This window comes from Pseudomonas sp. JBR1 (genome assembly GCF_028198185.1).
Classification (GTDB): Bacteria; Pseudomonadota; Gammaproteobacteria; order Pseudomonadales; family Pseudomonadaceae; genus Chryseomonas; species Chryseomonas oryzihabitans_E.
The window spans coordinates 2,148,841-2,262,909 of sequence record NZ_CP116340.1; the positions used below are offsets into that span (position 1 = coordinate 2,148,841).

The 114,069-nt window shown below is 64.8% G+C and carries 103 protein-coding genes and 1 pseudogene (1 of these 104 only partly in view); 41 read left to right on the plus strand and 63 right to left on the minus strand.

Annotated elements, in window-relative coordinates; genetic code table 11:
• Positions 1-280: 280 nt before the first annotated feature.
• The gene (locus PJ259_RS09990) at positions 281-1,750 is read left to right on the plus strand and encodes a 5'-methylthioadenosine/S-adenosylhomocysteine nucleosidase family protein (RefSeq protein WP_271655642.1); all 1,470 of its coding nucleotides are present in this window, start codon (positions 281-283) and stop codon (positions 1,748-1,750) included.
• Between the two features lie 288 nt (positions 1,751-2,038).
• Here PJ259_RS09990 and PJ259_RS09995 read toward each other — a convergent pair whose 3' ends face one another.
• The 7 genes and pseudogenes from PJ259_RS09995 to guaB all read right to left on the minus strand — a co-directional run bounded on the left by PJ259_RS09995 (position 2,039) and on the right by guaB (position 15,713).
• Positions 2,039-3,484, minus strand: a complete 1,446-nt coding sequence (locus PJ259_RS09995) for an HNH endonuclease (RefSeq protein ID WP_271655643.1) — start codon at positions 3,482-3,484, stop codon at positions 2,039-2,041.
• 292 nt (positions 3,485-3,776) lie between these two features.
• A complete protein-coding gene (locus PJ259_RS10000) occupies positions 3,777-4,397 on the minus strand; it encodes a tyrosine-type recombinase/integrase (RefSeq protein ID WP_271655644.1) in 621 nt (206 codons plus the stop codon).
• 579 nt (positions 4,398-4,976) lie between these two features.
• Complete coding sequence (gene avs3b, locus PJ259_RS10005) at positions 4,977-5,657, minus strand: AVAST type 3 anti-phage proein Avs3b (RefSeq protein ID WP_271655645.1); 681 nt, start codon at positions 5,655-5,657, stop codon at positions 4,977-4,979.
• Positions 5,635-11,892: an AVAST type 3 anti-phage nuclease/ATPase Avs3a gene (avs3a, locus tag PJ259_RS10010; protein WP_271655646.1), complete on the minus strand. Its 6,258-nt coding sequence runs from the start codon at positions 11,890-11,892 to the stop codon at positions 5,635-5,637. The genes avs3b and avs3a overlap by 23 nt, the downstream gene beginning before the upstream one ends.
• Before the next feature lie 429 nt (positions 11,893-12,321).
• Positions 12,322-12,478, minus strand: a pseudogene (locus PJ259_RS22895) (tyrosine-type recombinase/integrase); the annotation flags it as partial.
• Between the two features lie 100 nt (positions 12,479-12,578).
• Positions 12,579-14,156: a glutamine-hydrolyzing GMP synthase gene (guaA, locus tag PJ259_RS10015; protein WP_271655647.1), complete on the minus strand. Its 1,578-nt coding sequence runs from the start codon at positions 14,154-14,156 to the stop codon at positions 12,579-12,581.
• An 87-nt stretch (positions 14,157-14,243) separates the two neighbouring features.
• On the minus strand, positions 14,244-15,713 hold the full coding sequence (guaB, locus tag PJ259_RS10020; protein WP_059315777.1) for an IMP dehydrogenase: 1,470 nt from the start codon (positions 15,711-15,713) through the stop codon (positions 14,244-14,246).
• A 164-nt stretch (positions 15,714-15,877) separates the two neighbouring features.
• Between guaB and PJ259_RS10025 the strand changes: the two genes are divergently transcribed.
• The 6 genes from PJ259_RS10025 (at position 15,878) to PJ259_RS10050 (ending at position 23,283) form a co-directional block, all read left to right on the plus strand.
• On the plus strand, positions 15,878-18,004 hold the full coding sequence (locus PJ259_RS10025) for a TonB-dependent siderophore receptor (RefSeq protein ID WP_271655648.1): 2,127 nt from the start codon (positions 15,878-15,880) through the stop codon (positions 18,002-18,004).
• A 382-nt stretch (positions 18,005-18,386) separates the two neighbouring features.
• Positions 18,387-19,331, plus strand: coding sequence for an ABC transporter substrate-binding protein (locus tag PJ259_RS10030; RefSeq protein ID WP_271655649.1), 945 nt, complete (start codon positions 18,387-18,389; stop codon positions 19,329-19,331).
• A gap of 59 nt (positions 19,332-19,390) precedes the next feature.
• Positions 19,391-20,368 carry a FecCD family ABC transporter permease gene (locus PJ259_RS10035; protein WP_271655862.1) on the plus strand — a complete coding sequence of 326 codons (978 nt, stop codon included), beginning with the start codon at positions 19,391-19,393 and terminating at the stop codon, positions 20,366-20,368.
• On the plus strand, positions 20,365-21,378 hold the full coding sequence (locus PJ259_RS10040) for a FecCD family ABC transporter permease (protein WP_271655650.1): 1,014 nt from the start codon (positions 20,365-20,367) through the stop codon (positions 21,376-21,378). Before PJ259_RS10035 ends, PJ259_RS10040 begins: the two co-directional genes overlap by 4 nt.
• Positions 21,360-22,166: an ABC transporter ATP-binding protein gene (locus tag PJ259_RS10045; protein ID WP_271655651.1), complete on the plus strand. Its 807-nt coding sequence runs from the start codon at positions 21,360-21,362 to the stop codon at positions 22,164-22,166. Before PJ259_RS10040 ends, PJ259_RS10045 begins: the two co-directional genes overlap by 19 nt.
• A 145-nt stretch (positions 22,167-22,311) precedes the next feature.
• A complete protein-coding gene (locus tag PJ259_RS10050) occupies positions 22,312-23,283 on the plus strand; it encodes a D-2-hydroxyacid dehydrogenase family protein (protein WP_271655652.1) in 972 nt (323 codons plus the stop codon).
• Between the two features lie 252 nt (positions 23,284-23,535).
• Here PJ259_RS10050 and PJ259_RS10055 read toward each other — a convergent pair whose 3' ends face one another.
• The 3 genes from PJ259_RS10055 to PJ259_RS10065 all read right to left on the minus strand — a co-directional run bounded on the left by PJ259_RS10055 (position 23,536) and on the right by PJ259_RS10065 (position 26,831).
• On the minus strand, positions 23,536-24,423 hold the full coding sequence (locus PJ259_RS10055) for an alpha/beta fold hydrolase (protein WP_271655653.1): 888 nt from the start codon (positions 24,421-24,423) through the stop codon (positions 23,536-23,538).
• A gap of 470 nt (positions 24,424-24,893) precedes the next feature.
• Positions 24,894-25,664 (minus strand): sulfite exporter TauE/SafE family protein, encoded by a 771-nt coding sequence (locus PJ259_RS10060; RefSeq protein ID WP_271655654.1) that lies wholly within the window; start codon positions 25,662-25,664, stop codon positions 24,894-24,896.
• Between the two features lie 102 nt (positions 25,665-25,766).
• Positions 25,767-26,831 (minus strand): SDR family oxidoreductase, encoded by a 1,065-nt coding sequence (locus tag PJ259_RS10065; protein WP_271655655.1) that lies wholly within the window; start codon positions 26,829-26,831, stop codon positions 25,767-25,769.
• A gap of 165 nt (positions 26,832-26,996) precedes the next feature.
• Between PJ259_RS10065 and PJ259_RS10070 the strand changes: the two genes are divergently transcribed.
• The 4 genes from PJ259_RS10070 (at position 26,997) to PJ259_RS10085 (ending at position 31,232) form a co-directional block, all read left to right on the plus strand.
• Positions 26,997-27,929: a LysR family transcriptional regulator gene (locus PJ259_RS10070; protein ID WP_271655656.1), complete on the plus strand. Its 933-nt coding sequence runs from the start codon at positions 26,997-26,999 to the stop codon at positions 27,927-27,929.
• A gap of 236 nt (positions 27,930-28,165) precedes the next feature.
• Positions 28,166-29,233, plus strand: coding sequence for an NAD(P)-dependent alcohol dehydrogenase (locus PJ259_RS10075; RefSeq protein ID WP_271655657.1), 1,068 nt, complete (start codon positions 28,166-28,168; stop codon positions 29,231-29,233).
• 118 nt (positions 29,234-29,351) lie between these two features.
• Positions 29,352-30,212: a KPN_02809 family neutral zinc metallopeptidase gene (ypfJ, locus tag PJ259_RS10080; protein ID WP_059315788.1), complete on the plus strand. Its 861-nt coding sequence runs from the start codon at positions 29,352-29,354 to the stop codon at positions 30,210-30,212.
• Between the two features lie 18 nt (positions 30,213-30,230).
• Complete coding sequence (locus PJ259_RS10085; protein ID WP_271655658.1) at positions 30,231-31,232, plus strand: alpha/beta hydrolase; 1,002 nt, start codon at positions 30,231-30,233, stop codon at positions 31,230-31,232.
• On the opposite strand, the gene PJ259_RS10090 is transcribed toward PJ259_RS10085, so the two are convergent.
• Together PJ259_RS10090 and PJ259_RS10095 are read right to left on the minus strand one after the other, a co-directional pair.
• Positions 31,229-33,424, minus strand: coding sequence for a hybrid sensor histidine kinase/response regulator (locus PJ259_RS10090; protein ID WP_271655659.1), 2,196 nt, complete (start codon positions 33,422-33,424; stop codon positions 31,229-31,231). The two genes, PJ259_RS10085 and PJ259_RS10090, sit on opposite strands and share 4 nt — an antisense overlap.
• A gap of 92 nt (positions 33,425-33,516) precedes the next feature.
• Positions 33,517-34,104 (minus strand): HAD family hydrolase, encoded by a 588-nt coding sequence (locus PJ259_RS10095; protein WP_271655660.1) that lies wholly within the window; start codon positions 34,102-34,104, stop codon positions 33,517-33,519.
• Between the two features lie 99 nt (positions 34,105-34,203).
• Here PJ259_RS10095 and PJ259_RS10100 point away from each other — a divergent pair, with 99 nt between their 5' ends.
• The 6 genes from PJ259_RS10100 to PJ259_RS10125 all read left to right on the plus strand — a co-directional run bounded on the left by PJ259_RS10100 (position 34,204) and on the right by PJ259_RS10125 (position 40,283).
• Positions 34,204-34,953, plus strand: coding sequence for a haloacid dehalogenase type II (locus PJ259_RS10100; RefSeq protein ID WP_271655661.1), 750 nt, complete (start codon positions 34,204-34,206; stop codon positions 34,951-34,953).
• 74 nt (positions 34,954-35,027) lie between these two features.
• Entirely contained in the window at positions 35,028-35,150 is a 123-nt protein-coding gene (locus tag PJ259_RS10105; protein ID WP_271655662.1) for a hypothetical protein, read from the plus strand.
• 69 nt (positions 35,151-35,219) lie between these two features.
• A complete protein-coding gene (locus tag PJ259_RS10110; RefSeq protein WP_271655663.1) occupies positions 35,220-35,492 on the plus strand; it encodes a hypothetical protein in 273 nt (90 codons plus the stop codon).
• A gap of 31 nt (positions 35,493-35,523) precedes the next feature.
• Positions 35,524-36,219: a tRNA (N6-threonylcarbamoyladenosine(37)-N6)-methyltransferase TrmO gene (tsaA, locus tag PJ259_RS10115; RefSeq protein ID WP_271655664.1), complete on the plus strand. Its 696-nt coding sequence runs from the start codon at positions 35,524-35,526 to the stop codon at positions 36,217-36,219.
• A 119-nt stretch (positions 36,220-36,338) separates the two neighbouring features.
• Entirely contained in the window at positions 36,339-37,715 is a 1,377-nt protein-coding gene (gene ppnN, locus PJ259_RS10120) for a nucleotide 5'-monophosphate nucleosidase PpnN (RefSeq protein WP_271655665.1), read from the plus strand.
• Between the two features lie 354 nt (positions 37,716-38,069).
• The gene (locus tag PJ259_RS10125) at positions 38,070-40,283 is read left to right on the plus strand and encodes a putative bifunctional diguanylate cyclase/phosphodiesterase (RefSeq protein WP_271655666.1); all 2,214 of its coding nucleotides are present in this window, start codon (positions 38,070-38,072) and stop codon (positions 40,281-40,283) included.
• Here PJ259_RS10125 and PJ259_RS10130 read toward each other — a convergent pair.
• Complete coding sequence (locus PJ259_RS10130; RefSeq protein WP_271655667.1) at positions 40,280-40,966, minus strand: dihydrofolate reductase family protein; 687 nt, start codon at positions 40,964-40,966, stop codon at positions 40,280-40,282. The genes PJ259_RS10125 and PJ259_RS10130 overlap by 4 nt on opposite strands.
• Before the next feature lie 136 nt (positions 40,967-41,102).
• On the minus strand, positions 41,103-41,882 hold the full coding sequence (fpr, locus tag PJ259_RS10135) for a ferredoxin-NADP reductase (protein ID WP_007160677.1): 780 nt from the start codon (positions 41,880-41,882) through the stop codon (positions 41,103-41,105).
• Positions 41,883-42,002: 120 nt separating this feature from the next.
• Here fpr and PJ259_RS10140 point away from each other — a divergent pair, with 120 nt between their 5' ends.
• Entirely contained in the window at positions 42,003-42,935 is a 933-nt protein-coding gene (locus PJ259_RS10140; protein WP_059315799.1) for a LysR family transcriptional regulator, read from the plus strand.
• On the opposite strand, the gene PJ259_RS10145 is transcribed toward PJ259_RS10140, so the two are convergent.
• On the minus strand, positions 42,936-43,373 hold the full coding sequence (locus tag PJ259_RS10145) for a DUF4345 family protein (RefSeq protein ID WP_059315800.1): 438 nt from the start codon (positions 43,371-43,373) through the stop codon (positions 42,936-42,938).
• Positions 43,374-43,747: 374 nt separating this feature from the next.
• Here PJ259_RS10145 and pdxY point away from each other — a divergent pair, with 374 nt between their 5' ends.
• Complete coding sequence (gene pdxY, locus PJ259_RS10150) at positions 43,748-44,641, plus strand: pyridoxal kinase PdxY (protein WP_271655668.1); 894 nt, start codon at positions 43,748-43,750, stop codon at positions 44,639-44,641.
• A 457-nt stretch (positions 44,642-45,098) separates the two neighbouring features.
• On the opposite strand, the gene dksA is transcribed toward pdxY, so the two are convergent.
• Positions 45,099-45,503, minus strand: coding sequence for an RNA polymerase-binding protein DksA (gene dksA / locus PJ259_RS10155; protein WP_173149520.1), 405 nt, complete (start codon positions 45,501-45,503; stop codon positions 45,099-45,101).
• A 193-nt stretch (positions 45,504-45,696) separates the two neighbouring features.
• Here dksA and PJ259_RS10160 point away from each other — a divergent pair, with 193 nt between their 5' ends.
• The 6 genes from PJ259_RS10160 to otnI all read left to right on the plus strand — a co-directional run bounded on the left by PJ259_RS10160 (position 45,697) and on the right by otnI (position 51,645).
• The gene (locus PJ259_RS10160) at positions 45,697-46,401 is read left to right on the plus strand and encodes a FadR/GntR family transcriptional regulator (protein WP_271655669.1); all 705 of its coding nucleotides are present in this window, start codon (positions 45,697-45,699) and stop codon (positions 46,399-46,401) included.
• 23 nt (positions 46,402-46,424) lie between these two features.
• Positions 46,425-47,318 carry an L-threonate dehydrogenase gene (gene ltnD, locus PJ259_RS10165; RefSeq protein WP_271655670.1) on the plus strand — a complete coding sequence of 298 codons (894 nt, stop codon included), beginning with the start codon at positions 46,425-46,427 and terminating at the stop codon, positions 47,316-47,318.
• 5 nt (positions 47,319-47,323) lie between these two features.
• On the plus strand, positions 47,324-48,616 hold the full coding sequence (gene otnK, locus PJ259_RS10170) for a 3-oxo-tetronate kinase (RefSeq protein WP_271655671.1): 1,293 nt from the start codon (positions 47,324-47,326) through the stop codon (positions 48,614-48,616).
• Entirely contained in the window at positions 48,613-49,251 is a 639-nt protein-coding gene (gene otnC, locus PJ259_RS10175; protein WP_042138545.1) for a 3-oxo-tetronate 4-phosphate decarboxylase, read from the plus strand. Before otnK ends, otnC begins: the two co-directional genes overlap by 4 nt.
• Positions 49,252-49,390: 139 nt before the next feature.
• Complete coding sequence (locus PJ259_RS10180) at positions 49,391-50,851, plus strand: GntT/GntP/DsdX family permease (RefSeq protein WP_173149526.1); 1,461 nt, start codon at positions 49,391-49,393, stop codon at positions 50,849-50,851.
• A 14-nt stretch (positions 50,852-50,865) separates the two neighbouring features.
• Positions 50,866-51,645, plus strand: a complete 780-nt coding sequence (gene otnI / locus PJ259_RS10185) for a 2-oxo-tetronate isomerase (RefSeq protein WP_271655672.1) — start codon at positions 50,866-50,868, stop codon at positions 51,643-51,645.
• Positions 51,646-51,990: 345 nt separating this feature from the next.
• On the opposite strand, the gene PJ259_RS10190 is transcribed toward otnI, so the two are convergent.
• Entirely contained in the window at positions 51,991-52,542 is a 552-nt protein-coding gene (locus PJ259_RS10190; RefSeq protein WP_017640643.1) for a hypothetical protein, read from the minus strand.
• Positions 52,543-52,644: 102 nt separating this feature from the next.
• Here PJ259_RS10190 and xseA point away from each other — a divergent pair, with 102 nt between their 5' ends.
• The gene (gene xseA, locus PJ259_RS10195; protein ID WP_064309393.1) at positions 52,645-54,024 is read left to right on the plus strand and encodes an exodeoxyribonuclease VII large subunit; all 1,380 of its coding nucleotides are present in this window, start codon (positions 52,645-52,647) and stop codon (positions 54,022-54,024) included.
• A 10-nt stretch (positions 54,025-54,034) separates the two neighbouring features.
• Here xseA and PJ259_RS10200 read toward each other — a convergent pair whose 3' ends face one another.
• Positions 54,035-54,229 carry a hypothetical protein gene (locus tag PJ259_RS10200; protein ID WP_271655673.1) on the minus strand — a complete coding sequence of 65 codons (195 nt, stop codon included), beginning with the start codon at positions 54,227-54,229 and terminating at the stop codon, positions 54,035-54,037.
• Between the two features lie 160 nt (positions 54,230-54,389).
• Between PJ259_RS10200 and PJ259_RS10205 the strand changes: the two genes are divergently transcribed.
• The 3 genes from PJ259_RS10205 to PJ259_RS10215 all read left to right on the plus strand — a co-directional run bounded on the left by PJ259_RS10205 (position 54,390) and on the right by PJ259_RS10215 (position 56,698).
• On the plus strand, positions 54,390-55,496 hold the full coding sequence (locus PJ259_RS10205) for an L-dopachrome tautomerase-related protein (RefSeq protein ID WP_271655674.1): 1,107 nt from the start codon (positions 54,390-54,392) through the stop codon (positions 55,494-55,496).
• Positions 55,497-55,571: 75 nt separating this feature from the next.
• A complete protein-coding gene (locus PJ259_RS10210) occupies positions 55,572-56,393 on the plus strand; it encodes a peptidoglycan DD-metalloendopeptidase family protein (protein WP_059315811.1) in 822 nt (273 codons plus the stop codon).
• Between the two features lie 98 nt (positions 56,394-56,491).
• Positions 56,492-56,698, plus strand: coding sequence for a hypothetical protein (locus PJ259_RS10215; RefSeq protein WP_160923296.1), 207 nt, complete (start codon positions 56,492-56,494; stop codon positions 56,696-56,698).
• 4 nt (positions 56,699-56,702) lie between these two features.
• Here the strand turns inward: PJ259_RS10215 and PJ259_RS10220 are convergent, their stop codons facing one another.
• Positions 56,703-57,257, minus strand: a complete 555-nt coding sequence (locus PJ259_RS10220) for a DUF488 domain-containing protein (protein WP_271655675.1) — start codon at positions 57,255-57,257, stop codon at positions 56,703-56,705.
• A 6-nt stretch (positions 57,258-57,263) separates the two neighbouring features.
• The gene (locus tag PJ259_RS10225; protein WP_059315814.1) at positions 57,264-57,653 is read right to left on the minus strand and encodes a DUF6491 family protein; all 390 of its coding nucleotides are present in this window, start codon (positions 57,651-57,653) and stop codon (positions 57,264-57,266) included.
• 112 nt (positions 57,654-57,765) lie between these two features.
• On the opposite strand from PJ259_RS10225, the gene PJ259_RS10230 reads away from it, so the two are divergent.
• Both PJ259_RS10230 and PJ259_RS10235 read left to right on the plus strand, forming a co-directional pair.
• A complete protein-coding gene (locus tag PJ259_RS10230; protein ID WP_271655676.1) occupies positions 57,766-59,046 on the plus strand; it encodes a mechanosensitive ion channel family protein in 1,281 nt (426 codons plus the stop codon).
• 28 nt (positions 59,047-59,074) lie between these two features.
• Positions 59,075-59,743 (plus strand): glutathione S-transferase family protein, encoded by a 669-nt coding sequence (locus tag PJ259_RS10235; protein ID WP_271655677.1) that lies wholly within the window; start codon positions 59,075-59,077, stop codon positions 59,741-59,743.
• A 253-nt stretch (positions 59,744-59,996) separates the two neighbouring features.
• Here the strand turns inward: PJ259_RS10235 and PJ259_RS10240 are convergent, their stop codons facing one another.
• Positions 59,997-60,425, minus strand: coding sequence for a DUF4174 domain-containing protein (locus PJ259_RS10240; protein WP_271655678.1), 429 nt, complete (start codon positions 60,423-60,425; stop codon positions 59,997-59,999).
• 361 nt (positions 60,426-60,786) lie between these two features.
• Between PJ259_RS10240 and leuA the strand changes: the two genes are divergently transcribed.
• The 3 genes from leuA to PJ259_RS10255 all read left to right on the plus strand — a co-directional run bounded on the left by leuA (position 60,787) and on the right by PJ259_RS10255 (position 66,912).
• Positions 60,787-62,457 carry a 2-isopropylmalate synthase gene (gene leuA, locus PJ259_RS10245; RefSeq protein ID WP_271655679.1) on the plus strand — a complete coding sequence of 557 codons (1,671 nt, stop codon included), beginning with the start codon at positions 60,787-60,789 and terminating at the stop codon, positions 62,455-62,457.
• 142 nt (positions 62,458-62,599) lie between these two features.
• The gene (locus PJ259_RS10250; protein ID WP_271655680.1) at positions 62,600-65,905 is read left to right on the plus strand and encodes an EAL domain-containing protein; all 3,306 of its coding nucleotides are present in this window, start codon (positions 62,600-62,602) and stop codon (positions 65,903-65,905) included.
• A gap of 53 nt (positions 65,906-65,958) precedes the next feature.
• Positions 65,959-66,912, plus strand: a complete 954-nt coding sequence (locus tag PJ259_RS10255; RefSeq protein ID WP_271655681.1) for an aldo/keto reductase — start codon at positions 65,959-65,961, stop codon at positions 66,910-66,912.
• A gap of 624 nt (positions 66,913-67,536) precedes the next feature.
• Here PJ259_RS10255 and PJ259_RS10260 read toward each other — a convergent pair.
• Positions 67,537-67,998 carry an Lrp/AsnC family transcriptional regulator gene (locus tag PJ259_RS10260; RefSeq protein ID WP_271655682.1) on the minus strand — a complete coding sequence of 154 codons (462 nt, stop codon included), beginning with the start codon at positions 67,996-67,998 and terminating at the stop codon, positions 67,537-67,539.
• A gap of 131 nt (positions 67,999-68,129) precedes the next feature.
• On the opposite strand from PJ259_RS10260, the gene PJ259_RS10265 reads away from it, so the two are divergent.
• Complete coding sequence (locus PJ259_RS10265; RefSeq protein WP_271655683.1) at positions 68,130-69,278, plus strand: aminotransferase class V-fold PLP-dependent enzyme; 1,149 nt, start codon at positions 68,130-68,132, stop codon at positions 69,276-69,278.
• On the opposite strand, the gene PJ259_RS10270 is transcribed toward PJ259_RS10265, so the two are convergent.
• The 20 genes from PJ259_RS10270 to trmJ all read right to left on the minus strand — a co-directional run bounded on the left by PJ259_RS10270 (position 69,279) and on the right by trmJ (position 87,474).
• Positions 69,279-70,070 (minus strand): amidohydrolase, encoded by a 792-nt coding sequence (locus tag PJ259_RS10270; RefSeq protein WP_271655684.1) that lies wholly within the window; start codon positions 70,068-70,070, stop codon positions 69,279-69,281.
• Positions 70,058-71,206, minus strand: coding sequence for a pyridoxal phosphate-dependent aminotransferase (locus PJ259_RS10275; RefSeq protein WP_271655685.1), 1,149 nt, complete (start codon positions 71,204-71,206; stop codon positions 70,058-70,060). The genes PJ259_RS10270 and PJ259_RS10275 overlap by 13 nt, the downstream gene beginning before the upstream one ends.
• Positions 71,207-71,773: 567 nt before the next feature.
• A complete protein-coding gene (gene der, locus PJ259_RS10280; protein ID WP_271655686.1) occupies positions 71,774-73,261 on the minus strand; it encodes a ribosome biogenesis GTPase Der in 1,488 nt (495 codons plus the stop codon).
• A 78-nt stretch (positions 73,262-73,339) separates the two neighbouring features.
• Positions 73,340-74,482, minus strand: coding sequence for an outer membrane protein assembly factor BamB (gene bamB, locus PJ259_RS10285; RefSeq protein WP_059315826.1), 1,143 nt, complete (start codon positions 74,480-74,482; stop codon positions 73,340-73,342).
• Positions 74,482-75,123, minus strand: a complete 642-nt coding sequence (locus PJ259_RS10290; protein WP_271655687.1) for a tetratricopeptide repeat protein — start codon at positions 75,121-75,123, stop codon at positions 74,482-74,484. The genes bamB and PJ259_RS10290 overlap by 1 nt, the downstream gene beginning before the upstream one ends.
• A gap of 11 nt (positions 75,124-75,134) precedes the next feature.
• The gene (gene hisS, locus PJ259_RS10295) at positions 75,135-76,442 is read right to left on the minus strand and encodes a histidine--tRNA ligase (protein ID WP_017639745.1); all 1,308 of its coding nucleotides are present in this window, start codon (positions 76,440-76,442) and stop codon (positions 75,135-75,137) included.
• Between the two features lie 24 nt (positions 76,443-76,466).
• A complete protein-coding gene (gene ispG, locus PJ259_RS10300) occupies positions 76,467-77,579 on the minus strand; it encodes a flavodoxin-dependent (E)-4-hydroxy-3-methylbut-2-enyl-diphosphate synthase (protein WP_058759998.1) in 1,113 nt (370 codons plus the stop codon).
• A gap of 27 nt (positions 77,580-77,606) precedes the next feature.
• Positions 77,607-78,584 carry a RodZ domain-containing protein gene (locus PJ259_RS10305; protein ID WP_271655688.1) on the minus strand — a complete coding sequence of 326 codons (978 nt, stop codon included), beginning with the start codon at positions 78,582-78,584 and terminating at the stop codon, positions 77,607-77,609.
• Positions 78,581-79,351, minus strand: a complete 771-nt coding sequence (gene pilW, locus PJ259_RS10310) for a type IV pilus biogenesis/stability protein PilW (RefSeq protein WP_059315829.1) — start codon at positions 79,349-79,351, stop codon at positions 78,581-78,583. The genes PJ259_RS10305 and pilW overlap by 4 nt, the downstream gene beginning before the upstream one ends.
• Before the next feature lie 10 nt (positions 79,352-79,361).
• A complete protein-coding gene (rlmN, locus tag PJ259_RS10315; protein WP_059315830.1) occupies positions 79,362-80,501 on the minus strand; it encodes a 23S rRNA (adenine(2503)-C(2))-methyltransferase RlmN in 1,140 nt (379 codons plus the stop codon).
• Positions 80,502-80,594: 93 nt separating this feature from the next.
• A complete protein-coding gene (gene ndk, locus PJ259_RS10320; RefSeq protein ID WP_007162425.1) occupies positions 80,595-81,026 on the minus strand; it encodes a nucleoside-diphosphate kinase in 432 nt (143 codons plus the stop codon).
• 91 nt (positions 81,027-81,117) lie between these two features.
• Positions 81,118-81,318, minus strand: a complete 201-nt coding sequence (gene iscX, locus PJ259_RS10325) for a Fe-S cluster assembly protein IscX (RefSeq protein WP_017639750.1) — start codon at positions 81,316-81,318, stop codon at positions 81,118-81,120.
• A gap of 11 nt (positions 81,319-81,329) precedes the next feature.
• A complete protein-coding gene (fdx, locus tag PJ259_RS10330) occupies positions 81,330-81,668 on the minus strand; it encodes an ISC system 2Fe-2S type ferredoxin (RefSeq protein WP_017639751.1) in 339 nt (112 codons plus the stop codon).
• Positions 81,669-81,675: 7 nt separating this feature from the next.
• A complete protein-coding gene (gene hscA / locus PJ259_RS10335; protein WP_059315831.1) occupies positions 81,676-83,535 on the minus strand; it encodes a Fe-S protein assembly chaperone HscA in 1,860 nt (619 codons plus the stop codon).
• A gap of 45 nt (positions 83,536-83,580) precedes the next feature.
• Positions 83,581-84,102: a co-chaperone HscB gene (gene hscB, locus PJ259_RS10340; RefSeq protein ID WP_059315832.1), complete on the minus strand. Its 522-nt coding sequence runs from the start codon at positions 84,100-84,102 to the stop codon at positions 83,581-83,583.
• 8 nt (positions 84,103-84,110) lie between these two features.
• Positions 84,111-84,434: an iron-sulfur cluster assembly protein IscA gene (iscA, locus tag PJ259_RS10345; protein ID WP_007162420.1), complete on the minus strand. Its 324-nt coding sequence runs from the start codon at positions 84,432-84,434 to the stop codon at positions 84,111-84,113.
• A 9-nt stretch (positions 84,435-84,443) separates the two neighbouring features.
• Positions 84,444-84,830 carry a Fe-S cluster assembly scaffold IscU gene (gene iscU, locus PJ259_RS10350; RefSeq protein WP_007162419.1) on the minus strand — a complete coding sequence of 129 codons (387 nt, stop codon included), beginning with the start codon at positions 84,828-84,830 and terminating at the stop codon, positions 84,444-84,446.
• A 27-nt stretch (positions 84,831-84,857) separates the two neighbouring features.
• A complete protein-coding gene (locus PJ259_RS10355; protein WP_059315833.1) occupies positions 84,858-86,072 on the minus strand; it encodes an IscS subfamily cysteine desulfurase in 1,215 nt (404 codons plus the stop codon).
• 31 nt (positions 86,073-86,103) lie between these two features.
• Complete coding sequence (gene iscR / locus PJ259_RS10360; RefSeq protein WP_059315834.1) at positions 86,104-86,601, minus strand: Fe-S cluster assembly transcriptional regulator IscR; 498 nt, start codon at positions 86,599-86,601, stop codon at positions 86,104-86,106.
• An 84-nt stretch (positions 86,602-86,685) separates the two neighbouring features.
• Positions 86,686-87,474 carry a tRNA (cytosine(32)/uridine(32)-2'-O)-methyltransferase TrmJ gene (trmJ, locus tag PJ259_RS10365; protein ID WP_059315835.1) on the minus strand — a complete coding sequence of 263 codons (789 nt, stop codon included), beginning with the start codon at positions 87,472-87,474 and terminating at the stop codon, positions 86,686-86,688.
• A gap of 140 nt (positions 87,475-87,614) precedes the next feature.
• Here trmJ and suhB point away from each other — a divergent pair, with 140 nt between their 5' ends.
• Positions 87,615-88,430: a type III secretion system regulator SuhB gene (gene suhB, locus PJ259_RS10370; RefSeq protein WP_059315836.1), complete on the plus strand. Its 816-nt coding sequence runs from the start codon at positions 87,615-87,617 to the stop codon at positions 88,428-88,430.
• A gap of 94 nt (positions 88,431-88,524) precedes the next feature.
• Here the strand turns inward: suhB and PJ259_RS10375 are convergent, their stop codons facing one another.
• The 16 genes from PJ259_RS10375 to PJ259_RS10450 all read right to left on the minus strand — a co-directional run bounded on the left by PJ259_RS10375 (position 88,525) and on the right by PJ259_RS10450 (position 102,173).
• Positions 88,525-88,929 (minus strand): ClpXP protease specificity-enhancing factor, encoded by a 405-nt coding sequence (locus PJ259_RS10375; RefSeq protein WP_271655689.1) that lies wholly within the window; start codon positions 88,927-88,929, stop codon positions 88,525-88,527.
• 11 nt (positions 88,930-88,940) lie between these two features.
• The gene (locus tag PJ259_RS10380) at positions 88,941-89,555 is read right to left on the minus strand and encodes a glutathione S-transferase N-terminal domain-containing protein (protein WP_059315838.1); all 615 of its coding nucleotides are present in this window, start codon (positions 89,553-89,555) and stop codon (positions 88,941-88,943) included.
• Positions 89,556-89,628: 73 nt separating this feature from the next.
• On the minus strand, positions 89,629-90,294 hold the full coding sequence (locus PJ259_RS10385; RefSeq protein ID WP_271655690.1) for a cytochrome c1: 666 nt from the start codon (positions 90,292-90,294) through the stop codon (positions 89,629-89,631).
• Positions 90,291-91,484, minus strand: a complete 1,194-nt coding sequence (locus PJ259_RS10390) for a cytochrome b (protein WP_271655691.1) — start codon at positions 91,482-91,484, stop codon at positions 90,291-90,293. The genes PJ259_RS10385 and PJ259_RS10390 overlap by 4 nt, the downstream gene beginning before the upstream one ends.
• On the minus strand, positions 91,481-92,059 hold the full coding sequence (gene petA, locus PJ259_RS10395; protein ID WP_271655692.1) for a ubiquinol-cytochrome c reductase iron-sulfur subunit: 579 nt from the start codon (positions 92,057-92,059) through the stop codon (positions 91,481-91,483). Before petA ends, PJ259_RS10390 begins: the two co-directional genes overlap by 4 nt.
• Positions 92,056-93,078 (minus strand): UDP-N-acetylmuramate dehydrogenase, encoded by a 1,023-nt coding sequence (gene murB / locus PJ259_RS10400; protein ID WP_271655693.1) that lies wholly within the window; start codon positions 93,076-93,078, stop codon positions 92,056-92,058. Before murB ends, petA begins: the two co-directional genes overlap by 4 nt.
• Entirely contained in the window at positions 93,068-93,535 is a 468-nt protein-coding gene (locus PJ259_RS10405) for a low molecular weight protein-tyrosine-phosphatase (RefSeq protein ID WP_271655863.1), read from the minus strand. The genes murB and PJ259_RS10405 overlap by 11 nt, the downstream gene beginning before the upstream one ends.
• Positions 93,536-93,541: 6 nt before the next feature.
• Positions 93,542-94,306: a 3-deoxy-manno-octulosonate cytidylyltransferase gene (gene kdsB, locus PJ259_RS10410; RefSeq protein WP_271655694.1), complete on the minus strand. Its 765-nt coding sequence runs from the start codon at positions 94,304-94,306 to the stop codon at positions 93,542-93,544.
• Entirely contained in the window at positions 94,303-94,488 is a 186-nt protein-coding gene (locus PJ259_RS10415; protein WP_059232294.1) for a Trm112 family protein, read from the minus strand. The genes kdsB and PJ259_RS10415 overlap by 4 nt, the downstream gene beginning before the upstream one ends.
• 14 nt (positions 94,489-94,502) lie before the next feature.
• Positions 94,503-95,510 (minus strand): tetraacyldisaccharide 4'-kinase, encoded by a 1,008-nt coding sequence (lpxK, locus tag PJ259_RS10420; RefSeq protein ID WP_271655695.1) that lies wholly within the window; start codon positions 95,508-95,510, stop codon positions 94,503-94,505.
• Positions 95,507-95,947 (minus strand): ExbD/TolR family protein, encoded by a 441-nt coding sequence (locus tag PJ259_RS10425; RefSeq protein ID WP_271655696.1) that lies wholly within the window; start codon positions 95,945-95,947, stop codon positions 95,507-95,509. The genes lpxK and PJ259_RS10425 overlap by 4 nt, the downstream gene beginning before the upstream one ends.
• Complete coding sequence (locus PJ259_RS10430) at positions 95,944-96,579, minus strand: MotA/TolQ/ExbB proton channel family protein (protein WP_059315847.1); 636 nt, start codon at positions 96,577-96,579, stop codon at positions 95,944-95,946. Before PJ259_RS10430 ends, PJ259_RS10425 begins: the two co-directional genes overlap by 4 nt.
• A 48-nt stretch (positions 96,580-96,627) precedes the next feature.
• Positions 96,628-98,868 (minus strand): DNA internalization-related competence protein ComEC/Rec2, encoded by a 2,241-nt coding sequence (locus PJ259_RS10435; RefSeq protein WP_271655697.1) that lies wholly within the window; start codon positions 98,866-98,868, stop codon positions 96,628-96,630.
• Positions 98,869-98,979: 111 nt separating this feature from the next.
• A complete protein-coding gene (locus tag PJ259_RS10440; RefSeq protein WP_059315849.1) occupies positions 98,980-100,221 on the minus strand; it encodes a lipoprotein-releasing ABC transporter permease subunit in 1,242 nt (413 codons plus the stop codon).
• Positions 100,222-100,228: 7 nt separating this feature from the next.
• The gene (gene lolD, locus PJ259_RS10445) at positions 100,229-100,930 is read right to left on the minus strand and encodes a lipoprotein-releasing ABC transporter ATP-binding protein LolD (protein ID WP_026083696.1); all 702 of its coding nucleotides are present in this window, start codon (positions 100,928-100,930) and stop codon (positions 100,229-100,231) included.
• Entirely contained in the window at positions 100,923-102,173 is a 1,251-nt protein-coding gene (locus tag PJ259_RS10450) for a lipoprotein-releasing ABC transporter permease subunit (RefSeq protein WP_271655698.1), read from the minus strand. The genes lolD and PJ259_RS10450 overlap by 8 nt, the downstream gene beginning before the upstream one ends.
• 107 nt (positions 102,174-102,280) lie before the next feature.
• Between PJ259_RS10450 and PJ259_RS10455 the strand changes: the two genes are divergently transcribed.
• Genes PJ259_RS10455 through PJ259_RS10465 form a run of 3 tightly spaced genes read left to right on the plus strand, consistent with a single transcriptional unit; the run spans position 102,281 to position 103,851 of the window.
• The gene (locus tag PJ259_RS10455; protein WP_059315851.1) at positions 102,281-102,832 is read left to right on the plus strand and encodes a PilZ domain-containing protein; all 552 of its coding nucleotides are present in this window, start codon (positions 102,281-102,283) and stop codon (positions 102,830-102,832) included.
• Positions 102,829-103,119, plus strand: a complete 291-nt coding sequence (locus PJ259_RS10460; RefSeq protein ID WP_059315852.1) for a hypothetical protein — start codon at positions 102,829-102,831, stop codon at positions 103,117-103,119. The genes PJ259_RS10455 and PJ259_RS10460 overlap by 4 nt, the downstream gene beginning before the upstream one ends.
• A 15-nt stretch (positions 103,120-103,134) precedes the next feature.
• Positions 103,135-103,851, plus strand: a complete 717-nt coding sequence (locus tag PJ259_RS10465) for a glycerophosphodiester phosphodiesterase (protein ID WP_059315853.1) — start codon at positions 103,135-103,137, stop codon at positions 103,849-103,851.
• Positions 103,852-104,199: 348 nt separating this feature from the next.
• On the opposite strand, the gene sthA is transcribed toward PJ259_RS10465, so the two are convergent.
• Both sthA and PJ259_RS10475 read right to left on the minus strand, forming a co-directional pair.
• A complete protein-coding gene (sthA, locus tag PJ259_RS10470) occupies positions 104,200-105,594 on the minus strand; it encodes a Si-specific NAD(P)(+) transhydrogenase (RefSeq protein ID WP_059315854.1) in 1,395 nt (464 codons plus the stop codon).
• Positions 105,595-105,803: 209 nt separating this feature from the next.
• On the minus strand, positions 105,804-107,246 hold the full coding sequence (locus PJ259_RS10475) for a glyceraldehyde-3-phosphate dehydrogenase (protein ID WP_017639775.1): 1,443 nt from the start codon (positions 107,244-107,246) through the stop codon (positions 105,804-105,806).
• 154 nt (positions 107,247-107,400) lie between these two features.
• Between PJ259_RS10475 and mfd the strand changes: the two genes are divergently transcribed.
• Positions 107,401-110,850 carry a transcription-repair coupling factor gene (gene mfd, locus PJ259_RS10480; protein ID WP_271655699.1) on the plus strand — a complete coding sequence of 1,150 codons (3,450 nt, stop codon included), beginning with the start codon at positions 107,401-107,403 and terminating at the stop codon, positions 110,848-110,850.
• A gap of 44 nt (positions 110,851-110,894) precedes the next feature.
• Here mfd and PJ259_RS10485 read toward each other — a convergent pair whose 3' ends face one another.
• The 3 genes from PJ259_RS10485 to PJ259_RS10495 all read right to left on the minus strand — a co-directional run bounded on the left by PJ259_RS10485 (position 110,895) and on the right by PJ259_RS10495 (position 113,430).
• Entirely contained in the window at positions 110,895-111,635 is a 741-nt protein-coding gene (locus tag PJ259_RS10485; protein WP_271655700.1) for an S-methyl-5'-thioinosine phosphorylase, read from the minus strand.
• Positions 111,636-111,646: 11 nt separating this feature from the next.
• On the minus strand, positions 111,647-112,639 hold the full coding sequence (nagZ, locus tag PJ259_RS10490) for a beta-N-acetylhexosaminidase (RefSeq protein WP_271655701.1): 993 nt from the start codon (positions 112,637-112,639) through the stop codon (positions 111,647-111,649).
• A gap of 80 nt (positions 112,640-112,719) precedes the next feature.
• On the minus strand, positions 112,720-113,430 hold the full coding sequence (locus PJ259_RS10495) for a TetR/AcrR family transcriptional regulator (protein WP_271655702.1): 711 nt from the start codon (positions 113,428-113,430) through the stop codon (positions 112,720-112,722).
• 236 nt (positions 113,431-113,666) lie between these two features.
• On the opposite strand from PJ259_RS10495, the gene lexA reads away from it, so the two are divergent.
• A protein-coding gene (gene lexA / locus PJ259_RS10500) for a transcriptional repressor LexA (protein ID WP_059315859.1) crosses the window boundary here: on the plus strand, positions 113,667-114,069 show its 5' portion. The gene runs 209 nt beyond the window's last position; the window shows 403 of its 612 coding nt (coding positions 1-403); it begins with the start codon at positions 113,667-113,669; the stop codon falls past the right edge of the window.

Sequence of the window (114,069 nt, forward strand, 5' to 3'; positions counted from 1 at the left end):
AGAGTGAGGCTCGTGATTGTCTAGGAACCTGGGGCATATTCACGCAAGCGGTACGAGTGATCGATATCGGCCACACGATTCGGCGGAACTCCTTCGGTCGTGAGCAAATTGACTGTGCGTAATGCATATTAGAAATATTATCGAAAGTCGCCGAATAGCGGTAATGCATGAGAAATAGTTAATGAAGCGGGTTCACTATTTTCAAATAACCGCGAACCTGCGCAGAAACAGCACGAACACCGTACGGGCATTTTTCTTAAATTATAACGGTGGCAGAGCAATGAAGAGCATCGACATTCATTACCACGAGCACGCCCTCGAAAAAAATTACATCCTGATACTCACATCCAACGACAAAGAAAAGGATGCGCTCAACAGCATTCTAAAGCACAAGGCAGAGCTGAGGCTTCAGATGCCCAACAGAGGCTGCACCATCGGTACCTTGGATAAAAGGCTAATTGTGCATTTGAGCGGCGCGAGTGGCGCATCGAAAGAGGGTTCTATCGCCAACGCGGCAGTCCGATTTATCGAAGCTTACTCGACGCCGCGCCTAATAATTTTGGCCGGCATCTGCTGGGGTGATCCCAATTTTACGTTCATTGGTCAGACATTGGTATGCACCCATATCTTGTCACTGAATGATATGGAAGTCACGCCTACTGGCACTCGTTACAGAAAGAGATCCTTCAAGAGCAATACGGTGTTGGACGAAGACCAACTCGCCAGCGTGCCTTGTACCACCGCGACTATGGCGAGCCTGGAAACTCTATATAAAAGCGATGCGGCCCGCGACGACTTGCTGGCACAGTACCCGGAGGTGAAAGCAGGAGAAATGGAAGCCTTCGGTTTTGTGCAAAGCGTCGGCCAGGTGCCGTGGGTCGTTGTCAAGACTGTGTCGGATTACGGTGGCGATAGCTTCTCGGATATCGCGCAGAAAGAAATTGCTGCTACGACAGCCCAGCGTCTACCTATCATTATCGACTCGTTGTGCCAGTCGAATGGCTACAGCTTTGAAACTGTGTCTTCCGCTTACCTTCATCTGTTCGACGCGATGATTGGCGACACCATTTCTTTACACGAACGAGATGTGAAAAAAATAGGGCTAAATGACATACTCAATAACGAGTATGGCCCTCTACTGCTACGTAAGTTGCGTAACTACTGTTCTGAAACCGAATATGACGCTGAATTCCCTTTTCTGATATGTGACGTTCTTCTCGAACTTTCCCAAAATGCCTTCAAACACAACGGCTCTAAGACGTTAAGCATCTGCCTGAATGCCACATCGATTACGGTGATGACCGACAACGACGTGTTCGATATGAACCAGCTAACTACAGGACGCGGGGGGGCAGAGGCTTGGAAGGATTTTTCGGAACGCTACATGGACAATGGAAATATCTCTTATCGGGCCAAGAAAAATCACCACAGATTCTCGCTCCACCGAGTTAATAAGAACCTTCGAAGAGCTAAGGAAAACTGCGCTGCCACCATCAGACCCGACACGATTGGCAGCGGATTCAGCGCACCCAATGGCATTCTGGTGTTTGAAACCACCTGCTCATCCGTCTTCATCAGTACCGACGGTATCTTAATGCGATCACGTGCATTGTCGATCATCGAAGACATCAAAAGACGCCTTTCACAAGGTCTGGTTATCTACCTGTGCTGCCGTAATTCGGATGAAGCCCAGCGCTACAAGAGCGCAATAGGAGATGACACGGAAAAACTAAGAGTATTTACCGTCTAGATGATGGCAGTGGCTATTTCTCCAAACACGGGCTGCACGACCATGTCGTGGTAGCTAAGAGTCCGCTTTCGGCCAATTGCAGCAGGTGGCAATGGGCCGCGATTTGCTACAAACGGCTTATGTCGTGCATCTACTCTCCACCTAAAGCTGATCGTGAGCAAAGACAGAAGCCAGACAGCACCATCATCCAGTGGTATGTATGAGGCCAACACTTATCAATGGCAGCTTACAAACCCCTTGTCAGTCAAGCTCGCGAGACAAGTGATGACCATCCTAATTAAATGGCTATCATTTATTTACATAATTATCTACGTTGGTATGTGGCTCATAGATAGCGATCTCTTGCTCTTTTGCAACGCTGCAAAGACTTTCATAAAGCTTAAACCTGGAATATTGATCCAAGATCTCTGGTGCAATTTTCCGTGCTAAGGTTGGACAGCAATCTTTATTCGACTTTACCCTGAAATGCAAGTAGCTCTTTCGAATCATTTTCAAAGCATCTATGGGGTTGTCTTTCAGCTTTCTCAGTATCGAGAGACCGAAGGTTTGGTCTGCATTCACGCTCTTTTCAAGCAATTCGTCTACAGTAGGAGTTCCCTTGATGTTCGCAATCGTGTAATGGATGAGCGCTTGCATGATATGCTTTACTTTATTTATTTGGATTTCAGGATCTAAGGTATAGGATCTAATGCGAGCTTGATGAATGACATCCTTCTCGATGTCTTCTAATCTCCGGCCGCGGTACTGAATACCGAATTGCCCCGCAAATATATGAAGATCTTTAGGGCCGCCACTCCAGTCGCTCGGATTGAAGTTCCAGCTTCTCACTCGCTGCGTAAAGCGAGTGAGGATTTTCTTCCCGCCATACTTGCTTGAGAGGTGAACGTATTTTTGAATAGATCCAAAAAGCTCGACATAACAGTAAAGCTCACTCCTATCTGAAAACAATGTAATCTGATGGTTTGGATGCCAGTCTTCGTGCTCATATTTTTTGACCTCATATATTTTTTCCTCGTCTGTTGTCGGATAGTATTGTATGACTAAATTTTGGTTTCCTTCAGAATTAGATGCGTCTAACAAGTGAGCAATGAAATCCTCAAGAAAACGACTTTCAATACCAGAGTAAATAGCAAACTCCAGGGCTATTTTTGATATGCCACGAATAATAGCTATCGAGTTTGGGTTAAAATTGTATATGCATTTTTCTGCATAGATCCCCACGTCATCTTCTTTCTGTATCTTATATCCGTCACCGGCCAGCCTCTGTATTGGCTTACTCTTAGAAAAATCTGTAGCTTGCTTGGTGGTAGATGCAATAATCGTAATGGTTTTTTCTGTTTCGTTACGGAAAAATATTGGGCGATTTGGCAGAACCCGATAATCTTCACATAGCCGGTAACTTGTAGATCCTGAGAGAGATTCAGGCTTAACCTTAGTCAGCACATCGATTTTTACGCCGTTTGTTCTGGAGTCTCTATCTCGGCTAGTGCCATGCAAAATATTGAACAGCGCCAACTCATCGGAAAATGGTGTATCAATAAGGTCTGCAAGCCTCCCCCCGCAGTCTTCACACAAAATACGGTCAGAAGTTAATTTTCCACCAATTGCGTTTTGAATTATGTGTTCTTCGTGCCTCCGAGTCGCAATTTCGTCATAAAATTTACGACATACGTAGCACCTGTCATTTGAAGTGGAATAACAGTCGATGGCTGGGAATTCTAGCCCTATATTCATGAGATTTAAATTTCCTAAATTTACGACTGGTTAATGATGTTCTTTAATTTATTAATTTGCTGTATTTTTCTAGCCGTTGTGTCTGGCGGGAGCTTGATAATTATTAACCCACCAACAGCAAACATCAATTGCGGCGAGTGGTTGCGCACAGAATTCGCTTTTGGGCAGCAACCAAATACAGAGGTAGAGTGCAGAGTCCTCTGTAATGGTTTTCCACAGCTTTTTTAGATTCGTAATCCAACTGCTTTGGGTGGGATAGCAACAGCCCCGCAGCCGTCGCCAAGTCAGGCGGCTAAACCTCTATCTGCTCGGCCATCTCCAGAGCATCGTCTACCTCGATCCCAAGGTACCTGACAGTGCTTTCCAGCTTCGTATGGCCTAGTAAGAGCTGTACGGCCCTGAGGTTCTCTGTCCTGTGGTAGATCAGCGACGCCTTTGTTCGCCGCAGGGTATGGGTTCCGTACAAGGCTAGATCCAAACCAATCGCTGTCACCCAGGCTTTTACGATCCGTGCGTACTGGTGGGTGGAAATATGCTCGGACTGGGCAAGCCTACTTGGGAACAGGAAGTTTTCGCTTCGAAGCTCGGCATGGCGTATCCAAGCCTCTACAGCTGAGCGTGTCTGCTCTGTGATCTCAAACTGCACCGGACGATGAGTTTTTAGCTGCATCACGATAGCTCTCGGTGAGACGTGCTCCCCGTGGGCTATGTCCCGCACGCGCAGCCTGGTGAGGTCACAGGCGCGCAGCTTGCTATCGATTGCCAGGTCAAAGAGAGCCAAGTCCCTGGTTTTCTGCGCAAGCTGGAGTCTGACGCGAATAGCCCAGATATCCCTAATCCGTAGCGGGGCTTTCTGACCAACGAGCTTTCCCTTGTTCCAAGGCTCGTGGCTGAAGACTGATATCGCTTTCATGGCTTGTTCTCCTCAGTGAGGGGAGTACAAGCATGGGCCCCACCATGGGACGGAGCTATCCGACCCATCAGCCGGTCGCCGAGGCGGAAACGGCCAGAAGCGGACGTCAATAAGCGACCGCTACCGACCCAAAGCGGACGGTCTCGGTAGGCTGTTTACGGCCAGGAGCGGCCGGCCGCAACGCTGGGTCAGGCTGACAGCAGCCGTTCACCCGAGACTGCTCTGTAAGTCCGAAGTCGGATAAGTCAGGCTGGAAGATAGCGACGCCTATCCCAGCCCGGAAAAGATTGGCTGCATCAAGTTGGCAAAGGGTGCCATAGATGGTTCAGCCTCAGCGCCAAGCACTTGTGTGCGTACAACAATCAGCCTTGAGGAAAAGTCGTACAAATTTCAGGATGTACGTGACCATCAAGGTATCCACCCGGTCAGCTCGCCATCCTCGAACTTAATTAGTCCACCAGCCCCTAAGTGACCAACAAGACAATCAATATTCTGTTTTTCGCCATCCTGATCTAACTTTCTCAGGAGCTCTAGGTGCGGCGACGTTGACCGTTTCGCTGGATCGCCGAACCTTTCTTCTTAGTCCCCCGACTCCTCTGTATCTTGCGGAAGCATCTCCCTCATCCCGCAAGATAGAGATAAAGCTACTTTCGCAAAACTCTCTAGCCGATCAGCTCGATCGAGCATGGCCTGTCTATTTTCCTCTTTTTGACTCTCTAGCAGGCCTTCTGTGACAAATCTTGAGACCCGCAATTCTACGGTTGCCTCCAAGCTACCCTTTACGACCTCCTCTAGCCATGGTTTGACCACGTTGACTGATCGTTCGGCGGCAACGCTGAGTGCGTAACGGATCAGCTCCCTGGCTGCCTGATCAATACCGATCGCAAACTCGAAGAGCTTCTTCTCGTCCTCTGTGGCGCCTTCAAGCTCTTCGGCGCTAGGCGGGCGCGCGAAAAACCTGAATTCATCTGCCTCATTCACACCTAAGGAATTAAGCGTGCACAGCAGCGGGTCTAGCTCCCTCAAAGGTCGCATGTACGGAGGCAATGTGTACCGGTGTCCCCAAAGTTTCAGGATGACATCCATGCACTCTGCCAGCGCTGAATCTCGCAGAGTTTCCGACGCATTCTCAGCAGCGGAGATTTTCTCGGCTACTAGGTGTGCCATCCATTGAGCAGTGACATCGTCGCCAAGCATCAAGCCAGCAACGATCCGCTTGCCGAGCTCGATGACAGCCTTAGAGCGATCTAGTGATTCCATCGTGTCCGATCATGTAGTAGCAATTGTAGGGATAGTTGTAGGAGGAGTAGTCATCGCTGGCTGTCTCGTCTCTCGGTGGCTTGCGGCGGACCTTGACGCAGATGATCAGAGATGTGTTTGGATGCCCATCCAACAGTGTACGAATGAACTTGTCGTCGGCGCTGAGCCGAGTGCCGGTCAGCACATCGCGCTTCTCACCGTAGCCCGTGCTGCGCGACCACGATTCGCTTCTAGCCCTGCCACCGTCTGGTAGCGTCCACGTTCGCGCGTCTGGATCTGTCATCGGATTCAGGGCATTGAGGATTTCTTGACAAGGCTGCAGGCCCGGGTTGGCCACCTTGCCAGCCCATGGGTCATATTCATCAAGGCTCAACGAGTCGCTTCCCGACTTGACCCAGCCGAACAGCCTCAGCTCTGGATCATCAACCTGCTCTCGATGGTCGATGTGATCCGCGTCTGGAAGATAAATGTCTCCTGGGCAAGGGCTCGTCTGCATGGCGGTTAGAAGAGCAGCCGCATGGCACGAAGGAACGAGTACAGACCTGACCGACACCGTTTCACCATTGACCGCATCGGTGGTCGTCCAATGCCCCCAGAGGACCGTCATGCCGTCGTCTGTTCTCAGTTGGTCATCCAAGTACTGTCTATCGACTTGCCAGCACCATGAGGTATCAGATCGATCGCTACCCGACGATGCGACCTTCAGTATCTCGGGATCGCGCCGGTCTGCAAGCCACCGGTCATCACTGCGAGTGAGCAACTGTCCTCTCAACCAATCGTCGAACGGATCTTCTTCCTCATCAGCGCGACGGCGTACCGGCTTTGTCTCCAAAAGCTGGCCAGCGACGAACATCATGGCGTGATAGGACTGATAGACGACGCAATCTTCCACTCTGGGCATACTTCCATGCGAGTGGCTTGTCTCTCTATCACGGAAGAGCCCACGCTCATAACGTTGATCATCGACGCGACGGCGAGGCCCTGGCGACATGCGACCACGCAAGACTGCCCGTGCTTGTTGCTCGATCGATTGCTGATTCAAACCGAAGACGCGGCCCAACGGAGCCAACCAATAGGGGCCGATGTCGATGCCGAAAAAGTACCTCTCGTCGCCCACGGCTTCGTCATCCGAGGCATTGTCATCAACGATCACGTACTCGCGATGGTCGTAAACGTCCCTGGGCAGCGCAGTACGGTTTGCGCCGTTCGCAATGGCGAGCAAATCCGACGACAACGTATGGACTTCATGCAGGCGTTTCAACGCATCCGAGGCGAAGTGCCGGATAACGACGTGCGGCTCCCTTGCGCAAGAGTCTAAGAACGCGAGAAAAGGAGCAACGGAGCGAGGTACGTCCATGGCGCCCCGTGCAAGGGCAATACAGAGCCATTGGCGTGCATGCCACTCATAAAAAACCAGGCCGCGGTCGGCAAATGGCTGCGGGTCAGCTCCTAATGCGCGAGTGGCCAGCGCGGACAACAAGGATTGCCAGTCGAGCTCAAGACAGTTGCGGACGCAGTGGGCATGTTCCCAGCGTTCCGCAGTGGAGGGACGCGCTAAACCCGCCCATAAGTAGCCAGCCAAGGCTTCCACGCAAGAGGATGACGGTGCGAGAGAGTCGTTCCACGGGCCATCACCATCTTCACTTTCGAGAATCTCTTCGAGCAAGTCAAAGCCGAAGTTCAACACTTCATCGGCCTCGTCGCTGGTCAAATGCCGTGCGAGCGGCTCCACCAGATGGAACATGTCGTTCGCATCAAGTGTGTCTAGCTGCGACAGGTATCCCTTGATCCGAGCTGACGCTACATCCTTCTCTGCGATGGCGCCCTCTGCATAGAGCCCATCAAATGGGCCCTCATAACCCCAACCGCGGCGCCCCACTCGGTTGGGTTCGCTTGTAGCCAGCAAAAGGGCTGCCTTTTTTAGTTCGTTGCGGACGGACAGGGGCCTCTTGCTCGCCTCGGGGAGCTGCCTGATGACTTCCATGAAGCTGAACACACTGAACTCGTCATCCGACTGGAGCGCACGAAGGTATCCGTCGAGCTCCGACAGTTTCGCGCGCCTACAGCCTTGCTCATAGAACTCACTAGCGTATGAACGACCATCAACCTTCTTGAGCGATCGCCGTGCCGCGACAACCGCAGCTGAGTCGCAGAGATCAACGCCGTTGAAGATGGCATCCCAGTCGGGCTTCTGCACCTCTCTACGAGGATCCGACCGGGACGTGCGAGCAGCAGTCACCGACTCACCGTCTCCTTTGGCCACAGATGCCTGAAGCAGCCTCTCCAAATCTGGAAGCGGCATCGCCACGTAGTCGGCCAGAACCTTGAGTTCGCGCCAAGTGGGCGTTTCGTGGGTCTGGATGCGGAGGAATCGGTAGGCGATCTGCAGGATTGACCTTTTCCGATCGCTGTCTGATTCCGCCTCCATGGCCGCTTTGATGTCGCTGACGCGATTCCATCCCGCCTCGGTGCCACTCAGCGCCACCGCTGCCTTTTTTGGGAAGAGCCCTTGGTTGATCAGGCTGTAGATTGCAACGGGAAAAAGCTCGCCAGCAGAGCCGAACTCTCGGTCTCGCCAGCGACTCAGAATTGCCAGGCTGGATGAAGGGCAAAGACCGACCAAGCCCTCGACCAAGCGATCCCAGTCCATGTATTTGTCTCGGGCCATATGGTCGTAGCTGAGCTCGGCAATCCTTGCTAAACGATAGGCGGTCCGAGATCTTGTCCTACCCGAGCAATGTGCAGCATCCGCCAATTCTAGGAACGTTGTCCATCGAGAGAGGTGTTCTTCTCCGATCTTGCTGGCGATGTCGATCGCCTTGTCGAAATAAGCAGCCGCTTCCGACTTGCTCACGCAAAAGATCGCGCGCGCTAGCTCCTGAAGATCCTCAACCTGTGCCTCCGCATCGCTGCGCGACGCGGTGATCTGATCGAACGCCTTAGAGCTGAGTCGCAGTGAGAAATCGCCCATCCCCGCTGTTCGCGCAGCGATGTGGCACATCCTCGTGAGAGTGCTCGAGTAGACGCGGTCGCTATTGTCGCCCCACTTAAATAGCGCGTCGATCTGAGCGGGCTTAATGGAGCCCGCATCGCGAAGGATCCGTACCCACTCGATGGCAACAGCTTTCTCCCAATTGAAGCTCCGCTGATAGTCACGTGATGACGCAGACTTCGTATGTTTCAGCGCAAGCTCAACTTCGTGATCAAGGTTGGGAGACTGGCGGCCACAGGCGATCTCAGCGGCCAAGACGAACCAAGGTATAAGGCCCCCTGTCACTTGCTGCAACTGGGACGCTTGTTGGCTCTTAACGGGAGATTCCTTCGTCTCTAATTCAAGACGGATATCCTTGGGCGCCAGATCAATCAACTCAATGCGTTTTCCGCGTAGCGCGGCTTCCAGAGCATAGGCCCGAAGGAGGTCTGCTCGCTCGTCATCGAAGTCATAGCGTTGGTGAGGCGGATCTTCTGGCAAATACCGGCGCAACATTTCGGCCCAAGTCGCATCGTCGCGCGGGAGACATCGGAGCGCCAGCGTGATTGCAGACCGGACTCCTTCCAGTACGCTGCTCCCAGACCTCCATGAGAGATGTTCCTCGGGTAACTTGACCTTAGGATCTACCAAGATGCCCATCAGGTGCCGCAGCGGCTCCACCGGCAACAGATGGGCGACCCGGGCTGCTTCGGTAGCCAGGCCCAGCATCATCCAGGCATCCCCGTCGGCGTGCTCGGCGAGTTCATCGATTCGCTTGAAGTCGCCGGCGTCCGCAAGTCGGGCGGTAACGAGCTTCGTGGTTCTCAGTACGGTGGATCTAGGACTCCATCCTTTCAAGAAGCGCGCGGCCTCGGCAGGGCCTCGCAATCTCAGCAAACCGATAGCAATCTCAGCGACATCGGCGTCGTCGATCTTGTCCTCCTTGCGGCGCTTGGGTGGCAGCTTGCTCCAAGCGATCAATGACTCCCAGGCCATGCGCAACCTGCTTCTCGCCTCAGGGATGAGGTCATCGTTTCCGGCAAGCAGAACCGCCTCGTACGCGTGATACGAGCCAAGGAATCCGCCGCCGAACGTGCGCCTGGAGACCATTTCTTCGATGCGATCTGGCGCAAGCAGAACGCTGGCAATGTCAGTGTTCTGCTGGATGAGCATGTTCTGTCGAGCCTCGCCAGCTACCTCGCCACCGACCTTCAGCGCGAGCTTAGCGGCGGCAACATGCCGCCCCTGCTGCAAGCACGCTCTTAGCGCGAACATCAGCCGTTGCAGCTCGACGTCTCGTCGCTCTAGAGGGTTGAGCTCTGGCAAGCTCTCATTCGAAAGCGCCAGCGCAATCAGCTCGTCCATCCGGCCGGCAGACAGTAGCAATTGCGGCAGCGCCGCCGCCACATATGAACTGGTCGACGCAAGCGGCTTCAGTTTTGCAAGAAACGCATCAAGCGAAGCCGCATCGGGCTTGAATGTCTCGTTGAACCAGGTCTCTGCCGGTTCGTCCATGAAGTGCAGACCTGAGTCCTTGACGAACAGCGGTCGCCCAAACTCAGTAGCAAACGTACGGACGGCGCTCTCGGGAACGCCGGCGATCTGCGCCAAAATGGAAATGGGTACCAAGGGCCGGAGCACCGCGAGGCCTTTGCAGATGAGGTCTATCTGCTTCGCTTCTGTCGGGCCCCATTCGGCTTTCAGCCTATCGATAGCTTTGGTCAGAAGGCCTCCGATCGCGAGTTGAACCGTCGTCGGCGTTGGCCCCAGAGCCCTCAGCATGTTGCCGATGGAAGGGGTTCCCTCCATCGCCAGCGCTTGAACGCGCGGGTTATCGCTACTTAGAAAAGCGAATTCCGCAGCCTCCGCGTCCGTTGCCTCAGGATAGTTCAGCCGTAGGTGCGTGGCAGTCTCAGTTTTGGAGAATGGCTCTAGCTTGATCACTATGGCGTCCAGCGGAGCTCCCAGGTGGCCCCGTCGGTGTGATCGGCATGTGAATGCCAACCGCACCCCGTCGGGCATGTCCGTGTTGATAAAGTCATGGACAAAGGCACGCTCATTGATCTCATGTGCCGCCATATACGCGTTGTCGGCCGCGTCGACGATGACGCAAAGGCTCGCCTGAGGCGTGCGGGCTCTAAGAAGATCAATGGCCTGCTTGAGACGAGATACAAAGGCTCGCATGAACTGCTTGGAGTCAGTGCCGCTGGACGGAATCAACGGCAGGCAAAGCTGCTGTCCTGAGAGCTCGTTCGCGATCTGAACGAGGGCATCGCGGTACCGATGGCGATACTTCAACGCTTGGCGATAGGTCCCATCACCGAAGCAGTCGTACAGAACCGCCACCGATCCAGCCGGCATGGCACGGGCCAGGTGAGCAGAAAGAGTCGACTTGCCTACCCCACCGTCGGCATGGATGACCACCGGGCGTTGGGCGGTGAGCAGCGTCGTCAGGATGCCTACCTGCTGCTCCCGTGGAAGCGCCTGCTTCGGTTCTGAGATCAAAGAGGGCGCCGGCAGCAGGTCGATTTCGGTCACCCGCAGTGCGCGGAGTACGTCGTAGAGGCGGATGGAGCGGTCCTTCGCTCCCTCATCGGTTGCCCGGCGGGTGACCAGTTCCTTCAGTTGGAGTGCAGCCTCGGTGTCCGGTTCGGACAAGTATGCGCTTAGGTCCTTACTCAGGAGGTTGCGCTGTTCCCATAGATCCGGCTCACCAGCTTCAACCGAGAAGGCGGCGAAGAAGCTCTGTACGTTGCTGCTAGCTGACGCCGCATAGCGTTTCAGCAACTCGTCAATTTCGCGATGCCGCGGCGCTGTCGCCCCCGCAGCGAGATCAGTCAACGCTTCAAGAACAGCTCCATCCATAGGCCTGTTCGTCAGAAAGACAAACCGAACTTTATTAGCTAGGACGTCCAGACCAAGCGACGCCTCTAGCCAACTGAAACGCCCAGCGAAGCCTTCGATGGTTCCTTTGAGGCCACTTGCCGTCCAGGGGATGTGCGCTCGCGTAGACGAGTGTTTTAGCTGCACATAGCGGATGGACGTTGCCGCTGTAACTTCCTCACTCCCGTAATACAGGCCGACGTCAATGACCTCGTCGCCGACGCTCGTAGATGCATCCCCCTCGTCCAGTGACGCTCCTTCGATCGCCACCGCCACCAGGCCATTTTCTCCGGTAAGGAGCCCGAGGCACTGCCGGGCAGCCCATTGATAGTGGAACTGATCGCCGCTTCTGGAAGGACCTACAGAACCTTGCTTCGCCATATCTTCTGCACTCCTTGCGTCCGTCATTAACGGAGTTTACAGGCACGATATATCCTCTGAGGACCTGTCTATAGCTTCGACTGTTGTAGAGCCATTTTCAGGTGTTGAGTTTGGCAGAATGAAAGGAAGCACCCGCCACATAGCAAGCGGTTACCACGCGGGCTTGAACCACTGAAATTGCTGATTTCTGCCGGTGGCGAACGGCAGCTATGGGTCGACTCCTGCCGGTCAAGACCTACCCGAGCGCTGGTTACATCCAATGCGAATGGCTGGTCACGTCAGATGCAAACGGCTAGTCAGCATCCATACAAATTGTTCCGGTAGAGGGCAATTTCCCATCAAGCGACCAGTTGTAATGAACGGCAACCACGCAACCTACCCAATAGTTCTCCCAGGTTCCCTGAGCGTCCATTCATCAATCACATCAGCCTAGTCCTGCCCCAGCGCACGACGCTGATCCCGCCACGACCCTGTTGTAAACGGCGCCCACACCTCTCCCTCTGCTGGTGCACTGGGCACTTCTCGATCCAGTCGGAGTTGTAACCCACCGCGTGCAAAAGCTGCTGACCGTGCGGCGCAAGTCGTGGAGACTGCCAGGATTCACCGTCATCAAAAAACCAAAAGCCCGCAATTACGCGGGCTTTGGCTTTTCCTGCTAGACGTACCGGTCTATGCCGGACGCGGGATCACTCCCACTCAATCGTCGCCGGCGGCTTGCTCGAGACGTCGTAGGTGACGCGGGAGATGCCGTCGATTTCGTTGATGATGCGGTTGGAGACCTTTTCCAGCAGCTCGTAGGGCAGATGGGCCCAGCGGGCGGTCATGAAGTCGATGGTTTCCACCGCGCGCAGGGCGACGACCCAGGCGTAGCGGCGGCCGTCGCCGACCACACCGACGGATTTCACCGGCTGGAAGACGACGAAGGCCTGGCTGACCTTGTGGTACCAGTCGGCCTTGCGCAGCTCGGCGATGAAGATGTCGTCGGCGCGACGCAGCAGGTCGGCGTATTCCTTCTTCACTTCGCCGAGGATGCGCACGCCCAGGCCCGGGCCCGGGAAGGGGTGGCGGTAGACCATGTCGTAGGGCAGGCCCAGTTCCAGGCCGATCTTGCGCACCTCGTCCTTGAACAGTTCGCGCAGCGGCTCGACCAGCTTGAGGTTCATCTCCTCGGGCAGACCGCCGACGTTGTGGTGGGACTTGATGACGTGGGCCTTGCCGGTCTTGGCGCCGGCCGACTCGATGACGTCGGGGTAGATGGTGCCCTGGGCCAGGAACTTGATGTTGTCGAGCTTGCTGGCTTCGGCGTCGAAGACGTCGATGAAGGTGCGGCCGATGATCTTGCGCTTCTTCTCCGGGTCGGCTTCGCCTTCCAGGTTGGTCAGGAAGCGCTGCTCGGAGTTGGAGCGGATCACCTTGACGCCCATGTTCTCAGCGAACATGGCCATCACCTGGTCACCCTCGTGCAGGCGCAAGAGGCCGTTGTCGACGAAGACGCAGGTCAGCTGTTCGCCAATGGCCTTGTGCAGCAGGGCCGCGACCACCGAGGAGTCGACGCCGCCGGAGAGGCCCAGCAGCACGTTGGCGCTGCCGACCTGGGCGCGCACCTGGGCGATGGCGTCCTCGACGATGTTGGCCGGGGTCCAGAGGGCTTCGCAGCCGCAGATGTCCTTCAGGAAGCGCGAGAGGATGCGACCGCCCTGCTTGGTGTGGGTCACCTCGGGGTGGAACTGCACGCCGTACCAGCCGCGCTCGTCGTCACCCATGGCGGCGATGGCGCAGCTGGGGGTGCTGGCGACGACGTGGAAGCCTTCCGGCAGCTTGCCGACCTTGTCGCCATGGCTCATCCAGACGTCCAGGCCGAGCACGCCGTCGTCGTCGAGGTGGTCCTGGATGCCTTCGAGCAGGCGGCTCTTGCCGACCACGTCGACCTTGGCATAGCCGAATTCACGGATGTTGGAGCCTTCGACCTTGCCGCCGAGCTGCTCGGCCATGGTCTGCATGCCGTAGCAGATGCCGAACAGGGGTACGCCCAGGTCGAACACCGCCTTGGGCGCGCGCGGGCTGCCGGCCTCATGGACCGACTCGGGACCACCGGCCAGGATGATGCCGCGCGGAGCGAAGGCACGGATGTCGGCGTCGTCCATGTCGAAGGGGTGCAGCTCGCAATAGACGCCCAGTTCGCGCACGCGGCGGGCGATGAGCTGGGTGTACTGGGAGCCGAAGTCGAGGATGAGGATGCGGTGGGCGTGGATGTCTTGGGACATGGCCAGGTCTCGATAGCACTAGGTTCAGACGATTCGGGGCTGTCTAGACAGCCCCGAATCGCAACGATAAGAACAACAGATTAGGAATCAGCTAACGCGGTAGTTAGGCGCTTCCTTGGTGATCTGCACGTCGTGGACGTGGGATTCGGCCATGCCGGCGCCGGTGATGCGCACGAACTGCGGCTTGGTACGCATCTGCTCGACGGTGGCGCAACCGGTGTAGCCCATGGAGGCACGCAGGCCGCCCATCAGCTGGTGGATGATCGCCGCCAGCGGGCCCTTGTAGGGAACGCGGCCTTCGATGCCCTCGGGTACCAGCTTCTCCGCACCGGAGGCGGAATCCTGGAAGTAGCGGTCGCTGGAGCCCTGGGTCTGGGACATGGCGCCCAGGGAGCCCATGCCGCGGTAGGACTTGTAGGAGCGGCCCTGGAACAGCTCGACCTCGCCCGGGGCCTCTTCGGTACCGGCGAACATGGAGCCCATCATCACGCAGTAGCCACCGGCGACGATGGCCTTGGACAGGTCGCCGGAGAAGCGGATGCCGCCGTCGGCGATCAGCGGGACGCCAGTGCCTTCGAGGGCAGCGGCGACGTTGGCGATGGCGGAGATCTGCGGCACGCCGACACCGGCGACGATGCGGGTGGTGCAGATGGAGCCCGGGCCGATGCCGACCTTGACCGCGTCGGCGCCGGCATCAGCCAGGGCCTTGGCGGCTTCGGCGGTGGCGATGTTGCCGCCGATCACTTGCACTTGCGGGTAGGTTTCCTTGACCCAGCGCACGCGCTCGATCACGCCCTTGGAGTGACCGTGGGCGGTGTCGACCACGATGACGTCGACGCCGGCGGCGACCAGCGCGGCCACGCGCTCGGGGGTCTCGGAGCCGGTACCGACGGCGGCACCGACGCGCAAGCTACCGGCGTCGTCCTTGCTGGCGTTGGGGTAGGCCTTGGCCTTCTCGATGTCCTTGACGGTCATCATGCCCTTGAGGGCGAAGGCTTCGTCGACGATCAGCACCTTCTCGATGCGGTGCTTGTGCAGCAGCTCGCGGACTTCCTGCTTGTCGGCGCCTTCGCGCACGGTGACCAGGCGATCCTTGGGGGTCATGACTTCGCGCACCGGTACGTCGAGACGGGTCTCGAAGCGCACGTCGCGGGAGGTGACGATACCCACCAGGTCACGGCCGGAGATCACCGGGACGCCGGAGATGTTGTGCAGGCGGGTCAGGTCGAACAGATCGCGCACGCTGGCGTCGGCGTCGATGGTGATGGGGTCCTTCACCACGCCAGCCTCGAAGCGCTTGACCTTGCGGACTTCCGCGGCCTGCTGCTCGACGGTCATGTTCTTGTGGATGATGCCGATGCCGCCTTCCTGGGCCATGGCGATGGCCAGACGGGACTCGGTCACGGTGTCCATGGCGGCGGACACCAGGGGAATGTTCAGCTCGATGCCACGGGTCAGGCGGGTCTTGAGACTGACGTCTTTCGGCAGGACATCCGAATAGCCGGGGATGAGGAGAACATCGTCGAACGTCAGGGCTTCTTGGCTGATGCGCAGCATGGCGGGCGCTCCCGGGCGGGAAAATTTAGGAGCGCGACATTATACCTGCGCTTGGGGATGGGCAGCAACGCGCCTGACACCAACGGTCGGAGGATTCGATTTACTTGAGAATGACTATCACTTTAGAATCGCCGCCACCTTTCCCGCCCGCCCCGAGAACGCCCTTGAACACGCCGCCCAGAGCCCTTCGCCGTTTCGCTCCCTTCGCTTTCAGTACCCTGGCCCTGGCGACCAGTTCGGATCTGCTGGCGGCGGCTGACACCGCCCTCGCCCCCATGGACATCTCCGCCACGGCCAGCGAGGCCGACCAGGGCTATCGTGCGACCCGCGCCTCGACCGCGAGCAAGAGCGACGTGCCGATCAAGGAAGAGGCGCAGTCGGTGCAGACCGTGACCCCGCAACTGATCCAGGACTACGAGGTGCGGACCCTGGGCGATGCCTCCAAATTCGTCAGCGGCGTGACCCAGAGCAATACCCTGGCCGGGACCAAGGATGCCTTCGTCAAACGCGGCTTCGGTACCAACGCCGATGGCTCCATCCTGAGAGACGGGGTACGTTCCAGCCTGTCGCACAACTTCGACGCCACCGCCGAGCGCGTGGAGGTCCTGAAAGGCCCCGCCTCTCTTCTCTATGGTGCCCTCGAACCCGGTGGCCTGATCAATGTGGTCAGCAAGCAGCCGCAGTACCAGCCGCTTACCACCCTGAGCGGCTCGGCCTACAGCGAGGGTGGCGGCAACCTGGGCCTGGATACCACCGGACCGATTGGCGACACCGGCCTGGCCTATCGCCTGATCGCCGAACGCCAGAGCGAGGACTATTGGCGCAACTATGGTGTCAGCCAGCACAGCCTGGTGGCGCCGTCGCTGTCCTGGACCGGCGAGCGTGCCAGCCTGACCCTGGCCTATTCCTACAATGACTACTCCGGCCCGGTGGATCGCGGCACGGTATTCGTCAACGGGCATCCGGCCAACGTCGACTACAACAAGCGGCTGGACGAGAAATGGGCCAAGGGCGATGGCATCACCGAGACCGCCAGTGCTCGCTTCGAGTACCAGCTCAGCGAAGACTGGAAGACCCGGCTGATCTACGCCTGGAACAATGACAGGTACAGCCTGAACTTCGCCCAGCCCATTTCCCTGGCCGCCAATGGCAACCTGCTGCGCGCCGGCAACGGCGCCGACTACGACTACGAGACCCAGTACACCAGTTGGGACTTCATCGGCAGCCAGGAGCTGTTCGGCCAGCGCCACGAGCTGCTGGTCGGCATCGATCACGAAGAAAGCAGCCAGTACCGCGGCAAGACCTATCGCAACAACACGGCGTCCCGCCGCAACATCAATATCTTCGCGCCGGTGTACGGCAACCTGGCGGCGCCCAGCCTGCTCAGCGCCGCCCAGAGCGATCAGGACAGCGACCTGGACTCGACTTCCCTGTACTTCAAGGACAACTGGCACCTGAACGACCGCTGGATCCTGGTGCTGGGTGGGCGCTATCAGCAATTCGACCAGTATGCCGCCCAGGGCCTGGGTAGCACCCATGTGGTCAACCTGGACAAGCGCGATCATGCCCTCGTGCCGCTGGCCGGCCTGGTGTTCAAGGCGACCGATGAACTGTCGCTGTATGGCAATTACAGCCGCTCCTTCGTCCCCAACACCACGGTCGACGACCGCGGCACCACCTTCGAGCCCGAAGAGGGCCGCAGCGTGGAGGTGGGCGCCAAGTACGACCTGACGCCGGGTCTGAACCTCAATGTCGCGCTCTATGACATCGAGAAAAAGAATGTGGTGACCACCCGCACCGTGGGAGGCCTGAGTATCAGCGAAGCCGCCGGCAAAGTGGGTTCGCGTGGGGTGGAAGTGGATCTCACCGGTCGCCTGGCCGAGCGCTGGGACATGATCGCCACCTATGCCTACGATCACACCGAGGTGCTCGACGATCCCAGCAACGAGGGCAATCGCCTGCCCCAGGCGCCCAAGCACAGCGGCAGCCTCTACCTGACCCACCACCTGCAGGTGCCGTCCAACCTCGGTGGCTGGCACCTCGGCGGTGGGGCGCGCTACGTTGGCGAACGGGCCGGCGATGCGGCCAATAGCTTCTACCTGAGCAGCTACACCGTGGCCGACGCTTTCCTGCGCTGGGACTTGCCGGTAACCGGCTACCAGGCGCGGCTGCAGCTGAACGTCGACAACCTGTTCGACAAAGAGTACTACCCGTCGAGCGCCAACAGCCCGCTGCAGGTGGCGGTGGGTGAGCCGCGAACAGCGCGGTTGAGTGCCACGGTGAGTTTCTGATCGGGGCGTTCCCTCACCCCAGCCCTCTCCCAGGGGGAGAGGGGGCGACAAGGCGTAGAGTAGGAGCACTGCCCCTAGGGTGGCTGCCGGCGCAGCCCCGGCCACTGATCGCCACGTGCAATCCCGTGGAAAACGCTTCGCGGTTTTCCACGCTACGAACAAGGATGCATCGCCTGTAGGAGCGGCCCATGGCCGCGATCCGCTAGAAGCCTACCGTCACCCCAACCCTCTTCCATGTAGAGAGGGGCGGAGGGTGGCCGGTTGAAGCGGCCTGGCTTCCGTAGCGAGTGCCAGCCCCGAGGTGATGCTCTATCCTAGCCGCCCCGTCACGGGGCCTCGGCCCGCCTGGCGGGCCTCTTTCGGTCTTCAGCCAGTCCCCGTCATGCTCGATCGTCGCGCCTTTCTCCAGCTCGCCACCGGTACCGCCTTGCTCGCCGGCCTGCCCGGTCGGGTGTTCGCGCGTGCGGCGGTCGCCGATGGCGAGTTTCCACGACAGGTAGAGCATGTGGTGGGCAGCACCACCCTCCTCCGCGCGCCCCAGCGGGTAGCGGTGATTTCCACCGGCCAGCTGGACGCCGCCCTGAGCCTGGGCGTGATCCCGGCCGGCACCACCCGGGTGGACAATCGCGACCTGGCGCCGGGCTATCTGCGCACCGCCTTTGCCAGCCGCGCCAACGAGCTGGAGGCCATGGTCGATCTGGGCAGTCGCCAGGCGCCGGACCTGGAGGCCCTGGCACGACTGGCGCCGGATCTGATCGTGCTCAATCGCAGCGTGCTCGCGGCCGGCGGCCTGGAGCTGTTCTCGCGGATCGCCCCCACAGTGGTGGCGCGCGGCACCGGTGGCAACTGGCGGCCGGACTTCCTTTTGCTGGCCGATGCCTTGGGGCGGCGGCAACAAGCGGAGCGCCTATTGGCGGACCTGGACCGGGATCTCGCCGGCATGACGCAGCGCCTGGGAACGCAGCCGCCCTCCGCCTCCCTGCTGTTTTCCAGTGGCGCCCGGCTGCGCCTGATGGGGGCGGACTCCTTCGCCGGTGGGCTGCTGCAGGCCATGGGCGTGACGCGCCCGGCGGCCCAGCGCTTCAAGGGTACCTCGCGGGATGTCAGCACCGAGTTGCTGGATCTCGCCGACGCCGACTGGCTGTTCTATGCCGAACAGGGCACCGCCCTGGCCAGCCTGGCGCGGCAGCCGCTGTGGCCCCGGCTGGAAGCGGTGCGCGAGGCCAGGGCCATTCGCGTGGATACCGACGCCTTCTACCTCAATGCCGGCCCCCTGGCCGCGCGCCAGGTGGTAACGACGGTCGCTACCGCTCTGGGGGTGGCATGACCCAGCCGGCCCGAGTCACGCGCGCTACCCAGGGTGCCTCCTCTGCCCGAGGCGCCCTGGTGCTGCTCCTGCTGCTGATCGTCCTGGCGCTGGCGGTGGTGGCGAGCCTGGGCATAGGCGCTCGGCCGCTGTCGGCGGCGCACCTCCTGCACCTGCTCTTCGCGCCCGATGGTTCCACCGATGCCGTGGTGCTCTGGGAACTGCGGCTGCCGCGCACCCTGCTCGGGCTGTTGGTGGGCGCCGCCCTGGGCCTGGCCGGTGCCCTGATGCAGGCGCTAACGCGCAATCCCCTGGCCGATCCCGGGCTGTTGGGCATCAACGCCGGGGCGGCCTTCGCGGTGGTGGCCGGGCTGTCGCTGGTGGGGCTGGACGATGCCCCGACGCGCCTGGCCTGTGCCCTGCTGGGGGCGGCCCTGGCTGCTGGCCTGGTCTATCTGCTCGGCGGCAGCGCGCCGGCTCGCGGCCAGCCGCTGCGGCTGATCCTCGCCGGCATCGCCCTGAGCGCCAGCCTCAACGCCTGCACCGGCATCATCACCCTGTTCGACAGCGCGGTGTTCGACAGCTATCGCTTCTGGGCGGTAGGCGCCCTGAGCGGCCAGACACCGGGCGGCGCCCTCACTATCCTGCCCTTGCTGCTGATTGGCCTGCTGCTGAGCCTCCCCCTGGGCGGCCGCCTCAATGCCCTGGCCCTGGGCGATGACCTGGGTCGCGCCCTCGGCGCCCGGCCGGGGCAGCTACGCCTGCTGGCCTTCGTCGCCATCGTGCTGCTGTGCGGTGCCGCCACCGCGGTGGCCGGCCCCATCGGCTTCCTGGGGCTGGTGGTGCCCCACGCCCTGCGCCTGCTGGTGGGCGCCGACTGGCGCTGGATCCTGGCGCTGGCGCCCCTGGCCGGTGCCAATCTGCTGTTGCTGGCCGATACCCTGGGCCGCCGCGTGGCCCTGCCGGGCGAACTGGAGGCCGGAATCGTCTGTGCCCTGCTCGGCACCCCAGTGTTGCTCGCCTTGATCATCCGCTCCGCCCGCCGGGTGCGCCCTTGAGTCGCCATCGTTTCGCGCCACGGCGCTCGGCACGCTTCAAGGCCTGCCTGTTGCTGCTCATGCTGGCAGCCATTGGCATCTGCACCCTGACCCTCAGCGGCGGCGCCTTCGCGCCGACGCCGCACCGGGTGGTCGCCACCCTCATGGGCCAGGGTGATGCCCTGGCCCGCCTGATCCTGCTGGACCTGCGCCTGCCACGGCTGCTGGCGGCCTTTGGCGTCGGTGCGGCCCTCGGCGCGAGTGGCGCCATCTTCCAGCGGCTGGCGCGCAATCCGCTGGCTAGTCCGGACCTGGTGGGCTTTACCGTCGGCTCGGCCAGCGGCGCCCTCATCACCCTGCTCTGGCTGCAACTGGGCGGCGCGGCACTGATGCTGGGCGCCCTCACCGGCGGTCTGCTGGCGGCGGTGCTGGTGGCCGGGCTCGCCGGTCTGGCCGGCATCCGTGGCGAGCGGATGATCCTGCTCGGTATCGCCGTCAGCGCCCTGCTCGCCTCGCTCAACGAATACCTGCTGACCCGCGCCGAGCTGGACGAAGCCCAGGAAGCCCGGCTCTGGCTGTTCGGCAGCCTGGACATGATGACCTGGAGCCGCACCCTGACCCTGCTCGCCGGCTGCCTGTTGCTGCTGCCGCTGGCCGCCTGGCTGGCGCGCCGGCTGCGCCTGCTGGAGCTGGGCGACGACCTGGCCCGAGCCCTGGGCCTGGCCGTACTGCCCAGCCAGAATCTGCTGCTGGCCGTCGCGGTGGCCCTGGCCGCCCTGGCCATCGCCACCGCCGGCCCCATCGGCTTCGTCGCCCTGGCAGCGCCCCAGCTGGCCCGGCGCCTGACCCGCAGCGCCGATCTGGGCATCCTCGCCCCCGCCCTGCTCGGCGCCTGCCTCACGGCGCTCGCCGATCTGCTGGCCCAGCGGCTGCTGGCACCCTTCCAGATTCCGGTCGGGCTGCTCACCGGCGCCCTGGGCGGCCTCTATCTGATCTTTCTGCTGAGCCGCGAATGGCGGCGGACCTCATGAGCCAAGACGCTTCCCCCAGCCGCCTCGCCGCCCACCGTCTGACCGTGGGCTATGGCGGCCAGCCGATCTGCGCCGATCTCGACGTGCGGCTGCCCGATGGCCGTTTCACCGTCATCATCGGCCCCAACGGCTGCGGCAAGTCGACCCTGCTGCGCAGCCTGGCGCGACTGATCCGCCCCAGCGCCGGCGAGGTGCGCCTGGACGGCCGGCTGATTCAGGACCTGCCCACCCGCGAGGTGGCGCGGCGCATCGGCCTGCTGCCGCAGAGCGCCGTGGCCCCGGACGACATCCTGGTCAGCGACCTGGTCGCCCGCGGGCGCCATCCCCATCGGCAGGCCTTCGCCGGCTGGACGGATGCCGACGAGGCGGCGGTGCAGCACGCCCTGGAAGCCACCAATACCCTGGAACTGGCCGAGCGCGCGGTGGACAGCCTTTCCGGCGGCCAGCGCCAACGGGTATGGATCGCCCTGGCCTTGGCCCAGGAGACGCCGCTGCTGCTGCTCGACGAGCCCACGACCTTCCTGGACATCGCCCACCAGGTGGAGCTGATGGAGTTGCTCTGCCGCCTCAATCGCGCGGGTGGCCGCACCCTGGTGGCGGTGCTGCACGACCTCAACCAGGCCTGTCGCTACGCCGACCACATCATCGCCCTGCGCGCCGGGCGCATCCTCGCCGAGGGGCCGCCGGCGCAGATCGTCACCCCCGAGCTGATCGAGGCGCTGTACGGCCTCAAATGCGCGGTGATCGAAAATCCCCTGGCGGGTACGCCGCTGGTGATTCCCTATTAAAAGCAGGTCCCGGAAAACGCTGCGCGGTTTCCAGGCTACCGGTAGGGTGGACAACGGCGCAGCCTTGTCCACCGTCGCGCTACCATCTTGTCGGACGACCTTGCAGGTGCTCCACTGGCGGTCCAGAACAACAACGGAGCCCGCCATGCATATCGTCATCCCGGACGACTACCAGCACGTCGTCGAAACCCTGGATTGCTACCCCCTGCTCCAGCGCGCCGGGCATCAGGTGACGCTCTATCACGACGCCGAGCGTGATCCCAAGGTGCTGGTGGAGCGCTTCCGCGATGCCGATGCCCTGGTGCTGACCCGTGAGCGCACCCGCGTCGACGCCGAGCTGCTGGCGCACCTGCCCCGGCTCAAGCTGATCAGCCAGACCGGCAAGGCCACCGCCCACCTCGACGTGGCCGCCTGCACTCGCCAGGGCGTGGCGGTGTGCGAAGGCAGCGGCTCGCCGGTCTCCACCGCCGAGCTGACCTGGACCCTGATCCTCATGGCCCGCCGCAAGCTCAAGCCGGCCATCGACGCTCTCTATGCCGGGCGTTGGCAGGTCAACCTGGGCGAGCGGCTGGATGGGCAGATCCTTGGCATCTGGGGCTACGGCAGGATCGGCCAGCGCCTGGCGCGCTACGGCCAGGCCTTCGGCATGCCGGTGCTGGTCTGGGGCAGCGAGGCCTCGCGTGCCCGCGCCGAAGCCGACGGCCATCGCGCAGCGACCAGCCAGGAGTCTTTCTTCGCCGAGGCCGATGTCATCAGCCTGCACCTGCGATATAGCGAGCGCAGCCGCGGCTGCGTGCGCGCCGAGGACCTGGCACGGATGAAGAAGACTGCCCTGCTGGTCAACACCGCCCGCGCCGGCCTGGTCGAACCAGGTGCCCTGCTCACCGCACTGGAGCTGGGGCATCCCGGCCAGGCGGCGCTGGATGTGTTCGAGCAGGAACCCGTGGCGCCGGACGATCCCCTGCTCGCCCATCCCCAGGTGCTCTGCACGCCGCACCTGGGCTATGTGGAAAAGCACAGCTACGAACTCTATTTCGGCGAAGCCTTCGCCAATCTGGTGGGCTTCTTCGCCGGCGAACCGACCGGCCTGGCGAATCCGGAGGTGTTGGGACGGTAGGGCCGGGTGCGAGTGGATAAGGCTGCGCCGTTGTCCACCCTACGCTCGAATCTCCGTAGGGTGGAAAACCGCGCGGCGTTTTCCACGGCTCTGGCTTTACCGCACCTGTTGGGCTTCGACGATGGAGCCTTCTTAGCCCAACCTACGAATTGGGTGCCTTTCAGCGTAGGTTGGCGTTGGGCGCAGCGAAGCCCAACAGTCCACGGCGCGGTCTGGCGTTGGGCTTCGACGATGGAGCCGTCTCAGCCCAACCTACGGCCGCCGCTCCCTTACCGCGGCGGCGAAGGCAGCGGGCGCTTCCTGGGGAATGTTGTGGCCGCACCCGGGCACCACCTCGTAGCGGAAAGGCCCACGGAAATGCCGGGCTACAACGGTTTCGCCTTGTACCTTCGTCACGCCGTCGTCGGCGCCGGCCAATACCGTGGTGGGCACGCTGATGGGCGGCTGCGTGGCGAGCCGGCGCTCGGTCTCGGCATAGGCCGGATCATCCGGCGCGAGGCCATAGCGGTGGCGATAGGAGTGGATCACGGTGTCGACGAAATCGGGATTGTCGAAGGCTGCGGCGGTAAGCGCATAGGTGGTGTCGCTGAAGTGCCAGCTGGGCGACCACAGTGACCAGAGCAGTCGACAGAAGTCGCGGCGATGGGCCGCCAGGCCTGCACGGCCCCGCTCACCGTGGAAGTAGTACTGGTACCAATAGCGCAATTCCGCCTCCGGGGCGCCAGGCTGGGTAGCGGCAGTGGCGATGTCCTGGATCGGATAGCCGTCGCCCAGCACCAGCCCCGCGACCCGTTCCGGCCAGAGCGCGGCCACGATACCGGCGGCGCGACCGCCCCAGTCATAGCCGGCCAGGGTCGCCCGCTCAAGCCCCAGGGCATCGAGCAGCGAAAGGACGTCGTGGGCCAGGGCGGCCTGCTGGCCGGAGCGTGGGGTGTCGGCGCTCAGATAGCGCGTCGCGCCATAGCCACGCAGGTAGGGCACATAGACCCGGCAGTCCTCGGCGGCCAGTTCGTCGGCCACCTCATCGTAGGCGTGGATGTCGTAGGGAAAGCCGTGCAGCAGCAGGACCAGCGGGCCATTTTCCGGTCCTTGGACCTGATAGGTCACGTCCAATACGCCTGCCTGGATGGAGGTGAGCATGGGAGTTCTCCGCAAAGGGGCTCTAGAGCGGAGACTCAGGTGGGCTTGGGAGTTCCCGACGTCGAGGCGTCGTGGAAAACGCCAGGCGGTTTTCCATCCTATGGCGATCCAAGAGCATCGCGGCCATGGGCCGCTCCTACAGGAGTATCCGTTTCCCGTAGGAGCGGTCGCTACGGCGTACCGGCATGGCCGCGATCAGCGACGTAGCTTGGGTTGAGCGCAGCGAAGCCCAACGCGGGGATCCGGCCTCGTTGGGCTTCGACGATGAAGCCGTCTCGACCCAACCTACGGGTCCCCTGCCCAGGATGACCTGACTACCCCGCCCGATACCGTCCGATCAGGGTCGCCAGCGACGTAGGTTGGCGCTGAGCGCAGCGAAGCCCAACATTCCACTGTGCGGCCTGGCGCTGGGCTTCGACGATGGAGCGGTCTCAACCCAACCTACGGGTCCTCCACCCAGGATGACCTGGCTACCCCGCCAGATACCGTCCGATCAGGGTCACGCCCGAGACCAGCACCAGCCAGGTCACCAGCCGGGTGAAGCGCTCGCGGGACAGGCGCCGTTGCAGGTGGCGACCGATCCAGCCGCCGAGCAACATGGCCGGCAGCAGGCAGACGGCGAGCAGCAGCAGGCTGCCGTCGCTGTAGGCGCCGGCGATCAGCAGCAGGACGATGCGAATGGAGGCGCTGCAGCCGATGAGAAAGCTCTGGGTGCCGCGGATGGCGTTCTTGTCTTCCAGGCGGCCGTTGAGATAGAGCGCATAGAGAAAGCCGCCGCTGCCGAACAGGGCGCCGCACAGGCCTCCGACGCCACCTGCTGGGATCGACCAGGCCGGCGCCAGCTGGCGAAAACCCTTGGGCGTGAGCAGGCTGTAGGTGGAATAGGCGACCACGAAGAGGCCCAGCCAGAGCATCAGCAGCCGGGCATCGGTGCGCATCAGCAGGTAGGTGCCCAGGGCGGCGCCGAGCAGCAGCATGGGCAGCAATCGCCTGAGTTCGCGCCCGGCAATGGCGCGGCGATCCGGCAGCCAGTTATGAAAGGAGGCGAGGAAATCCAGCATCACTAGCAGCGGCACGATGCGCGACAGCGGCATCCAGCTGGTGAGCAAGGGACCTGCGACCAGGGCGCTGCCGAAACCGGCCACGCCGAAGATCAGGTAGGCCAGGACCACGATGGCTTCGATGAACAGCCAGTCGAGCGGGCTAAAGGCGGGAACGAGGGCAGCGAGGGTTTCGAGCATGGGAGCGCATCCTGCGACAGGAAATCGCATTCTGCGCCCCCGGAACGGCTCGTGAAAACCGCCGGCTGCCCGCGTTCACGGGAACCGGCGATCCAGAGCGGCTCAGGGAATCAGGCGCTGGGCTCTGAGGCGGGTGAAGAGGTCGAGAAAGCTCGCCCGGGTGTCGCGATAGCCGAAGAAGCCCAGGTCACGACTCTTGGTCATGTCGTTGAGGCATTCGAGCTCGCGACCCAGGTCGGCGTCGCTGTGCCACCAGGAAGCGAGCTTGTCGACATCGGCTTCCACCAGGTCGTGCTCCTCGGCCAGCTTGCGCCACTGCGCCGGGGCCGTGTCCTTCATCCGCGCTTCCAGCGGCATGGGCTGCTCGGGATAGGGTGCCGGCTCCAGGTCGAAGAAGGCGGCGATTTCGCTCCACAGCCAGCGCCAGCGGAAGACATCGCCATTGACGGTGTTGAACGCCTGGTTGCGCGCCGCCGGTGCCAGGGCCGCCCACTCCAGCTGCTCGGCCAACAGGCCGGCATCGGTGACGTCGGTCAGGCTGTCCCACTGGGTACGGGAGCCGGGAAAGACGAAGGGCTGGCCGGTGGCCTTGCACAGGGAGGCGTAGACCGCCAGGGTCAGGCCCATGTTCATGGCGTTGGTGCCCTTGGCCTGGCCGATCATGCTGTGGGAGCGGTGCACGCTCCAGCCGAAGCCATGCTGCTCGGCGGCGGCGAAGAGAATGTCTTCCAGGGTGTAGTAGAAGTTGGCGCCGGGCTGGCGCGGTTCGCTTTCGCGGAAGGGCGTCTCGGCCTTGCCGCTGCCGTATTCCTCGAAGGAACCCAGGTAGTGCTTGGTGCCGGTGACCAGCGCCAGGTGCTGCAGCGGCGCGCCGGCCAGGGCCTGGCAGAGGTTGTTCATCATGGCGCCATTGGCCTCGACGTTTTCCTTCTCGGTGTCACGGCGGGTCCAGGTGCAGAAGAACACGTGGCTGATCGGCAGGCCGGCCAGGGCCTGGCGGGTGGACTCGGCATCCAGCAGGTCGGCGGCGACCGGGATGACGCCTTCCTGGGCCACGGGTTTACGGGCCAGGCCATAGACCGTCCAGCCCGACGCCACCAGGGTGTGGGCCAGGTTGTAGCCGGAAATGCCGGTAACGCCAACGATAAGAGCAGTGCCCTTGCGCATGAAACCTCCAATAGGGTTGAGAGAGAGCCTGCGGCAGTCGCAGGCGCTGTAGATAAGGGAGTGCCTTGTCTCAGGGTTGATTCCAGCCTATTGGAGAATTAACGGCGTATCCTGGGTATAAATTCCTCTTTCAACGGAATCAGATTCCGCAATAAGGAACCTGCCTTGTATTCTTCCGAACGCCTCAAGGGGCTCGACGTCTTTGTCACCGTGGCCGATCTCGGCAGCTTCACCGCCGCCGGCGAGCGGCTCAATCTGACCGGTTCGGCCGTCGGCAAGAGCGTGGCGCGATTGGAAAGCCGGCTGGGCGTGCGGCTGTTCCAGCGCACCACCCGCCGCCTGAGCCTGACCGAGGCCGGCGCCAGTTTCTATCGCACCTGCACCGGGGTGCTGGCCGAGCTGGAACAGGCCGAGCTAGGGCTGACCGCTCAGGACGGCGAGCCCCATGGCCGGGTGCGCATCGACCTGCCCGCTTCCTATGGCCGCCTGCACGTACTGCCGCTGATCCTGGAGCTGCTGCACCGCTATCCCCTGCTGCAACCGGATCTGTCGTTCGCCGATCGCTTCGTCGATCCGGTGCACGAGGGCATCGACATCCTGGTGCGCATCGGCGGCTCCGATGCCTGGCCGGCCAGCCTGGGGCATCGTTTCCTCGGTACCCAGCGCCAGGTCTTCTGCGCCGCTCCGGCCTATCTTGCCCAGCATGGCCGCCCCCAGACCCCGACCGACCTGGTCGATCATCAGTGCATCGGCTTTCGCCAGGCCGACGGCCTGGTCAGCCCCTGGCAGCTGCGCGGCGAGCAGCCGGGCGATAGCGAACGCTGGGTGTTCCAGCCGCGGCTGGTAGTGGGCGATGGCGAAGGCGAGGTGCTGGCGGCGCTGGCTGGCCATGGCATCGCCCAGCTGCCGACCTGGCTGATCGCCGAGCACCTGGCCACTGGCGCCCTGGTCGATGTGCTGCCCGAGCATGCCGTCGACGGCTCGCCGATCAACCTGGTATGGCCGCGCAGTCGCGAGACCCTGCCCCGGGTCCGGCTGCTGCTCGACCACCTGGCCACGCGCCTGTTGCCTACCGTGGCGCCGCGGATGTCCCGCTAGGCACGACCGGTCGACGGCTGCGTCGTACCAGGCCGTGCGCCACGGGAACATCGTCCCAGACACCCCGGTCGTAAAACGTCGTACCCCTGCCTGACCCGAGTTCCATCGATGGGCGGCATGACGATTATCGAGACGATCGATTGGCGCCGCCGTGCCTGGCTGCGCAGGATCGATGGTTTGCTAGCTGGCCAGGCCCGCCTGGCCGCCCCTGTTCCACCATCTAGATGAGGTATCTCATGAGCCAAGCCCAAGGCTACGCTGCCCAGTCCGCCGACCAGCCCCTGGCGCCCTTCTCCTTCGAGCGCCGCGAGCCGGGCGCCCACGACGTGCAGATCGACATCCTCTTCTGCGGCGTCTGCCATTCCGACCTGCACACCGCACGCAACGAGTGGAACAACACCCTCTTCCCGTCCGTGCCCGGCCACGAGATCGTTGGCACCGTTACCGCGGTCGGTGCCCACGTGAAGAACTTCAAGGTCGGCGACAGCGTCGGCGTCGGCTGCATGGTCGACAGCTGCCAGCACTGCGCGCCCTGTGATGCCGGCGAAGAGTCCTATTGCGAGAACGGCTTCACCGGCACCTACAACGGCAACCTCTACGGTGGCAGCGAAAACACCCAGGGCGGCTACTCCGACCACATCGTGGTGAACGAGAAGTTCGTGCTCAAGGTGAGTCACACCGAGAACCTGGCCGCCGTGGCACCGCTGCTGTGCGCCGGCATCACCACCTACTCGCCGCTGGCCCACTGGAAGGTCGGTCCGGGCAAGAAGGTCGGCATTGTCGGTCTGGGTGGCCTGGGCCACATGGGCGTGAAGATCGCCCACGCCATGGGTGCCCATGTGGTGCTCTTCACCACCAGCGCCAACAAGAAGGACGACGCCCTGCGTCTGGGCGCCGACGAAGTGGTGGTCTCGAAGAACGAAGACGAGATGGCCGCGCACGCCAACAGCTTCGACTTCATCCTCAACACCGTGGCCGCGCCGCATAACCTGGACGCCTTCCTCACCCTGCTCAAGTGGGACGGCACCATGACCCTGGTCGGCGTACCCGCCGAGCCGCACCCGGCGCCCAGCGTGTTCAACCTGGTGATGAAGCGCCGCCAGCTGGCCGGTTCGCTCATCGGTGGTATCCGCGAGACCCAGGAGATGCTGGATTTCTGCGCCAAGCACGGCATCGTCTCGGACATCGAGCAGATCGCCATCCAGGACATCAACGAAGCCTATGAGCGCATGCTCAAGAGCGATGTGAAGTATCGCTTCGTGATCGACATGCAAAGCCTCAAGCAGGGCCAGACCGCGGCCTGATCCCGCGCTCCGTTCCGCCGACAACGCCCGCGCCCGTCGCGGGCGTTGTCATTTCCGGTAACGCATTTTTGGCGCGCCCTGCGGTCCTAGCGATGACGACAATAACGAGGCGGCCGCCATGCAGTGGGACAAGGGACAACGTAGCGACAATGTAGAACAGGCCAGCGGTGGACGCGGCATGAAAATCGGCGGCGGCCTGGGCCTGGGCGGCGTGGCCCTGGTGGTGGTGTTCGGCCTGCTCAGCGGCCAGAGCCCGACGCAGATCCTGGGCAACCTGATCAGCCTCAGCGGCCAGAGCGCGCCGAGCCAGCAGCAGACCACCGCCCCGGCGGACAATCGCCAGGTGGATTTCGTCCGCGTGGTGCTGGGCGAGACCGAAAATACCTGGACGCGCATCTTCCAGGCCCATGGCGAGCAGTATCAGCCGCCCAAGCTGGTGCTGTTCAACGGCCAGGTGCAATCCGGTTGCGGTGGCGCCACGGCGGCCAGTGGCCCCTTCTATTGCCCGGCGGACAGCAAGGTCTACCTGGACCTCACCTTCTTCCAGGAACTGCAGCAGCGCTTCGGCGCCGATGGCGACTTCGCCCGTGCCTATGTCATCGCCCACGAGGTCGGGCACCATGTGCAGAACCTCACCGGCACCACCAGCAAGATGGAAGCGGCCCGTCGCCGTGGCATCCCCACCGAAGGTGCCACCGGGTTGTCGGTGCGGCTGGAACTGCAGGCCGACTGCTATGCCGGGGTCTGGGCCAACGACGCCCAGAAACGCTTGAACTGGCTGGAGCCGGGCGACCTGGAAAAAGCCCTGAACGCCGCCAACGCCATTGGCGACGACCGCCTGCAACGCCAGTCCCAGGGTCGCGTGGTGCCGGACTCCTTTACCCATGGCAGCTCGGCGCAACGGGTCAAGTGGTTCCGCGCGGGCTTCGACAGTGGCAAGGTGGAGAGCTGCGACACCTTCGCCGCCAAGGCGCTCTGATCCCCCGGGAGATCCTCGATGCATCGGCTGCTCGCGCTGTGCCTGGCGCTGGCCTGGGGCTCCGTCCTGGCGGCGCCTCACGAAGGCGTTGCCCGTATCGTCGACGACCGCTTGCCGATCGGTCAGGCGCAGGCCGCATTGCAGCTGTCCACCGACTGGAATCAGCCGCACCCGGAAATTCGCCGCGCCCTGGTGATCGTCCATGGCCGCCTGCGCAATGCCGCGACCTATTTCCGCTCCGGCGAGACAACCACGGCGGCGGCGGGAGCAGGCGCGGATACCCTGGTGATCGCCCCGCAGTTTCTCAACGAAACGGATATCCAGCGTCATCGATTGCCTGACGACCTGCTGCGCTGGCAAGGGAACGCCTGGATGGGCGGCGAGCCCGCCCTGGGCCCGCGACCCTTGAGCAGTTTCGCGGTGTTCGACGCCCTCCTCGCTCGCCTGGCGGACCGCCAGCACCTGCCCAATCTGCAGGAGGTGGTGATCGCCGGCCATTCCGGCGGTGGCCAGGTGGTGCAGCGCTACGCCGTCCTGGGCCAGGGTGAGCGCCAACTGGCCAGCAGCGGCATCCGCCTGAGATTCGTGGTGGCCAACCCGTCGTCCTATGCCTATTTCGATGGCCAGCGACCCGATGCCCAGGGCCGGCTTGTGCCCTTCGCCAGCGCGGCCGCCTGCGCGGATTTCGACACCTGGAAATATGGGATGCAGGGCTTGCCGACCTATGCCGAAGGGCGCTCTGCGGCGAGTCTGGAGCAGCACTATGTGGGCCTGGACATCACCTACCTGCTTGGCGCCCGTGATACCAATCCGCAGCATCCGGCGTTGGACAAGAGCTGCGCCGCCGAAGCCCAGGGCCCCTATCGTCTGGCACGCGGGCTGAATTACTACCGTTACCTGCAAGACCGTCATCCTGGGCTGCGCCAGCAACTGGTGGAGGTGCCCGGCGTCGGTCACAACGGCGATGCCATCTTCACCTCCGCTGCAGGCCGCCGGGCGCTGTTCGGCGTTGGCGGCTAGCCCTCGAAACCCAGTCGTTCAGTGGTACTGAGGATGTCCTGCACTCTGGCGACGAAGGCATCCAGGGTGAAGGGCTTGGCCAATACGACCATCCGCTCACCGATCAGGGGCACGGGCGGCTCGCTGCCCGCCGCATACCCCGTGATGAAGAGGACCGGCAGGTGCGGGCGCAGGGTACGGGCCGCGTTGGCCAGCAGCCGGCCGTTCAGCCCCGGCAACCCGACGTCGGTGATCAGCAGGTCGAAGCCCTCGCCTTCGCGCAGCGCCTCCAGCGCCGCGTCGGCATCGACCGCATCGCGATAACGCCAGCCCTGGTCGACGAACAGCTGCACCAGCAACTCGCGAATGACTGCATCGTCCTCCACCAGCAGCACCCGGACGCTAGGCAGCGCGCGGGCCACCTTAGCGCTGGAGGCGGCCAGGGGCACGCGGATCGGCGGGGTCGGATGACGCGGCAGGAGCAGGCTCACCCGACAGCCCTGCCCCGGCGTACTGGTCACGTTCACCTGGCCACGGGACTGCCGCACGAAACCATAGATCATGGACAGTCCCAGCCCGGACCCCTGGCCCACGGGCTTGGTGGTAAAGAAGGGTTCGAACACCCGCTCCAGCACCTCCGGAGACATGCCCACGCCGTCGTCAGCGACCTCGATCAGCAGGTAATCACCCGCTGGCAACGCCGGGTCGGCATCATGCTGTACCCAGTTGCGCGCGCTGATGGTCAGGGTACCGCCCGCGGGCATGGCATCGCGGCTGTTGATGGCCAGGTTGAGCAGGGCATTTTCCAGCTGGTGGGGATCGGCCTCGACCGGCCAGAGCCTGGCATCCAGATCGAGTTGGCAGCGAATCTGCGGCCCCAGGCTGTGCAGCAGCAACTCCTGGAAGTCGCCGATCAGTCGGGCCACGTCGACCGCCTGGGGATTGAGCGTCTGCCGGCGGGAAAAGGCCAGCAGGCGATGGGTGAGACTGGCGCCTCGCCCCACCGATTGGGTCGCGGTATCGAGCAGCCCACCGACGCCAGCCAGGGCCTCCGCCGGCAACCGGCGGCGCAACAGATCCAGGCTGGCCTGGATGCCGGCCAGGAGATTGTTGAAATCATGGGCGATGCCGCCAGTGAGCTGGCCCACAGCCTCCATCTTCTGCGCCTGGCGCAGCAGCTCCTCGGCCTGGGCGCGACTGTGCATCTCCTCGTGCAGCTGGCGGTTGCGCTCCTCCAGCTCGGCGGTACGCGCCTGCACCTGGACCTCCAGAGTGGCGCGCTCGCGGCGCAATGCTTCCTCGGCCTCGCGACGGTCGTCGATGTCCTCGCTGGTACCATACCAGCGGATCACCCGCCCGGCCTCGTCGCGGCGCGGATAGGCGCGGGTGCGCATCCAGCAATGGCTGCCATCCGCCAGCCGCACCCGATGCTCCTGATCGTAGGCATGGCCGGCGCGGCACGCCGCGTCCCAGGCTCGCCGGGTCACCAGGCGGTCATCCGGATGCAGCAGCGTCCAGAAGTCCTCGGCCTGCAAGTCACTCTGGCCGGTCAGCAGCTGCCAGCGTGGCGAGAAGACCATGAGGCGGCCGCTGGGGTCACAGGTCCAGGTGTATTGCGGATTGAGCTCCACCAGGTGCCGATAGTGGTCTTCGCTCTCGCGCAGCTGCAGATCCGCCTGATGACGCTCGATGGCCAAGGCCGCGGTCTCGGTAACCAGGCGAAAGGCGTCGCGCTCGGCGGCCAGAGGGCGCCGCGGCTCCAGGAAATAGTTGGCGAAGGTGCCCAGCAGCCGGCCATCCAGGGCCAGCAGCGGCATCGACCAACAGGCGCGCAGGCCGTAACGTAGTGCCAGGTCCCGAGCGCCGGCCCACAGCGGATCGCGGGCAATGTCCTCGACATAGACGGCTTCGCGCCGGTAGGCGGCGGTGCCGCAGGAACCCGCCTGCGGACCTATTTCCAGCCGACCGAGATCGCGGCTGTAGGCGTCCGGCAGGCTCGGCGCGATCCCGTCCTGCAAGAAACGACCGTCATCGCTGAGCAGCAGGATGCAGGCATGCAGGCGCACCTGCGCCAGATGCTCCACCCGTTGCATCAAGGCATGCAGCACGTTGGCCAACGGCAACCCGGTGGCAAGGCTTTCCAGCGTCTGGCGCTCGTACTGGCGCAGGTCACCGGCAGGCTGCTGATCGCTGGAAGATCGCTGAAGGCTCATACGACTGGCCTGGCATGAATCCAAAGTCAGCATCTTAGCCATCCCCCAGGCAACCGACAGACTATTTGCGCCTAGTGGACGTTTTAACAGCGTCAAAGCGCCGCCAGGATTTCCGTGCAGTCCTCGAAACGCTGGTCGCGCGATGCCGGCCAGGGATCGCCAGGCTGGTTGACCTGCAGCGTACGGCAGCCCGCCGCTCGCCCACATTCCAGGTCATAGCGGTGATCGCCGATCATCACCAGGCTGGCGGGCGCCACCTGCCAGCGCTCGGCGAGATGCAGCAGGCCACCCGGATGGGGCTTGGGCGGGGCCTCGTCGCGGCCGAGCACGGCGGCAGGCTCGAAGCAGTCTTCCAAGCCGATGGCCGCCAGGGTCAGCAACGCCAGGTCGCGCGCGTTGCGGGTCAGGATGCCCAGGTGGCAGCCGCGTTCATGCAGCGCGCGCACCAGGTCCACGGCGCCCGGCGCCGGGCGGGCGGCGACGGCCAGTTCCCGCTCGTGCTCGAACAGCCAGGCGTGCTTGGCCTCGCGCTCGGTGGCCGGCAGGTCGGCCAGGTGATGCAGGATGTCGGCCTGCTCGGGAATACCCAGGTGGCGGCGAATGGCGGCGAAGTCGTGTACCGCCAGGGTGAGGGTGCCGTCCAGGTCGAACACCCAGTGGCTGAGGTGACGCAGCGTCATGCGGAGATCCTTTGGCAGGGGTGACCTTCGGGCACTCGGGGGGAACCCTGGTCACGGGTGTTCCGTCTGGTGGAGACAACCTTCTGCAGGAGTCTACCCATGACGACGACCGTTCGGGCGCTACTTTTCGATGTCTTCGGCACCGTGGTGGACTGGCGCGGCAGCCTGGTCAACGGCCTGCAGGGGCTGTCCGCCAAGCATGGCGTCCAGGGCGACTGGGAGCGGCTGGCCGATGCCTGGCGCGCCGAAGCCTACGAGGCCATCCTGCCGCAGATCGAGGCACGCAGCCTGCCCTGGCTGCCCCTCGACGACGTTCATCGCCTGGCACTGGACGAACTGCTGCCACGCCACGGCCTGGTCGGCCTGACCGATGCCGAGGTGGCCTGGGTCAATCGCCTCTGGCATCGCCTCGATCCCTGGCCCGATGCCGTGCCGGGCCTGCAGCGGCTGCGCCAGGGCTACCCCGTCTGCGCCCTGTCCAATGGCAACGTCAGCCTCCTGCTGGACATGGCGCGCCATGCCGGACTGCCCTGGGACATGCTGTTCGGCGCCGATCTGTTCCGGCACTACAAGCCGGCCGCGGAGGTGTACCTGGGCGCCTGCGCCCTGCTCGATCTGCAACCCGGGCAGGTGATGCTCTGCGCCGCCCACAACGGCGACCTGCAGGCAGCCAAGGAGCTGGGCCTGGCCACCGCCTTCATCCAGCGCCCGCGTGAAAAGGGCTCTGCCGGCGGCGAGATCTCGGCCGGCGGCTGGGATATCGACGCGAGCGATCTGCAGGACCTGGCCGACCAGCTGGGATTGCCAGCGACCGGCATGGTCCCCGACCAGGACAGCAGTCAGCGCTGAACCCAGCGATTGAGCGACGCCTGAATTCTCCCTAGGGCCTTTGGCAGGCTAGACGAGCAAGGTATCTTCAGGCCTTGCTCGACATCGCCTGGTGGGACTGGCCGGAGGCGGACATCCTCGCCGCTGGCGAACGGCTGTGCAGCCCGGACATCGAGGGTTTCATCGCCTACGCCCAGGCGCGCCATCCGGCGCCCTGATCCCCCTGCCCGGAACTCGGGACGGCTCCAGAGGCTCACCTTCATTAGTCACTCTTTTGAAGGTCATCCATGGAAATGCTCGATCTGCTGCAATGGCCGGCCATGGCCATCACCCTGCTCGCCGCCTGGCTGGTGGCCTCCCAGCGCCAGGGCCGGCGCAACCTGGGCTTCTGGGTGTTTCTCCTGAGCAACGGCCTGTGGATCGCCTGGGGCCTGCAGGCCGAAGCCTATGCGCTGATCATGCTCCAGCTGGGCCTGGCGGCGATGAACCTGCGCGGCGTGCGGCGCAACGCGCACGATGCCCAGGCCGCCACGCTACCGGAGGGCTCGAGCAGGGCATAATGGTCGACCCCGCATCAGACGGCCCAGTCCCATGCAGCACAGCGTCACCCCCATCGGCCACGTCCGTTCCTGCTTCAAGGAGAAGTTCGCCATTCCCCGGCAGCCGGCCCTGGCGCCAGCCGCCCGCGGCGTGTTGGAACTGCTGCCGCCTTTCGACCGTCCCGAGGCGGTGGAGGGCCTGGAAGGCGTCAGCCACGTCTGGCTGCTGTTCCTCTTCCATCAGGCCCTAGAAAGCCAGCCGCGCCTGCGGGTGCGACCGCCGCGCCTGGGGGGCAATCGCTACCTGGGCGTCTTCGCTACCCGCGCCACCCACAGACCCAACGGCATCGGCCAGTCGGTAGTTCGCCTCGACGGCCTCGAACCAGGACGGCTGCTGCTCTCGGGCCTCGATCTGCTCGATGGCACCCCGGTGCTCGACATCAAGCCCTATGTGCCCTATGCCGACAGCCCTCCGGGCGCCCACAACGCCATCGCCGAGGCGCCACCGCCCGCACTGGCGGTCAGTTGGGCGGCGGCCGCGCGCGCCCAGGCCGAGGCCCATGGCCAGCGCCTGGGCGAACCCCTCGCCGAGCTGATCGAGCAGTGCCTGGCCCAGGATCCGCGACCGGCCTACCAGACGCCGACGCCCGAGCGGCGCTACGGAGTGCGGCTGTGGGATGTGGAGGTGCACTGGCACTATCCAACCGCGGCCTCCATCCAGGTGCTGGACGTGACCGCCGCGGTCTGACACGGCCCCGTTTGCATTCCGGCGCCCGCGCCCCCAACAATGACAGTGCCGGATCGCATGAAGCGGTCCGCATCCGGCTACGGTCGCCGTTCGGCCGTATCACCGATAGGGAAGCATCTATGGCTCCAAGCAGACAGGTCATCAACGCTCAGGTCAGCCCCAAGGGCAGTCTGGAGACCCTTTCCCAGCGCGAGGTCCAGCAGCTCAGCGCCGCCGGCTCGGGCACGCTTTACCAGCTCTTTCGCCAGTGCGCCCTGGCCATCCTCAACACCGGCGCCCACAGCGACAACGCCAAGACCATCCTCGAGGCCTACCAGGATTTCGAGATCCGTATCCACCAGCAGGACCGCGGCGTCCGCCTGGAACTGGTCAACGCTCCGGCCGATGCCTTCGTCGACGGCGAGATGATCGCCAGCACCCGCGAGATGCTGTTCAGCGCCCTGCGTGACATCGTCTACACCGAGAGCGAGCAGAGCAGTCTGCGCATCGACCTGGAGAGCTCCGAGGGCATCACCGACTACGTCTTCCACCTGCTGCGCAACGCCCGCACCCTGCGTGCAGGGGTCGAACCCAAGATGGTGGTCTGCTGGGGTGGTCACTCCATCAGCACCGAGGAATACAAGTACACCAAGAAGGTCGGTCACGAACTCGGCCTGCGCAGCCTGGACATCTGCACCGGCTGCGGCCCGGGCGTGATGAAGGGGCCGATGAAGGGCGCCACCATCGCCCACGCCAAGCAGCGCATCCAAGGTGGTCGCTACCTGGGCCTTACCGAGCCAGGCATCATCGCCGCCGAGGCGCCCAACCCCATCGTCAACGAACTGGTGATCCTGCCGGACATCGAGAAACGCCTGGAGGCCTTCGTCCGCGCGGGCCACGGCATCATCATCTTTCCCGGCGGCGCCGGCACGGCGGAGGAGTTCCTCTACCTGCTGGGCATCCTCATGCACCCGGACAACAGAGACATCCCCTTCCCCGTTGTACTCACCGGTCCGCAGAGCGCCGCGCCCTATCTGGAGCAACTGCACGCCTTCATCGGCGCCACCCTGGGCGAAGCCGCCCAGCGCCACTACCAGATCGTGGTCAATGATCCGGTCGAGGTGGCGCGGCAGATGGCCCAGGGCCTCAAGGCGGTCAAGCAGTTCCGCCGCGAGCGTCACGATGCCTTCCACTTCAACTGGTTGCTGCGCATCGAGGAAGGCTTCCAGCGTCCTTTCGATCCCACTCACGAGAACATGGCGGCTCTGCAGCTGACCCATGCCGTGCCGCCCCACGAACTGGCGGCCAACCTGCGGCGCGCCTTTTCCGGCATCGTTGCGGGCAACGTCAAGGCCAAGGGCATCCAGCTGATCGAGGAACGCGGGCCTTACGAGATCCATGGCGATCCCGACATCATGCGCCCGCTGGACCGGCTGCTGCAGGCCTTCGTCGAGCAGCACCGCATGAAGCTACCGGGCGGCGCGGCCTACGAGCCCTGCTACCGCGTGGTCAGCTGAATCCTTTCACGCCGGTCTTTTCGGCCGGTTTTTCCCGCACTCGACCGTTCGTCATCACCCCGCTCGACGAACGGTCGATTTGCCGGCCAAGTGCCATCAAAAAGTCGCTAGCTAGCTATCTAGAGCGCTCCGCCTTGCTCGACCGGCGCGTTTCCAACGCCCTCTGCCTGCTTGGAAAAAAACCTCGCGCGCTAACTGCCTGGGTGTGCGTTAAAGCCCCTCTTCACCGCGCCGATAGGGCAAGGCAAGCTAAACCCAAAGCGGCGACTGCCGTGGTGAAGACTGCCCGGATCGACGAGCTCCGATCGGGCAGCCTTCGTTCAGTCGCGCTGGATTTCCTGCCGAGGCAACGGAATGAACAACTGGTTGGGACTCGACTTTCTGGTCGCCCCTCTCACCCAAGACCAGGTGCACCTGCACGGCCAGCATGATGCCTGGTTGGTGGCGCTCGCCTACCTGGTCGCGGTCAGCGCCTGCTATGTCACCCTGGTGTTCGCCGAGCGCATCGGCCAGACCCGTACCATGGCCCGGCGACGTGCCTGGAGCCTGATGGGCGCCCTGAGTTTCGGCTTCGGCGTCTGGGGCATGCACTTCATCGCCATGCTGGCCTTCACCGTGCCTACCCGGGTGCATTACGACCTCTTCGTCACCCTGGCCTCGCTGCTGATCGTGGTGCTGGCCGGCCTCATGGCCATGCCCGCCCTCAGCCAGCCCGACCTTACCCTTGGCCAGCGGCTCAAGGCCGGTCTGGTGCTGAGCGTGGGCATCGTGTTCATGCACTACACCGGCATGGCCGCCGCCCATACCGAAGCGGTGGTGCTCTATCGTCCGGCGCCCTTCCTGCTGTCGATCGCCATCGCCGTGGGCGCCAGCTTCGCCGCTCTGCAACTGATCCAGATCTTTCGTCGCCACTACACCGGCATCTATCGCTGGCTGCGCATGGCCACCGCCCTGGTGATGGGCCTGGCCATCGCCGCCATGCACTTCACCGGCATGTGGTCCATGGTGCTGATCGCGCCCGCCCAGGCCGAGGGGCCGCTACAAGGGGCCAGCAATTCCTGGCAGCTCGGCGTGGGCATCGCCATCATCGCCCTGCTGCTGGTGATAGGTGGCCTGGGCGCAGCCTGGGCGGATCGCCAGCTACAGCGCAAGGAAAACGACCTGGAGCGGGTCAACTCCCTGGTCGGCCAGCTCGACGAAGCCCGGGCCTCACTGCAGCAGGCCGCGCACTACGACCCTCTCACCGACCTGCACAATCGGCGCTCCTTCAACCAGGCCTTCGCCGAGATTCTCGACCGCCATGCCCAGCAGAATCGCAGCCTGGCGGTGATGTTTCTCGACATCGATCACTTCAAGCGCATCAATGACAGCCTCGGTCACGACGCTGGCGACCAGTTGCTGGTGGCCATGGCCAAGATCATCCGCGACGCGGTCCGCGACGGTGATCTGGTAGCCCGCTTCGGTGGTGACGAATTCTGCATCCTGGCCAGCCTCGCCGGGCCGGACGAGGCACGCCATCTCGCCCAGCGCATCCTGGAGCGACTGCGCAATCCGATCACCATCGGTAGCCGCCCGCTGGTGATGACCACCAGCATCGGCATCAGCCTCTATCCCCGCGATGGTGGCTGTTGCGAAGAGCTGCTCAAGAGCGCGGACCTGGCGCTCTATCTGTCCAAGGGTAACGGGCGCAACACCTACAGCTTCTTTGACGAGACCCTGCGCGAGAAGATCTCGCTGCAACTGGAGCTGGAGGCCGAACTGCGTGAGGCACTGGTCGAGGAGCGCGGTCTGCAGCTCTACTACCAGCCGATCCTCGACGTCGCCAGCGGCCACCTGGACAAGGCCGAAGCCCTGATTCGCTGGGATCATCCCCGCCTTGGCCTACTGGCGCCCAACTTCTTTCTTGGCGTCGCCGAGGCCAATGGCTTCATCGAGGAGCTGGATGCCTGGGTACTCAAGCGTGCCTGCCGGGACCTTGCCGACCTGACCGCCGCGGGTCTCACCGACCTGCGCATCGCGGTCAACTGCTCGGCCCTGAGCCTGAGCAACGACGCCCTGCCCGGCCAGATCGCCTGGCGCCTGGACGATCACCGGTTGTCACCACGGCGACTGGAGCTGGAGGTGACCGAGAACGCCCTGGTGAAGAATGTCCAGCCCACCGCCGAGTTGCTGCAACGCATCCGCGACCTGGGCGTGACGGTATCCATCGACGATTTCGGCACCGGTTATTCGTCGTTGGCCTATCTCAAGCGCCTGCCCATCGACACCGTGAAGATCGACCGTTCCTTCATCACCGGGCTGGTCGAGGGCAATGCCGACCACCAGATCGTCCAGGCCATCATCGGCATGGCTCGGCCACTCAAGCTCAAGGTCACCGCCGAGGGTGTCGAACACCTGGAGCAACTGCGCCTGCTGTGCGCCCTGGGCTGCGATTTCATCCAGGGCTATCACATCAGCCGGCCGGTACCCTTGGCCCAGGTACCCGAGGTGATCGCGCGCTATGCCAGCGGGATCTGTCCGCTAGAGGCCGGGGCGGACGCCCTGGCCCTGGCAAAGGCGCTCGGCTAGGCGCGACGATAACGCAGCCAGACGCTGCCATCGTCCTGGGCCTCGGCGGAATCCAGACTTAGGTACAGCGGCTGCTGCCAGACCTGCTCGGCGATTTCAAAGGACGCCGGGTGCGCGCCGCGACCATCCACCAGTGGGATGATCAGCACGCTGATCTCGTCCACCAGGCCGGCGGCGACAAAGGAGCCGCTGACGTGGGGACCGCCCTCCACCACCAGCCGCTCGATGCCCAGCTCGGTGTTGAGCAGTTCCAGCACCGCAGCCAGGTCCAGCTCCTGCTTGCCGCCGAAGACATAGGAGGCACCGATGCTCTGCAGATGCGCCAGGTAATCGTCGCTCACCGCTTCGGAGAGCACCGCCACCACGTGGGAATCCAGCGCCTCGTTCTTTTTCCAGGCCACCTTGCCCTGGGGATCGATGGCGATGGCGTACTTGCTGGCATCGCGCTTGGCAAAGTGGTGGGTGCGCGGGATGGGCGCCTGGGCGACGCCCGTGGGATAACCCTCGCCGTGGGCGATCTCTTCCATGGTCACCCGGCCGCAGGCCCAGGCATCGAAGTCGAAGCGCTCGGCCAGGCGCTCGTAGGTCGTATCGGCCTGTTTCTTGAGGGTACGGTCCCAGCCGTCGGTGAGGGCGTGACCGTCGACCGACGACATCATATGGCAGATCACATAGGGCTTCATGGGGGCTCCCAGCAGTGGCGTGTCGCCATGACACGCCCTGCAGAAACCGACCGGCCCGACGCCGGGGGAGTTCAGCCCAACTGGCTGCGCACATGAAAAACCCGCCGGAGGGCGGGTTTTCGTGGAGCTTGTGGCGTTACTTCTCGACGAAGGCGCGTTCGATCAGGTAGTCGCCCGGATCGCCCATGCGCGGCGAGATGGTCAGGCCGAATTCGTTCAGCACGGCGCTGGTCTCGTCCAGCATGCTCGGGCTGCCGCAGATCATGGCGCGGTCGTCCTGCGGATTGATCGGCGGCAGGCCGATGTCCGCGAACAGCTTGCCGCTGCGCATCAGGTCGGTCTGACGACCCTGGTTGCGGAATTCCTCACGGGTGACCAGAGGGTAGTAGATCAGCTTCTCGCGGACCAGGTCGCCGATGAATTCGTGCTCCGGCAGGGTCTTGGTGATGAAGTCGGCATAGGCCAGCTCGTTCACGTAGCGCACGCCGTGGACCAGGATCACCTTTTCGAAGCGCTCGTAGGTTTCCGGATCCTGGATGGTGCTCAGGAAGGGCGCCATGCCGGTGCCGGTGCTCAGCAGATAGAGGTGCTTGGCGGGCTTGAGGTCACTGAGGATCAGGGTGCCGGTGGGCTTGCGGCTGACCATCAGGTTGTCGCCTTCCTTGAGGTGCTGCAGGCGCGAGGTCAGGGGGCCGTCCGGCACCTTGATGCTGAAGAACTCCAGGTGCTCTTCGTAGTTGGGGCTGGCGATGCTGTAGGCACGCATCAGCGGACGACCACCTTCGGTCTCCAGGCCGATCATCACGAACTGACCGTTCTCGAAACGCAGGCCCGCATTGCGGGTGGTCTTGAAGCTGAACAGGGTGTCGTTCCAGTGATGAACGCTCAGGACGCGCTCGGTGTACAGGTTGCTCATCGATGACTCCAGGAAAAATCGGTACAGCCCGGGGCTGGATAGAAATTGCGCGACAGTTTATAGAGGGGGAAAATATCCGTGAAATGAATAATTCGAATATAGGTTATCCAAAAGGCAGATATGAGATTCACGTTGCGTCAACTCGAGGTCTTCGTCGCCGTGGCCCGCCAGGAAAGCGTTTCCCGCGCGGCCGAGGCGCTCAGTTTGTCGCAGTCGGCTACCAGTACCGCCCTGGGCGAACTGGAACGGCAATTCGACTGCCGGGTGTTCGACCGCGCCGGCAAGCGTTTGACACTCAACGCCCTGGGTCGTCAGCTGCTACCCAAGGCGGTGGCCCTGCTGGACCGCAGCGCCGAGGTGGAGAATCTGCTGCGCGGCAAGACCGGCTTCGGCTCCCTGGAGGTCGGCGCCACCCTCACCATCGGCAACTACCTGGCCACCCTGCTGTTGGGTGACTTCATGCAGCGGCATCCCGATTGCCGGGTCCGCCTGCATGTGCACAACACCGCCAGCGTGGTGCAGCGGATCGCCAACCATGACATCGACCTCGGCCTGATCGAGGGCGATTGCCAGCACCCGGACCTGGAGGTGCAGCCCTGGATCGAGGATGAACTGGTGGTGTTCTGCGCGCCCGGACACACCCTGGCGGGTACCCAGGCCGCGCAGGCCGAGTTGGAAGCCCAGGCCTGGATCCTGCGCGAACAGGGCTCCGGTACCCGGCTGACCTTCGACCAGGCCATGCGCCATCATGCCCAGCCGCTGGACGTACGCCTGGAGCTGGAGCACACCGAGGCCATCTTGCGGGCGGTGGAATCGGGGCTGGGTATCGGTTGCCTGTCACGGCTGGCGCTGCGCGACGCCTTCGCCCGCGGCACCCTGGTACCCATCGAGACCCCGACGCTGGATCTGCGCCGGCAATTCTGTTTCATCTGGCACAAGCAGAAGTACCAGACCGGGGCCATGGTCGAATTCCTCGACCTCTGCCGGCAGCTGACCCTGGGCCTGAGCCGCAGCGATCAGATCGACACCGCGCGGCCCCGGCCAGGGCGCTAGTTACTGGCCCTGGTAGATCCGGCGATTCTCCAGCTCCCGCTGCTCGTGGCGGCGGTGGGCGCGCAGCGCCAGCAGGGCGAGGATGCCGATGACCAGGCGATAGCCCTGGGAATAGAGATCCAGCTCGGCGGTGGCCGACTCGCCCAGCACGCCGCTGATCAGGCGTACCACGAACAGCGTCAGCTGCACGAAGGCCACCAGCAACAGCCCGGCCGACAGCCACTCCGCCCGGCGAAAGGCCAGCACGGCGAACAGCGCCAGGGCGAACTGCATGCCGCCATACCAGACCCGCGCCTCGGCCACCGACGCCGAATCCATCAGCACCATGCCGCGGGCATTGGCCATCTCGTAGGGATAGAACCAGTGCGCCAGGGCGAGTCCAAACCAGACCAGGGCCTGCAGACCCAACACCAGACGTGCGAAGCTAAGCTCGGACATTCCCCGTTTCTCCTTGGGGCCAGAGGTGGATGACAGTCGCTCCAGTGTAGCCAGTGTGGTGTTCCAGAGGTTAACTGCACACTTTTGGCGGCGCCTTTTCGGCCGCAGCGGCGGACCGTCCTGGCGGCGTTGCCACTCCTCGCCATAGCCCTGCCATGACTCGTCGGGGCGCCTCGCCAATGCAAAATCACTCGCCAATTCTTGCGCGAACCTCTGAAACACCACACTAGCCAAGGCGCCCCGCGCAGGGAGCGATCCGCACTGCCGATGCAGACCGCCACATCCGGGTTAGGGTTCGCTCGAAGGGCTGGGGTAAGCTGCAGAGACTCTTCGTTTTCGGCTCGGATCGCGAGCCCGCTGCCCAGGTGACCGCCATGCCCGCCGCCTTGCCCGCCCAGCCGCCGCTGGTGCTGTCCATCCAGTCCCATGTCGCCTATGGCCACGTCGGCAACGCCGCCGCCACCCTGCCGCTGCAATTGCTCGGCCTGCAGCCGGTGGTGGTCAACACGGTGCAGTTCTCCAATCACACCGGCTACGGCGAATTCAAGGGTCAGGTCTTTCCGCCCGAACATATCCACGACGTACTCGACGGCCTGCGCGCCCGTGGCGTCCTGGAGCGCTGCGTGGCGGTGCTCTCCGGCTACCTGGGCGACGCCGCCATCGGCGAGGTGATCCTCGGGGTGGTCCAGGAAATCCGCCGCCAGCGCAGCGACCTGCACTATCTCTGCGATCCGGTGATGGGCGACGTCGGCCGTGGCATCTTCGTCCGCCCCGGCATCCCTGACTTCCTGCGCCGTCGCGCCATCGAACAGGCCAGCCTGATCACCCCCAACCACTACGAATTCGAGCTGCTGCATGGCCAGCCGCTGGCGGATACCGCCGACGCCGTGGGCGCCGCCCGCCTGCTGCTGGGGCGCCCGGGCCAACCGGGTCCGGCGACCATCGTCATCACCAGCCTGCGCACCCCGGACCTGCCCGCCGACGTCCTCAGTACCCTGGTGGTGGAGAGCCAGGATGCCTGGCTGGTGCAGACGCCCTACCTGGACCTGCAGCCGCTGCCCAACGGCATGGGTGACGTCTTCTCGGCGGTGCTGCTCGGCCAGTTGCTGAACGGCCAATCGACGCCCGTGGCAGCCTCCCACGCGGTCAGCGCCCTCTACGCCCTGGTCGCCCGCACCGCTCCCGGCAGCCGCGACCTGCCCCTGATCGCCGCCCGCGACCAGATCGTGCGTCCAAGCGAGCTGTTCGAGGCGCAACGGCTTTCGTAGGTTGGGTTGAGCGTTAGCGAAGCCCAACGGTGCCACGTTCGAGCCTGCCTGTCGGGCTTCGACGACGGAACCGTCTCAACCCAACCTACGGCCAGTGGTTCGAGGCGCAATGTCGTGCGTAGGTTGGGCTGAGCGTCAGCGAAGCCCAACGGTGCCAGGCTCGACCTTGCTCTGTTGGGCTTCGACGATGGAGCCGTCTCAGCCCAACCTACGGGCGACCCTTCCTGCGCCATACCGCCCCCTCTCCCCTCGGGAGAGGGCTGGAGTGAGGGAAAGCCCAGTGCGTAGGTTGGGGTGAGCGTTAGCGAAGCCCAAAGGCATCACGTTCGAGCCTGCCTGTTGGGCTTCGACGATGGAGTCGTCTCAGCCCAACCTACGGGCGACCCTTCCTGCGCCATACCGCCCCCTCTCTCCTCGGGAGAGGGCTGGGGTGAGGGAAAGCCCAGTCACCGCACCCTCACGACGACTGCATATGCCGCTCGCGCTGCTCCTGGCGTTCCTTGGCTTCGACGCCAAGGGTGGCGGTGGGTCTCAGCAGCAGCCGTGCGAGGCCAATGGGTTCGCCGGTCTCCTCGCACCACCCATACTCATCACGGGCCAGGCGCTCCAGCGCCTCGTCGATCTTGTCCAGCAGCTTCTTCTCCCGCTCCAGCTGGCGCAGTTGCCATTGCCGCTGCTGCTCGGCGTTACCGACATCGGCCGGATCGCCGTGGGCGTCCATGCCACGCAGGTCTTCCACCTGCTCGTCGATCAGCCGCTGCAGATCGCCACGCTGATCGAGCAGCAGCCGGCGAAAGAAATCACGCTGGGCCTCGTTCATGTAGGCCGACTCGGGTTGGGCCAAGAGTTCTTCAGGGGTCATACGGCAGCGCTCCTCGATACAAATGTTATATTATAACACTTCACGAGAGCTCTAGCCTGGGCCTCGTACCTCACGACGCCATCACAAAAATTCCGTAGTGCCTCAGCCAAAACCACTACACAAAGCCAAAAGGCTATGAGAAAGTAGCTTCACAACCTGTATGACAACCTTACAACCACAACAGCAGGTCTCCATGTTCGCCAAGGTCCCCGCCAATGTGCTGAGCGATAACGTCGCTCAACAGCTGCTGGACAAGATCGAAGCCGGTGTCTTCGCCCCCGGTAGCAAGATCCCCAGCGAAGCCCTGCTCTCCGAAGCCTTCGGCGTCAGCCGTACCGTGGTGCGCGAAGCCATCTCGCGGCTGAAGAACGAAGGCGTGCTGCAGCCCCAGCAGGGGCGCGGCATCTTCGTCACCACCCACGCCAGCATCCGCCCGCTGCGTATCGACGCCGAAGAAGCCAGCCTGCCCGGTAGCGTCTTCCACCTGCTGGCCCTGCGCCGCGCCGTCGAGGCAGAGATCGCCTCCGAGGCCGCCATCAACCGCAGCGAAGCCGACCTGGTGGCCATCGACGAGGCCCTGGCCGCCATCGACGAAGACGTCGCCGACGGCCACGACGGGGTACGCGCCGATGTGGCCTTCCACCGCACCATCGCCCAGGCCGCCGGCAACCCCTACTTCATCAAGACCCTGGAATTCGTCAGCCAGTACCTGGAGACGGCCACGCGCATCACCCGTACCAACGAGGCGCGGCGCGAGGACTTTTCCCGCCAGGTGCACGAAGAACACCAGGCCATCGTTGCCGCCATCCGCCTCGGTGACCCCCTGGCCGCCGCCAACGCCGCCCGCCAGCACATCTACAACGCCGCCCGCCGCCTGCGGCAGGCCGGCTTCGCCTGACCACCTTTCTGGAGAACAACAAGATGCAAGACAACGTCGGTGTCATCGGCCTTGGGGCCATGGGTCTGGGCGTCGCCCGTTCGCTGCTGCGCGCGGGTTTTGCCGTGCACGCCTGCGATGTGCGTGCCAGCGTGCTGGAAAGCTTCGCCAGTGAAGGTGGTGTCGCCTGCACCTCGCCTGCCGCCTTGGCCGACAGCTGCGACATCCTGATCACCGTGGTGGTCAACGCCGAGCAGACCGAAGCCGTGCTGTTCGGTGAAGGCGGCGCGGTGGCGGCCCTGCGGCCGGGCAGCCTGGTGATCGCCTGCGCTACCGTGGCCCCGGCCTACGCCGTGGAGTTGGGCGAGCGCCTGGCAGAGCGGGGCATCCTGCTCTTGGACGCCCCGCTCTCCGGCGGCGCCGCCAAGGCCGCCAGTGGCGAGATGACCATGATGACCTCCGGCACCGCCGAGGCCTACGCCAAGGGCGAGGCGGTCCTGGCTGCCATGGCCGGCAAGGTCTATCGCCTGGGCGATGCGCCCGGCCAGGGTTCCAAGGTCAAGATCATCAACCAGCTCCTGGCCGGGGTGCACATCGCCGCCTCCGCCGAGGCCATGGCCCTGGGCCTGCGCGAAGGAGTGGACCCGGAAGCCCTCTACGAGGTCATCACACACAGCGCCGGCAACTCCTGGATGTTCGAGAATCGCGTGCCGCACATCCTCAAGGCCGACTACACCCCGCTGTCCGCCGTGGACATCTTCGTCAAGGACCTGGGCCTGGTGCTGGATACCGCGCGCACCTCGAAATTCCCGCTGCCGCTGTCGGCCACCGCCCACCAGATGTTCATGCAGGCGTCCACCGCCGGCCATGGTCGTGAAGACGACTCGGCGGTGATCAAGATCTTCCCGGGCATCGAGCTGCCCAAGGCCGCGGAGTGAAACCCATGAGCCAGACCGAGACCCGCCCGCTGCTGGGCTGCATCGCCGACGACTTCACCGGCGCCACCGATCTCGCCAACATGCTGGTGCGTGGCGGCATGCGCACCGTGCAGGTGATCGGCGTGCCCGCGGCCGACGCCGAACTCGAAGCGGCCGATGCCGTGGTGGTGGCGTTGAAATCCCGCACCACGCCGACCGCCGAGGCGGTGAGCGAATCCCTGGCCGCCCTCGCCTGGCTGCGCCAGCGCGGCTGCCGGCAGTTCTTCTTCAAGTACTGCTCGACCTTCGATTCCACCGCCGAAGGCAACATCGGCCCGGTGGCCGAGGCGCTGCAGGAGGCGCTGGACTGCGACTTTACCCTGGCCTGCCCGGCCTTCCCGGAAACCGGGCGCACCCTGTTCCGCGGCCATCTGTTCGTGCAGGACCAGCTGCTCAGCGAATCCGGCATGCAGCATCACCCGCTGACGCCCATGGGCGACGCCAACCTGGTGCGGGTGCTGCAGGCGCAGAGCCGTGGCACCGTCGGGCTGCTGCGCTATGACCAGGTCGCCAAAGGCCCGGAGGCCGTGCGCGCAGCTATCGACGAGTTGCGTCGCTCGGGTCATCGCCTGGCCATCGCCGATGCCCTGTCCGACGCCGACCTGCATACCCTGGGCGCGGCCTGTGCCGAGCTGCCCCTGGTCACCGGCGGCTCGGGCATCGCCCAGGGCCTGCCGGAGAATTTCCGCCGCGCCGGCCTGCTCCAGGCCCATGATGCCGCCGCCCTCGACCTGCCCGCCGGTGGCGACGCGGTACTGGCCGGCAGCGCCTCCCAGGCCACCAATGGCCAGGTCGCCGCCTGGCTGGAAGCCGGTCGTCCCGCGCTACGCCTGGACCCGCTGGCCCTGGCCCGGGGTGACGACTCCATCGACGCCGCCCTCGCCTGGGCGCGCGAGCAGGGCCAGGCCGTGCTCATCTATGCCACCAGTCCCGCCGACGAGGTCAAGGCCATCCAGCGCGAGCTGGGCGTGGCGCGCGCCGGTGAACTGGTGGAACGTGCCCTCGGCCTGATCGCCCGCGGCCTGTTCGATCAGGGCGTGCGCCGCCTGGTGGTGGCTGGCGGCGAAACCTCCGGCGCCGTGGTCCAGGCCCTGGGCGTGCAAAGCCTGCGCATCGGTGCCCAGATCGATCCGGGCGTGCCGGCCACCCTCGGCCAGGTCGCGGGCGAACCCCTGGCCCTGGCGCTCAAGTCCGGCAATTTCGGCAGCCGCGACTTCTTCGCCAAGGCGCTGCGTCAGCTGGCAGGAGAGCAGTCATGAGCGTCGAAGCCCGTCTACGCGAAGAGATCTGCACGGTCGGCGCCAGCCTCTATGCCCGCGGCTACACCGTGGGCAGCGCCGGCAACATCAGCGCCCGCCTGGAAGACGGCTGGCTGATCACCCCCACCGACGCCTGCCTGGGTCGCCTGGATCCGGCCGCCATCGCCAAGGTCGGCCTGAATGGCGACTGGGTCTCCGGCGACAAGCCGTCCAAGACCCTGGCCCTGCATCGTCAGGTCTATGACCGCAACCCAGGCGTGGGCGGCGTGGTGCACACCCACTCCACCCACCTGGTGGCCCTGACCCTGGCCGGCGTCTGGCGCCCCGACGACATCCTACCGCCGATCACCCCCTACCAGGTGATGAAGGTCGGCCATATCCCGCTGATCCCCTATGCCCGTCCCGGCGCCGCCAGCGTCGCCGAGCAGGTGGCGCAACTGGCCAACCGGGTAAGGGGCGTGATGCTCGAACGCCTCGGCCCGGTGGTCTGGGAGAGCAGCGTGAGCAAGGCCAGCTTCGCCCTGGAGGAGCTGGAAGAAACCGCGCGGCTGTGGCTGCTGACCGAGCCGCGACCGGCGCCGCTCGATGCTGCCGCCCTGGCCGAACTGGCGGAGACCTTCGGCGCCGTCTGGTGACCTGAAGCCCGCGCTACCGCAATACCCCCACGATGGCCCTTGCCGGCCGTCGCGGGATCGGCTTGCCCTGGAAAAACAACAATAGCGAGGAAAGTGCCATGTCTTACGTCGTCAGCCCTACCCGCCTGGAGTCCCGTTCATGAGTCCGTTGCTCCTGGTCCTCATCGCCGCGGCGGGCATCGCCCTGCTGCTGTTCCTGGTCCTCAAGTACAAGTTCCAGCCCTTCGTGGCGCTGATGCTGGTGAGCATCCTGGTGGCCCTGGCCGCTGGCGTGGAACCGTCCAAGCTGGTGGCCACCATCGAAGGCGGCATGGGCAAGATCCTTGGCCACATCGCCATCATCATCGCCCTGGGCGCCATGATCGGCCGCATCATCGAACTCTCCGGCGGCGCCGAGGCCCTGGCCAAGACGCTGATCGAGCGCTTCGGCAACCGGCGCACGCCACTGGCCCTGACCCTGGCCGGCTTCCTGGTCGGCATCCCGGTGTTCTTCGAGGTCGGGGTGATCGTGCTGATGCCGCTGGCCTATGGCATCGCCCGCACCGCGCGCAAACCGCTGATCGTCTTTGCCCTGCCAATGTGCGCCACCATGCTCACCGTGCACGCCATGCTGCCGCCCCATCCGGGCGCCGTGGCCGCCGCCGGCCAGTTGGGCGCCGACCTGGGTCGGGTGCTGCTGTTCGGCCTGCCGATCACCGCCGTGCTGGCCCTGATCGGCTGGTGGGTGGCCGGGCGCATGACCCGTCGTCACTACCCCATGACCGACGACATCCGCAGCGACGTCTATGGTCCGCAGATCACCGACACCCATCTGCAGCAGTGGGGCCGCGGCCAGGACATGGCCCCCGGCCTGCCCAGCCTCGGCGCCGCCGCGGTCAAGGTCGACGAGACCCCGGCCGGCCTCGCCGCCGGCCTGCCGCCCGCCCCGGCCCCCGGCTTCGGCCTGGTGGTGACCCTGATCCTGCTGCCCATCGTGCTGATCCTGCTGGGCACCCTGGCCACCAGCTGGCTACCGGCCGGCAACCTGCTGCGCGACATCTTCACCGTGATTGGCGCGCCCCTGGTGGCGCTGCTGATCGACACCCTGCTGTGCGCCTATGTGCTGGGTTTCCGCCGCGGCTGGTCGCGCGAGCAGGTCTCGGACGTCATCGGCTCGGCGCTGCCCGGCGTGGCCATGGTCATCCTCATCGCCGGTGCCGGCGGCGTCTTCGGCAAGGTCTTGGTGGACACCGGTATCGGCGCGGTGGTCTCGGAGCTGCTGCGCGCCACCGGCCTGCCGGTGCTGGCGCTGGGCTTCGTGCTGACCCTGCTGCTGCGCGCGGTGCAGGGTTCCACCACCGTGGCCCTGGTCACCACCGCCGGCATCCTCGGCCCGCTGATCGCCACCCTGGATCTCTCGGCCAACCACATGGCCCTGCTCTGCCTGGCCATGGGCGCCGGTGGTCTGGCCGTGTCGCACATCAACGACGCCGGCTACTGGATCTTCACCAAGCTGGTCGGCCTGAGCGTCGCCGACGGCTTGCGTACCTGGACCGTCCTGACCACCCTGCTGGGGTGCCTGGGCTTCACCATCACCCTGCTGCTCTGGCCCTTCGTCTGACCTGGGAGACCCTCATGCCTCGTTTTGCCGCCAACCTCAGCATGCTCTACCCCGAGCATGCCTTTCTCGACCGCTTCGCCGCCGCCGCCGCGGACGGCTTCGAGGCCGTGGAATACCTCTTCCCCTACGACCACAGCGCCGCCGAGATCAAGACGCGTCTGGACGCCGCCGGCCTGACCCAGGTGCTGTTCAACGCCCCGCCCGGTGACTGGGCGGCCGGCGAACGCGGCCTGGCTGCCCTGCCCGGTCGCGAAGCCGAATGCCGCGTCGGCATCGACCGCGCCCTGGAATACGCCGCCGTGCTGGGCAATCGCCTGGTACACGTGATGGCCGGGCTGCTGCCCGCCGAGGTCGACCGGGCCCGCGCCCGCGACACCTACCTGGGCAACCTGACCTATGCCGCCGAACAGGCGGCCAAGGCTGGAGTGACGATCCTCATCGAGCCCATCAACGGGCGCGACATGCCCGGCTACTTCCTCAATCGCCAGGATGACGCCCAGGCCATCCGCCAGGCCATAGGCGCCAGCAATCTCAAGGTGCAGTTCGACTGCTACCACTGCCAGATCGTCGAGGGCGACGTCAGCAAGACCTTCGAACGCGACTTCGCCGGCATCGGCCATGTGCAGATCGCCGGCGTGCCCGATCGCCACGAACCGGACCTGGGCGAGTTGCACTATCCCTACCTGTTCGAGCGCTTCGACGCCCTCGGCTACGACGGCTGGATCGGCTGCGAGTATCGCCCCCGCGGCGACACCTCGGCCGGGCTGGAGTGGTTGCGTAAGCTCAAAGCTTGAGAGACGTAGGTTGGGCTGAGCACAGCGAAGCCCAACACCCCGGCTGCCCTATGTGCGCCCCTGTTGGGCTTCGACGAAAGAGCCGTCTCAACCCAACCTACAATCTCCCGTAGGTTGGGTTGGGCAACACGAAGCCCAACACCGCGCCCTTCCAGCTTGTAGCGTGGACAACGGCGCAGCCTTGTCCACCGTCAGGCACCTAGGCCCAGTGGAAAACGCTGGGCGGTTTTCCACGCTACGGATCTATGGCTCCATCGCGGCCATGCCAGTGCGCCGTAGCGACCGCTCCTACAGAACTGATGTTCCTGTAGGAGCGGCCCATGGCCGCGATAGACCCACCCGCCCTTACACCTCCACCACCGCCAACGGCTGTCCTAGCCGCCTCCGGAATTCCTCCAGGAAGGCCGGGGCGAAGGCCCGGGCCGGCCAGTGGTTGAAGATGAAGCCCAGGTCGGAAAAGGCGCACGGCTGGGGGAAGTCGAAGCCGTTGATGTCGTCTTCGTGGTCGCATTCCGGGCAGGCGAAGTTATCGCTTTCCGCCGGCATCCAGACTTCCAGGTGTTCGAACAGCGCCTCGCCGATCTCGCGGCGGCAGGCGGGGCAGCGCGCCCGACCTTCGAAGCCGTCCAGCGGAGTGAAGATGCAGCGTTCGGTGACGATTTCCAGGCCGCCGTCGGCGAAGTCGCGCGGATCGTCCATGCCTGGCGTCAGGCGCAGCACCTCGGTCAGTCGCGGACCCGGCGCATGGCCACGCCGGCCGCGACTGGGCAGACAGGGCGAGGCCTCGGCCCTGACCACACCGCTGGCGGCGAGCCAGCCAAGGATCTCCACGGCGGTACGCTCCACCCGCGGATGGCTGGAAATGCGGGGAGCGAGGATGGTCTGGCGCAGGGTCATGGAACGCGGGTCTCGAAGGAAGGGGCGCGCAGCTTAATGGGCTGCTCGCCCCGCGCCCAGAGCTGCTAAGGTGAGGCCGACGAAAGCCACAGATAGCGCCCCATGTTCAAGGATCCCTTCGCCCGCCTCGGTCTCGACCGCGAGGTGCTCAGCGTCAGCCAGCTCAACAGCCGCGCCCGGGTGCTGCTGGAAGATGTCTTCGCCCAGGTCTGGGTCGAAGGCGAGATCTCCAACCTGGCCAAGCCGGCCTCGGGCCACCTGTATTTCACGTTGAAGGATGGCCAGGCACAGGTACGCTGCGCGCTGTTCCGCCAGCACGCCGGCCGGGTACGGCAAGCCCTGCGCGACGGCCTGGCGGTCAAGGTACGCGGCAAGGTCTCGCTGTTCGAAGGCCGCGGCGACTACCAGCTGATCCTCGACAGCGTCGAGCCGGCCGGCGACGGCGCCCTGCGCCTGGCCTTCGAGGCCCTCAAGGAGCGCCTGGCCGCCGAAGGCCTATTCGCCGCCGAACGCAAGCGCCCGCTGCCCGCCCATCCCCAGCGCATCGGCATCGTTTCCTCGCCTACTGGCGCGGTAATCCGCGACATCGTCAGCGTCTTCAAACGGCGCGCGCCCCAGGTCGAGCTGACGCTGATTCCTACCGCGGTGCAGGGCCGCGAGGCCACTGCCCAGATCGTCCGCGCCTTGCAACTGGCCGACCGCCAGGGCTTCGACGCCCTGATCCTGGCCCGCGGCGGCGGTTCGCTGGAAGACCTCTGGTGCTTCAACGAAGAACCCGTGGCCCGCGCTCTGGCGGCCTGCCAGACCCCGGTGGTGAGCGCCGTGGGCCACGAGACCGATGTCTCCATCGCCGACTTCGTCGCCGATGTCCGCGCACCCACCCCTTCGGCCGCGGCGGAATTGCTCGCCCCCCATAGCGCCGACCTGCGCCAGCGCCTGGACGGTCTGCACCGCCAGTTGCTCCTGCGCATGCGCGAGCGCCTGGCCCGCGAGCGACTGCGCCTGGACGCCTGCAGCCGGCGCCTGCGTCATCCTGGCGAGCGCCTGCGTCAGCAGGCCCAACGCCTGGATGATCTGGATCTGCGTCTGCGGCGCGCCTATGTCATCGCCCAGAATCGTCGACGCGATCGCCTGGCCCACCTGGATACCCGCCTGGCCGGCCAGCATCCCGGGCGCCAACTGGCCTTGCTGCGCCAGCGCCTGGAGCAGCTCGCCGAACAACTACCCCGGGTCATGCAACGACAGCTGAAGGAACGTCAGCAACGCCTGGCTGGCGTGGTCCAGACCCTACAGATCGTCAGCCCGCTGGCCACCCTGGGCCGCGGCTACAGCATCCTCCTCGACGAACGCGGCCAGGCCGTGCGTGCGGCCGGCCAGGTACAGCCCGGTCAGAGGCTCCATGCCCGCCTGGCCGAAGGCGAACTGGAGGTACGGGTGCTGGACAATCACCAGGCACCGGTCACCCTGTCGTTGCTGGACTGACGCTGGCGCCTCAGGGCGCCTTGGTCCCCGGATTGCCATGCTCCACGGTGCGCTCGGGCGACTGAGTGGCCGGATCGCTGCCGGGCGCGCTTTTCTGTACCACTTCGCTGCGCTGGGGCGGCGGGGTCTCCGGTGATTTGTCGCAACCGGCGAGTACCGCACTCAGGGTAAGCAGGGCCAGGCTGCTGGCGATGGGACGGAACATGGTCTTCTCCTCTGGGGTTTCAGGGAGGACCCCGGGATTTCCACGGACGTTCCCGCGCGGGCCAACGGCCAGCCGGCTGTCGGCCCTGGCGATCTTCCAGGCGGGCGGCGCAGTCGTACCTGCAGGACCGGTCCCTCCGGTCGCCCACCAGGATCCCACCATGTCCAGACCCACCCTCAGCCGCCTCGCCTTGGCCACGCTATTGACCGCCCTGCCCCTGGCACCTGCCGCCTTTGCCGCCGAGTCCAGCGCCAAGCTGGAAAAGGTCGCCAGCTTCGACCATCAGGTCACTGGCGTTACCGTCAGCGAGAACGGTCGGATCTTCGTCAACTTCCCGCGCTGGACCGAGGACAGCGAAGTCTCGGTAGCTGAACTCAAACCCGACGGTAGTTTGGTGCCCTATCCGGATCCGGCCTGGAACGGCTGGCGCAATGCCAAGCGCGATGATCTGACCCCAGGCAATCACTGGGTGTGCGTGCAATCCGTGGTGGCCGACGGCCGTGGCAATCTCTGGGTCATCGACCCGGGCGCCCCAGCCCAGGCTCTGGTGGTGCCAGGGGCACCCAAGCTGGTGAAGATCGACTTGGCCAGCAACCAGGTGAGCAAGGTCTACGCGCTGGACGAGAGCGTGGCGCCCCAGGGCAGCTACCTCAACGACGTCCGTCTCAGCCCGGATGGCCGCCATGCCTACATCACCGATTCCGGCGCACGCGGGGCCCTGGTGGTGCTGGACCTGGACAGCGGCAAGGCGCGCCGCGCCCTGGATGGCGATCCCAGCACCCAGGCCGAGAAGGGCGTCAAGGTCAAGGCCGACGGCAAGCCGCTGGTGCGTCCGGATGGCCGTGGCGTGGAATTCTCCGCCGATGGCATCGCCCTCTCCCCGGCCGGTGACTATCTCTACTGGCAGGCAGTCAAGGGCAACACCCTCTATCGCATCGCCACCGCCAGCCTGCAGGGCGATGAGCTCGCCAGCCTGCCAGCCAAGGTGGAAAAGGTCGGCGAGAACGGCCCGGCCGATGGCCTGCTGATGGATCCGCAAGGGCGTCTCTATGTCAGCGCGGTGGAAGAGCATGCGGTGAAGGTCCGCGAGAACGGTCAGCTCACTACCCTGGTACAGGACAAGCAGCTGATCTGGCCGGACACCTTTGGCCGCGGCCCGGATGGCACCGTCTATGTCACGGATTCGCGCATCCCCGAGATGAATTTCTTCGATCCAAAACAGAAGCCGGCGCTGGAAACCGTGCTCTACAAGATCGTCCCCAACTGATGAAGAATGCCGCGGGCGCCTTGCCCGCGGCCCTTGCCTGCCCCAGCATGGGTGTTTTCGTCGCTGGAAATTCCCATGTCCCGCCTGCTGCCGCTGCTCTGCTGCCTGTTCCTCGCCCTGCCCGCCCATGCCGGTACCTACCTGCAACGCCTGCTGGACAAACCCGTGCCGGGCGGCGTCGCCGTGGTCCCTATCCCGGGTGACGCCGCGCCGCGGGTGCGCTACCAGGGCAAGCCGGTGCTGGTGGTCAAGGACGGCAACGGCTGGGTAGCCATCGTCGGTATCCCCCTGGGCACCGCAGCAGGCCGCCAGCCATTGGAAGTCATCGGCGCCACGCCCCTGGCGTTCACGGTCGGTAGCCGGCACTACGCCGAGCAGCGCATCACCCTGAAGAACCAGCGCCAAGTCACGCCCAATCCCGAAGACCTGAAGCGTTTCGAGCGCGAACTGGCCGAACAGCAGGCCGCCTACCGATTGTTCTCGTCCAACCAGCCCAGCAACCTGCTGCTGGACAAGCCCGTGGACGGTCCGCTCTCCAGTCCCTTCGGCCTGCGCCGCTTCTTCAACGGCCAGGAGCGTAACCCGCACTCGGGCCTGGACTTCGCCGTGCCTGCCGGCACCCCGGTCAAGGCCCCGGCCGCCGGCAAGGTGGTACTGGTGGGTGACTACTTCTTCAACGGCAAGACGGTGTTCGTCGATCACGGGCAGGGCCTGATCAGCATGTTCTGCCACCTCTCGCGCATCGATGTGCAGGTCGGCCAGGAGGTCCCGCGTGGCGGCGTGGTCGGTCGCGTCGGCAGCACCGGCCGCGCCACGGGTCCGCACCTGCACTGGAACGTCAGTCTCAATGACGTGCGGGTCGACCCGAGCATCTTCATTGGCGCCTTCAAGCCCTGACCGGCAGCAAACAATTGGTTGCAGTCGGAGGCATTGCCAGGCGTCCGGCGCTGGCTTAAAAGGGACGCCCTTTTCCGCCTCGACCTGGAACCGCCGCCATGACCCCAAGACCTCGCTTCGGCAGCGCCCTCGGCAGCATCCTGCTGGTCACCGCGGCCTGCTACCTGCTCGTGGGCTTCTCCCAGGGCTTCGTGCTGTCGGCCTGGTCCTGGCGCACCTGGCTGGTCTTCGCCGTCATGGTGACGATCTATCCGGTCGGCCTCTTCGCCGGCTGGTGGAAAAAGCGCGAGCCAGTGGAGCCTTAGGTTCCTAGCCCCAGCCGTGGCGGGCATAGGCCCGCTGGAGCCGTTCCTCTCGCGAACTGAACAGATCACCGTCCGCCAGGCCGCTCGTGGCCAATAGCCGGTCCTCCAGCTCGGCCTGGCTTTCCAGCCGACCGTCCGGATGGATATGAGTGACAGCCAGGCCCCGCTGCATCAGACAGGGCGCTACCAGCAATCCACGGTGACAGGTCAGGGGATCGCGCTCCGCGCACAGCAGGGCGATCCGCCAGCGCGCCTGGCCTTGCTCCAGGCGCAGCAGTCCCCGCTGAAACAGCGCACTGGCGGCCAGGCGGTCATAGCGCACCTGCCCATCCTCGTAGTGCGCCGGATCCGGGCTGCGTGCGCCCAGCTCCTGGCCCAGGAACACATAGGCGATCCCGGCGGCCGCCAGCCCTTCGCGCAAGGCCTCTCGGCGATACTGGGGCACGTGTCGGCTATAGGGCTGCGAGCGCACATCGGCCACGGCCGTCGCCTCCTGCGCCTGCAGCAGTTCGATATAGCGCGCCAGTGGGTGATTGGAATGCCCGAGGGTCAGGATCATCGCGTTTCAGCGTAAGGGATCGAGGCGATACAGGCCGCCGATGGGGCACTCCATCCGACTGCCCCGGGCATCGGTGGACACCAGGAAGTCGCCCGGACGCAGGCCAGCGGCCCGCGAGCGATAGCCCAGCCGATTGCCGGCGGCCAGGTTGCGGCAGGGTACGGCAAAGTCCACCAGATAAGCACGGCCAAGCCCGGTCCCCAGCGCCAGATGCCCGGCATCCAGGTAATGCCAGCCGGAGAGATCGAACCCCAGGATGGTGTCCAGGGCAGCGCCCTGCCGATAGCCCAGGTCGGCCAGGCGATCATCCAGAGTCGGCGGACCGAAGGGACGCCCGGCGCAACCGGCGAGCAGCAGTGTCGCGGCGACGGTAAGAACAGCAGCTAAGGGACGCATGGATATCTTCCTGAAAGGGCTGAACCTATGACCGACCGCAGATGACGAATACGGCAAGCAGGGCCCAGCTTTGCTAACGTGGCGTCCGTAGTATCCCGTCAAGAGACCCCCTATGCCCACGGCCCTGACCCGACTGATCGACGACCTCGAAAAACACCCCCAACTACTTACCCTGGTAGCCTGCCTCGGCCTCCTGCTGGCCGCCTGGGTCCTCAACTGGATCGTCAAGCGCATCCTGGTGCGCGGCTTCTATCGCCTGCTGCGCAGCACCTCCTTCGGCCAGGATCACGAACTCAATCACCACAGGGTCATCGGCCGGCTGGCCAACATCGTCCCGGCCCTGGTGCTCTCGATCGGCGTCGAGCTGGTGCCGGGTCGCCCCGACGCTCTGGTCACCGTGGTGCAGAACGTCTGCAGCGCCTTCATCGTGCTGACCATCGCCCTGGCCCTGGGCAGCGCCCTGAACATGGTCAACGTGCTCTATTCGCGGCGCCCTTCGGCGCGGCTCAAGCCGATCAAGGGCTACGTCCAGGTCAGCAAGATCGTCATCTACGCCATCGCGGTCATCCTGATGATCGCCACCCTGATCGACCGCTCGCCGCTGATCCTGCTCTCCGGCCTTGGTGCCATGGCAGCGGTGCTGCTGTTGATCTTCCAGGACACCCTGCTCTCCCTGGTGGCCAGCGTGCAGATCTCCAGCAACGACATCATCCGCGTCGGCGACTGGATCGAAATGCCCCAGCTCAACGCCGATGGCGACGTCATCGACATCGCCCTGCACACGGTCAAGGTGCAGAACTTCGACAAGACCATCACCACCATCCCCACCAAGAGATTCATCACCGACTCCTTCCGCAACTACCGCGGCATGCAGGAGGCCGGTGGCCGGCGCATCAAGCGGGCGCTCAACATCGACCAGAACAGCGTGCACTTCCTTAGCGATGCCGAGCGCGAGCACCTGCACCGCTTCAACCTGCTGGATGACTACCTCACCGCCAAGGAAGAGGAACTGGCGGAGTGGAACCGCAAGCTGGAAAAACGCGGCCAGGAACCGGTCAACACCCGCCGGGTGACCAACCTGGGTACCTTTCGCGCCTATGTGGAGCGCTACCTGCGTGCCCATCCCGGGGTCCACCAGGGTATGACCCTGCTGGTACGCCAGATGCCGCTCTCCGGCGAGGGTCTGCCGGTGGAGATCTACTGCTTCACCAACACCACGGTGTGGGCGCAATATGAGGGCATCCAGGGGGACATCTTCGATCACCTGCTCTCCATCCTCCCGGAATTCGGCCTGCATGTGTTCCAGCACCCGAGCGGACGCGACTTCCGCGGGCGCCTGGTACCGCGCGAGGCCATGACCTCCCTTGGCGAACCGGGTACTCCGGCGCCCTGATCGTCCGTCCCCGGCCTAAGGAAAGACCATGATCATCGTCCACCACCTGAACAACTCCCGCTCCCAGCGGGTGCTCTGGCTGCTCGAAGAGATTGGCATCGATTATCAGGTACAGCGCTACGAACGCGCCGCCGGCGGGCTGTTCGCGCCGCCGGAATTGCGCAAGGTGCATCCCCTGGGCAAGTCGCCGATAATCGTCGACGGCGACCTGACCCTGGCCGAATCCGGCGCCATCGTCGACTACCTGGCACGGCGCTACGGGCCGCAACTGCTGCCGGCCCAGGACAGTCCCGAGTTCGTGCGCTACACCTACTGGCTGCACTACGCCGAGGGCTCGGCCATGACACCGCTGCTGCTCAAGCTGGTGTTCGACCGTATCGCCACCTCGCCCATGCCCTTCTTCGCCAGGCCCATCGCCAAGGGCATCGCTGCCAAGGCCACCGCGAGTTTCATCCAGCCCCAGCTGGACCTGCACCTGGACTACCTGGAAAGCCAACTGGGCGCCAGCGGCTGGTTCGTCGGCGACAGCTTCACCGCGGCCGACATCCAGCTCAGCTTCCCCCTGGAAGCCGCCGCCAGCCGCGCCGGCCTGGACAACGGCAAGCGCCCCAAACTGGTGGACTTTCTCAAGCGCATCCACGCCCGCCCGGCCTATCAGCGCGCGCTGGAGCAGGGTGGGCCCTACGTCTACGCCTGAGGCTGGGCTTGTTGGGCTTCGCTAAACGCTCAACCCAACCTACGGTCCTGCGCTTCCTCTCCCTCGGGGAAAGGCTGGGGTAAGGGTAAACTCCAGCCCCGTAGCGTGGAAAACCGCGCCAGCGTTTTCCACTGAGGGCCCGGTACCTTAGCCGCGTGGACAAGGCTGCGCCGTTGTCCACCCTACACTGCGTCCGGCTGGTCTCGGAGTACCCCCTCTCCCCCTGGGAGAGGGCCGGGGTGAGGGCCACGCCCTACCGCCGCATCGGCATCCGGTCGACCGTGCCGAACAATGCCTTGAGCGACCACCCCTGCTCTTCGCGCACCTTGATCCCACCGTCCTTGCCTACCAGATAAAGCGTCGCCGGTTGCCCCACGCGGGCATCCAGCGCCTTGAGCAGCGCCCGGGTCTGCTCCGGACGCAATGGCTGTTCATTGCGACTGCCCGCCTCGCCCACCACCGTGTAGAGCACCATCTCCCGCTCAGCGAAGGCTTCGCGATTGGCCGGTTGCGCCAGCTCCTCGCGTAGCTTCACGACCTGGGGATCGTTCGCCGTCGGCGCGACCAGGATCAGCGGACGCGTCTTCCAGCGTTCCGCCTCCAGAGGATTGTCCGCAGCCTGAGCTGCCGCCAAGCCAGAGATCAGGGTGGTCACCAGCCCTGCCAGCGCGAGAGTCTTCATGGACGCCCTCCTTCCGTTCGTTGCCAAGAGTCGTCCAGCATTGACCACGGACCGGCGCCAGGAATCGCCTCTGCGATTCCGGGTTACACAAAATCGCTACGAGCATTATTCAGAAACCACCAATATCAGCGTCTTTCCAGCAATAAATCTTCAATAGAAATAACCAAGCAAACATTCCTGCCAATTTTAAAAAGAACATTGCGAGCACTACCCCGAGCGGACTAACGTTAGCCCCATGCACAACGCCCATACCCTCATCCTCCTCCGGCAGCACCGCTGCCTGCGACTGGTCAGTCCACGACTGCGAAGCTCGACCGCGCTCGCTTCGTAAGTCCCGACCACGCCCAAGGAAAGAATCGCCATGACCATGCTCCAAGATCCCTCGCAGAAGTACCGTCCCTTCACGCCCATCGCCCTGCCCGACCGTACCTGGCCGGACAAGGTCATCGACAAGGCGCCGATCTGGCTGTCCACCGACCTGCGCGACGGCAACCAGTCGCTGATCGAGCCGATGGACGCCGAGAAGAAGATGGCCTTCTTCAAGTGCCTGATCGCCGTGGGCCTGAAGGAGATCGAGGTGGGTTTCCCCTCCGCCTCCCAGACCGACTTCGATTTCGTCCGCGAGCTGATCGAGGGTGGCCACATCCCTGACGACGTCACCATCCAGGTGCTGACCCAGGCCCGTGACGACCTCATCGAGCGCACCTTCGAGTCGCTCAAGGGGGCCAAGCGCGCCATCGTCCACTACTACAACGCCTGTGCACCGAGCTTCCGCCGCATCGTCTTCAACCAGGACCAGGCGGGCGTCAAGGCCATCGCCGTGGCCGCTGGCCAGACCATCGTGCGCCTGGCCGCCGAGCGTCCGGAAACCCAGTGGGGCTTCGAGTATTCCCCCGAGGTGTTCAGCTCCACCGAGACCGACTTCGCCGTCGAGGTGTGCAACGCGGTGATCGCGGTGTTCGCACCGACCCCGGCCAACAAGCTGATTCTCAACCTGCCGGCCACCATCGAGTGCGCCACGCCCAACAACTACGCCGACCAGATCGAGTGGTTCGGCCGCCACATCGACCGCCGCGACAGCGTGTTGATCAGCGTCCACACCCACAACGACCGTGGCACCGGTGTCGCCGCCTCGGAACTGGCGGTGATGGCCGGTGCCGATCGCGTCGAAGGCTGCCTGTTCGGCAACGGCGAACGCACCGGCAACGTCTGCCTGGTGACCCTTGCGCTCAACCTCTACACCCAGGGCGTCAACCCCGAGCTGGACTTCTCCGACATCGACGCCGTGCGCAAGACCGTCGAGGAGTGCAACCAGCTGCCGGTGCACCCGCGCCATCCCTATGTCGGCGATCTGGTCCACACCGCCTTCTCCGGCTCCCACCAGGACGCCATCCGCAAGGGCTTCGCCCAGCAGAAGCCGGATGCGCTCTGGGAGGTGCCCTACCTGCCCATCGACCCGGCCGACATCGGTCGCGACTACGAGGCGGTCATCCGCGTCAACAGCCAGTCGGGCAAGGGCGGCATCGCCTTCCTGCTGGAACAGGAATACGGCATCAGCCTGCCGCGCCGCATGCAGATCGAATTCAGCCAGGTGGTGCAGCGCGAGACTGATCGCCTGGGCCTTGAGATGACCGCGGCCCAGATCCATGGCCTGCTCGAACAGGAATACCTGCAGGCCAAGAGCCCCTATGCGCTGGTCAGCCACAAGCTGCGCGAGGAAGACGGCACCTCCACCGTCGACATCAAGGTCGCCGTCGACGGTCGTACCGAACACTGGCACGGCACCGCCAAGGGCCCGCTGGAAGCCCTGGTCGCCAGCCTGCCCCAGGCAGTGGAGATCATGGACTACCACGAGCACTCCATTGGCGCCGGCGCCAACGCCAAGGCCGCCTCCTACATCGAGGTCCGCCTGGAAGGCCAGCGTCCCCTGCATGGCATCGGTATCGACGAGAACATCACCACGGCCAGCTTCCGTGCCCTGCTCAGCGCCCTGAATCGCGCGGTTACCCAGGCGCAGGCCAAGGCGGCCTAATACTGACATTCGTCAAACTTAAGGGAATGCCCGTCGGCGTTCCCTTTTTTTATGGCGCCTCTGCATCGATACTGGCCGCTTCGAGGAATTTCCGCTCCCGCCGTGCAGCGCCACGCCGAAAGCGGTCCGTTACGGACGGTCGATGAACGTATCTTCGCTTCGGGTTCACCCCGCCCTGGGTAGCGCCTTGGCACTCTGCGGCGTGTTCCTGATCGCTTCTCTGCTGTGCATAACGCTTGCCCGTCAAGATGCCAGTTTGGTGCCCACCCTGTGGTTACCCAACGGTCTGGCCCTGGCATGGCTGCTGCGCCGTCAGCCGCGAGAGTGGCCGCTACTGTCCATTGCGGTGGTAGCCGCCGCCGTACTGGCGGATCTGCTGAGTGGTGGAACGACACTGCATGGCCTGGGGTACGGCCTGAGCAGCCTGGCCGAGATCCTGCTGGGCGCCATGCTGTTACAGCGGCAACGTCTGGCGTTCGATCGCAACATCGCCGCCATGGGCCGCCTGCTTATCCATGGCGTTCTCCTGCCGCCCCTCCTGGGCGCGGCCCTGGGCACCCTGGTCATGCATCTGACAGGGGAGAACGAGTGGCTGACCGTGGCCGTCCACTGGTACATCGGTGACGCGCTGGGCCTGCTAGTAGTACTACCACTGGCCTTTCTACAGTGGCCGCTGACCTTGACGGTCTTCACCCGGCACGGCCTCGGGGAGTTTGTCGCGCTCCTCGTGCTGAGTCCGTTGCTGGCCATCTGTATCCTGAGTTACCTGCCCTATCCCTTCGTCTATCTGGCAATGCTGCTGTTGATGCTGACCATGCGCCTCACGGTAGAGGGTACGGCGCTCATCGGTGGGCTCAACATCTTCCTGCTGGGCAATCTCATTGCCTACGACCATGTCATCGATCTGACGGGCGCATCCCTGGTTACCCAGGCGCTCACCTATATCCCGGTGGCGCTGATGCAGATCCCCCCGCTGCTGCTGGCGTCCGCGGTGCAACAGAGTCGCCATCAGCATCAACGACTGCTGCGCAATCAGGCACGCTATCGGCACGCCATGCAGACGGCGCCCTATGGGATGGCGCTGGTGTCCACCCAGGGCCTGTTATCGGACGTCAATCCGGCTCTGGAAAGCATGCTGGGTTACTCACGCCATGCCCTCGAAGGCCAGCCACTGGGCGACCTGCTGGCCGAGCCCCATGCCGAACCCGACCTTGGCGAGCACGAGCAGACGTTGCAACTCCGCCACCATGACGGCCACGCCCTATGGGTGATGATGGCCTGTTCGCCCGACCACGACGACCAGGATCTGCTGACGGGTTATCTGCTGCAGGTTCGTGATATCGATGCCGAGCGGCGCGCCGATGAGATCAATGCGCACCTGCGCGAACGCTTGCAACTGGCGATTCGCGCCAGCAACGTCGGCATCTGGGAGTGGGACAGCCGCAGTCGTCAGTTCATCGCCGACACCAAGGTCCATCAGCTCTACGGATTGCCGCTGATCGATGGCTATCACGAACTGACGACCTGGATCGGGGCCTTGCATCCTGAGGATCGCGAGGCCTCCATGACCCTCTTCCGCGAGTCGATCCGTAACCTTTCCTCCTACGAACACGAATTCCGCATCGTCCGTCCGGACGGTGTCGAGCGCCGGATCCTCTCCGAAGTGATCGCCATCGAAAGCAGCGAGGGCCACTGCCGCATGGTCGGCAGCAACCGCGACGTCACCGAGCACCACCGGTTGACCACGGCGCTCTACGAAGAAAAGGAACGACTGCAGGTCACCCTCGCCTCCATCGCCGACGCCGTCCTGACCACCGACGTGGACGGTCGCGTCCTCTTTCTCAATCCGGTCGCCGAGCAGCTGACCGGCTGGTCGCTGGCGGACGCCCAGGGGCGGCCCCACGAGGAGGTGTTTCTCATCCACGACAGCCAGAGCGATGCGATCCTGCCCAGCCCGGTGGCCCGCTGCCTGCGCGACCAGACCATCACCTCGCTGGACGAAGGCGCCGTGCTGCTCAGCCGGCACGGTGAGCGACACGAGGTACAGGATTCCGCAGCGCCGGTGCGCACGGTGGATGGCCGCATCATTGGCGCGGTGCTGGTATTCCAGAACGTCACCCATGCGCGCAACCTGCAGCGCGAACTGAGCTACAACGCCTCCCACGACACCCTCACCGGCCTCTTCAACCGCCTGAAGTTCGAGCAGGAACTGGACGCCGCCTGGCAACAGGCCCAGGCCGGCACCACCCAGCACGCGCTGTGCTTCATCGACCTGGATCGCTTCAAGGTGGTCAACGACTCCGCTGGCCATGCCGCCGGTGACCTGCTGCTGCGCGAGCTGGGCACCCTGCTGCGCGACTCCCTGCGCGGCTCCGATGCCGTGGCGCGCATCGGCGGCGACGAATTCGCCCTCTTGCTGCGTGACTGCGATCTGGTGCAGGCCGAGGCCGTTGCTGAAAAGCTCATCGCCAGCATCGGCGCCGTGCGCTTCAACTGGCAGAACCGGGTCTACGACGTCGGCGCCAGCGCCGGCATCGTCGCCATCACCGCCGAGACCCGCAGCCCCGCCGAGCTGATGAGTCAGGCCGATGTGGCCTGCTACACCGCCAAGCACGCCGGGCGCAATCGCGCCGCGCTCTATCGGGCCGGCAGCGAAGATGTGGAACGCCAGCACCGCGAGATCCTCATGGCCAGCGGTCTGCGCGAGGCCCTGGAACAGCATCGCTTCGAACTGCACGCGCAGCCTATCGTCGCCACGCGCGACAGTGGCCGCAACGAGCAGCATGTCGAACTGCTGCTGCGCCTACGCGACGTCCAGGGCCAGCTGATTTCCCCGGCCACCTTCATCCCGGCCGCCGAACGCTTCGGCCTGATGAGCAACATCGACCGCTGGGTGGTGCGCCAGGTATTGATCGAACTGGTGCCCTGGCTGCAGGCGCGTCCCCAGCTGCACGTGGGCATCAATCTCTCGGGCAACAGCCTGAGCGACCCGGGCTTCCTGCCCGAACTGCTGGAGCTGATCGCCGCCTCGCCGCTGGATCCACAGCGCCTGCTGTTCGAGCTGACCGAGACAGCGGTCATCAACAAGCTGTCGGTGGCCTCCGCACTCATCAGCCAGGTGCGCGAACGCGGCTGCCGCATCGCCCTGGACGACTTTGGCGCCGGGCTCAGCTCCTTCACCTACCTGAAGCACTTCCGCGTCGACTACGTGAAGATCGACGGCAGCTTCATCCGCAATCTCGATCAGGATCCCCTGGATCGCGCCATCGTCGAGTCCATCAATCAGGTCGCCCATCACCTGGGGGCCGAGACCATCGCCGAGTTCGTCGAATCCCGGGCCACCTTCGAGCTGCTGGGTACCATCGGCGTCGACTACGCCCAGGGCTATGCGCTCGGCAAACCCATCCCCCTGCTGGAGTGGTCAGGGCCGCCGCGTCTCGAACCTTGAGCCGCGGCCATCGGTCGTAACCTGCATGTCTTCCCTATCCAGATGAGGATCCCATGCAAAAACGTACCCTCGGCCACTCCGACCTGCAGGTCCCGCCCCTCTGCTTCGGTGGCAACGTCTTTGGCTGGACGCTGGACGAAGCCCAGTCCTTTCGTATGCTGGACGCGCTGCTCGACGCCGGCCTGGATTTCATCGACACCGCCGACGTCTATTCGCGCTGGGCGCCAGGCAACCGTGGCGGCGAGTCCGAGACCCTGCTCGGCAAGTGGTTCGCCCGGAGCGGCAAGCGCGATCAGGTGATCCTGGCCACCAAGCTGGGCATGGACATGGGCGAGGGTCGCAAGGGCCTTGGCGCCAACTATGTACAGCAGGCGGTGGAGGCCTCGCTCAAGCGCCTGCAGACCGATCGCATCGACCTCTACCAGGCGCATTGCGATGATCAGGACACCCCTCTGGAAGAGACCTTGGGGGCCTTCGCCCGCCTGGTGGAACAGGGCAAGGTGCGGGTGATCGGCGCCTCCAACCATGGTGGCCAGCGCCTGCGCGAAGCGGCCCAGGTCGCCGAGCGCCTGGGCGTGCCGGCCTACCAGAGCCTGCAGCCGCACTACAATCTGCACGCGCGCAAGGACTACGAGACCGATCTGGAACCGGTAGTCCAGGAGCTCGGCCTGGGCGTGATCAGCTACTTCTCCCTGGCCAGTGGCTTTCTTACCGGCAAGTACCGCACCAAGGATGATCTCCAGGGCGCGCGGGCAGAGATGGTCAAAGGCTATCTGGACGAACGCGGCATGGCCATTCTCGCCGGTCTCGACGAGATCGCCGAAAAGCACGACGCCACCCCGGCCCAGGTCGCACTGGCCTGGCTGATCGCCCGTCCCAGCATCACCGCCCCCATCGCCAGCGCCACCTCCCAGGCCCAGCTCGACGACCTGATCGCCGCCACTCGGCTGCAGCTGCCCGCCGATGACATCACCCTGCTGGATCAGGTCAGCGCCTATCGCGAATGACGCGCCCAGGCCCCGCTGCAGACTCCTATCGCGGCCATGCCGGTGCACCATGACGGCCACTCCTACCATTCAAGTTCCATGTAGGAGCGGCCCATGGCCGCGATGACTGCAGCCGGAGATATGAAGTCAAGACGTCAGTCTTGACCTTGCGAGCTCACGGATAGGAGCACCTGCGCGGATAACCCCCTCTCCCTGCGGGAGAGGGCTGGGGTGAGGGCAACATCTCTCACCCAGCACCAGTGGAAAAGGCTACGCCGTTTTCCACGCTACGTATCAGCTGGAGGCTGCCGAAGCCAAACGCCTGCTCGGATAACCCCTCTTCCTCCGGGAGAAGGCTGGGGTGAGCGCAACATCTCTCAGCCAGCGCCAGTGGAAAAGACTGCGCCGTTTTCCACGCTACGTATCAGCTGGAGGCTGCCGAAGCCAAACGCTAGCTTGGATAACCCCCTCTCCCTCCGGGAGAGGGTTGGGGTGAGGGCAACATCTCTCAGCCAGCGCCAGTGTAAAACGCTACGCCGTTTTCCACGCTACGTATCAGCTAGAAGCTGCCGAAGCCAAACGCCTGCTCGGATAACACCCCCCTCTCCCTCCGGGAGAGGGCTGGGGTGAGGGCATCGCGATCCGCTACCGCACATAATCCAACGGCAACGCCGTGCTGTACTTGATCTGCTCCATGGCGAAGCTGGAGCTGACGTCCAGCAGGCCGGGTACCTGAATCAGGCGCTTGTAGACACCGTCGTAGGCGGCGATGTCCGGCACCACGATGCGCATCAGGTAGTCGGTATCGCCGGCCATGCGATAGAGCTCCACCACCTCCGGAATGGCCGCCACCGCCGCATGGAAGCGCTGCAGCCAGTCCATGGCGTGCTGGTTGGTGCGCACCGAGACGAATACGGTCACACCCACGTTGAGCTGCCGTGGATCGAGCAGCGCCACCCGGGCACGAATGACGCCCTGCTCCTCCAGCCTCTGGATACGCCGCCAGCAGGCGGTGGTACCCAGGCCGATACGCTCGGCGATATCGGCCACTGGCCGGGTGCTGTCCTGCTGTAACACCTCAAGAATGGCGCGATCGAAGCGATCCATGGAATAGTTTTCTCTAAAGCGGCCTTATCCTGGAATTATATTCTCACCCGACAACCAACGAGCAGCCAGAAAGCAAATTTCTTCGAGACCCGTGGCGTTAGCCTAGACGCATTCAAACGCCCGAGGCCGCCATGGACGCTTACCCCCTGTATTTCGATTACGCCGCCACCACCCCGGTCGACGAGACCGTCATCGAAGCCATGCTCGGCTGCATGGGTCGCCAAGGCATCTTCGGCAACCCTGCCTCGCGTGGTCACGCCTTCGGTAGCGACGCCCAGCGCGCCGTGGACAATGCCCGCCAGCAGGTAGCCGAACTGGTCGGCGCCCGGCCCGAGCAGCTGATCTGGACCTCCGGCGCCACCGAATCCAACAATCTCGCTCTGCTTGGCGTGGCCCGTCGCCGTGGCCATGGCCATCTCATCACCAGTTGCCTGGAACACCGGGCGGTCCTGGACACCGCAGCTCAACTGGAAGCCGAGGGGTTCGCCGTTACCTACCTGACCCCGGACGCAGCAGGTCTCATCACCCCCGACGCCGTCGCACAGGCTTGGAGGGAGGACACCTGCCTGGTTTCGCTGATGTTGGTGAACAACGAGCTCGGCACCCTGACCGACATCAACCATATCGGCCAGCAGGTCCGTGCCCGGGGTGCCCTCTTCCACGTGGACGCCGCCCAGGCCACCGGCAAGGTCGCCATCGATCTGGCCAGCCTGGCGGTCGATCTGATGTCCTTTTCCGCACACAAGACCTATGGTCCCAAGGGCATCGGCGCCCTCTACGTCGGCCCGCGGGCGGAGGGTGCCCTGCAGGCGCAGATCCACGGCGGCGGCCATGAGCGCGGGCTGCGCTCGGGGACCCTGGCCACTCACCAGATCGTGGGCATGGGGACCGCCTTCGCCCTCGCCGGCCAGGCCATGGCGCGGGAGAACGAGCGTCTCGGCCAGTTGCGCGCGCGGTTCCTGGCCGGCGTCCAGACCTTGCCCGGCATGCAGCTGAACGGCTGCGCCCGGCAGCGCATCCCCCATACCCTCAATCTGACCTTCGCTACGCCGCTCGACACCGCGGCGCTGCAGCGTCAGCTAGCCTTTTCCACTACGTCGGCCTGTAGTTCGGCCAAGGCGGCGCCCTCCCATGTGCTGCTGGGTCTGGGCCTGAGCGCCGAGCAGGCCGCGCGCAGCTACAGATTCAGCCTGGGCCGCTACACCAGCGAGGCGGACGTGGACCGGGCCGTCGCCCTGATCCACCAGCACGCCGCCCAGCCAGCGCCCTTCTGGGCCTGATCAGCCCAGGCGGAAGGCATCAGCGTCGCGCTGCGCCGGAAAGCGCTCGCGATAGCCGGCCAGGGCCGCGGCTGACAGGGTCGTATGGAAGATGCCGGCGGCTGCGCCGGCCTCGACTAGGGGTTCACCCTGGAAGTCCAGCACCTGGCTGTCACCGGCATAGGGATGGCCATTGCCGTCACTGCCGATGCGGTTCACCGCCGCGACATAGCAGAGATTCTCGATGGCCCGCGCCGGCAGCAGCTGATTCCAATGCCCACGCCGAGGCGCTGGCCAGTTGGCCACGTAGAGCAGCAGGTCGGTATCGTCCTGAGCGCGACTCCAGACCGGGAATCTCAGGTCGTAGCAGATCAGCGGCCGGATCCGCCACCCCTTGAGGGTCAGCACCAGGCGCTGCTCGCCAGGCGCGTAATGCTCGTGCTCACCGGCCATGCGAAAGAGATGACGCTTGTCGTAGTGCAGCAACTCGCCTTCGGGCGTCGCCCACAGCAGCCGGTTGCGATGCCGTCCATCTTCGTCCTGCACGATCAGGCTGCCCGTCACCACGGCGCCGATCCGCCGGGCCTGTTCGCGCAGCCAGACGGCGGTCGGCCCATCGGCGGGTTCGGCGAGGGCCGCCGACTCCATGGAAAAGCCGGTGGTAAACATCTCCGGCAGGATGACCAGGTCGGTCTCTCCTACCCGTGCCAGCAGTTGCTCGAAGTGGGCACGGTTGGCGGCCGGATCGTGCCAGACCAGTTCAGTCTGCAGCAGCGCCAGGCGCAGGTCCTGGCCGGGGGTCAGATCGCGCATAGCCGCTCCGCTGCCTGCCGCAGGGTGTCTTCGCGCTTGGCGAAGCAGAAGCGCACCAGGCGCAGGTCCGTGGGCGGCGCCTGGTAGAACACCGACAGCGGAATGGCGGCGACGCCGTGCTCGCGGGTCAGCCATTCGGCCATGGCCACATCGTCCAGATCCGGGCGAATGGCGGAATAGTCGACCACCTGAAAATAGGTGCCGGCGGCGCGCTGGAAGCTGAAGCGCGAATGACCCAGCAGATCGCAGAAGAGATCCCGCTTGGCCTGGTAGAAGCCCGGAAGTTCGCTCAGGTGCTCGGGATGAGCAGCCATGAAGTCGGCCAGGGCACCCTGGATCGGCGTAACCCCACAGAAGCTCACGTACTGGTGGACCTTGCGCAACTCGGCCGACAGCGCTGGCGGCGCCACCACATAGCCGGTCTTCCAGCCGGTGACGTGATAGGTCTTGCCAAAGGAACTCACCACGAAGGCGCGGGCATAGAGCTCGTCATGGGCGATGACGCTGGCATGGCGCTCGCCGTCATAGACCAGATGCTCGTAGACCTCGTCGCTGACCAGATAGAGATCACGACCGCGAATCAGGTCGGCCAGGCGGTCCAGTTCCGCCGCGCTGACCAGGGCCCCGCTGGGATTGTGCGGGGTATTGAGCACGATGGCGCGGGTGCGGGGGCTCAGGGCCGCCTCCAGCGCCGCCCAATCGATGCCGAAGCCCGGCAGCGCCAGGGGCACGTGCACACAGCGCCCACCCGCCAGCTGCACCGAAGGCTCGTAGCTGTCATAGCAGGGATCGAAGACGATGACCTCGTCACCTGGCCGCACCAGCGTCTGCAAGGCGCAGAACAGCCCCTGGGTGGCCCCCGGCACGATGGTGACCTCGGCGTCGGCATCCACCTCACGGCCATAGAAGTGGGCGACCTTGGCGGCCACCTGCTGGCGTAGCGCCGGCAACCCGGTCATGGGTGCGTACTGGTTGTGCCCGGCCGCCACATGGCGACCGACCGCGGCCAGCAGTTCGGCGGGTCCGTCGAAGTCGGGAAAGCCCTGGGACAGATTCAGCGCACCGGTCTGGGCGGCGAGCTGGGACATGCGGGTAAAGATGGTGACGGCGAGGTCGGGAAGCTTGCTCTGGATCATCGCGCGGGCACGGGTCTGGTTGAAAAGACCAGCAGCCTGCGATTTTTTCCCGGCGAGGGCAAGAGAGGCAGCTTGGAAAGGGAGCGGTTCGGTTCGCGCGCCCAGCTAGACGCTCGACCAACGCTCATCGCGGCCATGGGCCGCTCCTACAGAAGCTCGAATCCTGTAGGAGCGGCCCATGGCCGCGATCAACAGAACCTCGGGTTCCGTAGGAGCCGGACCGCCATACCCTAAATAGGGCAAATCACCTAGCGTGGAAAACGGCGCAGCCTTTTCCACGGGTGAAGCCGCGGGGACGCCCTCACCCCAACCCTCTCCCCAGGGAGAGGAGGTAGCTCAGTGCATCCGGTCGCATCAGCGCACCGCCATAGCCGCGATGAGGATGTCCACCGAGATGGGCTCAGGTAAAGGCTCTCATCCAGACATCCCCTCTCCCTCTGGGAGAGGGCCAGGGTGAGGGTCACTGCACAGCCCTTTCCACTGGAGCATCACTACGGGAATGCTGACAGAGCGCCCAAAAGAAAAAGGGGGCTATCAAGCCCCCTTCCTTTCGCAGCGTCCTACGGTCTAGCGCCGCTTGTCCTTGCGCTTCTTCTCGGACTTCTTGTGGTGGCTCATCAACCGGCGCTTCTTGTTGACCTGGCGCTCGGTGAGGGTGTTCTTCTTGCCCTCGAAGGGGTTCTCGCCACCGCGGTATTCGATGCGAATCGGCGTCCCCACCAGCTTGAGCACCCGGCGATAGGTCTTTTCCAGGTAGCGGGTATAGGACTTGGGCACCGCATCGGTCTGGTTACCATGGATGACGATCAGCGGCGGGTTGGCACCACCCAGGTGGGCGTAGCGCAGCTTGATGCGCCGGCCACTGACCATCGGCGGCTGGTGCTCCTGCACCGCATCCTCGAGGATCTGGGTCAGGCGGCTGGTGGGCCAGCGGGTGGTGGCCGAGGCGAAGGATTGCTGCACCGACTTGTACAGGTGACCCACCCCAGTGCCATGCAGCGCCGAGATGAAGTGGATGTCGGCGAAGTCGACGAACAGCAGGCGACGTTCCAGTTCGGTCTTGACGTAGTCGCGCTCGCCGGACTCCATGCCGTCCCACTTGTTCAGGGCGATCACCAGCGCGCGGCCGGTTTCCAGCACGAAGCCGAGCAGGTTGAGGTCGTGCTCGACCACCCCCTCGCGGGCGTCCATGACGAAGATCACTACGTTGGCGTCCTGGATCGCCTGCAGCGTCTTGACCACCGAGAACTTCTCGACCGCCTCGAAGACCTTGCCGCGGCGGCGCACGCCAGCGGTGTCGATCAGGGTGTAGCGTTCTTCGTTGCGCTCGAAGGGGATGTAGATACTGTCGCGGGTGGTGCCGGCCTGGTCATAGACGATCACCCGCTCTTCGCCGAGCATGCGGTTGACCAGGGTCGACTTGCCCACGTTGGGACGGCCGATGACGGCAATCTTGATGCCGGTGGTCTCGTCGATGCCCTGGACGCGGCGGAAGACGTCACCGCCCTCTTCCGCGGCGGCACGGACCTGCTCCTCGGAGAGCTCCTCGACTTCGACCTCGTCCTTGGGAAAGACACCCAGGGCGGCTTCCAGCAGGTTGTTCACGCCACGGCCATGGGCCGCTGCGATGGGATAGGCATCGCCGATGGCCAGGGGGCTGAATTCCGCCCGGGCGATATCCGGGTCGACGGTGTCGACCTTGTTGGCCACCAGGAAGGTGCGCTTGTTTCGCTTGCGCAGGTGCTCGGCGATCATCTGATCGGCGACGGTCATCCCTTCGCGGGAGTCCACCAGGAACAGCACCGCATCGGATTCTTCGATGGCTTGCAGCGATTGCTCGGCCATTTTCAGGTCGATGCCTTCCTCGTCACCGGAGATGCCGCCAGTGTCGACCACGATGTAGGTACGCCCCTGCCACTTGGCTTCGCCGTACTTGCGATCACGGGTCAGGCCGGCGAAGTCGGCGACGATGGCATCGCGAGTCTTGGTCAGGCGGTTGAAAAGCGTGGATTTGCCGACGTTCGGCCGCCCCACCAGGGCAATTACGGGAACCATGCGGCTCTCCCAGAGCAGAAAACACGATGGCCGCTACCGAACTTCACGGTAGCGGCCATCGGTTGAGGATAATAATTTCTAGCGCAGACGATAGGCGACGAGTTTACCGCCATTGCCGTAAACGTAGAGCATGTCGCCGACGACCAGTGGCCGTACCCGGACGCCGTCACCATCGACCTTGGTCCGGCCAACGAAACGACCATCGACCTGGCTCAGCAGATGGATGTAGCCGGCATAGTCGCCCACCACCACATTGCTCGACCAGACCACCGGGCCGGTGAGCTGGCGACGGGCCAGATCGGCGTTGGTCCACAGGGCGGAGGTCGAGGATTCCTCGACCGCTTCGACGGTACCGTTGTCCAGGCTCAGGTAGACGTTGCCGAAGCCTTCGGCCACGCCGTCGTAGCTGGAGGCATCGCGCTGCCAAAGGATCTGGCCGTTGGCCGGATTGAGCGCGGCCACGCGGCCGTTGTAGCTGACCACATAGAGGGTATCGCCCGACAGCGACAGGCCACCGTCGACGTCGACGATCCGCTCCAGTTCGGAACGGCCCTTGGGCACGGCGATCTGCTGTTCCCACAGCGGCAAGCCGCGCTGCACGTCCAAGGCGACGACCTTGCCGCTGGCGAAACCGGCCATGACCACTTGGTTGGCGATCAGGGGGGCACCGGTGCCACGCAGACTCAGCACCGGCTGGGTGTCTTCGTAGATCCAGCGACGAGTACCACTGCCCAGCTCGAAGGCCTGCAGTTTGTCGTCCTGGGACTGCACCACCACCACGTCATCGTTGACGACCGGCGCCGATAACACTTCGCTGGACGCCTGGGCACGCCACTTCTCGTCGCCACTGCTGGCGTCGAGGGCGATCACCTGGCCCCGCAGGGTGCCGACCAGCACCAGACCGGAGCCCACGCCGACACCGCCGGACACAGGCAGGTCGAGATCCTTCTTCCACAACACCTGGCCGGTCTCGCGATTCATCGCCATGACCCGGCCATCGGCATCGGCGGCAAAGATGGTTTGGCCGTCGACGGCAGGGACCAGGCGGTTGTATTCCTTGCCCTGGCCGTCGCCCACCGAGCGACTCCAGACTTCATCCAGGCGGACTTCCGCCTTGATATCCTTGAGCTCGGCGGGGGGCAGTTCCTTTTTACCGGTGCTGCTGCACCCGACGACCGCAAGGGCGAGACCCAGTACCGCGATAGGCTTCCAGCGCAACATCAGGCGTCTCCTTTGGCGAGATCATCGAGTTTCATCTGCAGCACGCCTTCGGCTGCATCGTTGGGCAACGCGGCGCGGGCTTTTTCATAGGCGGCACGCGCTTCGGCGGGCTTCTTCAGCGCCACCAGGAGATCACCGCGCAATTCTTCGCGATTGGCGACATAGGCCTTGGGCGCCTCGCCATCCAGCAGCTTGAGACCCTCTTCGGCCTTGCCCTGGGCAGCCAGCACCCGAGCCAGGCGCTGGCGCGCCAGCTCGCCGAGTTCGGCGTCATGGGGCTTGTCCACCACGGCCTTGAGCTCGGCGGCCGCGTCGTCCAGGCGATTGTTCTCCACCGCCACCTTGGCGACGAAGAGACTACCGTACTGGGCGTAGGCAGTACCGGAATAATCCTGCTTGAGCTTGCCGTAGGTATCCGTCACCCGGGCGGTGTCGACCTTGCCACCGGGAGCCAGCGCGGCTTCCACCAGTTGCTGATAGAGCACCGAAGCGCCTTGCGCCTGGCTGTTCTGGTAACGCTGCCAGCCCTGCCAGCCGAGCACCGCCACCAGGGCGATGACGCCACCCGCCACCAGCGGCTTGCCGTTACGCTGCCACCAGGCCTTGGCGACCACCAGATTGTCGTCGTCGATGGAACTCAAATCCGTTCTCCTCAATTCCCGCGACCGGAACCGGCCAGGGGCAAAATCTCGTCCAGACGGGCGGCCAGGGCCGCGAAATCGACCTTTTCCTGGGGCGCATCGCCACGCAGCGGCTTGAGTGCCACCTGTTGCGCGGCCAGTTCGTCTTCACCCAGGATCATGGCCCAGAGCGCGCCGCTCTTGTCGGCCTTCTTGAACTGGCTCTTGAAGCTGCCGGCACCGGCATTGACCAGCAGACGCAGGTCCGGACGGGCATCGCGCAACTGTTCTGCCAACTTCAGGCCGGCCAGCTCGGCCGCCTCGCCAAAGGCGCACAGGTAGAGATCGGCGGGTCGCTGCAGATCGCCAGGCAGGCATTCCAGGGTTTCCAGCAGCAGCACCAGGCGCTCGACCCCCATGGCGAAGCCGACACCCGGGGTGGGCTTGCCGCCGAACTGGGTGATCAGGCCGTCGTAGCGGCCACCGGCACAGACGGTGCCCTGGGCGCCCAGCTTGTCGGTGACCCACTCGAAGACCGTACGGCCGTAGTAGTCCAGGCCACGCACCAGCTTGGGGTTGATCTGGTAGCGGATCCCGGCGGCGTCCAGACGGGCCTTGAGGCCGTCGAAGTGCGCGCGGGACTCGTCGTCCAGGTAGTCGGCCAGGGTCGGGGCGTCCTGCAGCAGCGCCTGGGTCTGGGCGTTCTTGCTGTCGAGGATGCGCAGCGGATTGGTGGTCAGGCGGCGCTGGCTGTCTTCGTCGAGCTGCTCGAAGCGTTCCTGTAGATAGGCCACCAGGGCTTCGCGATAGCGGGCGCGATCGGCGCTGGAACCCAGGCTGTTGAGCTGCAGGGTCACGGCGTCGGTCAGGCCCAGGCGTTGCCAGAGGCGCGCGGTGAGCACGATCAGTTCGGCATCGATGTCCGGACCGGGCAGGTTGAACACCTCCACGCCGATCTGGTGGAACTGGCGATAGCGACCCTTTTGCGGCTTCTCATAACGGAACATGGGCCCGGCGTACCAGAGCTTCTGCACCTGGCCACCACCGGTCATGCCGTGTTCGAGCACGGCCCGCACGCAACCCGCGGTGCCTTCCGGACGCAGGGTCAGGGACTCCTCGTTGCGGTCGAGGAAGGTGTACATCTCCTTGTCCACCACGTCGGTGCCCTCGCCAATGCCACGGGCGAAGAGTTCGGTGAACTCCATGATGGGCAGACGGATCTCGTGGTAGCCATAGCCGTCGAGCAGCGTCGCGAAGGTACGTTCCAGGTAACGCCAGGCCGGAGTCTGCTCCGGCAGGATATCGTTCATGCCACGGATGGCTTGCAGGGACTTGCTCACGAAAGGGCCTTATTCCTTGATCTTTCAGCTGCGCGCGATGAGCGCGGCATCCGCTTCGGCCTTTTCGGCCGCCTTGCGGCGGATGAGCCCTTCCAGCTCGTCCACCAGATTGTCGTTGTTCAGCTTGGACGCCGGCTTGCCATCGATGTACACCAGGTTGTTCGGCGTACCTCCGGTCAGGCCGACATGGGCTTCCTTGGCTTCGCCGGGACCGTTGACCACGCAGCCGATCACGGCGACGTCCAGGGGCACCAGCAGGTCTTCCAGGCGCCCTTCCAGCTCGTTCATGGTCTTGACCACATCGAAGTTCTGCCGCGAGCAGCTCGGGCAGGCGATGAAGTTGATGCCCCGCGAGCGCAGGCGCAGGGACTTGAGGATGTCGAAACCGACCTTGATCTCCTCGACCGGATCGGCCGCCAGGGAGATGCGGATGGTGTCGCCGATGCCTTCGGCCAGCAGCATGCCCAACCCCACGGCGGACTTCACCGTGCCCGAGCGCAGGCCGCCGGCTTCGGTGATACCCAGGTGCAGTGGCTGCTCGATACGGGTGGCCAGCTGGCGGTAGGCCGCCACGGCCATGAAGACGTCACTGGCCTTCACGCTGACCTTGAAGTCGGGATAGTCCAGCTTCTCCAGATGGTCGACGTGGCGCATGGCCGACTCCACCAGGGCTTCCGGAGTGGGCTCGCCATACTTTTTCTGCAGATCCTTTTCCAGCGAACCGGCATTGACGCCGATGCGGATCGGGATACCGCGCTCGCGGGCTGCATCGACCACCGCCTTGACCCGGTCTTCGCGACCGATGTTACCGGGGTTGATACGCAGGCAATCCACACCCAGCTCGGCCACGCGCAGGGCGATCTTGTAGTCGAAGTGGATGTCGGCCACCAGCGGCAGGCTGACCCGCTGCTTGATGCGACCAAAGGCTTCGGCGGCGTCCATGTCGGGGACGGAGACACGTACGATGTCGGCACCGGCGTCCTGCAGACGCTGGATCTGGGCCACGGTGGCGTCGACGTCGCAGGTTTCGGTGTTGGTCATGCTCTGCACGGCGATGGGAGCATCGCCGCCGACCGGCACCGAGCCGACCCAGATCTTGCGGGACAGCCGACGTTTGATGGGCGATTCGCTATGCATGCTGGTTTCCCATGAGGTCGCCGGACGTCATTGTCCGGCCTGACCGAGTTTGATGCGGGCGGTCTCGCCCTTGGTGAAGGGCGCAAGGTCGACGACCTGACCGTTGTAGGTGATCTGGGCACCGCGCGCGAAGCCGAGACGGATGTTCACGGGCGGTTTGATCGAGGCGTAGTCGAGGCTCTCGCCACCCTTTTTCACACCGCTGAAGAGAATCTTGCCCGTGCTGTCGCTGACCTGCGTCCAGCAGTTGGCCGTGAAGCGGATGCTCAGGCTGTCGCTACCCGTGGTAGGCGAGGCAGCCGCCGCAGTCGTCGGGCTGGCCGACGGCGTGGTGGCTGGTGCAGTGGTGGCTGGCGCGCTCGTCCCCGTCGTCGGCGTCGGTGCCGGCATCTCGCTCGGCGTAGTCATGGCGGCGATGGCATTGGTATCGGGCGTGGGCGTACCCACCGGTGACGGCACGCCCGGCGCCGGTGGCTGGGTGGCGACCGGGGGCTGCTCTTCCGGCTCGTCGATGGGATGGATCTCGGTCTTGCCATCGGCGCCCTCGACCTCGACATGCTCCATGCTCACGGCACTGCTGCTGGAGGCCTGACGGCTGCGCTCTTGCCACCAGAACAGACCCATGGCGATGAACAGCACCACCAGGATGAAACTGACGAACCTGAGGACATTGCGCGACAGCCGCACCGGCTCGTCGAGGCGTCCCAGGCTGTGGACCGTACTGCCCTTGGCATCGGTGCCGGTATAGCCATCGAAGGTACGCACCAGTTCGACCTGGTCCAGGCCAAGCAACTTGCCATAGGCCTTGGTGTAGCCGCGGGCGAAGGTGTGCCCCGGCATCTGCTGATAGTTACCGGTTTCGAGCTGCTCGATGATGCGCTCGCTAAGATTGAGATTCTGGGCGACCTGAGCCTGGCTCCAGCCAAGCGCCAGGCGCTTTTGACGCAAGATCTCACCGGGATTACCCCGTCCGGCGTGTACCGCTTCGGATTGCACTGCGGTCATTTCTGCTCCGACTGAAGTTGACGATATTCAGGTGAGTTCGGGTACAGGCGCTTCAGCTGCAGGGCATAACTCGCGGCGGTGTTGCGGTCGTTGAACACTTCGGCGAGGCGGATCCCGAGCAACAGGCTGCGGGCATCCTGGGGACTGAGCTGGCTGAAGGCCTGGTAATAGTTCCGGGACGGCACATAGTCGCGCGTCTGGTAGGCCAGTTGAGCCAATTCGAACAGAGCCCTGGGCTGATTGCGATCCAGTCGCAGGGATTTTTCCAGATTTTCCTTGCCCAAGTCGACCTGATTGAGTCGCAGGGCGGTCAGGCCGAGATTCTCGAACACCCGGGCGCGCTCGGGGTACAGGCTGTCCTCGGCGGCCTGGGTAAAGCGCTCATAGGCATCCTTGTAGCGCCCCTGCTCATAGAGGAAGCTGCCGTAGTTGTTGAGGATGCGTGCATCGTGGGGCCGCTCGCGCAGAGCCAGGCGATACTCCTGATCCGACAGTTCCGTCTCGCCCTGGGCCTGGAAAACCAGCCCCAGCGCGGCATGGGCGTCGGCGCTGGAGGAATCCAGCTCCAGGGCCTTTTTCAGCGGCACCTTGGCCTGTTCGGTATTGCCCTGCTGGACATAGCCGAGGCCGAGCTGGATATAGGCATCACGCGCCTGCATCCGCCCCTGGCGGGTATCCATGGGATTGCGATCACCCTCGGTCACGCAGCCGGCGAGGCCGCCGACCACCAGGGCGAGCGCGACAGCCGCAAAGCGCGTGATCGCCATGGTCGCGCCCTCAGCCCTGGAGTGGCGTTACGGTTTCGGCACCGTCGAGCTGGCGGACGGCGATGTAACGCTGGCTACGGCGGGTACGGTCCATGACCTGCCCCACCAGCTGACCACAGGCGGCGTCGATATCGTCGCCACGGGTGGTACGCACCGTGACGTTGAAACCGGCCTGCTGCAGCAGCTCCTGGAAACGACGGGTGGCGTTCTTGCTCGGCCGCTCGTATCCGGAGTGCGGGAAGGGATTGAAGGGAATCAGGTTGATCTTGCAGGGCACGTTGCGCAGCAGCTCGATCATCTGCAGCGCGTGCTCGGGCAGGTCGTTGACGTCCTTGAGCAGGGTGTACTCGATGGTCAGGACACGCTTCTCGCCCAGTTGCCCGATGTATCTCTGGCAGGCATCGAGCAGCATGGCCAACGGATACTTGCGGTTGATCGGCACCAGCTCATTGCGCAGCTCGTCGTTGGGCGCGTGCAGCGACAGCGCCAGGGAGACGTCGATGTGCTTGGCCAGCTCCTCGATCATCGGCACCACGCCCGAGGTGGACAAGGTGACCTTGCGCTTGGAGATGCCGTAGCCGAGGTCGTCCATCATGATGCGCATGGCGGAGACGACGTTGTCGAAGTTCAGCAACGGCTCGCCCATGCCCATCATCACCACGTTGGTGATGGCGCGGTCGATCTTGGCCGGTACGCTGCCAAAGGACTTGTTGGCGATCCACACCTGGCCGATCACTTCAGCGGCGGTGAGGTTGCTGTTGAAACCCTGCTTGCCAGTGGAGCAGAAGCTGCAGTCCAAGGCGCAACCGGCCTGGGACGACACGCACAGGGTGCCACGGCCGTTCTGCGGAATGTAGACGGTCTCGACGCAGCTGCCGGAGGCGACGCGGATCACCCACTTGCGGGTGCCGTCGCGGGAGATATCTTCGCTGACGATCTCGGGCCCACGGATTTCCGCGGCGGCCTTGAGCTTTTCCTTGAGTGCCTTGCCCAGGTTGCTCATGGCGTCGAAATCGTCGATGCCGAAGTGATGGATCCACTTCATGACCTGGCCGGCGCGGAAGCGCTTCTCCCCGATGGACTCGAAGAACGACTCGAGTTGCGGCTGGGTCAGGCCCAGCAGATTGACCTTATCGGTGGCTGTGGTCATGGGATCACCTCGACGAAATCTGTTTGAAGCCCGCGCGAGGCGCGGGCGGTGCCAGGAAGGCGGGCTGGCCGCTTCCCTGGCCGGCGCTCATCCTTAGCGGATGCGCTCGCAGACTTCGGTAGCTGCGAAGAAGTAGGAGATCTCGCGAGCGGCGGACGCTTCGGAATCCGAACCATGGACGGCATTTTCGTCGATGGAGACGGCGAAGTCGGCACGGATGGTACCGGCGTCGGCTTTCTTGGGATCGGTAGCGCCCATCAGCTCACGGTTCTTGGCGATGGCGTTGTCGCCTTCCAGCACCTGAACCACGACCGGACCCGAGGTCATGAAGGAGACCAGATCCTTGAAGAAGGGACGCTCTTTGTGTTCGGCGTAGAAGCCACCGGCCTCGCGCTCGGACAGCTGGACCATCTTGGCAGCGACGACGCGCAGGCCAGCCTTCTCGAAGCGGGTGACGATCTCACCGACGACATTCTTGGATACGGCATCGGGCTTGATGATCGACAGGGTACGTTGAACAGACATGTGAACTCCGAATGTGGGAATAGAGCAAAAACGAAACCCGCGGATTATACGCGGGTCCCGGTGAAAAGCGTAGCGCGGTACGGGCGATGCGTCAGGCGGACTCGTCGATCCAGGCGGCCTGGATGGCCTCCAGCACCTTCTCTCCACCGCGCTGGGGATCGTCGTCGAACTCCGGCAGGTCCACGACCCAGTTACGCAGCTTGACGAAGTTCACGTAGCGCGGATCAACGTCGGGATGGGCGTCGTTGAGTTCGATGGCGATATCCAGCACATCGGTCCATTTCAGTGCCATGACAGCTGTCCTCAGTGACCTTCGGAAACCTGGTTGATGGTGTAGCGCGGAATCTCCACCACCAGGTCTTCGCTGCCAACTACCGCCTGGCAGGACAGGCGCGAACGCATTTCCAGACCCCAGGCCTTGTCCAGCATGTCGTCTTCGAGTTCATCGGAAGGTTCGAGGGAGTCGAAGCCTTCCTGGACGACCACGTGACAGGTGGTGCAGGCACAGGACATCTCGCAGGCGTGCTCGATGTCGATGCCGTTGCGCATGGCCGCGGCGATGATGGTTTCGCCTTCGCTGGCTTCGAAGACCGCGCCCTCGGGGCAGTGCTCGGCGTGGGGCAGCAGGGTGATCTGCGGCATGATGGAACTACTCCTCGATATCGTTGAGACGGCGACCCGCCAGGGCCGCCTTGACCGAGGCGTTCATCCGCCGGGCGGCGAAGGCATCGGTCACCTGAGAAAGACGCTTGGTCTGCTCTTCGAGCGCCTGGACGTCAGTGGCTTCCAGCAGCTCGGCCAGCCGGCCAATTTCCAGCTCGATCACCTGACGCTCCTCGGCGTCCAGCAACCGCTCGCCATCAGTGGCGACCGCGGCGGTGACCGCCTCGATCAACCGCCGCGCCTCGACCTGCTGCTCACGCAGCGCGCGGGCCTGCATGTCGTCGCCGGCGTGACGGAAGGAATCCTGCAGCATATTGGCGATCTCGCCATCGGTCAGACCGTAGGACGGCTTGACCTGGACACTGGCTTCCACCCCACTGGACAACTCACGCGCACTGACGCCGAGCAGGCCGTCGGCGTCGACCTGGAAGGTGACGCGGATCTTGGCCGCACCGGCGACCATGGGTGGGAAGCCGCGCAGCTCGAAGCGGGCCAGCGAGCGGGCGTCCTTGACCAGTTCGCGCTCGCCTTGCAGCACATGCACCAGCATGGCGGTCTGGCCGTCGCGATAGGTGGTGAAGTCCTGCCCCCGCGCCACCGGGATGGTGGTGTTGCGCGGAATGATCTTCTCCATCAGGCCGCCCATGGTTTCTAGACCCAGGGACAGCGGGATGACGTCCAGCAACAGCAGTTCTTCGCCGGCACGATTGCCGGCCAGGGAATCGGCCTGCAGGGCAGCGCCGATGGCGACCACGCGATCCGGATCGATATCGGTGAGCGGGGTGCACTCGAACAGTTCGCCCACGGCTTCGCGCACATAGGGCACGCGGGTGGAACCACCGACCATGACCACGGCGGAGATCTCCACCGGCTCCACTTCCGCATCACGCAGGGCACGGCGGCAGGCCTTGAGGCTGCGCGCGACCAGCGGGGCGATGAGCTCCTGGAAGGTGCTGCGCTCCAGCACGCCCGACCAGTCGCCATGGCTGACCTCGACGCGCTCGGCGGCCGACAGGGCTTCCTTGGCGGCGCAGGCGCTCTGCAGCAGACGCCGCTGGGTACCCGGATCCAGATCGCTGGACAGGCCGGCCTGCTGGACGATCCAGCCGGCGATGGCATGATCGAAATCGTCGCCACCCAGGGCGCTGTCGCCGCCGGTGGCCATGACCTCGAAGACACCACGGGTCAGGCGCAGAATGGAGATATCGAAGGTACCGCCACCCAGGTCATAGATGGCGACCACGCCCTCCTCGCCTCGATCCAGGCCATAGGCCACGGCCGCGGCGGTGGGTTCGTTGAGCAGGCGCAGCACGTTCAGCCCGGCGAAGCGGGCGGCGTCCTTGGTGGCCTGACGCTGGGCGTCGTCGAAATAGGCCGGCACGGTGATGACGGCGCCGACCAGTTCGCCGCCAAGGCTGGCTTCGGCCCGCTCGCGCAGCACCCGCAGGATGTCCGCGGACACCTCGACCGGACTCTTGCGTCCGGCGGCGGTATCAATGAACGGCATTTCCGATTCACCAGCGACGAAGCGATAGGGCAACTGCTCACCCAGCTGCTTGACGTCGGCGATACCACGCCCCATGAGGCGCTTGACGGAAAGAATGGTATTGAAGGGATCCTGGGCGGCAGCGGCCTTGGCGCCCGCCCCCACTTCCACACCGTCGACGGCGTAGCGCACGGCGGACGGCAGGATCACCTCGCCCTGCAGATCGGGCAGGGTCTCGGCCACGCCACTGCGGACGGCGGCCACGAGGGAATTGGTAGTGCCCAGATCGATGCCCACCGCCAGCTTGCGCTGGTGCGGCTTGGGCGCCATTCCGGGTTCGGCTATCTGCAATAGAGCCATTGGCTAGTCGGCTTATGGTTGTCGGTGCCTGAGCGACACCTGTGATTAATCGTCCAGACGCTCTTCGAGCTGGCGGATCTCGCTGGCCAGCTTGTCGAGAAACTGCATGCGACGGACCAGGCGTTCGGCAGGCTCGCGCTGGGCGGGATCCTGCCAGATCGCGGCAAAGGCCTGCTCGATGTCGCGCTGCGCGTCCTTGAGACGCTGGCGGAAGGCGGGAATGCTCGCGCTGTCGCCGGCGTCCTGCAGGTCTTCCAACTCCTCGCGCCACTGCAATTGCTGCATGAGGAAATCGGTATCCTGGATGGTCGCTTCGAGCGGCATCTCATGCCCTTCGAGCTCCAGCAGATAACGCGCACGACGCGACGGCGCGCGCAGCACGTGATAGGCCTCGTTGAGCTCCGCCGACCGCTCTAGCGCCTGGCGACGTTCGCGCTCGGGCGCATCGGCGAAACGATCCGGATGGATCGTGCGGGCCAGGTCGCGATAACGCGAGGCCAGACCCGCTTGATCGATCTCGAAGGCAGGCACGAGCTCGAACAGCGCAAAGTGACAGGGCTTACCCATGGAAGGCCTCAGATGTTGAAGCTTTCGCCGCAGCCACACTCGCCACGCACGTTGGGATTGTTGAACTTGAAGCCCTCGTTGAGGCCTTCACGCACGAAATCCAGCTCGGTGCCGTCCAGGTAGACCAGGCTCTTGGGGTCGATGATGACCTTGACGCCATGGCTTTCGAACACCTGATCCTCGGCCGCGAATTCGTCGACGAACTCGAGTACGTAGGCCAGTCCCGAGCAACCCGTGGTACGAACGCCCAGGCGGATGCCCTCACCCTTGCCGCGCCCATCGAGGGACCGCTGCACGTGACGGGCGGCGGACTCGGTCATGCTGATCGCCATGGATCCTCCTTAGAGCAGGCCTTTCTTCTGCTTGTAGTCGCTTACCGCCGCCTTGATGGCGTCTTCGGCAAGCACCGAGCAGTGGATCTTCACCGGCGGCAAGGCCAGTTCTTCGGCGATCATGCTGTTCTTGATCGACGCCGCTTCCTCGATGCTCTTGCCCTTCATCCACTCGGTGGCCAGGGAGCTGGAAGCGATGGCGGAGCCACAGCCGTAGGTCTTGAACTTGGCATCTTCGATGATGCCCTGCTCGTTGACCTTGATCTGCAGACGCATCACGTCGCCGCAGGCCGGAGCGCCGACCATGCCGGTACCGACATCGGGATCAGCCGCGTCGAACTTGCCGACGTTGCGCGGGTTTTCGTAGTGGTCGATGACCTTTTCACTGTATGCCATGGTTCAATCCTCGCTTATCAGGGTGGGTCAGTGGGCTTGCCACTCGACCTGACTCAGGTCTACGCCTTCTTTGAACATGTCCCACAGCGGAGACAATTCGCGCAACTTGTTGACGGCTTCGGTGACCTTGCTCGCGGCATAGTCAACGTCTTCTTCGGTGGTGAAGCGACCGAAGGTGAAGCGGATGGAGCTGTGCGCCAGCTCGTCATTGCGGCCCAGGGCACGCAGGACGTAGGACGGCTCCAGGGACGCCGAGGTACAGGCCGAACCGGACGACACCGCCAGATCCTTGAGCGCCATGATCAGCGACTCGCCTTCGACGTAGTTGAAGCTCAGGTTCAGGTTATGCGGCACACGATGGATCAGGCTGCCGTTCAGGTAGACCTCTTCCAGGCCTTCGAACTGACGGTAGAAACGATCGCTCAGGGCCTTGATACGGACATTTTCCTGCGCCATCTCTTCCTTGGCGATGCGGAAGGCTTCGCCCATGCCGACGATCTGGTGGGTCGCCAGGGTGCCGGAACGCATACCGCGCTCGTGACCGCCACCGTGGGTCTGGGCCTCGATACGAACGCGCGGCTTGCGGCTGACGTAGAGCGCGCCAATGCCCTTGGGACCATAGGTCTTGTGCGCCGAGAAGGACATCATGTCGACCTTGAGCTTTTGCAGATCGATGTCGACCTTGCCGGTGGACTGAGCGGCATCGACGTGGAAGAGCACACCCCGGGAGCGGGTCAGTTCGCCGATGGCAGCGATGTCGTTGACGGTGCCGATCTCGTTGTTGACGTGCATGATGGACACCAGGGTGGTGTCGTCACGCAGGGCCGCCTCGACCATGTCGGGGGTGATCAGGCCATCTTCGCCCGGCTCGAGGTAGGTCACCTCGAAGCCTTCGCGCTCGAGCTGACGGGTGGTGTCCAACACCGCCTTGTGCTCGATCTTGGAGGTGATCAGGTGCTTGCCCTTGTTCTGGTAGAAGTGCGCGGCGCCCTTGATGGCCAGGTTGTCGGACTCGGTGGCACCGGAGGTCCAGACGATCTCGCGCGGGTCGGCGTTGACCAGTTCGGCCACCTGACGACGGGCGTTTTCCACCGACTCCTCGGCCTTCCAGCCGAACAGGTGGGAGCGCGATGCGGGGTTGCCAAAGTTGCCGTCCACCAGCAGGCACTCGCTCATCTTCTGAGCGACGCGCGGATCGACGGGCGTGGTGGCGGAATAGTCTAGGTAGATCGGCAATTTCATCGGTTACTCCTAATCAGACGGGCGTCTCTGCTCAGTCGATGGTGGACGCTTCGATTTTTTCGACCGCTAACGGCGATTGCTTGCTGGCACAGACCTTGTTGTCCTGACGCTTGGCAACCTGCTGGATCTCGTTGCGGGCGACCAGGTCAGCCAGGGTGATGCCACTGAGAAAGGTGTGGATCTGATCGCTCAGATCGCACCAGAGGTGGTGGGTCAGGCAGGTATCGCCCTGATGGCAGCCACCGCCGCCCTGGCAACGGGTGGCATCCACGGATTCATTGACGGCATCGATCACCTGCGCCACATGGATACCACCCATGTCGCGCGCCAGCTGATAACCCCCGCCCGGACCGCGCACGCTGTTGACCAGCGAACCACGACGCAGACGTGCGAACAGCTGTTCCAGGTAGGACAGCGAGATGCCCTGCCGCTCGGAAATGTCGGCCAGCGACACCGGGCCGCGCTGGGCGTGCAGCGCCAGGTCGAGCATGGCGGTTACGGCATAGCGGCCTTTGGTAGTCAGTCTCATGACGAACTCGAGCGGGTTGCATCGGATGAGCTCGATTATCGGATTCCCGACAAAAAAGGTCAACTATAAAACCAACCAAATCACTCAGGCATTATCTATCGGAGGGATAGTCCGCGGGTGGGATTCGCCACGGGCGGCCTTCTGGGTTTCGGTCAGGATGCCGCGCAGGATGTTCATCTCCAGCTTGCTGATGCCGGACCGCCCATAGAGGCGTCGCAAGCGACTCATCAGGTGGCGCGGCTTGGCCGGATCGAGGAAGCCGATCTCCACCAGGGTCTGCTCCAGGTGCTCGTAGTAGAGCTCCAGCTCCTCCACCGTCACCGGCTGGGTGTTGAGCATGGCGGTGGCTTCGACCTTGTTCATCTTGGTCGGCTGGTTCTGCGCGGCGAGCCAGGCCATGCGCACTTCGTACACCAGCACCTGGACCGCTGCGGCGAGGTTGAGCGAGCCGAAGGCCGGGTCCGAGGGGATGTGCACATGATAATGGCAGCGCTGCAGCTCTTCGTTGGTGAGGCCGGCGTATTCACGCCCGAACACCAGGGCCACTTCGCCGCCCTGCTCCACCTGGGCCAGGGAAGTGGTGGCGCATTCGCGTGGATCCAGCAGCGGCCAGGGGATACGACGATCCCGGGCGCTGGTGCCCAGCACCAGACTGCAGCCGGTCAGGGCCTCTTCCAGGGTGTCGACGACGATGGCGGCGTCGAGCACGTCGTTGGCCCCGGAGGCACGGGCATTGGCTTCGCCGCTGGGAAAATCCTCGGGATCGACCAGATAGAGGCGCGACAGGCCCATGTTCTTCATAGCCCGGGCGGCACCGCCGATATTGCCGGGATGGCTGGTGTTGACCAGAACGACGCGGATGTTATTCAGCACGTGGCTATCCTCGAGCGGACGCGGGAAATCGGCGCCGTATACTACGCCCACACGCGCCCGCTTGCCACGAATACCCCTTCCAGCGCCGCGAAGTCTGCTATCATTGCCGGCTTTCCTTATACAACCCAGGTGATTTATCCATGCAGCCCATGCTGAACATCGCACTGCGCGCGGCCCGCAGCGCCGGTGAATTGATTTTCCGTTCGATTGAGCGCCTGGACGTTATCGCCGTCGACGAAAAAGGCGCCAATGACTTCGTTTCCGAAGTCGATCGCGCTGCCGAGCAGACCATTCTCGCCATCCTGCGCAAGGCCTACCCCACCCACGGCTTCTACGGTGAGGAATCCGGCTACCTGGCAGGCGAAGGCGAAGGCGCCGACTACGTCTGGATCGTCGACCCGCTGGATGGCACCACCAACTTCATTCGTGGCGTTCCGCACTTCTCGGTGAGCATCGCCTGCAAGTACAAGGGCCGCCTGGAACACGCCGTGGTCCTCGATCCGGTACGCCAGGAAGAATTCACCGCCAGCCGTGGCCGCGGTGCCGCCCTGAACGGTCGTCGCATCCGCGTCACCAACCGCCGCAGCCTGGAAGGCGCCCTGCTGGGCACCGGCTTTCCCTTCCGTGCCAATGACGTCGACCACCTGGACAACTACCTGGGCATGTTCCGCAGCCTGATCGGCCAGACCGCGGGCATCCGCCGCGCCGGTTCCGCCGCGCTGGACCTGGCCTATGTCGCCGCCGGTCGTTTCGATGCGTTCTGGGAAATGGGCCTGTCGGAGTGGGACATGGCTGCGGGCGCCCTGCTGGTGCAGGAAGCCGGTGGCCTGATCGGCGACTTCAACGGTGGCCACGACTTCCTCGAGAAGGGTCACATCGTCGCCGGCAATCCCAAGTGCTTCCGCGGTCTGCTGACTCAGATTCAGCCGCACCTGCCGGCGTCGCTCAAACGCTGAGCAGGTACCGGTCATGAAAAAGCCCCTGTCGGCCTAGCCGACAGGGGCTTTTTCATGACTGCCGCAGAGAGGCTCCGCGGCAGGCTGGCCCGGGTTATTTGACCACTTTCAGACTCGGCCGCGCGGGAGCCGGTTTCGGCGCCTCGGGTTTGCCGCTGCCGTTATCCGGGCCCTGGTCATCCGGCGGGCTGGGCTCGTTGTCGAAGACCATGCCCTGGCCGTTCTCCCGAGCGTAAATGGCGAGGATGGCGCCCACCGGAACGTAGAGGTTGTAGGCCACACCGCCGAAGCGGCCGTTGAAGCTCACGGCTTCGTTGTCCATGTGCAGGTCACGCACGGCACTGGGCGAAGCGTTCAGCACGATCTGGCCGTCGTTGGCATAGCCCGGCGGCACGCGCACCTCGGCGTAGTCGGCGTTGACCAGCAGGTGAGGCGTGCAGTCGTTGTCCACGATCCACTCATAGAGCGCGCGGACCAGGTAGGGGCGACTGGAATTCATGGGGTTCTCCTCTAGCGCATCTCACGCTCGGTGACCGAAAGACTGGATCGGAAACTGTCGCGCGCGAACATACGATCCATGTAGTCCTGCAGCGGCTTGGCCGCTCGGGGCAATTCGATGCCCAGGCGCGGCAGTCGCCACAGGATGGGGAGCAGGCAACAGTCCACCAGGGAAAAGTCGTCGCTCAGAAAAAAGGGTTTTTCCGCGAAGATCGGCGCCACGCCGGTCAGGCTTTCCCGCAGTTCCTTGCGCGCGACAGCGAGATCGGCGCCCGGCGCGGCCTGCAGGATGGCGTCTACCAGGGTGCACCAGTCGCGCCCGATGCGGTGCATCAGCAGCCGCGACTGACCGCGGGTGACCGGATAGGCCGGCAGCAGCGGCGGATGCGGGTAGCGTTCTTCGAGGTACTCCATGAGCACCTCGGTCCCGTAGAGCACCAGGTCGCGATCCATCAGCGTCGGCACGGTGCCATAGGGATTGTGCTCCGCCAGCTGCCGGGGACACTCGCCGCGACGCACGGCGATGAACTCGCACTCGACGTTCTTTTCCGCCAGGATCAGACGGATCCGGTGGCTGTAGTGATCCTCGGGATCATGGAAACAGGTCAGGCGGGTTATGGCGCCCATGGGTCCCTCCCCCGTCAGGGGCGAAGCTGCAAAGGGGGGGATTATCTCGCACCTTGCCGCCTGCCACCTAGTCTCATCGCTCACTGTCGGGCAATCGCCGCCAGAATTCGCGCTTGAGCCAGAAGGCCAGGACGGCGAACAGCAGCAGATAACCCAGCACCCAGGGCGCGAGACGCCAGGCCAGGCTGCGCTCGGGCGCCGCCGAATAGCTCAGGTAGGCGACCAGGTCCTCGACGGTGCGGGCGAACTGCTCGGGCGTCTGGGCGCCGCTGCCCGGCTCGAGGCGCAGCACGCAGCGTCCTTCGCTGCAGTCGCGCAGCTGACGCCCGCGCAGGGCGGCCAGGACGTCCGGCATGCGGGTGCCGGGCGCCGTGAGGTTATCGACGCCGAGCGGACGTCCGGGCGCCACATAGAACTCCTGCAGGAAGGCACGCAACCAGGCATCGCCACGCACGGCGGCGATGAGGGTGAGATCCGGCGGCACGCTGCCAAAGGCGCGGCGGGCGTCCTCGGGCTTGAGCAGGCCTAGCATGGGCGCGCTGGCGGTACGCCCGGGCGCCCAGCTAGCGAGATCGAGGTGGAGATCGGCGGCGACGCGGTCGAAGCGCTGGTACTCCTGGCCGTGGCAGGCCAGGCAATAGCGACCGAAGGTGATGGCCCCCGCCCGGGGATCGCCTTCGGCGCCGAAGGCCAGACCGCTGCAAAGCAGCAGCAGACCCAGCAGCAGGCCACGCATCATGACCTGAACTCCGGCGGCGTTCGCGGACGACCCAGGCGGCTGTACCAGGGCATGCCCAGCAGACTGGCGAAGTAGAGCCCGGCAGCCAGACGCGCCAGCAGCAGGCGCTCGTCGGTGAGGGCTGCCACGCCCAGCACCCCCAGAGTGGCAAAGGCCAGGCACGCCACATACAGCCCCAGCCGCGCCGGCCAGGCCTTGCGGCGTACCGAGCGGACCGCGCTGCGATCCAGCCAGGGCAGCACGAACAGCAGGGCGATGGCCAAGGCGGCCAGGCCAAGGCCGCCGGCTTTGCTCGGTACCGCCCGCAACAGCGCATAGAAGGCGGCCAGGTACCAGGGTGGGGCGATGTGCGCGGGCGTCACCAGCGGATCGGCGGGTTGCTGATTGGCCGGCTCCAGCACCAGCCCGCCCAGGTCCGGCGCCAGGAGCACCACGCCCAGGAACACCAGCAGGAAGACCGCCAGGCCGCAGAGGTCCTTGAGGGTCAGGTAGGGGTGGAAAGGCACCCCTGCCGCGCCACGCAGGTCGCGATCATCGCCCTCGGGATTGTTCGATCCGGTCTGGCGCAGGGCGACGATGTGCAGCGTCACCAGCATGACAATCAGCAGCGGCAGCCCTACCACATGCAGGGCCTGGAAGCGGCGCAGGGTGGCATCGGACAGCACCACCCCGCCCCGCAGCAGATCGGCCAGGGGCGGGCCAACCACCGGCAGCGCCTCGACCGCGCTGAGGGACACCTGGGCGCCCCAGTAGGAGAGCTGCCCCCAGGGCAGCAGATAGCCGAAGAAGGCCTGGGCCAGCAGCAGTACATAGAGCAGCACGCCAAAGGTCCAGACCAGTTCGCGCGGCGCGCAATAGGAGCCATAGAGCAGGCCCCGCAGCATGTGCAGATAGAGGCAGACGAACAGCGCCGAGGCACCCACCGCATGCAGATAGCGGATCAGCCAGCCGAAGGGCACCTCGCGCATGAACAGCTGGACCGAGGCGAAGGCGCCCTTCACCGTCGGCTCGTAGCCGAACAGCAGCCAGAGCCCCGTCAGCACCTGCAGCGCCAGGATGAAGACCAGCAGCGAACCGAACAGATAGAAGACGTTGAGGTTGCGAGGTACCCGGTATTCGCTGATATGGCGTCGCCAGAAGGCTCCGATCGGCAGCCGTCGCTCCAGCCACCCGGGCTCATCGTCGCTCATGTCGCCCCCTCCCCATCGCTGCCGATCACCAGCAGGTTGTCGCCCCGGAAATAATAGGGCGGCACGGCGAGATTCAAGGGCGCGGGCTGGTCACGAAAGACCCGGCCGGCGAGATCGAAGTGGGAGCCATGGCAGGGGCACAGATACCCCCCCTCCCGGTCCGTCCCGGACGGCGCCAGGGAGGGAATGCAGCCGAGGTGGGTGCAGATGGCGGTGACGACGAAAATGTCCGGCCGCCGCGATCTCAGACGCGGATCGACATAGGGTGGCTGGCTGGATTCTCGGGAATCCGGGTCGGCCAGCCCTGCCTGGTCCGCCAGCAGCCGGGCCTGGTCCGCGGCGCTGCGACGCAGGACGCAGACCGGCTGGCCGCGCCACTGCAGCGTGAGCTGTTCGCCTTCGCGCAACGCTTTGAGATCCACCTCGACCGGCGCCGCCGCCACCTCCGCCGAACGACTGGGCCGCAGGGCGCAGACGAAGGGCACACTGCCCGCCACCAGTCCCAGGCCGCCCACGGCAGAGGTGGTGGCGATCAGCAGACGGCGGCGTTGGGCATCGGGCGAGTCATCGGTCACGTCAGGCTTCCCGGCTCCATGTCCAGCGTCACCCCGAAGCGCTCCCGCACCGAGACGCGAATGCGCTCCGCCAGGGCCAGGACGTCACGGCTGCTGGCGCCGCCGAAGTTGACCAGCACCAGCGCCTGGGCGGCATGCACCCCCACTGGGCCCTCGCGATGCCCCCGCCAGCCAGCCTGGTCGATCAGCCAGCCGGCGGCCAGCTTGACCGTGCCGTCGGCCTGGGGATAGGTCGGCAGGGACGGATAGCGTTGCTGCAGCGCGGCGGCTTCGGCGGCCGTCACCACGGGATTCTTGAAGAAGCTGCCGGCATTGCCCAGCACCGCGGGGTCGGGCAGCTTGCTCTGGCGGATGCTGCAGATGGCCGCACTCACGGTCTCAGGCGTCGGCTGCGTGACGCCGGCCTCGGCCAGGGCCTGGCGCACCGGACCATAGTCGAGCACCAGCCGCGGCTGGCGACTGAGATGGAAACGCACCCGCAGCACGATCCAGCGGCCGGCCTCGGCCTTGAAGCGGCTCTCGCGATAGGCGAAGGCGCAGTCGTCCGCGGTCAGGTCGTGAAGTTCGCCACTGTGGCGATCGAGCGCCGTCACCCCGGCGCATCTGTCCTTGAGCTCGACGCCATAGGCGCCGATGTTCTGGATCGGTGAGGCACCGACGGTGCCGGGGATCAGGCTGAGATTTTCCAGGCCGTACCAGCCGTTGGCCAGGGTGGTCATGACGAAGGGATGCCAGGGTTCACCGGCTTCGGCCTCGACCAGCAGGGCATCGCCCTCCTCCGCCAGCAGGCGAATACCGCGGGACGTCAGCCGCAGCACCAGACCCTCGACCCGTTCGGGCAGGACCAGATTGCTGCCACCGCCCAGCACCCGTAGCGGCACGCCAAGCTGCTGCGCCAAGGCCAGGGCCTCGTGGACCTCGGCATCGCTCGCGGCTTCCAGATAGCGATCGGCTTCCGCCACCACGCCGAAGGTGTTGAGCCCCTGCAAGGGGACCTGCTGTTGCACCTCAGCGACCATGACGGGCAGCCACCTCGGCGACCAGGCCATCGCAGGCACTTTCCAGCAGGTCCAGGACGCGCTCGAAGCCGGCCGCGCCGCCGTAGTAGGGATCCGGCACCTCATCCACCGCCAATCCCTGACGCGCCAGGAACAGCTCGGGTACCGCACCCTGGTCGGGGCGCAGCTGTTCCAGCCAGGCGAGATTGTCCTGGTCCATGGCCAGGATCAGGTCGAAGCGCTGGAAATCGTCCGCGGTTACCTGGCGCGCGCGCAGGCCGCTGATGTCATAGCCGCGCCCCGCAGCGGCCTGGATGGCGCGGGAATCCGGGGCCTTGCCGACATGCCAGTCACCGGTACCGGCCGAGTCCAGCGTCACCGCCTCGGCCAGGCCCGCGGCGTCCAGTTTGGTCCTCAGGATGCCCTCAGCCGTGGGTGAGCGACAGATGTTGCCCATGCAGACGAACAGGATACGCAGGGTCATCTAGGCTCCCAGCAGGCGTCTTACGCGCTCGAGGTCTTCCGCGGTATCCACGCCCGCCTGGGGCGCTTCCAGGGCATCGGCGACATGGATGCGCACGCCGTGCCAGAGGGCACGCAGCTGCTCCAGGGCTTCGGTTTCTTCCAGGGCGCAGGGGCCCCAGCTGACGAAGTCGGCGAGAAAGCCGGCGCGATAGGCATAGATGCCGATATGACGGCGATAGGGAAAATCCTGGGGCATCTGCGAACGATCAGCGGCGAAGGCATTGCGGGCCCAGGGCAGCGGCGCCCGGCTGAAGGTCAGCGCCAGGCCGTTCACGTCGGTGGCCACCTTGACCACGTTGGGATTGAACAGGCTGCCGACCTCCTGGATCGGCTCGGCCAGGGTCGCCACGCCGGCCTCGGGATGGGCGGCGAGATTGGTGGCCACCTGATCGATCACCGCGGGCGGAATCAGCGGCTCATCGCCCTGGACATTGACCACCAGCGCATCGTCGGCCAGGCCGAGCAGCTCGGCCACCTCGGCCAGGCGATCGGTACCGGAAGCGTGGTCGGCCCGGGTCAGCAGCACCCGGGCACCAAAGCCTTCGCAGGCGCGCAGGATGTCGTCGTGGTCGGTCGCCACCACCACCTGCTCGGCGCCGCTGCGCCGGGCCTGTTCCCAGACGTGCTGGATCATCGGCTTGCCGGCGATGTCGAGCAGCGGCTTGTTGGGCAGCCGCGTGCTGGCGAGGCGCGCCGGGATGACGACGGTGAAGGCGGTGCTCATTTATCCAGGCGCTCGTCCGTAGTGATGACGCGTGCCTCGCTTTCCAGCATCACCGGGATGCCGTCGCGAATCGGGAAGGCCAGGCCCGCGGCCTTGCTGATGAGCTCGGTCTTGTCGTCGCTCAAGATCAGCGGGCTCTTGGTCAGGGGGCAGGCGAGGATGTCCAGCAGCTTGAGATCCATGGGCGATTGTTCCGTCAGTGAGAGTGTTCGGGCAGGAGTCGAGCGAGACGCCCATCCAGCCAGGCGACGAAAGCGGCCGAGGGCTGGGCGTCCACCGCCAGGTACCACCAGTCGGCGGCGGCGAAGGGCCGACACTTGACCGCGTCCTTCTCGGTCATCACCAGCGGCAGCTCGGGCGTGAAGGCCAGGTCCGCAGCGCTGTAGCTGGCGTGATCGGCGAAGGCATGGGGCAACGGCTGCCAGTGTAGTCCTTCGAGGGTAGCGAAGAAACGTCCGGGGTTGCCGATGCCGGCCAGGGCATGCAGGCGCTGCCCTGGCGGAAAGAAGTCCAGCGGCCGGGTCTCGCCGCTACGCAGATTGACCAGGGCGCTGGGCTGCAGGGTCAGGCCGAAGCCGGCGGCAGGATCGGTCGCGGCGCCGTTGTGGATCACGGCATCCACCTCGGCCAGGCGCTCCAGGGGTTCGCGCAAGGGGCCGGCCGGCAGGCAGCGCCCGTTGCCGAAGCCCCGCGCCGCATCGACCATGACCAGCTCCAGATCCCGGGCCAGGCGATAGTGCTGCAGACCGTCGTCGCTGAGGATGACATCGAGCGCTTCCTCAGCGAGCAATCGCTCGACCGCGCGACCGCGGTCGGGATCCGTCACCAGCGGCACCCCGGTGCGCTGCACGATGAGCAGCGGCTCGTCGCCGGCGATGGCGGCGGTGTCGGTGACCCGTACCCGCCAGGGCAGGCTCGGCGGCGTGGCGCCATAGCCCCGGCTGACCACCCCGACCCTCAGACCGCGGGCGCGCAGATGGCCGATCAGCCAGAGGATCATGGGCGTCTTGCCGGTCCCGCCAACGGTGAGATTGCCCACCACGATGACCGGGACGGGCGCCCGATGGATGCTGCCCTGCCCCGCCAGGAAGCGCTGGCGCTTGCGCCGGGCGATCTGCCGATAGAGGGCTTCGAACGGCGTCAGCAGCCCCAGGGCCGGATGCCCTGCATACCAGGCCCGAACCAGACGTTCGCCCAGGCTCACGGGCGTTTCGCCTGGGCCTCGAGGGTGGTGATGCGCAGCTGGCTGAAGCCCAGCTTGCCGGCGGCATCCATGGCCATGACCACCGCCTGGTGGGTGGCGCGGCCATCGGCGGTGATCACCAGCGGCAGGCTGTTGTCGCCGCCGGATTCCCGCTGCAGCGCGGTGGTCAGGCCGGTCAGGTCATTGCGGGCCAGGGTCTGGCCATTCAGTGCCATCTGGCCTTCGGCGGTAATGCTGATTTCCAGGATCTTGCCCTGGTTGGCGGCCGCCGCGGCGCTATCGGCCTCGGGCAGTTCGATCTTCAGCTGACTGGGCTTGTTGAAGGTCGCGGTCACCACGAAGAACAACAGCAGGACGAAGATGACGTCGATGAAGGAGGCCAGGTTGATATAGACCTCTTCGCGAGCGGCGCCTCCGGCGCGGCGACGGAATTTCACGCCGGGGCTCCTTCGCGCACGTCCACCTCGCGATCGCCATGGAGGATGTCCACCAGCTTGACCGCTTCCTGTTCCATGCCCACCACCAGCTCGTCGACGCGACGCAGCAGATAGCGATGGAAGAACACCGCGGGAATCGCCACCAGCAGACCGGTGGCGGTGGTGACCAGCGCCTTGGAGATACCGCCGGCGAGAATGGGCGCATTGGCCATGCCGTCGTTCATGAAGGCGCTGAAGATGTCGATCATGCCGAACACCGTGCCCAGCAGACCCATCAGCGGCGCCAGCGCGGCGATGCTGCCGAGGGTATTGAGATAGCGCTCTAGGTCATGCACCACGCGGCTGCCGGCTTCCTCGATGGCCTCCTTCATGATGTCGCGACCATGGCGGGAATTGGTCAGGCCCGCAGCGAGGATGTCGCCCAGGGGCGATCCGGCGCGCAGTTCGCGCAGCCGTTCGGCGTTGAGCTGCTTGTCCTGGATCCAGCGCCAGACCTGGGCGAGCAGTGTGGGTGGTGCGACCCGGCTGCGCCTGAGGGTCCACAGCCGCTCGGCGATGATGGCCGTGGCCAGGATGGAACTGAGGATGATCGGCAGCATCATCCAGCCGCCAGCTTTGACCATTTCGAACACGAGACCGTTACCCCTGCCGCAAAATGCGGCCACTCTAGCACGAACGCCTTAGGGTGTCGGCGGGGGGATCCGCCACCAGTGACGCTCCAGGCGCTGACCGTGCGGCGCCTCCCAGCGCCCCAGCGTCCAGCTCAGGGCACCCAGCTCGGCCGTGTCATAGGGAATCACGCCACGTTCGCGATAGCGCTGCATCACCTGCGGATGCGGATGGCCATAGCGATTGTTCAGCCCGCGGGAGATCAGCACACCGCGCGGCTGGACGGCATCGATGAAGGCGGCGCTGGAACCGCTGCGACTGCCATGGTGCGGGGCGACGAGCCATTCCGCCGCCAAAGGCACGCCACTGGCTACCAGCTCGCCTTCGCGGCGGGTATCGATGTCGCCGGTCAACAGCAGGCGCTCGCCCCTGGCTTCGACGCTGAGTACACAGGAGGAGGCGTTGGAATCCGCATCAGGACGCCACCAGGTGGTGAAGGCGACCTCGTTCCATTGCCAATGGGCACCGTCTGCGCAGTCCTGGGCATGCAATTCCGGTTTCAGCCTACCTGCCTCACCGCTGAGCACCCGGCCTGCTGGCAGGCCCCGGGCCACGGCCGGCGCACCGCCAGCGTGATCGGCATCGGCATGGCTGAGCAACATGATATCCAGGGCGCCGATGCCAGCAGCCGTCACGTTGGGCAGGACGACCCGAGCGCCGCTGTCATAGCGGCCCTGGCGCGGGCCGGCATCGTAGAGCAGCGCATGCTGCCGGGTACGCACCAGCACGGCCAGGCCCTGACCGACGTCCAGCAAGGTGATCCGCGCCAGCCCCTCCGCTGGTACGGGCGCCAGAGGAAACAGCCCGGGCAACATCAGCAGTGCGCCGAAGCCGCGCAGCGGCACGCCCGCCGGCAGCAGGGCCAGCAACGCCCCGAGTCCCGCCAGCCACAGCGCCCAGGCCGGCGCGAGTACAGGCTGCCAGGCCGCGGCAAGGTGCGCCAATCCGCTCAATAGCCAGAGCAGTCCCTGCAGCAAGCCACCGGCCAGCAGCAGCACCGGATCGCCCAGCGGCGACCACAGCAGGGACAGCAGCGTCCCCGCCAGCGCCAGCGGCACGACCGCCATGTCCATCAGCGGCACGGCGACGGCGTTGGCCAGGGGACCGCTCAGGCTCAGTGGCAGGCCCAGCGCCAGCAGCAGCGGTGCCAGGCCCAGGGCCATGCACCACTGGGCCCGCCCCAGGGTCACCCACCAGGGCAGCTGTCCCAGACGGCCCGCGAAGCTCCACAGCAGCAACAGCACGGCGCCAAAGGACAACCAGAAGCCAGGCAGCAGGCTGACCAGGGGATTGGCCGCCAGGACCAGCACCAGGGCCAGCAGTACGGCATCAGCCAGCCGGACCTGCTGGCGCCCCAGCTGCCAAAGCAAGCCCAGGGTAACCATGACGCAGGCGCGCTGCACCGGCACCTCGAAACCGGCCAGCAGTCCGTAACCCAGCGTGGTGGCCACGGTCAGCACGGCGGCGGATAGCCGCCAGGGGAGTCGACTCGGCCAGTAGCCACGGCGCGCCAGGATGACCACCCCGGCATAGACGCCCAGGGCGATCAGGCCGATGTGCTGCCCGGAAATCACCATGAGGTGCACCGTGCCGGTGTCCTGGAACAGCTGCCATTGGCGGTCGCTGATCCCCGAGCCGTCGCCTACCACCAACGCGGCGAGCAATCCGCCCTGCCCGGCCGGATCCCGGGTCTGCAGGTATTGGCGGATACCATCGCGCCAGGTTGCCAGGCCACTGGCGGACTGCAGCCGCTGGCCAGCCTTCACGCTACCGGTAGCCCCTATGCCCTGGGCCAGCAGCCAGGCCTCGCGGTCCTGGCCCAGGGCGTTGACCAGACCTGCCGGTCCGCGTAGCTCCGCCGCCAGGCGCCAGCGCTCGCCGGTCAGCGGGCGAGGACCGCCGTGCCAGTTCAGGCGGATGTGCGCGGGCAGTTTGACGTCGCGGCGACTGGTCGCGCCACTGAGCACGAAGCCCACCGAGTCGGCATCCACCGCGGGCAGCCCGCTCACCTGGCCCTCGATCCACAATACCCGCTGCTCCAGCGCCGGATCCAGGCGATCCGCCAGGGCCCCGTGCGCAGCGAGCAGCGCCCAGGCCAGGCCGAGCCCGCAGGCGCCGAGCACGAAGAAACGGGTGCCCAGCAGCACGATGGCGACCGAGGCGAGAGCCGCCAGCAGGGGCAGTGACGGTAGCGCGGCAAAGACGCGCAGGAGCAGCACACCCAAGGCGAAGGCAAGCAGAGCGGCACGCATCAGGACTCCATCCGTGGAGAACCAGCAGGGCTTCAGATGCGCGGATTAGAGCAGTTGGAATGCAGAAGCGCCAGGGCCAGGGGCGTAAGGTCCGTCTGGCCCGGCAGGGGATCAGTCGTAGCGCAGGGCTTCGGCCGGCGAGGTGCGCGAGGCGCGCCAGGCGGGATAGAGGGTCGCCAGGAAACTCATGCTCAGGGCCGCCACGGCGATGAGTACCACGTCTTCCACTTCCAGCCGCGAGGGCAGGTTGCTGATGAAGTACATGTCGCCGCCGAACAGCTTGTGGCCGACCAGACGCTCCAGGGCGGCGATCCAGCTGCTGACGTTGAGCGCCGCGATGACGCCCAGCACGCCGCCGATCAGGGTGCCGACCAGACCGATCACCGTACCCTGGACCATGAACACCGCCATGATCTGCCCAGGCGTGGCGCCCAGGGTACGCAGGATGGCGATGTCGGCCTTCTTGTCGGCCACCACCATGATCAGGGTGGCGATGATGTTGAAGGCGGCCACCGCCACGATCAGCAGGAGCAGCAGGCCGATCATGGTCTTTTCCATCTGCATGGCCTGGAACAGGCTGCCCTGGGAGATCGTCCAGTCGCGTGCCTGGTAGCCCTCGCCCAGGGCCTTGGCCACGTCACGGGAGATACGGGGCGCCTGGAAGAGATCGTCCAGCGCCAGGCGGATGCTCTCCACCTGGCCCGGCTGCCAGCCTTTGAGCGGTGCGGCGTCGGCCACGTTGATCAGCGCCAGGGAGGCGTCCAGCTCGGCGCCGACCTTGAAGGTGCCGACCACGGTGAAGCGGCGCAGGCGCGGGGTGATGCTGCCGGTGGCGCCGACCTCGGGGATGATCACCGTGACCTGGCTGCCCACTTCCAGCTGGAAGCGCCGGGCGGCGATCTCGCCCAGGACGATGCCGAATTCGCCCGGCTTGAGGGCGTCGAGGCTGCCCTGGGTCATGCGCTCGCCAACGATGGAAACGCGTTTCTCCTGGGCGGGATCGATACCGTCCACCAGCAGCGGTTGCATGCGACCGCGCACCGACAGCATGCCTTGCAACTGGGTGTAGGGCACCGCAGCCAGCACATGGGGTTGCTGCTCGGCCTTGGCCGCCAGCGGGCGCCAGTCGTCCAGCGGCTGGGCACCGCTGATGAAGGCATGGGGCACCATGCCGAGAATGCGGCCACGCATTTCCTCCTGGAAGCCGTTCATCACCGACAGCACCAGGATCATGGCCAGCACGCCCAGGGCCAGGCCGAACATGGAGACCAGCGAGAAGAAGGAGATGAACGACTTGCGCCGCTTGGCGCGGGTGTATCTCAGGCCGATGAACAGGGAGAGCGGTCTGAACATAACGACCTCAGACCTGCCGGGCCGGCGTGGCGTCGACCAGATGGCCTTCGTCCAGGCGCAGCATCCGGTCCATCTGGCCGGCCAGCACCTGGTCGTGGGTTACCACCAGGAAGGCCGTGCGCAGCGAGGTGGACAGTTCCAGCATCAGGTCCTGGATACCGTGGGCGGTGTGCTGGTCGAGGTTGCCGGTGGGCTCGTCGAGCAACACCAGCTTGGGCTGGTTGACCAGGGCCCGGGCGATGGCCACGCGCTGGCGCTCGCCGCCGGACAACTCGGCCGGCTTGTGCCCCAGGCGATGGCCGAGGCCGACCCGTTCCAGCAACTTGGCCGCGCGCTCACGGGCTTCGCCAATGGAGGCCTTGCCGATCAGCAAGGGCATGCAGACGTTTTCCAGGGCACTGAATTCGGGCAGCAGGTGGTGGAACTGGTAGACGAAGCCCATGGCGCGATTGCGCAGCAGACCGCGGGCCTTCTCGTTCAGCGCTGACAGCTCTTCGCCATCGAGCCAGACGCTGCCGCTGCTGGGGGTATCGAGGCCACCGAGCAGGTTCAGCAAGGTGGTCTTGCCCGATCCCGAGCTGCCGACGATGGAGACGCGCTCGCCCGGTTGCAGGGTCAGCTGGACGTTGCTCAGCACCTCGACGGTCTGGGGGCCTTCCTCGTAGCGCTTGCCCAGGTCCTGGCAACGCAAAACGGCTCGATCATTCATAACGCAGGGCCTCGGCGGGTTGGGTACGGGCGGCGCTCCAGGAGGGATAGAGCGTGGCCAGGAAGCTCAGGGCAAAGGACGCGCCGCAGATCAGCAGGACGTCGTGCAGCTGGAGCTGGGCCGGCAGGTAGTCGATGAAATAGACCTCGGCGTTGAGGAACTGATGGCCGGTGACCTGCTGCACCCAGGCCAGCGCCGCACTGACGTTGAGCGCGGCCAGCACCCCCAGCAGGCAACCGATGGCGGTGCCAATGATGCCGATGAAGGTTCCCTGGACCATGAACACCGCCATGATCTGCCGGGGCGTGGCGCCCAGGGTACGCAGGATGGCGATGTCGGATTTCTTGTCGGTCACCACCATCACCAGGGTGGAAACGATGTTGAAGGCGGCCACGGCCACGATCAGCAGGAGCAACAGGCCGATCATGGTCTTTTCCATGCCGATGGCCTGGTAGAGGTTGCCATGGGTGCGGGTCCAGTCGCGGGCGTACCAATCGTTGCCGGGCAACTGGCGGGCGATGTTCCAGGACACGTCCGGCGCCTGGAACAGGTCATGCAGCTTGAGCCGCACACCCTGAACCGCATTCGCCGGCCAGCGTTGCAGCCGTGCGGCATCCTCGATGTCGATCAGGCCCACCGAGCCATCCAGTTCGCCAGCGCCGACGCTGAAGATGCCCACCACGGTGAATCTCTTCATGCGCGGAAACATGCCGGCGGGGGTCACGGCCACTTCCGGAGCGATATAGGTGAGCTTGTCGCCAACCTTGACGCCCAGTTTCTCGGCGGCCAGGGAGCCGATGATGATGCCGAACTCGCCTGGCCTGAGGTCGTCGAGCCTACCCTCGCGCATGAAGCTGGCGATGATCGAGACCTTGGACTCCTCGGCCGGATCTATGGCGTTGAGCAAAACGGTCTGCACCGCCTTGTCGTGGGCCAGCATGCCCTGCAACTGGGTGAAGGGCGCCACCGCCGCCACCTGACTGTTTTGCAGTGCCAGCTCGCGCACGCTGCGCCAGTCGGTAACCGGCTGATAGGACTCCACCGTCGCATGGGGAATCATGCCGAGGACGCGATCGCGCATCTCGCGGTCGAAGCCGTTCATGACCGACAGCACCACGATCATGACGACGACGCCGAGGGCCAGGCCGATCATGGAGGTGAGCGAGATGAAGGAGACGAAATGATTGCGGCGCTTGGCGCGGACATAACGCAGGCCAAGGTAGATCGGCAGGGGTCTGAACATAGGCTCGCTTGCACGGCGGAAAGACGTAGGCGCCCTGCGGGTTGGACGGCGACACCGTGCCGGCTCGCCGGCTACACTCGGGGCCATCACCCACGGAGCGGCCCAACATGACCACCCCAGACGCGCGTGAACGGCGGGAATACTATCGCATCACCGACCGTATCGCACTGCAAATCAGCCCTGCAGACGGGGCCCCAGGCGAGACCGCGCCGCTGTTCGCACTCCTGAGCGAACTGCATCAGCTGGAATTCGAATCCCGTCACCTGCTGCGCAATCTGGACGAACGCGACCGCGCCGTCACCGCCTGCCTGCGCCTGGTGAACAAGCGCCTCGACCTGCTCGGCCAGGCCTTCACCTGGAATCTGCTGCACGACAGCGGCGCTACCCGTGACGTGGTGCTCTCCGAAGGTGGCCTGGCCTTCGTCGACGCCGAGCCCTATGCCCTGGGCACGCGACTCGACCTGCGCATGGCGCTGCCACCCCAGGGCCTGGGCCTGCAGGTGCTGGCCGAGGTGACCAGTTGCCAGGCAGTGGTCGGCGGTCACGAGATCGGCACCAGCTTCATCGACCTGGAAGATGCCCAGCGCCAGCTGCTGGCCCGTCATGTGCTGCGCCAGCAGGCCCGGGTGCGCCGCGCTGATCGCGGAGACGAGGCGTGAAACGCCCCTGGCTGGCCGTCCTGCTGCTCGGCATCGCCCTGCCCGGCTGGGCCGATACCTTGCAGATCCCGCTGGGTAGGCAAGGCGATGTCGGCACGCCGCTGCCCCAGCGGGGCGACAGCCGCTCCCAGGTACTGGAACGCTTCGGCCTGCCCGATCAGGAGCATCCCCCTGTCGGCCACCCGACGATCCGCCGCTGGGACTATCGGGATTTCAGCGTCTATTTTGAAAACGATCGGGTCCTGGATGCGGTCCGCGAACCGCGCCGCCCGCCCCCCTCACCCTAGCGCCAAGGAGCCCTCATGACTCTTATTTACGGACACCGCGGCGCCCGCGGCGAAGCCCCGGAAAACACGCTCGCCGGTTTCGAGCTGTGCCTGGAGCTGGGCGTCCAGCGCTGCGAGCTGGACCTGCACCTCTCCCGCGATGGCGAGCTGGTGGTGATCCACGACCCGACCCTGAAGCGCACCACCGGGCGCGGCGGCAAGGTCAGCGAAAAGACCGTCGCCGATCTGCTCGCCCTGGATGCCCGCCAGGGTGGACCGTCCTGGCCACGCCCCTGCCCCATCCCGACCCTGCGCCAGCTGTTCGAGAAGTGCCGCTTCGAACACTGGCAACTGGAAGTGAAGAGCGCTTCGCGGGTGCGAGCGGCGCAGACCGTCAAGGCCATCGCCCAGCTGGTCGAGGAATTCGGCCTGCAGGACAGGATCACCGTCACCAGTGCCTCGCGGGAGGTCCTGCGCTCCCTGCAACGCGACACGCCCCACCTGGCGCGCGGACTGGTCGCCGAATATGCCTGGCTGGATCCGCTGAAGGTGGCGGCCCACTACGACTGCCATCTGCTGGCACTGAACTGGACGCTGTGTACGCCGGAACGGCTGCTCAAGGCCCAACGCCAGGGTCTGCACGTCTCGGTCTGGACGGTGAACGATGCCAGCCTGATGCGTCGCCTGGCCGATTTCGGCGCGGACAGCGTCATCACCGACTTCCCGAGCCTGGCACGGCGCACCTTGGGGTAGTAGGACCGTCCTCCAAAAGACATCGCGGCCATGGGCCGCTCCTACAGGCACGGACGTCACCGTAGGAGCGGCCGCATCGGCGGACCACCATGGCCGCGATGCGAACCGATTCAGCGTCGTAGGTTGGGCTGAGACAGCTTCATCGTCGAAGCCCAACAGCCCAGGTTGAACCTAAGCATTGTTGGGCTTCGCTGCGCTTAGCCCAACCTACGGGTGCTGCTTGGCGTAGTAGGTTGGGTTGAGACAGCTCTATCGTCGAAGCCCAACAGCCCAAGTTGAGCCTAGGCATTGCTGGGCTTCGCTACGCTCAACCCAACCTACGGGTTATCGCGAAGAGAACCGGCCCGCTCAAAACAACCGATTCAAGCCATCGAACGCCGCCACCCGGTAGGCCTCGGCCATGGTCGGGTAGTTGAAGGTGGTGTTGACGAAGTAGCGGATGCTGTTCGCCTCGCCTTCCTGGTTCATGATCGCCTGGCCGATGTGCAGGATCTCTGACGCCTGGTCGCCGAAGCAGTGCACACCCAGCACCTGCAGGGTCTCGCGGTGGAAGAGAATCTTCAGCATGCCCACGGGTTCGCCGGAGATCTGCGCCCGCGCCATGCTCTTGAAGAAGGCCTTGCCGACCTCGTAGGGCACCTTTTCCTGGGTCAGTTCACGCTCGGTCTTACCCAGTGAGCTGATCTCGGGAATGGTGTAGATGCCGGTGGGGATGTCGTTGACCACCCGCCCGTTGTTGTCGTGCAGGATGTTGTCCGACGCCGAGCGGCCCTGGTCGTAAGCGGCACTGGCCAGGCTCGGCCAGCCGATGACATCGCCCGCGGCATAGATGTTGGCGACCGAGGTCCGGTAGTTTTCGTCCACGGTGACCTGGCCACGGCTGTTCACCGAGATGCCGACGTTCTGCAGCCCGAGCTGGTCGGTGTTGCCGGTCCGGCCGTTACACCACAGCAAGGCATCAGCGCGCAGCTTCTTGCCAGACTTCAGGTGCAGGATGACGCCGTTCTCCTGGCCCTCGATGCGCTCGTATTCCTCGTTGTGACGGATGAGCACATTGTTGTTCTGCAGGTGGTAGCTCAGGGCGTCGGAGATCTCGTCATCGAGGAAGCTGAGCAACTGATCGCGGTTGTCGATCAGGTCCACCAGCACGCCGAGGCCGCTGAAGATGGAGGCGTATTCGCTGCCGATGACACCAGCTCCGTAGATGATCAGCCGGCGCGGGGTGTGGGTCAGCGACAGGATGGTGTCGCTGTCGTAGATGCGCGGATGGCTGAAGTCGACATCCACCGGGCGGTAGGGACGCGAACCGGTGGCGATGACGACCTGCTTGGCCACCAGGCGCTCGAGGTCGCCGCGCTGGTTGACGATCTCGATGGTGTTCTCGTCGGCGAAGCTGGCGGTACCGAAGAACAGGTCGACCCGGTTGCGTGCGTAGTAGCCGGTACGGGAGGACACCTGGCGGGCAATCACCCGCTCGGCACTGCGCAGGACATCGGGAAAGGAGAACCAGCGCGGCTCGCCGATGGAGCGGAACATCTCGTTGGTGTTGAACTGGATGATCTGCTTGACCGAATGGCGCAGCGCCTTGGAGGGAATGGTGCCCAGGTGGGTGCAGTTGCCGCCGACCACCTGGCGATTGTCCACCACCGCCACGCGGCGGCCGTTCTTGGCGGCGTTCATCGCCGCGCCCTCGCCTGCCGGTCCCGAACCCAGTACCACCACGTCGTAGCTATAGACCGCCATGCTTTCTCCTCAGAAGGTTAGCCGTCCGCAGGCGACGGCTGGAGCCGGACCGCCTCGTGAGAGGTCGCGTCCGGCGTGAGATCGCCCCAGGGGGCTGCGACCTCTTGTCACGGGCCGCTATTGTGGCGCAAAACCCGACCAAAACGAAAACGGGAGCCATCTGGGCTCCCGTTTTTTCTTGCAAGTCAGCCTTGCCTAGAACGCAAGACTCAGGCCGGGAAGGCCGGCGGATTAACGCCCGCCATCTCTTCCAGCACCCGCACGACCTGGCAGCTGTAGCCGAACTCGTTGTCGTACCAGACATAGAGTACGACGCGGTTGTCGCTGACGATGGTGGCACCGGCATCGACCACGCCCGCATGGCGGGAGCCAACGAAGTCGCTGGATACCACTTCCGGCGAGTTCACGAAGTCGATCTGCTTGTGCAGCGGCGAGTGCAGCGCCATTTCACGCAGGTACTCGTTGATCTCGTCCTTGCTGGTGCCGTTCTCCAGGTTCAGGTTGAGGATCGCCATGGAGACGTTGGGCGTCGGCACGCGGATGGCGTTGCCAGTCAGCTTGCCAGCCAGTTCCGGCAGTGCCTTGGCCACGGCCTTGGCGGCCCCGGTCTCGGTGATCACCATGTTCAGCGCAGCGCTGCGGCCACGGCGATCGCCCTTGTGGAAGTTGTCGATCAGGTTCTGGTCGTTGGTGTACGAGTGCACGGTCTCGACGTGACCGTTGACGATGCCGTACTTGTCGTTGACCGCCTTCAGGATCGGCACGATGGCGTTGGTAGTACAGGATGCCGCGGTGACGATGGTGTCTTCGGCGGTGATGGTGTCATGGTTGATGCCATGCACGATGTTCTTCAGGCTGCCCTTGCCCGGTGCGGTCAGCACCACGCGGGAGACGCCCTTGCACTTGAGGTGCTGGCCCAGGCCTTCGGCATCGCGCCATCTGCCGGTGTTGTCGACCACGATGGCATCCTGGATGCCGTACGCGGTGTAGTCGACGGTGGTGGGATCGTTGGAGTAGATCACCTTAATCAGGGTGCCGTTGGCACACAGGGTGCTGTTGGCCTCGTCGACGGTGATGGTGCCGTCGAAGGAACCGTGCACGGAATCGCGACGCAGCAGGCTGGCGCGCTTGACCAGGTCGTTGTCGGCGCCCTTGCGCACGACGATGGCGCGCAGACGCAGGCCGTCGCCGCTACCCTGGTGCTCGATGAGGATGCGGGCCAGCAGGCGGCCGATACGACCGAAGCCGTAGAGCACCACGTCCTTGCCTTTGCGCTGCTCGACGCCCTGCTTGCCGACCACTGCGGACAGCTCGCTGCGCAGGAAATCCTTGAGGTCGCGGCCAGCGCCCTCGGCCTTGAACTTGAGGCTCAGGCGGGCCAGGTCGATGGACGCGGCGCCCAGTTCCAGCTCGCTCAGGGCCTTCACCAGCGGGTAGGTGTCCTGCACGGACAGCTCGACATTGTCGATCTGGCGGGCGAAACGATGGGCCTTGAGAATGGAGATCACCGAACGGTTGACCAAACCGCGACCGTAAATGGAGGTCACAACATTGTTATTACGGTACAGCTGACCAATCAGGGGAATCATGGCCTCGGCGAGCGCTTCGCGATCGATCCATTCTTCAAGGCACTGCTCAGGCTTCTGACTCACGACAAATCCTTCCCTATGTAGGAGCTGAAAAAAGGAACTACATTATGACCGCGCTGCCTGTCCCAGGCAATCGACGCGCGTCGCTGCACTGACAGCGCGAAAGCCCGGTCGTTACAATCCCAACCCTCCCAAAATCCACCGGAGTTCCGCCCGCGTGTCAGTTTTGCGTACCCCGTCAATTCCTGAAACCGCCGGTCGCCAGCAGTGGGGCAACCTGCCCGGCGCCGCGCTAGCCCTCGCCATCGCTGAAGCCGCCAAGGCCGCGACACGCCGCTTCACCCTGCTGATCACCCAGGACAGCCAGACCGCTGATCGCCTGGAGCAGGAACTGCGCTTCTTCGCCCCCGAATTGCCGGTGCTGAATTTCCCCGATTGGGAGACGCTGCCCTACGATGTCTTCTCGCCGCACCAGGACATCATCTCCCAGCGCGTCGCTACCCTTTATCGGCTGCCGGAGCTCTCCCACGGTATTTTGGTAGTCCCTCTGTCGACTGCCCTACACCGCCTGGCACCCACGCGGTTCCTGCTCGGCAGCAGCCTGGTGCTCGACGTCGGCCAGCGGCTGGACGTGGAAGTCACCCGCGCGCGCCTGGAAGCAGCTGGCTATAGATATGTGGATACGGTGTACGAGCACGGCGAGTTCGCCGTGCGCGGCGCCCTGATCGATCTCTTTCCCATGGGCAGCAGGCTGCCCTACCGGATCGACCTGTTCGACGACGAGATCGAGACGCTGCGCACCTTCGACCCGGAGACGCAGCGTTCCATCGACAAGGTCGACAGCATCCGCCTCCTGCCGGCACGGGAGTTCCCGCTGCACAAGGAAGCCGTAACCGGCTTTCGCGCGCGCTTCCGCGAACGCTTCGACGTCGACTATCGCCGCTGCCCCATCTATCAGGATCTGGCCAGCGGCATCACTCCGGCGGGTATCGAGTACTACCTGCCGCTGTTCTTCGACGAGACTTCCACCCTCTTCGACTATCTGCCGGCCAACACCCAGGTGTTTTCCCTGCCGGGCATCGAGCAGGCCGCCGAACAGTTCTGGACCGATGTGCGCACCCGTTACGAGGACCGCCGGGTCGATCCGGAGCGACCGCTGCTGCCGCCGGCCGATGTCTTCCTGCAGGTGGAAGACTGCTTCGCCCGTCTGAAGAACTGGCCGCGGGTGGTCATAGGCGCAGATGATCTGGAGTCCGGCGTGGGCCGCGAGCGCTTCACGGCGCGGGCGCTGCCGGATCTGGCCATCGATGCCAAGGCCAGCCAGCCCCTGGCGGCGCTGGAGCACTTCATCACCGACTTCCCCGGTCGCGTGCTGTTCACCGCGGAAAGCGCCGGCCGCCGCGAGGTGTTGCTGGATCTCCTGGCCCGGCTGAACCTGCGGCCCGGTCAGGTCGAAGGCTGGGCAGCCTTTCAGGCCAGCGCCGAACGTATCGCCATCGCCCTGGCACCGCTGGACGAAGGCCTGGTACTGGATGAGGCCGGCGTCGCCCTGATCCCGGAAAACCCGCTGTTCGGCCAGCGCATCATGCAGCGCCGCCGCCGCGAGAAGGGTCGTGACGCCGGCGAGAACGTCATCAAGAACCTCACCGAGCTGCGCGAAGGCGCGCCGGTGGTGCATATCGACCACGGCGTGGGCCGCTACATGGGTTTGATCACCCTGGAGCTGGACGATCAGCCCCAGGAATTCCTGCTGCTCGAATATGCCGACGACGCCAAGCTGTACGTGCCGGTGGCCAACCTGCACCTGATCGCCCGCTACTCGGGCACCGACGACGCCCTGGCGCCCTTGCACAAGCTGGGCTCCGAAACCTGGCAGAAGGCCAAGCGCAAGGCCGCCGAACAGGTACGGGACGTGGCCGCCGAGCTGCTCGACATCTATGCCCGCCGCGCCGCGCGCAAGGGCTATGCCTTCAAGGACCCGGCAGCCGACTACGCCACCTTCTCCGCCGGCTTCCCCTTCGAGGAGACCCCGGACCAGCAGGCTGCCATCGAGGCGGTGCACAAGGACATGCTGGCGGGCACGCCCATGGATCGCCTGGTCTGCGGCGACGTGGGCTTCGGCAAGACCGAAGTGGCCATGCGGGCGGCCTTCATCGCCGTGCATGGCGGGCGCCAGGTGGCGGTGCTGGTCCCCACCACCCTGCTCGCCCAACAGCACTACAACAGCTTCCGCGACCGCTTCGCCGACTGGCCGGTGCGGGTCGAGGTGATGAGCCGCTTCAAGTCGACCCAGGAGGTCGCCGCCGCCGCGCGCGAGCTGGCCGACGGCAAGATCGACATCATCATCGGCACCCACAAGCTCCTGCAGGGCGATGTGAAGTTCAAGGACCTGGGCCTGGCCATCATCGACGAAGAACACCGTTTCGGAGTGCGACAGAAGGAGCAGCTCAAGTCGCTACGCAGCGAAGTGGACATCCTCACCCTCACCGCCACGCCCATTCCGCGCACCCTGAACATGGCCGTGGCGGGCATGCGCGACCTGTCCATCATCGCCACCCCGCCCGCGCGGCGTCTCTCGGTGCGCACCTTCGTCATGGAGGAGCAGAACGCGGTGATCAAGGAAGCCCTGCTGCGCGAACTCCTGCGTGGCGGCCAGGTGTACTTCCTGCACAACGAGGTCAAGACCATCGAGAAGCGCGCCCGCGAACTGGCCGAACTGGTGCCCGAGGCCCGCGTGGGCATCGGCCACGGGCAGATGCGCGAACGCGATCTCGAACAGGTGATGAGCGACTTCTACCACAAGAGATTCAACGTGCTGGTGGCCTCGACCATCATCGAGACCGGCATCGACGTGCCCAACGCCAACACCATCATCATCGAACGCGCCGACAAGTTCGGTCTGGCCCAGCTGCACCAGCTGCGTGGCCGGGTCGGCCGCAGCCACCACCAGGCCTACGCCTACCTGCTCACGCCGCCACGCAAGGGCATGACCCCGGACGCCGAGAAGCGCCTGGAGGCCATCGCTGGCGCCCAGGACCTGGGGGCCGGCTTCATCCTGGCGACCCACGACTTGGAGATCCGCGGCGCCGGCGAACTGCTCGGCGAAGGCCAGAGCGGCCAGATCCAGGCAGTGGGTTTCACCCTCTACATGGAAATGCTGGAGCGTGCGGTCAAGGCCATTCGCAAGGGCGAGCAACCCAACCTCGAGAAACCCCTGGGGGGCGGTCCGGACATCAACATGCGTATCCCCGCCCTGATCCCGGAGGACTACCTGCCCGACGTCCATGCGCGGCTGATCCTCTACAAGCGCATCGCCTCGGCGCCGGACGAAGACGCCCTCAAGGAATTGCAGGTGGAGATGATCGACCGCTTCGGGCTCCTGCCGGAACCGACCAAGAACCTGGTGCGCCTGACACTGCTCAAGCTACGTGCGGAAGGCCTGGGCATCGTCAAGGTGGATGCGGGGCCCCAGGGCGGACGCCTGGAGTTCGCTGCCGACACCCAGGTGGATCCGCTGGTGCTGGTGAAGATGATCCAGGCGCAGCCGAAGAAGTACCGGCTGGAGGGCGCGACCCTGTTCAAGTTCCAGGTACCGATGGAACGCGCCGAAGAACGCTTCAACGTGCTCGAAGCGCTCTTCGATCGCCTGACGCCGGCCGCCAGCTGACCAACAGGCCGCCTCCGGGACCTCCCGGAAGCGGCCTGGAGCTATCAGCCCGCCAGCACCTCGGCCAGCACCTGGCGAACCTCGTCGATACCGCTGGCCAAGACGGCTTCGATCTCGGCCATGGTGATCTCTCGCTGCACCTTGCCGGCCGCCGGGTTCACCACCAGCGCCAAGCAGGCATAGGGCAAGCCCAGTTCGCGGGCCAGGGCCGCTTCCGGCATGCCGGTCATGCCGACGATGTCGCAGCCGTCGCGTTCCAGCCGGACGATCTCCCCTGCCGTTTCCAGGCGTGGCCCCTGGGTCGCGGCATAGACGCCGTGGTCGCTATGCGGCAGTTGCAGCTTGCGCAGTGCACCCAGCAGACGCTGACGCAAGGGCTCGTCGTAGGGAAAGCTGAAGTCGATGTGGGTGACATGGTCGAGGTCCGCGCCTTCGAAGAAGGTATGGCCACGCCCCCAGGTGTAGTCCACCAGCTGATGGGGCACGCACAGATGGCCGCTGCCCATGGCGGCGTGAATGCCGCCCACGGCATTCACCGCGAGGATGGCCTCGGCACCGGCCTCCTTGAGCGCCCAGAGGTTGGCGCGGTAGTTGACCTGATGCGGCGGGATACGATGGGGATGGCCATGGCGGGCCAGGAACAGCACCGGTCGCCCGGCAAAGCGGCCGCGCTGCACGGGTGCCGAGGGCTCGCCCCAGGGGGTATCGAACGTCTGGGCCTCGTCCAGCTCCAGGCCGGCGAGCGCGGTGAGGCCGGTGCCTCCGATGATGGCGTAGGTGGTCATGGATACGTCCTCTAGATGAGTTCAGCCTGGCGCAACCGCCGCAGCACGTGGCTCCACTGCGGCTGCTGCCGATAATCGAGATCCACGTGGCGACGGGCTCTCATGCTGGCCAGGCGTGGCGAGGGCGAGACGCCCAGCTGCTGCACGCGGCTCAGGGCCAGTTCGGCCGCGGCGCGATCGTTGCAGACCAGCCCCATGTCGCAACCGGCCTCCAGGGCTGCCGCGACGCGCTGTCCGGCATCGCCAGCGACGTGGGCACCGGCCATCGACAGGTCGTCGCTGAAGATGACGCCCTGGTAGCCCAGCTCACCGCGCAGGATGTCCTGCAGCCAGCGCCGGGAAAAACCGGCCGGCTGGGCATCGACCGCAGGATAGATGACGTGGGCGGGCATGACGCCGTCCAACCTCGGCAGCAGGGCCCGGAACGGCCGCAGGTCGGTGCGCTGCAGGGTGTCCAGGTCACGCTCATCGGTGGGGATGGCGACGTGGGAATCGGCTTCCGCCCAGCCGTGTCCGGGAAAATGCTTGCCGGTGGCGGCCATGCCGGCCTCACCCATGCCGGCGATGAAGGCGCCGCCCAGTTCGATCACCTGTTCCGCGTTACCAAAGGACCGCGCGCCTATGACCTGGCTGCGTTGGTAGTCGACATCCAGCACCGGAGCGAAGCTGAAGTCCAGGCCCACTGCCAGGACCTCGGTCGCCATCAGCCAGCCACAGAGCCGACTCAATTCGACGCTGTCCGCTCGGCCGCTCAATTGACCCATGGCCGGCAGGCGCACCACGTCGCGGCGCAGGCGCTGCACACGGCCACCTTCCTGGTCCACGGCCAACAGCAGCTCGGGCCGCACCGCGCGAATGGCGCGGCACAGCTCCCGTACCTGGCCGGGCGTTTCGATGTTGCGGGCGAACAGAATCAGTCCGCCCACCTCCGGTTGGCGCAGCAACTGGCGATCCTCGGCGGTAAGCCAGGTGCCAGCGATATCGACCATCAGGGAGCCTTGCATGGGTACCTCGTCCGAATGCTCCGGCGCATGGCGCCGTGAAAGGGACGCAAGCTTACCCCAGGCGCCCTTGGCGCCGCAGCCTAGTAGGTCTCGGCCGTCTCCACCGCGACTGGACGTCGCGGCCGATACTGCGCCTGGGCCAGTTCGGGCTCCTGCATCGCCGTGGGTGCGCGCATGCCGGTGGCCAGGAAGGGCACCATCAGCCGCAGCACCCGGTCGGTGTGGGTATCGACGCCGAAGTCGTTTTCACCAATTGCCCGCAGCGCCTTGATGCCGGACATGCTGAACACCGCCGCGCCCAGCATGAAGTGGGCACGCCAGAACAGCTCCAGCGGCGGAATCTCGGGCACGGCTCTATTCACCAGTAGCAGGAAGCGGCGGAAGGCCCGGCCATAGGTCTGCTCGAGGTATTTGCGCAAATGGCCCTGGCTCTGACTGAACGCCAGGCCCAGCAGGCGCATGAACACCGAGAGGTCGTTGCCGTGCCGAGGCTTGATGGCCAGGGAATGATCCACCAGCAGATTGAGCAACGCCTCCAGGCTCACCTCTTCCCCGTTCTTTGGCTGCCACTGATCCAGATCCCGCTCCAGGTTGAAGCAGAAGGGATCGAGAAAGCGCGAGAACACCGCCTGGATCAGGGCCTTCTTGGAGCCGAAGTGATAGTTGACGGCTGCCAGGTTGACCCCGGCTCGCGTGGTGATGAGTCGCAACGAGGTTTCGGCGAAGCCGCGCTCGGCGAACAACTGTTCGGCGGCATCCAGAATGCGTTCAACGGTATCCGACTGCGCCATGACCTTCCTCGATAGATGAATTTCCGTTTGAAACATATGTTTCAAACGCTACCTAAGTCAATCGCAGGCTGGTCTGCGAACAGCCATGCGAAGCCCTGGAAGGCACGTCATTCCGTCATTTGAACGCTATTTGCCGTGAATCCGGCCTGTCGTCCGAAGCCAGGGGCAGCGGCCTTGCCTAGCACCCGGAGTTACTGTATATAATCACAGCATCATTAGACGACGCGACGTGCATCATGCTGAAACTGACACCGCGACAAGCCGAGATTCTGGCCTTCATCAAGCGTTGCCTCGAAGCCAATGGCTTTCCGCCTACCCGCGCGGAGATCGCGCAGGAGCTTGGTTTCAAATCGCCGAATGCGGCTGAGGAGCATCTCAAGGCCCTGGCCCGTAAGGGCGCCATCGAGATGACGCCGGGTGCCTCCCGGGGCATCCGCATTCCGGGTCTGGATACGACGCGCAAAGCCGATGAAAGCCTGCCGGTCATCGGTCGGGTGGCTGCTGGCGCGCCCATTCTGGCCGAGCAGAACGTCGAGGAAAACTGTGCCATCAATCCGGCCTTCTTCCAGCCGCGTGCCGACTACCTGCTGAAGGTCAAGGGCATGAGCATGAGAGACGTCGGCATCCTCGATGGCGACC

Excerpts from the sequence above, each read along its gene's own strand:
- fdx (WP_017639751.1), bottom strand. The coding sequence starts at position 81,668 with ATGCCGCAGATCACCCTGCTGCCCCACGCCGAGCACTGCCCCGAGGGC.
- leuA (WP_271655679.1), top strand. The coding sequence starts at position 60,787 with ATGACCATGCTCCAAGATCCCTCGCAGAAGTACCGTCCCTTCACGCCC.
- PJ259_RS10230 (WP_271655676.1), top strand. The coding sequence starts at position 57,766 with ATGCCCACGGCCCTGACCCGACTGATCGACGACCTCGAAAAACACCCC.
- PJ259_RS10030 (WP_271655649.1), top strand. The coding sequence starts at position 18,387 with ATGCTCGATCGTCGCGCCTTTCTCCAGCTCGCCACCGGTACCGCCTTG.
- guaB (WP_059315777.1), bottom strand. The coding sequence starts at position 15,713 with ATGCTGCGCATCAGCCAAGAAGCCCTGACGTTCGACGATGTTCTCCTC.
- otnC (WP_042138545.1), top strand. The coding sequence starts at position 48,613 with ATGAGCGTCGAAGCCCGTCTACGCGAAGAGATCTGCACGGTCGGCGCC.
- iscR (WP_059315834.1), bottom strand. The coding sequence starts at position 86,601 with ATGAGACTGACTACCAAAGGCCGCTATGCCGTAACCGCCATGCTCGAC.
- pilW (WP_059315829.1), bottom strand. The coding sequence starts at position 79,351 with ATGGCGATCACGCGCTTTGCGGCTGTCGCGCTCGCCCTGGTGGTCGGC.
- PJ259_RS10220 (WP_271655675.1), bottom strand. The coding sequence starts at position 57,257 with ATGATCCTGACCCTCGGGCATTCCAATCACCCACTGGCGCGCTATATC.
- PJ259_RS10435 (WP_271655697.1), bottom strand. The coding sequence starts at position 98,868 with ATGCGTGCCGCTCTGCTTGCCTTCGCCTTGGGTGTGCTGCTCCTGCGC.
- PJ259_RS10250 (WP_271655680.1), top strand. The coding sequence starts at position 62,600 with ATGAACGTATCTTCGCTTCGGGTTCACCCCGCCCTGGGTAGCGCCTTG.
- dksA (WP_173149520.1), bottom strand. The coding sequence starts at position 45,503 with ATGACCCCTGAAGAACTCTTGGCCCAACCCGAGTCGGCCTACATGAAC.
- iscU (WP_007162419.1), bottom strand. The coding sequence starts at position 84,830 with ATGGCATACAGTGAAAAGGTCATCGACCACTACGAAAACCCGCGCAAC.
- PJ259_RS10305 (WP_271655688.1), bottom strand. The coding sequence starts at position 78,584 with ATGACCGCAGTGCAATCCGAAGCGGTACACGCCGGACGGGGTAATCCC.
- PJ259_RS10210 (WP_059315811.1), top strand. The coding sequence starts at position 55,572 with ATGTCCCGCCTGCTGCCGCTGCTCTGCTGCCTGTTCCTCGCCCTGCCC.
- PJ259_RS10455 (WP_059315851.1), top strand. The coding sequence starts at position 102,281 with ATGACCACCCCAGACGCGCGTGAACGGCGGGAATACTATCGCATCACC.
- avs3b (WP_271655645.1), bottom strand. The coding sequence starts at position 5,657 with ATGGAATCACTAGATCGCTCTAAGGCTGTCATCGAGCTCGGCAAGCGG.
- PJ259_RS10100 (WP_271655661.1), top strand. The coding sequence starts at position 34,204 with ATGACGACGACCGTTCGGGCGCTACTTTTCGATGTCTTCGGCACCGTG.
- PJ259_RS10125 (WP_271655666.1), top strand. The coding sequence starts at position 38,070 with ATGAACAACTGGTTGGGACTCGACTTTCTGGTCGCCCCTCTCACCCAA.
- PJ259_RS10000 (WP_271655644.1), bottom strand. The coding sequence starts at position 4,397 with ATGAAAGCGATATCAGTCTTCAGCCACGAGCCTTGGAACAAGGGAAAG.
- pdxY (WP_271655668.1), top strand. The coding sequence starts at position 43,748 with ATGCCCGCCGCCTTGCCCGCCCAGCCGCCGCTGGTGCTGTCCATCCAG.
- PJ259_RS10060 (WP_271655654.1), bottom strand. The coding sequence starts at position 25,664 with ATGCTCGAAACCCTCGCTGCCCTCGTTCCCGCCTTTAGCCCGCTCGAC.
- ltnD (WP_271655670.1), top strand. The coding sequence starts at position 46,425 with ATGCAAGACAACGTCGGTGTCATCGGCCTTGGGGCCATGGGTCTGGGC.
- PJ259_RS10110 (WP_271655663.1), top strand. The coding sequence starts at position 35,220 with ATGGAAATGCTCGATCTGCTGCAATGGCCGGCCATGGCCATCACCCTG.
- PJ259_RS10240 (WP_271655678.1), bottom strand. The coding sequence starts at position 60,425 with ATGAAGACTCTCGCGCTGGCAGGGCTGGTGACCACCCTGATCTCTGGC.
- murB (WP_271655693.1), bottom strand. The coding sequence starts at position 93,078 with ATGGTCGCTGAGGTGCAACAGCAGGTCCCCTTGCAGGGGCTCAACACC.
- PJ259_RS10380 (WP_059315838.1), bottom strand. The coding sequence starts at position 89,555 with ATGGGCGCCATAACCCGCCTGACCTGTTTCCATGATCCCGAGGATCAC.
- PJ259_RS10200 (WP_271655673.1), bottom strand. The coding sequence starts at position 54,229 with ATGTTCCGTCCCATCGCCAGCAGCCTGGCCCTGCTTACCCTGAGTGCG.
- avs3a (WP_271655646.1), bottom strand. The coding sequence starts at position 11,892 with ATGGCGAAGCAAGGTTCTGTAGGTCCTTCCAGAAGCGGCGATCAGTTC.
- PJ259_RS10485 (WP_271655700.1), bottom strand. The coding sequence starts at position 111,635 with ATGACCACCTACGCCATCATCGGAGGCACCGGCCTCACCGCGCTCGCC.
- PJ259_RS10225 (WP_059315814.1), bottom strand. The coding sequence starts at position 57,653 with ATGCGTCCCTTAGCTGCTGTTCTTACCGTCGCCGCGACACTGCTGCTC.
- PJ259_RS10440 (WP_059315849.1), bottom strand. The coding sequence starts at position 100,221 with ATGTTCAGACCGCTCTCCCTGTTCATCGGCCTGAGATACACCCGCGCC.
- rlmN (WP_059315830.1), bottom strand. The coding sequence starts at position 80,501 with ATGACCACAGCCACCGATAAGGTCAATCTGCTGGGCCTGACCCAGCCG.
- PJ259_RS10205 (WP_271655674.1), top strand. The coding sequence starts at position 54,390 with ATGTCCAGACCCACCCTCAGCCGCCTCGCCTTGGCCACGCTATTGACC.
- ypfJ (WP_059315788.1), top strand. The coding sequence starts at position 29,352 with ATGCAGTGGGACAAGGGACAACGTAGCGACAATGTAGAACAGGCCAGC.
- PJ259_RS09995 (WP_271655643.1), bottom strand. The coding sequence starts at position 3,484 with ATGAATATAGGGCTAGAATTCCCAGCCATCGACTGTTATTCCACTTCA.
- PJ259_RS10260 (WP_271655682.1), bottom strand. The coding sequence starts at position 67,998 with ATGGATCGCTTCGATCGCGCCATTCTTGAGGTGTTACAGCAGGACAGC.
- hscA (WP_059315831.1), bottom strand. The coding sequence starts at position 83,535 with ATGGCTCTATTGCAGATAGCCGAACCCGGAATGGCGCCCAAGCCGCAC.
- PJ259_RS10085 (WP_271655658.1), top strand. The coding sequence starts at position 30,231 with ATGCATCGGCTGCTCGCGCTGTGCCTGGCGCTGGCCTGGGGCTCCGTC.
- PJ259_RS10450 (WP_271655698.1), bottom strand. The coding sequence starts at position 102,173 with ATGTTCAGACCCCTGCCGATCTACCTTGGCCTGCGTTATGTCCGCGCC.
- fpr (WP_007160677.1), bottom strand. The coding sequence starts at position 41,882 with ATGAGCAACCTGTACACCGAGCGCGTCCTGAGCGTTCATCACTGGAAC.
- PJ259_RS10385 (WP_271655690.1), bottom strand. The coding sequence starts at position 90,294 with ATGATGCGTGGCCTGCTGCTGGGTCTGCTGCTGCTTTGCAGCGGTCTG.
- PJ259_RS10375 (WP_271655689.1), bottom strand. The coding sequence starts at position 88,929 with ATGAATTCCAGTCGCCCCTACCTGGTCCGCGCGCTCTATGAGTGGATC.
- PJ259_RS10190 (WP_017640643.1), bottom strand. The coding sequence starts at position 52,542 with ATGACCCTGCGCCAGACCATCCTCGCTCCCCGCATTTCCAGCCATCCG.
- PJ259_RS10065 (WP_271655655.1), bottom strand. The coding sequence starts at position 26,831 with ATGCGCAAGGGCACTGCTCTTATCGTTGGCGTTACCGGCATTTCCGGC.
- PJ259_RS10090 (WP_271655659.1), bottom strand. The coding sequence starts at position 33,424 with ATGAGCCTTCAGCGATCTTCCAGCGATCAGCAGCCTGCCGGTGACCTG.
- PJ259_RS10495 (WP_271655702.1), bottom strand. The coding sequence starts at position 113,430 with ATGGCGCAGTCGGATACCGTTGAACGCATTCTGGATGCCGCCGAACAG.
- PJ259_RS10160 (WP_271655669.1), top strand. The coding sequence starts at position 45,697 with ATGTTCGCCAAGGTCCCCGCCAATGTGCTGAGCGATAACGTCGCTCAA.
- PJ259_RS10130 (WP_271655667.1), bottom strand. The coding sequence starts at position 40,966 with ATGAAGCCCTATGTGATCTGCCATATGATGTCGTCGGTCGACGGTCAC.
- suhB (WP_059315836.1), top strand. The coding sequence starts at position 87,615 with ATGCAGCCCATGCTGAACATCGCACTGCGCGCGGCCCGCAGCGCCGGT.
- ndk (WP_007162425.1), bottom strand. The coding sequence starts at position 81,026 with ATGTCTGTTCAACGTACCCTGTCGATCATCAAGCCCGATGCCGTATCC.
- PJ259_RS10180 (WP_173149526.1), top strand. The coding sequence starts at position 49,391 with ATGAGTCCGTTGCTCCTGGTCCTCATCGCCGCGGCGGGCATCGCCCTG.
- PJ259_RS10215 (WP_160923296.1), top strand. The coding sequence starts at position 56,492 with ATGACCCCAAGACCTCGCTTCGGCAGCGCCCTCGGCAGCATCCTGCTG.
- nagZ (WP_271655701.1), bottom strand. The coding sequence starts at position 112,639 with ATGCAAGGCTCCCTGATGGTCGATATCGCTGGCACCTGGCTTACCGCC.
- iscX (WP_017639750.1), bottom strand. The coding sequence starts at position 81,318 with ATGGCACTGAAATGGACCGATGTGCTGGATATCGCCATCGAACTCAAC.
- PJ259_RS10465 (WP_059315853.1), top strand. The coding sequence starts at position 103,135 with ATGACTCTTATTTACGGACACCGCGGCGCCCGCGGCGAAGCCCCGGAA.
- kdsB (WP_271655694.1), bottom strand. The coding sequence starts at position 94,306 with ATGAGCACCGCCTTCACCGTCGTCATCCCGGCGCGCCTCGCCAGCACG.
- otnK (WP_271655671.1), top strand. The coding sequence starts at position 47,324 with ATGAGCCAGACCGAGACCCGCCCGCTGCTGGGCTGCATCGCCGACGAC.
- der (WP_271655686.1), bottom strand. The coding sequence starts at position 73,261 with ATGGTTCCCGTAATTGCCCTGGTGGGGCGGCCGAACGTCGGCAAATCC.
- guaA (WP_271655647.1), bottom strand. The coding sequence starts at position 14,156 with ATGTCCCAAGACATCCACGCCCACCGCATCCTCATCCTCGACTTCGGC.
- PJ259_RS10050 (WP_271655652.1), top strand. The coding sequence starts at position 22,312 with ATGCATATCGTCATCCCGGACGACTACCAGCACGTCGTCGAAACCCTG.
- ispG (WP_058759998.1), bottom strand. The coding sequence starts at position 77,579 with ATGCATAGCGAATCGCCCATCAAACGTCGGCTGTCCCGCAAGATCTGG.
- PJ259_RS10045 (WP_271655651.1), top strand. The coding sequence starts at position 21,360 with ATGGCGGCGGACCTCATGAGCCAAGACGCTTCCCCCAGCCGCCTCGCC.
- PJ259_RS10390 (WP_271655691.1), bottom strand. The coding sequence starts at position 91,484 with ATGAGCGACGATGAGCCCGGGTGGCTGGAGCGACGGCTGCCGATCGGA.
- ppnN (WP_271655665.1), top strand. The coding sequence starts at position 36,339 with ATGGCTCCAAGCAGACAGGTCATCAACGCTCAGGTCAGCCCCAAGGGC.
- PJ259_RS10355 (WP_059315833.1), bottom strand. The coding sequence starts at position 86,072 with ATGAAATTGCCGATCTACCTAGACTATTCCGCCACCACGCCCGTCGAT.
- otnI (WP_271655672.1), top strand. The coding sequence starts at position 50,866 with ATGCCTCGTTTTGCCGCCAACCTCAGCATGCTCTACCCCGAGCATGCC.
- hscB (WP_059315832.1), bottom strand. The coding sequence starts at position 84,102 with ATGGGTAAGCCCTGTCACTTTGCGCTGTTCGAGCTCGTGCCTGCCTTC.
- PJ259_RS10055 (WP_271655653.1), bottom strand. The coding sequence starts at position 24,423 with ATGCTCACCTCCATCCAGGCAGGCGTATTGGACGTGACCTATCAGGTC.
- bamB (WP_059315826.1), bottom strand. The coding sequence starts at position 74,482 with ATGTTGCGCTGGAAGCCTATCGCGGTACTGGGTCTCGCCCTTGCGGTC.
- PJ259_RS10415 (WP_059232294.1), bottom strand. The coding sequence starts at position 94,488 with ATGGATCTCAAGCTGCTGGACATCCTCGCCTGCCCCCTGACCAAGAGC.
- iscA (WP_007162420.1), bottom strand. The coding sequence starts at position 84,434 with ATGGCGATCAGCATGACCGAGTCCGCCGCCCGTCACGTGCAGCGGTCC.
- PJ259_RS10255 (WP_271655681.1), top strand. The coding sequence starts at position 65,959 with ATGCAAAAACGTACCCTCGGCCACTCCGACCTGCAGGTCCCGCCCCTC.
- sthA (WP_059315854.1), bottom strand. The coding sequence starts at position 105,594 with ATGGCGGTCTATAGCTACGACGTGGTGGTACTGGGTTCGGGACCGGCA.
- lolD (WP_026083696.1), bottom strand. The coding sequence starts at position 100,930 with ATGAATGATCGAGCCGTTTTGCGTTGCCAGGACCTGGGCAAGCGCTAC.
- PJ259_RS10075 (WP_271655657.1), top strand. The coding sequence starts at position 28,166 with ATGAGCCAAGCCCAAGGCTACGCTGCCCAGTCCGCCGACCAGCCCCTG.
- PJ259_RS10275 (WP_271655685.1), bottom strand. The coding sequence starts at position 71,206 with ATGATCCAGAGCAAGCTTCCCGACCTCGCCGTCACCATCTTTACCCGC.
- PJ259_RS10235 (WP_271655677.1), top strand. The coding sequence starts at position 59,075 with ATGATCATCGTCCACCACCTGAACAACTCCCGCTCCCAGCGGGTGCTC.
- PJ259_RS10265 (WP_271655683.1), top strand. The coding sequence starts at position 68,130 with ATGGACGCTTACCCCCTGTATTTCGATTACGCCGCCACCACCCCGGTC.
- PJ259_RS10270 (WP_271655684.1), bottom strand. The coding sequence starts at position 70,070 with ATGCGCGATCTGACCCCCGGCCAGGACCTGCGCCTGGCGCTGCTGCAG.
- PJ259_RS10145 (WP_059315800.1), bottom strand. The coding sequence starts at position 43,373 with ATGTCCGAGCTTAGCTTCGCACGTCTGGTGTTGGGTCTGCAGGCCCTG.
- PJ259_RS10140 (WP_059315799.1), top strand. The coding sequence starts at position 42,003 with ATGAGATTCACGTTGCGTCAACTCGAGGTCTTCGTCGCCGTGGCCCGC.
- xseA (WP_064309393.1), top strand. The coding sequence starts at position 52,645 with ATGTTCAAGGATCCCTTCGCCCGCCTCGGTCTCGACCGCGAGGTGCTC.
- PJ259_RS09990 (WP_271655642.1), top strand. The coding sequence starts at position 281 with ATGAAGAGCATCGACATTCATTACCACGAGCACGCCCTCGAAAAAAAT.
- tsaA (WP_271655664.1), top strand. The coding sequence starts at position 35,524 with ATGCAGCACAGCGTCACCCCCATCGGCCACGTCCGTTCCTGCTTCAAG.
- PJ259_RS10095 (WP_271655660.1), bottom strand. The coding sequence starts at position 34,104 with ATGACGCTGCGTCACCTCAGCCACTGGGTGTTCGACCTGGACGGCACC.